We start from the raw sequence: 115,343 nt of genomic DNA, 5'->3' as shown, positions 1-115,343 counted from the left end.
TCGCGAGCAAGCTTGCACCTACAGTGGATTGGGTTTGGTCGTGGGAGATTGGTTGGCTGTGAGGGCGCCATCGCCAGCAGGCTGGCTCCCACAGTGGTTCGAGTGCATTCAAGTCATTGGTTGAAAGGGCTCCAGGCGCCGTTACCGAAGAAACAGGGCCTGAAGCACCAACATCGTCCGCAGTTACGAAGCAATCAACTGGCGCAGCACGTAATGCAAAATCCCTCCCGATTTAAAGTACTCAACCTCATTTAGCGTATCAATCCGGCACAGCACATCGACCTTCTCGCGGCTGCCGTTTTCCCGGGTGATGACCAGGGTCAGGTTCATGCGCGGTGTGAGTTCGACGCCGGTCAGGCCGAGGATGTCGAGGGTTTCCTTGCCGGTGAGGTTGAGGCTTTTGCGGTTCTGGTCGAGTTTGAATTGCAGGGGCAGTACGCCCATGCCGACCAGGTTGGAACGGTGTATGCGTTCGAAGCTTTCGGCGATGACGGCTTTGACGCCCAGCAGGTTGGTGCCTTTGGCGGCCCAGTCGCGGCTGGAGCCGGTGCCGTATTCCTGGCCGGCGATGACGACTAGCGGGGTGCCGGCGGCCTGGTAGCGCATGGCGGCGTCGTAGATCGCGACTTTTTCGCCGGTGGGGATATAGATCGTGTTGCCGCCTTCTTCGCCGCCGAGCATTTCGTTGCGGATGCGAATGTTGGCGAAGGTGCCGCGCATCATCACTTCGTGGTTGCCGCGGCGCGAGCCGTAGGAGTTGAAGTCCCGGGGATCCACGCCTTTGCTGCGCAGGTATTGGCCGGCGGGGCTGTCGACCTTGATGTTGCCGGCGGGGGAGATGTGGTCGGTGGTGACGGAGTCGCCGAGCATGGCGAGGACCCGGGCGCCGGCGACATCCTTGACCACCGGAGGCGGGCCGCCGATGTCGTCGAAGAACGGTGGGTGCTGGATGTAGGTGGAGTCGGCCTGCCAGACGTAGGTGGCGGCTTGCGGCACTTCGATGGCTTGCCATTGTTCGTCGCCGGCGAACACTTCGGCGTATTCCTTGTGGAACATGGCGGTGTTGACCTGGCTCACGGCGTCGGCGATTTCCTGGGTGCTGGGCCAGATGTCACGCAGGTAGACCGGGTTGCCGTCGTGGTCGTTGCCCAGGGGTTCGCTGCTGATGTCGGTGCGCACGGTGCCGGCCAGCGCGTAGGCGACCACCAGTGGCGGTGAGGCGAGCCAGTTGGTTTTCACCAGTGGGTGCACGCGGCCTTCGAAGTTGCGGTTGCCGGACAGCACGGAGGCGACGGTGAGGTCGGCTTTCTGGATGGCTTTTTCGATCGGTTCCGGCAGTGGGCCGGAGTTGCCGATGCAGGTGGTGCAGCCGTAGCCGACCAGGGCGAAGCCGAGTTGGTCGAGGTATTGGGTCAGGCCTGCGGCCTTGTAGTAGTCGGTGACGACTTTCGAGCCGGGGGCCAGGGAGGTTTTGACCCAGGGTTTGCGGGTCAGGCCTTTTTCCACGGCTTTTTTCGCCACCAGGCCGGCGGCCATCATCACGCTGGGGTTGGAGGTGTTGGTGCAGGAGGTGATGGCGGCGATGACCACGGCGCCGTTTTTCAGGCGATAGGTGTGGCCGTCGTATTCGTAATCGGTTTCGCCGACCAGGTCGGCGTTGCCCACGGCCACGCCACCGCCGCCTTCACTTTCCAGGCGACCTTCTTCTTTGCTGGTGGGTTTGAATTGCAGGTCGATGAAGTCGCTGAAGGCCTGGGCGACGTTGGGCAGCGAGACGCGGTCTTGCGGGCGTTTGGGCCCGGCGAGGCTGGCTTCGACGCTGGACATGTCCAGGGCCAGGCTGTCGGTGAACGCCGGTTCCTTGCCCGGCAGGCGCCACAGGCCCTGGGTTTTGCAGTAGGCCTCGACCAGCTTGACGGTTTCTGGCGGGCGGCCCGAGAGGCGCAGGTAGTCGAGGGTGACGTCGTCCACCGGGAAGAAGCCGCAGGTGGCGCCGTATTCCGGGGCCATGTTGGCGATGGTCGCGCGGTCGGCCAGGGGCAGGTCGGCGAGGCCGTCGCCGTAGAATTCGACGAATTTGCCGACCACGCCTTTCTTGCGCAGCATCTGGGTGACGGTGAGCACCAGGTCGGTGGCGGTGATGCCTTCCTTGAGCTTGCCGGTGAGTTTGAAGCCGATGACTTCCGGAATCAGCATGGATACCGGTTGGCCGAGCATCGCCGCTTCCGCTTCGATGCCGCCGACGCCCCAGCCGAGTACGCCGAGGCCGTTGATCATGGTGGTGTGAGAGTCGGTGCCGACCAGGGTGTCGGGGAAGGCGTAGGTGCGGCCGTCTTCATCTTTGGTCCAGACGGTGCGCCCCAGGTACTCGAGGTTGACCTGGTGGCAGATGCCGGTGCCCGGTGGCACGACGCTGAAGTTGTCGAAGGCGCTCTGGCCCCAACGGAGGAAGGCGTAGCGTTCGCCGTTGCGCTGCATTTCGATGTCGACGTTCTGCTCGAAGGCGCTGGCGGTGCCGAATTTGTCGACCATCACCGAGTGGTCGATGACCAGGTCCACGGGGGACAGCGGGTTGATGCGTTGCGGGTCGCCGCCGGCCTTGGCCATGGCGGCGCGCATGGCGGCCAGGTCGACCACGGCGGGGACGCCGGTAAAGTCCTGCATCAGTACGCGGGCGGGGCGGTACTGGATTTCCCGATCGGAGCGGCGCTCTTTGAGCCAGGCAGCAATGGCCTTGAGGTCGGCGCCGGTGACGGTCTTTTCATCTTCCCAGCGCAGCAGGTTTTCCAGCAGTACTTTCAACGACATGGGCAGTTTGTCGAGGTCACCGAGGCTCTTGGCGGCGTCGGGCAGACTGAAATAATGGTAGGTCTTGTCGTCGACTTGCAGGGTCTTGAGGGTTTTCAGGCTATCGAGGGACGGCATTACGATCACTCCTTTTGATCCGCACGGCTACGGACTGAGGGGACGAACTGAGGTCTTAACCTAGTCCTGTTTGCGGCTTAACGCTAATAACTGGACTCTATGGACAGGTCCAAGGTTCCGAACTCGGCTATCATGCGCCGGTTTTCGTGACAGGCTTTGCTTCAACGCAAGCCTGGGCATCGCGCAGTGGCTGAATTCCTCGCCATCTGCCCAGGAGTAATAATGAACACCCTCTTTATGCATTGCCGGCCGGGCTTCGAAGGCGAAGTCTGCTCCGAGATTTCCGAGCATGCGGCCCGTTTGAACGTGGCCGGTTATGCCAAGGCCAAGACTGCCAGCGCCTTTGCCGAATTTATCTGCACCGAGGAAGACGGCGCCGAGCGCCTGATGCGCGGGCAACGGTTTGCCGATTTGATTTTCCCGCGCCAGTGGGCTCGCGGGATGTTTATCGAGCTGCCGGAAACGGATCGTATCAGTGTGATCCTGGCGCACATGGCTGACTTTCCGCTGTGTGGCAGTCTGTGGCTGGAGATGGTTGATACCAACGATGGCAAGGAGCTGTCGAATTTCTGCAAGAAGTTCGAAGTGCATTTGCGCAAGGCGCTGATGGCGGCGGGCAAGCTGGTGGAAGACCCGCTCAAACCGCGGTTGCTGCTGACGTTCAAGAGTGGGCGCGAAGTGTTCATGGGGCTGGCGGAGTCGAACAATTCGGCGATGTGGCCGATGGGCATTCCACGGTTGAAGTTTCCCCGCGAGGCGCCGAGTCGTTCGACGTTGAAGCTGGAGGAGGCGTGGCACCACTTTATCCCGCGGGATCAGTGGGATGAGCGGTTGCACAGTGACATGACCGGTGTTGACCTGGGTGCAGCGCCGGGCGGCTGGACCTGGCAGCTGGTGAACCGCGGCATGCTGGTGACGGCGATCGATAACGGGCCGATGTCGGAAAGCCTGATGGAAACCGGGTTGGTGCAGCATTTGATGGCGGATGGTTTTACCTTCAAGCCCAAGCAGCCGGTGGACTGGATGGTGTGTGACATCGTCGAGAAGCCGGCGCGCAATGCGGCGATGCTGGAGGAGTGGATTGGCGAGGGGCATTGCCGTGAGGCGGTGGTGAACCTGAAGTTGCCGATGAAGCAGCGCTATGCCGAGGTAAAGCGCTTGCTGGAGCGGATTGCCGAGGGCTTCAAGGCGCGGGGCATTCGGGTGGAGATTGGCTGCAAGCAGCTGTATCACGACCGGGAAGAGGTGACCTGTCATTTGCGCAGGATTGATGTAAAGAAGCCCAAATCCCGCTAACCCCACACCCCGTAGGAGCTGCCGAAGGCTGCGATCTTTTGATCTTGATCTTCAGCAACCTTGAAAGATCAAGATCAAGATCACGATCAAAAGATCGCAGCCTTCGGCAGCTCCTACGGGGGAGCGTGTTACGCCACAGATGACCGAACACCCGACATTGCGCGACAATGTCGGCCAGTTTCAGGAGTGAATCATGAGTGAAATGCTTGATACGCCGGTCGACGGCACCCTCGACGCCACCGGCCTCAACTGCCCGGAACCGGTGATGATGTTGCACCAGCACATCCGTGACCTGGTGCCTGGCGGTCTGCTGAAGGTGATTGCCACCGACCCGTCGACCCGGCGTGACATTCCCAAGTTTTGTGTGTTCCTCGACCATGAACTGGTTGGGCAGCATGAAGAGGCAGGGACCTACCTCTACTGGATTCGCAAGAAACTCGCTTAAGCAGCTCGCTTGAGCATGGATGAGCACCTTGTGGGAGCTGGCTTGCCAGCGATAGCGATGGTGAATGTGACACCGCCATCGCTGGCAAGCCAGGCTCCCACAGGGCGCGCGGGTGTTTGTTGGATTGTGCAACGCCACAAATCTGTGGGAGCTGGCTTGCCAGCGATGGCGATGGTGAATGTGGCACCGTCATCGCTGGCAAGCCAGGTTTCTACAGGGTGATGCGGATGCGGCGGCGGGCGCTGCGGGTCAGGCGGATGGAGAGCATCAGTGCGGCGCAGCTCAGGCCGACGATCAGGCCTTGCCATAGCCCGCTCGGGCCGCTTGGTTCGCCGAACCAGTGAGTGAGGCCTAGCGCGTAGCCCACGGGCAAACCAATGCCCCAGTAGGCGAACAGGGTCAGGATCATCGTTACCCGGGTGTCCTGATAGCCGCGCAGGGCGCCGGCTGCGGTGACCTGGATTGCGTCGGAGAACTGGAACAGCGCCGAATACACGATCAGCATCGCCGCAACATGAATCACCGTCGGGTCCGAGGTGTAGATGGTCGCGATCTGCTCGCGCAGCAACAACATCATGCTCGCCGAAATGCACGCATACGCCAGCGCGGTGCCCATGCCGACGCCGGCGGCGAACCTTGCTTCGCGCGGTTGCTCGCGCCCGAGGGCCTGGCCGACGCGTACGGTGACGGCCATGCCGAGGGAGTAGGGGATCATGAACACCAGGGAGCTGAAGTTGAGGGCGATCTGGTGCCCGGCTACTACGGTCGCGCCGAGGCTGCCGATCAGCAGGGCGATCACGGCGAAGATGCTCGACTCGGCAAACACCGCGATGCCGATTGGCAGGCCGATGGAGAGCAGGCGCTTGATCACCGGCCACTGCGGCCAGTCGAAGCGGCTGAACAACTGGCTCGACTGATAGGCCGGCGCCCAGCGTTCCCAGCCGGCCATGCCCAGGGCCATCACCCACATCACGATCGCCGTGGCCCAGCCGCAGCCAACGCCGCCCATGGCCGGTACGCCAAAGTGGCCATAGATGAAGATGTAGTTGAGCGGGATGTTCAGTGCCAGGCCGCACAAGCCCAGGACCATGGCCGGGCGGGTGCGTCCCAGGCCGTCGCTGAAGCAGCGCAGCACGTGATAAAACGCAACCGCAGGCAGGCCGCTGGCAATGCCGTGCAGGTATTGCATGCAGGGGCCGATGAGTTCGGGGTCGACGTTCATCAGGTGCAGGATCGGCTCGGCGCTGAGCAGCATGCCGGTGGCCATCAAACCTACGACCAGTGCGAGCCACAGCGCCTGGCGCACGATCGGGCCGATTTCACTGTGGGTGCCGGCGCCAAAGCGCTGGGCGACTTTCGGGGTGGTGGCGAGCAGGGTGCCGGTCATCAGCAGGAACACCGGGACCCAGATCGAGTTACCCAGGGCCACCGCCGCCAGATCCCGCGGCCCGACCCGGCCGGCCATCACGGCGTCGACGAAACCCATGGCAGTGGTGGCCAGCTGCGCGATCATGATAGGCAGGGCCAGGCCCAGCAGGTTTTTCAGCTCCAGGCGCACCCGGGCCGGGCGGGAGAGGGGGGTGGTAGAGGCGTGGTCAGTGGCGGAATTCAAGGCGTAACGTCCAAAGGTATTGATGCGCGAGGCGGGGCATTCTACGCGTTGACGCAGTGGTCAGGAAAATAGCTATGTTGGGGATTTGTAATTGCACAAAAACCATTCCCTCATCCCGCCACAGTCCCCGTAGGAGCTGCCGAAGGCTGCGATCTTTTGATCTTTGCTTCGACGGGTTCGAATGCCCCGAAGATCAAGGTCAAAAGATCGCAGCCTTCGGCAGCTCCTACGGGGGTGGGTGGTTAGTTGGAATGTCCTGGGATCAACATCAAAAGATCGCAGCCTTCGGCAGCTCCTACGGGTGGTGAGGGATCGGTGCTAGGCGGTGGGTGGTATCTGCGCCTACACTGCCGATCCCCCAAAGGAGCCCATCATGCTGATCGTTGCCGACGAAAATATCCCGCTACTCGATGCCTTTTTCGAATCCTTCGGTGAGATCCGCCGGGTACCGGGGCGGTCGATCGATCGCGCCACGGTTGAACAGGCTGACGTGTTGCTGGTGCGTTCCGTGACCAACGTCAACCGCGCTTTGCTCGAAGGCAGCAAGGTGCGGTTTGTCGGGACCTGCACCATAGGCACCGATCACCTTGACCTGGACTACTTCCAGCAAGCCGGCATCAGCTGGTCGAGCGCTCCGGGCTGCAACGCCCGGGGCGTGGTCGACTATGTGCTGGGCAGCCTGTTGACCCTGGCCGAGATCGAAGGCGCGGACCTCAAGCAGCGCACTTATGGCGTGGTGGGTGCCGGTGAAGTGGGCGGTCGCCTGGTTGAAGTGCTGAAGGGCCTGGGCTGGAACGTGCTGGTCTGCGACCCGCCGCGCCAGAGCGCTGAGGGCGGTGATTTTGTCAGCCTGGAGCAGATCATCGAGCGCTGCGATGTCATCAGCCTGCACACCCCCCTGAAAAAACATGGCGCGCAGTCCACCTGGCACCTGTTCGACCGCGATCGCCTGAGCCAGCTCAAACCCGGCACCTGGCTGATCAACGCCAGCCGCGGCCCGGTGGTCGACAACGCGGCCCTGCGCAACGTGCTGCTGCAGCGCGAAGACCTGCAGGCGGTGCTGGATGTCTGGGAAGGTGAGCCTGAGGTGGATGTGGCGCTGGCGGATTTGTGCGTGTTGGCCACGCCGCACATTGCCGGTTACAGCCTCGATGGCAAGCAACGCGGCACGGCGCAGATCTATCAGGCGTTTTGCGATTTCCTTGGGCAGCCGGCGACGGTCAGCCTGGGTGAGCTGTTGCCGGCGCCCTGGTTGGCGCAGGTCACCCTCAACGCCCAGACCGACCCGGCCTGGGCGCTGGCGATGTTGTGCCGCGGGGTGTACGACCCACGCCGTGATGATGCGGATTTCCGTCGCAGCCTTGTAGGCAGTGTGAGCGAGCAGCGTGCGGCGTTTGATGCCCTGCGCAAGCATTACCCGTTGCGCCGGGAGATTGATGGGCTGCAGGTGCGGGTTGAGGGGGAGTCTGTGGAGTTGCAAAAGATCGTGGCGGCATTAGGGGCCACCTCAATCCCGGCGTAGCGCCTACCTTCCCGTAGGAGCTGCCGAAGGCTGCGATCTTTGGATCTGGTTCTTGATTGTAAAAAACCAGAAGCAAGATCAAAAGATCGCAGCCTACGGCAGCTCCTACGGGGGTATGCCATAAACCGCCCATAAAAAACCCGGCCATCAGGGCCGGGTCAAGAAGACGGGCTATATCAATCTTGTTTGGCAGGCTCGACCAATCGCTTCTCCAAGTCGCGGCAAGCGTCCTGGATCATGTCTTCAGTGATTGGCACTTCGCGCCCCTGCTCGTCGATAATCGAGCAAGCCAGAGACTGGCCGGGCTGTGTACGAATCACTTCAATCTTGTCTTCGCTGCTGTGTTGCAAGGACATGGCCTGTCTCCTCATCAGGTTGTGTGCTTACTATAAAACCGCCTGGTGACCGGGCTGTGACAGTCCCTGCGGTCTTTCCTGAACGGCATCGACAGTCCACCAGAAATAACGCAGGGTTGCCACCCGGACTTTAGACCAATAGCGTCTAGCGCCTAGGCCTTGCGGTCATAATTAACCTGACTCATTGTGATTTACACAAGTTCCCTTCAAACCACCGCGCCGTGGCGCACCTGGATGATTTTGATGCTTTCTGCCCGTCACCGCCGTGCCATTCGCCTGACCAGTCGTTTTCTCGCACCGTACCGCTGGCCAGCCCTCGGCGCGTTGTTGGCGCTGATTGCCACGGCTGGCATCACCCTGTCCATGGGGCAGGGCATTCGACTGCTGGTGGATCAGGGGTTCATGACCCAGTCACCGCATCTGCTCAATCAATCCATCGGCCTGTTCATGTTGCTGGTGGGGGGCTTGGCGGTCGGCACCTTTGCGCGTTTTTACCTGGTGTCGTGGATCGGCGAGCGGGTGGTCGCGGACATTCGCCGGCAGGTGTTCAACCACCTCGTCTACCTGCATCCCGGTTTTTATGAGGACAACCGCAGCTCCGAGATCCAGTCGCGCCTGACGGCCGACACCACTTTGCTGCAATCGGTGATCGGCTCTTCGCTGTCGTTGTTCCTGCGTAATTTGTTGATGGTGATCGGCGGGGTGATCCTGCTGTTCATCACCAACCCCAAACTCACCAGCATCGTGGTGGTCGCCTTGCCGCTGGTGATTGCGCCGATCCTGATCTTCGGTCGCCGGGTGCGCAGCCTGTCGCGCATGAGCCAGGACCGCATCGCCGACATCGGCAGCTACGTGTCCGAAACCCTGGGCCAGATCAAGACCGTGCAGGCCTATAACCATCAGGTGCAGGACGAGCAACGGTTTGCCGTGACCGTGGAGCAGGCGTTCGAGACCGCGCGCAAGCGGATCTTCCAGCGCGCCTGGCTGATTACCCTGGTGATCGTGCTGGTGCTGGGGGCGGTGGGCGTGATGTTGTGGGTGGGCGGCATGGACGTGATTGCCGGGCGGATTTCCGCGGGCGAGCTGGCGGCTTTCGTTTTTTACAGCCTGATCGTCGGCAGCGCGTTCGGCACCTTGAGCGAAGTGATTGGTGAACTGCAACGCGCCGCTGGCGCCGCCGAGCGCATTGCCGAGTTACTGCGCTCGGAAAACATCATCCAGCCGCCGACCTCGGGGCTGGTGACCTTGCCCGAGCGGGTCGCCGGCGATCTGGTGCTGGAGGATGTACGTTTTTCCTACCCCTCGCGGCCGGAAAGCTACGCGGTCGATGGCCTGAGCCTGACCATCCATGCCGGCGAAACCCTGGCCCTGGTCGGGCCTTCGGGGGCGGGCAAGTCGACGGTGTATGACCTGCTGCTGCGCTTCTACGACCCCATCGCCGGGCGCATCCTGCTCGATGGCGTGCCACTGACCCAGCTCGACCCCCTGGACCTGCGCCGCTGCTTCGCGCTGGTGTCGCAGAACCCGGCGCTGTTTTACGGCAGCGTTGAAGAGAACATCCGCTATGGCCGGCCGGACGCCACCCTGGCCCAGGTGCAGGAAGCGGCGAAAATCGCCTATGCCCACGACTTCATCGAACAGATGCCCGACGGCTACCAGACCCACCTCGGCGACGGCGGCCTGGGCTTGTCTGGCGGCCAGCGCCAACGCCTGGCCATCGCCCGCGCGCTGCTGGTGGACGCCCCCATCCTGCTGCTCGACGAAGCCACCAGCGCCCTCGATGCCCAGAGCGAACACCTGATTCAGCAAGCGCTGCCCAGCCTGATGAAAAACCGCACCACCCTGGTCATCGCCCACCGCCTGGCCACGGTGAAAAACGCCGACCGTATCGCGGTGATGGATCAGGGCAAATTGGTCGCCGTGGGGACGCATCAGGAGCTGATCGCAGGGAATGCGCTGTATGCGCGGTTGGCGGCGTTGCAGTTCAGTGATGGGCATGACGGGGCGTGAATGAGAGCTGCTGAATGGAGTCGGGTTCGGGCATTATGTGGGCCTCTGTTGCTAGCCTGGATGAGGATATGAGCCGTTACCAACCACCGTTGACCCCGACGACCAACATGCTGGGCCTGATCGCGCAGATCAGCGAACAGATCGGTCAGCTCGCGGCCTTGGATGAACGCCTGCAAACTCCTCAATTGCGGCGCAGCAATCGCATTCGTACGATTCAGGCTTCGCTGGCCATCGAGAACAACACCCTCAGTGTCGAGCAGGTCACGGCCGTTCTGGCCGGGCAGCGAGTACTTGGCCTGCCTCGTGAAATCCAGGAAGTACGTAACGCCTTTGCAGCGTATGAAGCCATGCCTGATTGGACGTCGAGCAGCCGCGCCGACCTGTTGCACGCGCATGAGTTGCTGATGGGTGGCTTGATTGATGACTGCGGGCGGTTCCGCCAGGCCGGTGTAGGGATTCACCGAGGCGAGAAGTTGGTCCACATGGCGCCGCCGCCAAGCCGTGTTTCGCACCTGATAGACGATCTGCTGGCATGGCTCGGCGCGTCAGATTGGCATCCGCTGATCGTCAGTTGCGTGTTTCATTACGAGTTCGAGTTTATCCACCCTTTTGCCGACGGCAACGGTCGGATGGGGCGACTCTGGCAAACCTTGATACTCAGCCAGTGGCGACCGGTATTGGCGTACTTGCCTGTCGAGGCCGTGATTCGAGAGCAGCAGGATGATTATTACGCTGCACTGTCGGCGGCGGATCAGATGGCTGAATCCACGCCTTTTGTCGAGTTCATGCTTCAGGCGTTGAGTGTTGCACTTGCCGAAGCGGCTCGGAGCGAGGCAGCGACCGACCAAGTAACCGACTATGTAAGCGACCAAGTAACCGACCAAGTAGCCAGGCTGCTAACGGTTCTGCGTGGATCCCCAGCGCTCAAAGTAAATGATCTGATGGCGGCGCTCGTTCTGGTTCATAAAGCGACCTTTCGTGCCAACTATCTTAAACCAGCGTTGGCTTTGAGCCTGATTGAAATGACAGATCCCGATTCCCCCCGCAGTCCTGCCCAGAGGTACCGCCTCACCGAAACCGGGGAGCGGGCGGCGCGACGGAAACCCAAATAGATTTCGCAGATGAAAAAAATGCCCGCATTTCGCAATGCGGGCATTTTTTTCAGCGGATCAATCCACCCTCACTGATCATCAAAATACCGCTCATGCCAATCCACCAGCGGCTGCGGCGAATTCAGCTTCTGCCCGTAGATCACCGAATACGACAACACGTTCTGCACGTACTGCCGGGTTTCATCGAACGGAATGCTCTCCACCCACACGTCGAAACTCAGGTGATCGGCACCGCGCAGCCACTGGCGTACGCGGCCCGGGCCGGCGTTGTAGGCGGCGGAGGCGAGGACGCGGTTGCCGTTGAACTGGGCGTGGACCTGGCTCAGGTAGGCGGCGCCGAGCTGGATATTCGTGTCCGGGTTGAGCACTTGCTGAGGCGAAGCCAGGGGAATGCTGAACTTGCGTGCAGTTTCCTTGGCGGTGGCTGGCATCAGCTGCATCAGGCCGCTGGCGCCGACGCCGGAGCGGGCGTCGTCCATGAAGGCGCTTTCCTGGCGGGTAATGGCGAAGACCCAGCTCGAATGCAGGCCGCGGACCTTGGCTTCACGCACCAGCGTTTCGCGGTGGGCCATCGGGAAGCGGATATCGAGGTCGTCCCAATACTGCGCCTGGCTGATGGTGCGGATCGCCGGGAAATACCATTTCAGGTCATAGGCCAGTTTGGCCTGGGCGACCATTTCATCGCGGTTGAAGTGGCGGCTGACGTGATACCACTCGCGGCGACCGTCGACGATCTGCCCGCGAGCATGAAACTCCAGCGCACGGCGAATGCCCGGTGTATTGCGCACCTTGTTGATCAGTGCCTGGCTCAACACCAGCGGCTTGTTGTTCAGCGAGTAGGGCGATTGCGAACGATCGGCGGCCAGGAAGCCATAGAAGTCACGCTCGCGGGCCAGGCCCTTGTACAGCGTCTGCGCTTCCGGGTTCTGCGGTTGGGCCAGTTCCAGGCTGCGGGCCTGCCAGTAGCGCCAGCGGTTGGTGGTCGCCAGGTCCTGGGGCAGGCGGCGAGTCAGCTGATAGGCATCATCCCAACGCGCCAGGCGCAGCAACAGGCGCAGGCGCCATTCGGAAACGGTGTTGTCGCGCAGCTCAGGGTCGTACTTGGTCATCACCTCCAGAGCCCGGGCGTCAAACCGGCGGGCGAGGGTCAGGCCGATTTCCCGGGCAATGGCAACTTTTTCATCGCGGGAAAAATGCATGCTGCTGGCATAGCCGTCTAGCAGGGCCATGGCCTTGTCCGGGTCCTGGCGCGCCAGGCGGCGCAGGCCAAGGCTGACGACGTCGGACATCGGCTCATCGGCCGGGGCGAAGCGTGACGGCTGGTTGAGCAGCTCGGGCTTTTGCGCTACATCCACCAGCAAGCGGCCGCGGGGGGCGAGGGTGGTGAGGCCGTTTACCAGGCTGTTGGCCAGCGGATAGTTGCGCGCCTGGGCCGCGAGCTTGGTGCGCTCCCAGCGTTTCTGTTCAGTCAGTTGACCATCGGCGGCCCACACCCCGAACAAGCCGTCGCAGGCGGCCGGCAGGGATTTACCGGTGAGCCACAGCTTGTTGGCGTTGGCGTAGCCTTCGGATTTCTGGTTGTGACCGATCTGGTATTGCGCGTTCAGGCAATCCAGCTCGGTGAAGTTGAGCTTGGGGTCGTAATACTTGACGAAGGGTGCCCAGTCGCCGCGTTCGGCCAGCCAGCGCAACCAGCGCAGTTTCATCCAGTTGGCCTGGGGCAGGTCACCGTGCTCGGCGAGGAATTTCTCGATTTCGGCATTGCTGGCGGTTTTCAGGCGCGCGGTCAGTTCGTCATACGCCAGGTAAGGTTCCAGCGGATAATCGGCCAGGGCCTGGCTGTAGCGCATATAAGGGCCAGTATCGCCCTTGGCCAGCGCGCGCTTGGCTTCGTCGTAGTATTGGCGCTGGGTGGACAGGTCCACCGCCTGGGCTGATTGGATGGCAGAGGCAGAAAGAAGCAAACATGAAAAAAGACTGAAAAGGCGACTGCGCATGAGACATCCGGGCAGAGAAATCATGACAAGTGCGGGCAGGACCCACACTGAATAATCTGTAGCTTAGCCTTTTGCCGGCGACCGGCGAAAGCTTTGCCGGCCTCTTGGCATCAGTTCGCAACATTTGTCATGCAGAGTGCCCCGACATTGAAATTGCCGGCCTTTTGCAGCCTCAAGTCAGGTAGAATGCGCGCCCGGTTTTTGGAGAAGCTCATGACCCTGCTCAAATTCAGCGATGTGTCCCTTGCTTTCGGCTCTACGCCGTTGTTGGACAAGGTGTCCTGGCAGATCGCCCGTGGAGAGCGGGTGTGCATCATCGGCCGCAACGGCACTGGCAAGTCCAGCATGATGAAGCTCGTCAAGGGCGACCAGAAGCCGGATGACGGCTCCGTTTGGCGTGCCCCCGGCCTCAAGATTGGCGAATTGCCGCAAGAATTGCCGGTAGCCGACGAGCGGACCGTATTCGACGTGGTGGCTGAAGGCCTGGACGGTGTTGGCGAGCTGCTCGCGCAGTATCACCACCTGAGCCAGAACATCGTCACCGACGCCGACCTGGACAAGCTGATGCACGTCCAGCACGACCTCGAAGCCCGTGACGGCTGGCGCTTGCAGCAACTGGTCGACAGCACCCTGAGCCGCCTGCAACTGCCGGCCGACAAGACCCTGTCCCAGTTGTCCGGTGGCTGGCGTCGTCGCGTGCTGCTGGCCCAGGCCCTGGTTTCCGAACCGGACCTGTTGCTGCTCGACGAGCCAACCAACCACCTGGACATCGGTGCGATTGCCTGGCTTGAAGAAGCGTTGAAGGATTTCCAGGGCGCCGTGCTGTTCATCACGCACGACCGTTCTTTCCTGCAGAACCTCGCCACGCGCATCCTCGAACTGGATCGCGGCGGCCTGATCGACTGGAACGGCGACTACGCCAGCTTCCTCGTGCACAAAGAGGCCTCGCTGGCCGCTGAGGAAACCGCCAACGCGCTGTTCGACAAGAAGCTGGCCCAGGAAGAAGTCTGGATCCGCCAGGGCATCAAGGCCCGCCGCACCCGTAACGAAGGCCGCGTGCGCGCCTTGAAAGCCTTGCGCGTCGAGCGCAGTGAGCGTCGTGAGCGCACCGGCAAGGCCAACATCCAGCTGGACACCGCTGACAAGTCCGGCAAGCAGGTGATGGTCCTCGAGAACGTGAGTTTCGCTCATCCGGGCGGTCCGTTCCTGATCAAGGATTTCTCGATGGTCCTGACGCGCGGCGACCGTATCGGTCTGCTCGGCGCCAACGGTACCGGCAAGACCACGTTGCTGAAGCTGATGCTCAGCGGCCTGCAGCCAACCAGCGGCACAGTCGAAGAAGGGACGCGCATCGACGTGGCCTACTTTGACCAGTTGCGCCACCAGTTGGACCTGGAAAAAACTGTGATCGACAACGTCGCCGAAGGTCGAGATTTCATCGATATCGATGGCCAGAGCCGTCACGTGTTGAGCTACCTCGGCGACTTCCTGTTCAGCCCGCAGCGTGCCCGCACGCCGGTCAAGGCGCTGTCGGGTGGTGAGCGTGCGCGTCTGTTGCTGGCGAAGCTGTTCAGCAAGCCGGCGAACCTGCTGGTCCTTGACGAACCGACCAACGACCTCGACGTGGAAACACTCGAGTTGCTGGAAGAGGTCTTGCTGACCTTCAACGGCACCGTGCTGATGGTCAGTCACGACCGGGCATTCCTCGACAACGTGGTCACCAGCACCCTGGTCTTCGAAGGTGAAGGCAAGGTTCGTGAATACGTCGGTGGTTATCAGGACTGGCTGCGTCAGGGCGGCTCGCCGCGCCTGTTGGGCGTGACCGAGAGCAAGTCCGGCAAGGCCGACCTGACGTCGGCAGTGGTGACGGCCGAAGCGGCACCCGTTGCTGCTGCAGCCGAAGCACCTGTAGCGAAGAAAAAGCTCAGCTACAAGTTGCAGCGCGAGCTGGAAATGTTGCCGGCGCAGATCGAAGCCATGGAAAAGCAGATTGCGGCGGTTGAAGCGCAGATGGCGGACCCTGCTTTCTATCAGCGTCCTGCGACGGAAACAGCTGCCGTGATCGCTCAGCTGGAGCAGTTACAGGCTGAACTCGACGTGATGGTCGAGCGTTGGGCTGAGCTGGATGCCTGATTGATCCTGTAATAAAAAGCCCGGCGTTCAGAGATGAGCGCCGGGCTTTTCGTATGCAACACAATCCATCCCTGTAGGAGCGAGCTTGCTCGCGATGAACCGGAGAGCGCCGCGGGGTGTCAGGCACCCCGCGTTATCGTTGACGACCATCGCGAGCAAGCTCGCTCCTACAGAGGTCCGTGTTTCAGCTTTTGTTTTGCAGGCGCACCGCAAGTACGTCACAAGGCGCACCGTGCAGCACGTCATTGGCAGTGGAACCCAGCAGCAATGCCAGGCCGTGCCGGCCGTGACTGCCCACTACGATCAGGTCGCAGGTTTGTTCCTTGGCCAGGTGGTGAATCTCCTGGCGCGGCTGGCCGTAGGTCAGGTGGCTGTATTCCTTGGAAAGCTCAGGGTACTTCACGATCAACCGATCCAGGCGCTCGCGGGCCTGATCAAACTGCTGTTGCTGCAGTTGTGACAGGTCCATCGGCACGTCGCCACCAAAGGCCATGGCCATAGGTTCGACGATATGCACCAGGGACAATTTGGCACCATTGCTGACCGACAGTTCGCGAGCGCGATGGATTACAGGATCGCACTCTTCGGTTAGATCTACAGCGACCAGAATATGGTTGTAGGGCATGAGGTGCTCCTCCTGAGGATTGCAATATTGGTAAGTATGGCTGGTTTCAAGCGCAGTGGTTCCAAAGTGGCCCGGTGCGCTCATTTAAAAGCGGTGCGTGTAAAAAGGGGAGTACTGATATGACGGTCTGGATAGTGGTGTCAATCCTGTTAGTGGTTTTGAGTCCATTGGCATGGTTGCGACCCTCCCGTGGTCAGAGCGGTCGCATGGCCCTTCGCATGGAAGCCCGACGCATCGGATTGGCCATGCAACTGGCGCCGCAGGAGTGGCCACACTGGCTGAGCCAGGAGCCGCCCAGTCCGTGCGCGCAATATCATCGTCCACGGCGCGGCAAGCAGCCAGCGTGCTGGATTTACTGGCAAAAGGCGCCGGGTGTCTGGGTGAATCAGTGGCAGGAGGTCTGCGAGGATCAGGTGCTGCTGAATTATTTCGAAAAATTGCCAGCCAACGTTTACAAGGTCGAAGCCGACAAGCAGATGATCGCTTTGTATTGGGGCGAGAAGGGCGAAGCGACGGTTCTGCAGCAGATCGACGTGACCCTCAAAGCACTCGCCTGAACACCGTCGAAATACCTGAACCACTGAAACCTGTAGCAGCTGCCGAGCCTGCGAGGCTGCGTCCGGCTGCGCAGCAGCCGTAAGATCTGTAGATTCGGTTGCCCTGACACACCGCAGTGCCTCGTTTTACGACTGCTGCGCAGCCGGACGCAGCCTCGCAGGCTCGGCAGCTGCTACAGGGGGGCCGGGTGTGGTTCTGTTGGGAGTTTTCTACGGGCAATAAAAAGCCCGACATCAACATCGGGCCGGGTTGGCCAGGCAGGCCGGAAAACGGTGTGGGCTGATCTTACGCCGGGCATTCGCCAATGCGTTGATATTTTTTCTTCCACGTCCCGCCAGCGTAGCCTTTTAAACAAAGGCTGCTGCGAATTAGGGCGACTTTTCTAACTATTGATCCTATGAATGGCTTCGCATGCACCCGCGTGTTGAAGATCTTCGCGTCACGGAAATGACCACAAAGTCGCGTTTCAACCCGTATTTTGGGCGATTGACAATTGTCTGAAATTCCGTGAAGGTGACGTACCCAAATCAAACGGGCGTATGAATTGAGCGTTTGCATTGCAGATCGCTCCTACAGAATCCCGACTATCGCGTTGGCGGGTGTGTCGGGTGGATTGGCGTAGCATTGACGATGATCGTCCTGCCCAGCCATCCGCCTGCGTCCGACGTGTACTGTTCAGCTTCCATATCGTGGAGATCAGTTGATGATTTACGAAGGTAAAGCCATCACGGTTAAGGCTCTTGAAAGTGGCATCGTCGAACTGAAGTTCGACCTCAAGGGTGAGTCCGTCAACAAGTTCAACCGTCTAACCCTGAACGAACTGCGTCAGGCCGTAGACACCATCAAGGCAGATGCTTCGATCAAGGGTGTGATCGTCAGCAGCGGCAAGGACGTTTTCATCGTCGGCGCCGACATCACCGAATTTGTCGAGAACTTCAAGCTGCCTGATGCAGAGCTTGTTGCTGGCAACCTCGAAGCCAACAAGATTTTCAGCGATTTCGAAGACCTCAACGTCCCGACTGTGGCCGCGATCAACGGCATCGCACTGGGTGGCGGTCTGGAAATGTGCCTGGCGGCGGACTACCGCGTCATGTCCACCAAGGCCAAGATCGGTCTGCCGGAAGTCAAACTGGGCATCTACCCGGGCTTTGGCGGTACTGTGCGTCTGCCGCGTCTGATCGGTGCCGATAACGCCATCGAGTGGATTGCTGCCGGCAAGGAAAACCGTCCTGAAGACGCGCTGAAAGTCGGCGCCGTGGACGCAGTGGTTGCCCCTGAGAAGCTGCAGGAAGCTGCCCTGGAACTGATCAAGCGTGCTATCTCCGGTGAGTTTGACTACAAGGCCAAACGTCAACCGAAGCTTGAGAAACTCAAGCTGAACGCGATCGAACAAATGATGGCTTTCGAAACCGCCAAAGGTTTCGTGGCCGGTCAGGCTGGCCCGAACTACCCGGCGCCAGTCGAAGCGATCAAGACGGTCCAGAAAGCCGCGAACTTCGGTCGCGACAAGGCACTGGAAGTCGAAGCCGCGGGCTTCGTCAAACTGGCCAAGACCTCTGCTGCGCAGAGCTTGATCGGTCTGTTCCTGAACGATCAGGAACTGAAGAAAAAGGCCAAGGCCTACGACGAAATCGCCAAGGACGTGAAGCAGGCTGCTGTATTGGGCGCCGGCATCATGGGTGGCGGTATCGCTTATCAGTCGGCTTCCAAAGGTACGCCGATCCTGATGAAGGACATCAACGAGCACGGCATCGAGCAAGGTCTGGCTGAAGCCGCCAAGCTGCTGGTGAGCCGCGTTGACAAGGGTCGTATGACCGCTGCGAAAATGGCTGAAGTCCTTAACGGCATTCGTCCTACCCTGTCCTACGGTGATTTCGGTCACGTGGATCTGGTGGTTGAAGCGGTCGTCGAGAACCCTAAGGTCAAGCAGGCTGTTCTGGCTGAAGTCGAAGACAAGGTCAAAGAGGACACCATCCTCGCGTCCAACACCTCGACCATTTCCATCACCTTGCTGGCCAAAGCCCTCAAGCGTCCGGAAAACTTCGTTGGCATGCACTTCTTCAACCCTGTGCACATGATGCCGCTGGTTGAAGTGATTCGCGGCGAGAAGTCCAGCGAGCTGGCCGTTGCCACCACCGTTGCCTACGCCAAGAAAATGGGCAAGAACCCGATCGTCGTCAACGACTGCCCGGGCTTCCTGGTCAACCGCGTTCTGTTCCCGTACTTCGGCGGTTTCGCCAAGCTGGTCAGCGCTGGTGTGGACTTCGTGCGTATCGACAAGGTCATGGAAAAATTCGGCTGGCCGATGGGCCCGGCCTACCTGATGGACGTGGTCGGCATCGACACCGGACACCACGGTCGTGATGTGATGGCTGAAGGTTTCCCGGACCGCATGAAAGACGACCGTCGTTCGGCGATCGACGTTCTCTACGAAGCCAAGCGCCTGGGCCAGAAGAATGGCAAGGGCTTCTACGCCTACGAGACCGACAAGAAGGGCAAGCAGAAGAAAGTCGCCGATCCGTCGGTACTCGAAGTGCTCAAGCCGATCGTTTACGAGCAGCGCGATGTCACTGACGAAGACATCATCAACTGGATGATGATCCCGCTGTGCCTGGAAACCGTACGTTGCCTGGAAGACGGCATCGTCGAAACCGCTGCCGAAGCCGACATGGGTCTGGTCTACGGTATTGGTTTCCCTCCATTCCGTGGCGGTGCGCTGCGCTACATCGACTCGGTCGGTGTTGCAGAGTTCGTTGCCCTGGCTGACCAGTACGCTGATTTGGGCGCGCTGTACCACCCGACCGCAAAACTGCGTGAAATGGCCAAAACCGGCCAACGGTTCTTCGGTTAAGCGTCCCAACTTTTGAGCGAGAGTGAAATTTTATGAGCTTGAATCCAAGAGACGTCGTGATTGTCGACTTCGGTCGTACTCCGATGGGCCGCTCCAAAGGCGGCATGCACCGCAACACCCGCGCCGAAGACATGTCGGCGCACCTGATCAGCAAATTGCTGGAACGCAACGTTAAGGTTGACCCGAGCGAAGTCGAAGACGTGATCTGGGGCTGCGTAAACCAGACCCTGGAGCAGGGCTGGAACATTGCCCGCATGGCGTCCCTGATGACGCAGATCCCGCACACTGCCGCCGGCCAGACCGTCAGCCGTCTGTGTGGCTCGTCGATGAGCGCGCTGCACACTGCCGCACAAGCGATCATGACCGGCAACGGTGACGTGTTCGTGGTCGGCGGCGTCGAGCACATGGGCCACGTGAGCATGATGCACGGTGTCGATCCGAACCCGCACATGTCCCTGTACGCGGCGAAAGCCTCGGGCATGATGGGCCTGACCGCTGAAATGCTGGGCAAGATGCACGGCATCACTCGCGAACAGCAGGACGCTTTCGGCGTGCGTTCCCATCAGCTCGCTCACAAGGCGACCGTGGAAGGCAAGTTCAAAGACGAAATCATCCCGATGCAGGGCTATGACGAGAACGGTTTCCTGAAACTGTTCGACTACGACGAAACCATTCGTCCGGAAACCACCCTGGAAAGCCTGGCGGCTCTCAAGCCTGCTTTCAACCCTAAGGGCGGCACCGTGACAGCCGGTACTTCGTCGCAGATCACCGACGGTGCTTCGTGCATGATCGTGATGTCGGCGCAGCGTGCACAAGACCTGGGCATCCAGCCTTTGGCGGTGATTCGCTCGATGGCAGTGGCAGGTGTGGACCCGGCAATCATGGGCTATGGTCCAGTACCGGCTACACAGAAAGCGCTGAAGCGCGCGGGTCTGGGCATTAACGATATCGACTTCTTCGAGCTCAACGAAGCTTTCGCTGCACAGGCCCTGCCAGTGCTGAAAGATCTGAAAGTGCTCGACAAGATGAACGAGAAGGTTAACCTGCACGGCGGCGCGATCGCCCTGGGTCACCCGTTCGGTTGCTCCGGTGCGCGTATCTCCGGCACTCTGCTGAACGTGATGAAGCAAAATGGCGGCAACCTGGGTGTTGCTACCATGTGCATTGGTCTCGGCCAAGGCATCTCCACCGTCTTCGAACGCGTTTAAGCATTTCGTTGATGGAAGCCGGGGCCAAGTGCCCCGGTTTTTGTTTTTCTGAATTTTTTTTATTTTATTTTTGAAAAGATTTGTGCGAGGGCCAAACCATGTCGATATCACCTGGGCTCTACCAGCATTACAAAGGTCCGCAGTACCGCGTATTCAGCATTGCGCGGCATTCGGAAACCGAAGAAGAAGTGGTCTTCTACCAAGCCCTGTATGGCGATTACGGCTTTTGGGTGCGTCCCTTGAGCATGTTCCTGGAGTCGGTCGAGGTTGACGGCGAACAGGTGCCACGCTTTGCTTTGGTGCAAGCCGAACCGAGCGTTTTTTCCAAGCCATAAGCCGAGTGCGCGCAGAACCCTGCGCTTGACCTCATCTTGTAGCCACTATATATAGCGGTGCCGCGTCAGGCGCCAACCGCCTTTCACTTCTAGAATTCAGGAATTTTCTGATCCATGGGCAAATCGCTGGTCATTGTGGAATCCCCGGCTAAGGCCAAGACCATCAACAAGTATCTGGGTAACCAATACGTGGTGAAGTCGAGTATCGGCCATATCCGAGACCTGCCCACCAGCGGTTCGGCTAGCGCCAGCAAAGAGCCAGCCGCCAAGCGCGGCAAGGCCGCCGCGGGTGAAGGTCCGGTGCTCACGCCGAAAGAGAAGTCGCGCAAGCAACTGGTCTCGCGCATGGGTGTCGATCCCGAACATGGCTGGAAAGCCAAGTACGAGATCCTCCCGGGCAAGGAAAAGGTCATCGAAGAGCTGCGCCGGCTCGCCAAAGATGCTGACACCATCTATCTCGCAACCGACTTGGATCGCGAGGGGGAAGCCATTGCCTGGCACCTGCGCGAAGCCATCGGTGGTGATGACAGCCGCTACAAGCGCGTGGTGTTCAACGAAATTACCAAGAAGGCGATTCAGGAAGCCTTCTCCAAACCGGGCGAGCTGGACATCGACCGTGTAAACGCCCAGCAGGCGCGTCGTTTCCTCGATCGCGTCGTGGGTTACATGGTTTCGCCGCTGCTGTGGGCGAAAATCGCCCGTGGCCTGTCTGCCGGTCGTGTGCAATCGGTGGCTGTGAAGCTGGTGGTCGAGCGTGAGCGCGAGATTCGTGCGTTCAACCCGGAAGAATACTGGGAAATCCACGCTGACCTCGGCACCGCCAAAGGCGCAACCGTGCGCTTTGACGTGGCCCGCGAGAAAGGCGAAGCCTTCAAGCCGCTCAACGAAACCCAGGCCATGGCCGCGCTGGAGAAGCTCAAGGCGTCCAGCTACAGCATCGCCAAGCGTGAAGACAAGCCGACCAGCAGCAAGCCGTCCGCACCGTTTATCACCTCGACCCTGCAGCAGGCTGCGAGCAACCGCCTGGGCTTCGGCGTGAAGAAAACCATGATGATGGCCCAGCGTTTGTACGAAGCCGGCTACATCACTTACATGCGTACCGACTCCACCAATCTCTCGGCCGATGCCGTGACGATGGCGCGTACCTATATTGAGACAGAGTTCGGCAAGAAGTACCTGCCGGAAAATCCGAACGTCTACAGCAGCAAGGAAGGCGCACAAGAGGCTCACGAAGCGATTCGTCCGTCCGACGCCAACACCGAGCCAAGCAAGCTGACGGGCATGGAACGTGATGCAGAGCGACTCTACGAGCTGATCTGGCGCCAGTTCCTCGCTTGCCAGATGCTGCCGGCCCAATACCTGTCGACCACGGTCACCGTAGGTGCAGGCGACTTCGAGCTGCGTGCCAAGGGCCGTATCCTGAAGTTCGACGGTTACACCCGCGTCATGCCGCAGATCGCCAAGCCAGGCGACGACGATGTGTTGCCGGACATGGCTCAGGGCGATGCGATGAAGCTGATCAAGCTTGATCCGACCCAGCACTTCACCAAGCCGCCGGCGCGTTACTCGGAAGCGAGCCTGGTTAAAGAAATGGAAAAGCGCGGTATCGGTCGTCCTTCGACTTATGCGGCAATCATTTCGACCATTCAGGACCGTGGCTACGTAGCGCTGCACAACCGTCGTTTCTACTCGGAAAAGATGGGTGACATCGTCACCGAGCGTCTGTCCGAGAGCTTCTCCAACTTGATGGACTACGGCTTCACCGCCGGCATGGAAGAGAACCTCGACGACGTGGCCCAGGGCGAACGCGACTGGAAAAACGTGCTGGACGAGTTCTACGGTGACTTCAAGAAGAAACTCGAAGTCGCTGAAAGCGCCGAAGGCGGGATGCGCGCCAACCAGCCGGTGATGACTGACATTCCGTGCGTGGTGTGCGGTCGTCCGATGCAGATTCGTACGGCATCGACCGGTGTGTTCCTCGGTTGCTCGGGTTACAGCCTGCCGCCGAAAGAGCGCTGCAAGGCCACTGTCAATCTGGTGCCGGGCGATGAAATCGCCGCGGACGACGAGGGTGAGTCGGAGTCGCTGGTACTGCGTGGCAAGCATCGCTGCCCGATCTGCAGTACGGCGATGGACGCTTACCTGCTCGACGAGAAGCGCAAGTTGCACATCTGCGGTAACAACCCGGATTGCGATGGCTACGAGATCGAGGAGGGCACTTACCGCATCAAGGGCTACGAAGGTCCGAGCCTGGAATGCGACAAGTGCGGCAGCGAGATGCAACTCAAGACCGGCCGTTTCGGCAAGTTCTTCGGTTGCACCAACGCAACGTGCAAGAACACCCGTAAGCTGCTGAAAAGCGGTGATGCGGCGCCGCCGAAGATGGATCCGGTGAAGATGCCTGAGCTGAAATGCGAAAAGGTCAACGACACCTATATCTTGCGCGACGGTGCGTCCGGCCTGTTCCTGGCGGCCAGTCAGTTCCCGAAAAACCGCGAGACCCGTGCTCCGCTGGTGATGGAAATTGTCCCGCACAAGGACGAGATCGATCCTAAGTATCACTTCCTGTGTGAAGCGCCGCAGAAGGATCCGGACGGCTTGCCGGCAGTGATTCGTTACAGCCGCAAAACCAAGGAGCAATACGTTCAGACAGAAGTCGACGGCAAGCCGACTGGCTGGAAAGCGTATTACGACGGCGGCAAGTGGACTGTGGAAGACAAGCGTCCGGCTAAGGTCAAGGCTTGAGCCGGCGGTAATAGAAGGGTTTAGAGGGGCCGACTTCGTCGGCCAGCGGGAGCAAGCTCCCTCGCCACAATAGCTCTGTTGATACAGCAAGGCCGCATGACAAACCTCGGGTTTTCATGCGGCCTTTTTGTTTTGTGCTTGCGGGAAGCGAAGCGGATCCACGACACTGTCTGACCTGCGTGAAGCAATTATTTCGTTGTGGAGGCTGCCGTCATGGCCCACGAGCTCTATACCCGTACCAATCAGAAAATCTATTTCGCCGGCCTGTCGCTGGAAGCGTTGGCCAAAGCCGAAGAGGGGCGGGCAATGAACTCCCTGGCGCTGATTCAGGCCGGGCGCGAATCGGCGTTGTTTCACCTGTACGGGGCGTTGTTGGGGCTATGCCACGAAATCGCCGGCTTCTATCGTTTGCCACAGGCTAATGCGCCACGCGCGGAAATGTTGCTGACTCGCGAAGTGCTTGAAGCAATCGCGATTCCTGAAATGGCCGAGATGGTCGAGCTGGCTCAAAATCCGGAAACCTGGTTGGCCAGACTACTAGCCGCCCATGCCGCTTTGTTTCAACCGCCTCGCGCTCCGCACAAGCCCAAGGGTGATGTCACTCAGCCACTGATTCTGGCGGTTAACCTGGATGAAGAAGAGGCGCCGCAAGAGCTGAGCCGAGCTGAGCTCGAGAGCTGGCGTCAGAACCTGAAAGGTCTGGCGATCCGTTTTCGTGAGGGTTTGAACGAGTGCTGATTGCCGTGGGTCCGGCGCGCAATTAACAGTGCTGCTGGTCAAGATCCCGAGCGAAGCATGACCGATGCCTATATAATCCCCGCCTTTCGTGGAGAACAGACTTTTATGCCAACGTCCTTTCTAGAAATTGTCGAGTTACCAGACGGCCGTATCGAGCTGCGCAGGGCCGAGGACGAGGGTTCTCTGGTTACTTTGGATTTCTCCGAGGATGCCAAAGCCTTTCTGCAAGGTCAGCACGTGGAAGTCGCCAAGGCGATGTTGAGCGTCGGTGTTCAGATGGCCGGGCGCATGGTTGAAGGCGAATTCGAGAAAGATGACGGGTCGCGGGTTCTGCACTGATCCCGCCCGTCGGTTTCCTGTCCTTCAATTCGGCTTCTCTATTCTTGGAGAAGCCCCGCGCAGTTTCGGGCGCGTAGCTTTTCTCGCTTAACCCAATCGAATGTTCAGGCTTTGTGCGTCCCCGATGCGGGCGGCGCTGATCAACTGTTGCCGTTGGGGTGTATTCAACGGGTTGATCCAGCTGACAACGGTGTGGCTGCGACCCAGTCGAAGCGCTTCACAGGTCAGTTGTTGAGCGCTTTGGGTGCCACGGGGTTGCAGCAGCAGGATGCGTTCGCGATTGAGTCCGGCGTCCCGCAACCAGGCCTGGGTCAGGCTGGCGGGCGGGGCGATCAGGGTCAGCCAGCGTGCATCCTGATCCTGGCTCAATTCCCTGAGGATCGGCGCGAGAAGGTTGAGGCAGTTCCCGGCCGCACCACGCAACGACAACTCACTGAAGACTTCCGGCTCGGCGCTCCAGGGCGACTCGACCACGTCCTTCAGAATCGGTGCCAACGGTTGCACCATGAACGCCTCGAACAACGGCAGTTGGGCTTGCTGTGATGTGTGTGGGAACTGCATAAAGCCTCCTTTAGCGGCGAATAACGCCAACACTCAAGCCTTCGATCACCAGTTCCTGATCTTTCAGGTTGACTTCGATAGGGGCGAATTCAGGGTTTTCGGCAATCAGCCAGACTTTGCTGCCATCGCGCTTGAAGCGCTTGACGGTCACTTCGTCGCCGATCCGGGCGACCACGATCTGGCCGTTGCGGGCTTCGCGGGTGGTGTGGACCGCCAGCAAGTCACCGTCGAAAATACCGACGTCCTTCATGCTCATGCCATGCACGCGCAACAGGTAATCGGCGCGCGGATGGAAGAAGGCAGGGTTGATGTTGCAGGACTCTTCGATGTGTTGCTGGGCCAGGATCGGCGCACCGGCAGCAACCCGGCCAATGATCGGCAGGGTGGAGTCGTCCGCCTTGGCTTCGAAGCCGGGGATACGAATACCCCGTGAAGCGCCGGGCGTCATTTCGATTGCACCCTTGCGGGCCAGCGCCTTGAGGTGCTCTTCCGCCGCATTGGGGGATTTGAAACCCAGTTCCTGAGCGATTTCCGCACGGGTCGGCGGGTAGCCGTTGTCTTCGAGGCAGCGTTTGATGAAGGCCAGAATCTCTGCTTGGCGTGGCGTCAGCTTTAGCATATTGATCGCTCTGTCTTTTTATACAGTGACTGGGATTATATACAGTGAAACGGTCTTGGCAATGCCCGTTTTTTTAGCTGCCGCTGGACGGTCGGTTTACCCTCTGATTGAAGCTTTGCCGTTGTATGGTTAAATAGCTGACTGACCATTCCCAAAACGAACCGACAGGCTTGACAATACATAGTCTGAAACGTATGTTTCAAACAAGTGTTTGTCAGGCGGAGTAGCCATGGCCCAGTCGGAAACCGTTGAACGCATTCTTGATGCAGCCGAGCAGTTGTTCGCGGAAAAAGGTTTCGCTGAAACCTCATTGCGTCTGATCACCAGCAAGGCCGGTGTCAATCTGGCAGCGGTGAACTATCACTTCGGGTCAAAGAAGGCGCTGATTCAAGCCGTCTTCTCGCGGTTCCTCGGGCCGTTCTGCCTGAGCCTCGATAAAGAGCTGGAGCGACGCCAGGCCAAGCCTGAGAACAAGCCCACGCTTGAAGAGCTGCTGGAAATCCTCGTCGAGCAAGCCCTTGTGGTGCAGCCACGCAGCGGCAACGATCTCTCCATCTTCATGCGCTTACTCGGCTTGGCCTTCAGTCAAAGCCAGGGCCACTTGCGTCGTTATCTGGAAGACATGTACGGCAAGGTGTTCCGCCGCTACATGACGCTGGTAAACGAAGCCGCGCCGCGCATCCCGCCGATCGAACTGTTCTGGCGCGTGCACTTCATGCTCGGTGCCGCCGCGTTCAGCATGTCGGGCATTAAAGCGTTGCGCGCGATTGCCGAGACCGACTTCGGCGTTAATACGTCCATCGAGCAGGTCATGCGTCTGATGGTGCCGTTCCTGGCCGCTGGCATGCGCGCCGAAACCGGGGTCACCGACACCGCCATGGCCACTGCGCAACTGCGTCCGCGCAGTAAATCGACGCCGGTTGCCGCCAAGGTTTAACCGCGCACGGGTGGGCGCGGCAGCTGACATCCGCTAAGCTAGCCGCCCATGCCCACTCCCGTTCTGAACCCGCTCCCCATTGATACCGCCGACCTGCCGGGCCTTGCCCATGGCGGCGCATTCGCGCGAGCCGGATTTACTGTTATCAAGGAATCTCTATGACTGCTGGCCTGCAAGGCTCGTTGATGGTGGACGTCGCCGGTACCTGGTTGACGGCTGAAGATCGCCAGTTGCTGCGCCAACCTGAAGTGGGTGGCCTGATCATTTTCGCCCGCAACATCGAGCACCCTCGTCAGGTCCGCGAGCTGAGTGCGGCAATCCGCGCCATCTGCCCCGACCTGTTGCTGGCGGTGGACCAGGAGGGCGGGCGCGTGCAACGGTTGCGTCAGGGCTTCGTACGATTGCCGGCGATGCGTGCCATCGCCGACAACCCGAATGCCGAGTACCTGGCCGAGCAGTGCGGCTGGATCATGGCCACCGAAGTGCTCGCCGTTGGCCTTGACCTGAGTTTCGCCCCGGTGCTGGACCTGGATTACCAGCGCAGCGCCGTCGTGGGCACCCGTTCGTTTGAAGGTGATCCGGAGCGCGCGGCGCTGCTCGCCGGTGCCTTTATTCGCGGGATGAACAGCGCCGGTATGGCCGCCACCGGGAAACACTTCCCCGGGCATGGCTGGGCCGAAGCGGATTCCCACGTCGCCATCCCTAACGATGAGCGCAGCCTTGACGAAATCCGCGCCAACGATCTGGTGCCATTCGCCAAATTGAGCAAGCAACTGGCAGCAGTCATGCCAGCTCACGTGATCTACCCGCAAGTCGATTCCCAGCCCGCCGGTTTCTCTCGGCGCTGGTTGCAGGATATTTTGCGCGGCGAGCTGCAATTTGATGGCGTGATCTTCAGCGATGACCTGTCCATGGCCGGTGCCCACGTGGTCGGCGACGCGGCGAGCAGAATTGAAGCCGCACTGACCGCCGGATGCGACATGGGCCTGGTGTGCAACGATCGCGCCGCCGCCGAACTTGCCCTGACTGCCGCGCAACGCTTGAAGGTCAAACCTTCGCCGCGGATTGCGCGGATGCGTGGCCAATCCCATGCCAACTCTGAATACCGTCAAAACCCGCGCTGGCTGGCAGCGGTCGGCGCGCTCAAAGAGGCTCAACTGATCGAGTGAGGACGTTTCGCTATGACGGTTTACGCAATTATCGGTGGTACCGGACTGAGTCAACTTGAAGGCCTGAGCATTCGTCAGTCACTGGCCGTGGACACGCCCTACGGCGCACCCTCGGCCGAGGTGCAGATGGGCGAGTACGCAGGCAAGGACGTGTTGTTTCTGGCCCGTCATGGCCATCCTCATCGCTTGCCCCCGCATAAGGTGAATTACCGTGCAAACCTCTGGGCGCTGAAACAGGCGGGAGCCGAAGCCATTCTTGCGGTCAATGCAGTGGGCGGGATTCATGGCTCGATGGGCGCGGGCCATTTCTGCGTACCGCATCAGTTGATCGACTACACGAGCGGTCGCGAACACACCTATTTCGCCGATGATCTGGAACAGGTCACGCACATCGACTTCAGCTCTCCCTACAGTGAAACGTTGCGTCAGCAATTGATTGCGGCGTTGGCGGCTGAAGGTGTCGACCACAGCAGTCAAGGTGTGTACGCCTGCACTCAGGGGCCGCGCCTGGAAACAATCGCCGAAATTGCAAAGCTTGCGCGTGATGGCTGCGATATCGTCGGAATGACCGGCATGCCGGAAGCGGCATTGGCTCGGGAGCTGGATCTGGATTACGCCTGTCTCGCACTGGTGGTGAACCCGGCAGCGGGGAAGTCGGCGGCGGTAATCAGCATGGCCGATATGGAGCAGGCATTGCGGGACGGGATGGGGAAGGTTCAGTCGACGTTGGCGCGGGTGCTTAAAGGTCAGGCGGTTTGATGTCCGTTACCGTTCAGTCATATTCAGAAGCGTTGATTTAATGTCGGCCATTATCGAGCAAATTCAGCACATTCCGTGGGAAGAAGAATTCAGTCATCGCGCGCTGGATAAAGCGCGCCGGTATGCCCACGAACATCGGGTTCACATTGGCGACCTTGACGATGTGTCGGTCAGCGCCGATTGCAGAGGTTCCCAAGGTCATGTTTACCAGCAGTCCATCGAGCTGCTGGAAATGCCGAACGGTGCATTTGCGCTGTATTGCTCCTGTACTTGTCCTGTAGGGGTCGATTGCAAGCATTGCGCGACAGTGATTTACCACTTGCAGACGCTCGCCGTTGATGCGCCCGACAGCACTGCGCCTGTTCGCCTGAACCGTGAGCTGGAGCGTTGGCTCGACGGTATTCCCGATGACGATCGCGACGGGGTCACTAAAGGCACCGGCACTTGTTGGGTGTACAAGCTCAAGGCGACGTCGACCTCGGGCAAATGGCTGCTGGAAATCTGCAAGGCTCGTCAGCTGAGCGATGGACGATTGCAGGACATTCAGTCGGTGATCTCGCTGTCAGACGCTCTCATGCGAGAGTTTGCCTATCTCACCGAGCTGGACCTGCGAATCGCCAGGTTGCTGGTCGCCATCCATTCATACCATGCTCATTACAGCGGTTACCCGCTGCAAGGCAGCAGTGGGGCCGAAGTGCTCCAGTTGGCGCTGAAAACCAATAGGTTGTTCCTCGATTTCGAACAATTACAGCCTTTGAGCTTAGGCATGAGCAGGCCGGCGCAGTTCGCCTGGGCCGAACAAGCCAACGGCAGTTTCCGGCCTCAATGGGGCAGTGAAGACGTCCCGGAAGAGACGATCCTGGCCCTGGAACCGTTGTATTACCTGGACCGCGAGCGAATGCAGGTCGGGCCGCTTGAAACCGGGTTTGATGCAAAACTGGCGTGCCATCTGTCCCTGGCTCCCGCGATCCCTGGTCGACAAGCCGCGCAGTTCAGTCATCGAATGGGCGCAGCAACGAAGATCGCACCGCCGCCGCGGGTATTGACCGACAGTTTCATTGATGACGTTGAGCCCCAGCCTGTACTGACGCTTGCCTCGACCAGGCGTTATATAAAGTGGAAGTACGAACCCGAGCATCGCGCTGCCCTGGCGTTCACTTACAACGGTCACTTGGCGACGGGCAAAAAGTCTTCCGAAGTGCTGATCCTGTCCGGCACCGAAACCCAGCATATTCAACGTAAGCCCGCCGCGGAAAAAGCCTTGCGCCAGGCCTTGCAGAGACATGGCTTGAAAAAAGCCTCCCGCAAGAGTGATGCCTTGCCCGACAGTGCGGGAGAGATGTTCGATCTCCCAGACGAATCGGCGTGGCTTGCCTTTGTGCAAAACGGCGTTCCAGCGCTCAAAGATGCCAATTGGCAGATCAGCATCACCGACAGCTTTCATTTCAATTTACAGCCAGTAGATGAATGGTATGCCGATGTTGAAGAATCTCCCGGGCGCGAGTGGTTCGATCTTCAGTTGGGCATCGTCGTCAACGGTGAGCGGCACAGTTTGCTGCCTATCCTGCTGCAGCTGTTGCGCAGGCAACCGCAGTTGATGGAGCCGGCCAATCTGGCCTTGCGTGACGATGATGATCAGGTGCTGATCGATCTCAACAGTGGGCAATTCGGTGCCAAACCTGGCATCAAGGTCGCACTGTCCCTCGGGCGGATCAAGCCGTTGATGGCGACGCTCAGCGAGTTGTATTTAGGTGTGAACAGCGGTCATTCCCTACGCTTGAATGGCCCTGATGCGGCACGCTTGAGCGCGCTTGATGGCCTGCCGTTGGTGTGGCAAGGCGGTGAGCGGTTACGCAGTTTCGCGAAACGTTTGCGCGACTCCACTCAAAGCAACGTTGCTGCTCCAGCGGGCCTGAATGCAGTACTGCGGCCCTATCAGCTCGAAGGCTTGAACTGGTTGCAGACGCTTCGAGAGCTCGAAGTGGGCGGCATCCTCGGCGACGACATGGGGCTGGGAAAGACCCTGCAAACCCTGGCTCACTTGCTCTTGGAGAAACAGGCAGGCCGCCTCGACCTGCCTGCGCTGGCGGTGATGCCGACCAGCCTAATTCCCAACTGGCTCGATGAAGTGGCACGCTTTACCCCGCAACTGAAAGTCCTGGCGCTGCATGGCTCTTCCCGCCAAAAGGATTTTGCCCGTCTTGCCGAGTACGATCTGGTCTTGACCACGTATGCGTTGTTACCACGTGATCTGGAGATTTTGCAGCCGCAACTCTGGAGCGTGCTGATTCTCGATGAGGCGCAGAACATCAAGAACCCGATCAGCAAAGCGGCTCAGGCGGCCCGGGATCTGAGCGCCCGGCAGCGCGTGTGTCTATCGGGCACCCCGTTGGAAAACCACCTTGGCGAACTCTGGTCGCTGTTTCACTTTCTGTTGCCCGGCTGGCTTGGCGACAGTAAGACGTTCAATCGCGACTACCGCACACCGATTGAGAAACATGGCAACAGCGAACGGATGCAGCACCTGAGCGCCCGGATAAAACCCTTCCTGCTACGGCGCAAGAAGGAACAGGTCGCCACGGAGTTACCGCCCAAGAGCGAGATTGTGCATTGGGTTGAACTCAGCGATGGACAACGTGACGTGTATGAAACCGTGCGCGTGGCGATGGACAAAAAGGTCCGCGACGAAATCACCCGCAATGGCGTTGCGCGCAGTCAGATCATCATCCTCGACGCGTTACTCAAGTTGCGTCAGGTGTGTTGCGATTTGCGGTTAGTCAAAATGTCACTGACTGCGAAAGCGCTAAAGGCAGGTAGCGGCAAGCTGAATGGCTTGATGGAAATGCTCGAAGAGTTGCTCACGGAAGGCCGCAAGATTCTGTTGTTCTCGCAGTTCACTTCGATGCTCGCATTGATAGAAGAAGAACTGCAGCAGCGTGGTATTGGTTTCTCGTTGTTGACCGGGGATACGACGGATCGGCGTACTCCTGTCAAAGACTTCCAGAGCGGAAAGGTGCCGTTGTTTCTGATCAGTTTGAAAGCGGGTGGCACAGGTCTGAACCTGACAGCGGCCGACACCGTGATCCACTTTGATCCGTGGTGGAACCCTGCTGTTGAAAACCAGGCCACCGACCGTGCTTACAGAATCGGGCAAGATAAGCCGGTGTTCGTCTACAAGATGATTGCCCGGGGTACGGTGGAGGAGAAGATACAGGCGTTGCAGCAGGAGAAAGCGGCTTTAGCCGGTGCGATACTTGAGGGTGGAACAAGCGGCGGGTGGAAGCTCGAGCAAAGTGACATTGAAGCGCTGTTTGCTCCGCTGCCCACTCTCGATTCATGAGAGCAGTTCGCTTGAGTAATGGCCCCATCGCGGCATAAGTGTCTACACATCTCGTCGTAGCACACACCGGAATTGTGGCGAGGGAGTTTACTCCCGCTGGGCTGCGTAGCAGCCCTGAAACAGGTCGCGAAGTTTTTTCTGAAGGACCGGAGCCGCCCTATTGGGGCCGCTGCGCAACCCAGCGGGAGTAAACTCCCTCGCCACGGTGTTTGCTAGCTCCTGAAAGAGGTGTATATGCCTATGCCCATCGCAGGCAAGTCACGCTCCCACAGAGAGACCACTGAATCTGTGGGAGCATGGCTTGCCCGCGATGGCGGCCTGACAGGCGCCAACTCTCTCAGCGCTTCTCCAGCTTCTCCGGCAACGGCGCAAACAACGCCTCGATATCATCACTCTGCAGCTTCCAGTCGCCGGCGCTGCGTCCATCCAGCACGCCAGCCGCCAGGTCGGATTTTTCTTTCTGCAGGTGCTGAATCTTCTCTTCCACGGTGCCCCGGGCAATCATCTTGTAGACGAATACCGGTTTCTCCTGGCCTATTCGATACGCACGGTCGGTTGCCTGATTTTCGGTTGCCGGGTTCCACCACGGGTCGTAGTGAATCACCGTGTCCGCTTCGGTGAGGTTCAGGCCGACACCCCCAGCCTTCAAGCTGATCAGAAAGATCTGCCGCTTGCCGCTTTGAAAGTCTTTCACCGGCGCGCGGCGGTCGCGGGTTTGTCCGGTCAAAATCGCGTATTCGACGCCGCGTTTCTTCAGTTCGTCTTCGATCAGCGCCAGCATTGAGGTGAACTGCGAGAACAGCAGAATCCGCCGACCTTCTTCAAACAGCTCCTCGAGCATTTCCATCAAACTGTCGAGCTTCCCCGACGTGCTCCCGCGAGTAGGCAACACGGCGTCATTGACCAGGCGCAAGTCGCAACACACCTGACGCAGCTTGAGCAACGCTTCAAGAATGATGATCTGGCTACGTGCCACGCCTTTGCGGGTGATCTCGTCGCGGACCTTCTTGTCCATGGCCAGGCGCATGGCTTCGTAGACATCGCGCTGTGCTTCGTTGAGTTCGACCCAATGGATGATCTCGGTTTTCGGCGGCAATTCTGTCGCGACCTGTTCCTTGGTTCTGCGCAACAGGAACGGCTTGATCCGACCGTTGAGGTGCTGAAGCCGGACTTCGCTGGCACGCTTTTCGATCGGTACGCGGTAATCGCGGTTGAAACTCTTGATGTCGCCCAGCCAGCCGGGCAGCAGGAAGTGAAACAGCGACCAGAGTTCGCCGAGGTGGTTTTCCAGAGGCGTACCACTCAGGCATAGACGCTGGCGCGCGTTCAGCTCGCGGGCGGCCTGGGCGGCTTTGCTGTTGGGATTCTTGGTGTATTGCGCCTCATCCAGCACCAATACATGCAAGGGCTGCGCGGACAGGCGTTCGACATCTTTGGGCAGCAGCGCATAAGTCGTCAGGATCAGGTCGTAATCGGCCAGGGTGTCGAAATGTTTTTTGCGACTGGCACCGTACAGCGCCAACACCTTGAGCTGGGGGGTGAAATGCGCCGCCTCGTCCAGCCAGTTCGGAATCAAACTGGTGGGCATCACCACCATGCAGGGACGATCGAGGCGACCGGCATTTTTCTCACTGAGAACGTGCGCCAGAGTTTGTAGGGTTTTTCCCAGCCCCATGTCGTCCGCGAGAATCCCCCCGACTTCCAGTTGACGCAGCGACTGCATCCAGCTCAGGCCTTCCAGCTGATAAGGGCGCAAGGTCGCGTTCAAACCTTGCGGCGCGGTCGCGGTGAAATCCTTGATGTCACGCAGGCGTTGGGCGAAGGAGCGAATGTGCTCGCCACCTTCCCAGATCAGCGGCATGCCTTCCAGGGGGTTCAATCGTGTGGCGTCGGCCTTGCTCAGGCGCAGCGTAGTTTCGCCCGGCTCTTGCAGGTAGAACTCGCCGAGGGTGGCCAGCACCGGTTTCAGCCGGCCGAAGGGCAGGGCGACCTGCAAAGGCCCGTACTCGGAATTCGGTCGATTGGGAATGTTCACCAGAATCAGTTCGTCGTCGCGACGGCGGGCGAGGCGTTCCGGATTGAGAATTTCGGTGTGTGAGCGCATCAGGTTCAACAGGATCGGCAGCAGGCTCAGGCGCTCGCCGTTGACGATGATGCCGAGCTCCAGATCGAACCAGTCCCGCTCAGGCGCCTGATCGACGGTGGCGTACCAATCATCCACGGCGGTGAGGTCAAAACCGAAATCCTCATCGATCTGCAACTCCCAACCTTGGCTGCGCAGCTTCGGCAACTCGTTGAGCGTGAAGGTCAGCCAGGCGCTGTCGTTGACCATCTCGAAGAGTTCGCCGGCGCTTTCCGGCAGGGCTTTGCTTTGCCGAGTGGCAATCTTGAAGCCGAGAATTCGCAGTTGTTCCCTGTAGGACTGTTCCACTTCCGGGTGGCGTTTTATCCGCAGCGTTTGGGTTTCCTGGCGAATCAATACGTCGGCGTTCTTCTGTCCGGAAACGTATTCGTCCAAATAGTTGAAAGACAGCGCTGCACGGTGCTGGATATAGCGTTGCATCTTGCCGTTACGCGGTTCGAAGGCGCTGAACTCGATGCTCGCCAGCCACAGGCGCGGCACCGGCTGCACTTCATCCACCAGCACCTGTGGCGATGCTTTCGGGCTGCGGTTTTCCAGCACGGCGGAGAGTTTTTCCAGCAGCTCGGCATCCTTGGCGGCGGCAGGGTACGCGAGGGTTTCCTGCACTTGCAGCAGCACGGCGGCGCAGTGCTTGCAGTTGCTGCGCACAGGGCAACTGCACGTGGCGTCGACCATCAGCAGCGTGGATTTTGCCGACTCGCGCAGACGAATCGTCTGACGGTAGACGTTGCCGCCTGAGCCTTCGCACGCGGCGACAATCGTAGCGTCGCCGACCTCGACGAACCTGACGCGATTTTCCAGCGCATAGCGACGGCCGCGCTCCAGGCTCTGTTCCTTGAATCGACTGACCCAGGAAGGTGCCAGGGGTTTGCTCAGGGTCGGGGGCATAAAGACTTCAATCAGTCCGGAATTTCATCGGGGACTGGCCGAGGTGCAGGGGCGGTCAACGAAGTGATTTTGATCAGCAGGCCGAGGTGGCCGTTGTCGAGAAAGTTTAACTGGCCGTTCTTGGTGTGGCTTTCCTGCTTCAGGCGTTCACTGGCAGTCACCAGGCCATTGGCGTCGATCTGGTTGACCCAGAAGTCGGCGTCGACGTCGGTGAATCGCCCCAGTTTGAGATTCAACGTGCCCTCGATCGGGAACTGACCGAACTGTTCCGCGCCGTCGCTGATCGCGATTTTGCTGGCTTCTTCGCCAAGGGTCTGCTGCCAGGCCTTATGCAAAAGCACCGTGTAATCGTTGCTGGCGGTGAGTTTCTCTACTTCACCGTTCAACGTCGGTGTGCGCAGGCTGTCGGGGCTGACGCGTTGTGCACCGGCGGCCCAGTCTTCCGGTGCCGCACGGCTGACGATGGCCGGCACGGCATTTTGCCGGACCAGAATCATTTCGACCTGATACAGATCGTCGGCAAACGCCGTAGGTGTGACCAGGGTCATCAACAAGGTCAGTGAGCGAAACAGGCGCATGCGGCGTCCTTCAAGCAGTTTTCGGAATGAGGCACTCAAGCAGCGCCTCTACAGTATTAAAGCGCTCTTCCGGGCGCTCCATCGGGACCATGAATTTGAACATCGTGGCGCCTTCGAACTTGTAGCGTTTGGGCTGGCCCTGGATCAGTTTGATCAGTGTCAGCGGGTCGACCGGCGTCTGCGCGGCGAACTCGATGCGGCCGCCTTGCGGGCCTCCATCGACTTTCTTGATGCCGAGCAATTCCGCCTGCAACTTCAGCGCGGTGATGCGCATCAGGTTCTTGGTCGGTTCCGGCAACAGGCCGAAGCGGTCGATCATCTCCACTTGCAGGTCCTTGAGGCCTTCCTCATCGGTGGCCGAGGCTATGCGCTTGTAGAGAATCAGCCGGGCATGAACGTCCGGCAGGTAGTCTTCGGGAATCAACGCGGGTACCCGCAAATTGACTTCCGGACCGCCGCCAAGGGGTTGGTCCAGGTTCGGTTGTTCGCCCTTGCGGATCGACTTCACCGCGCGCTCGAGCATTTCCATGTACAGCGTGAAACCGACGGCCTGAATCTGTCCGCTCTGACCGTCGCCCAGCAGTTCACCGGCGCCGCGGATTTCCAGGTCATTGGTGGCGAGCACGAAGCCCGCGCCCAGATCCTGGGTGTTGGCGATGGCTTCCAGGCGCTTTTCCGCATCCGGCGTGATTTGCTGGCGCGGCGGTGTCAGCAGGTAGGCGTACGCCTGGTGGTGACTGCGACCGACGCGACCGCGCAACTGGTGCAACTGCGCCAGGCCGAATTTGTCGGCACGCTCGATGATGATGGTGTTGGCGCTCGGCACGTCGATGCCGGTTTCGATGATGGTCGAGGCAATCAGCACGTTGAAACGCTTGTGATAGAAGTCGCTCATCACCTGTTCGAGTTCGCGCTCACGCATCTGTCCGTGGCCGATGCCGATTCGTGCTTCCGGCACCAGTTCGGCGAGGTCGGCGGCACACTTCTCGATGGTCTTCACGTCGTTGTGCAGGTAGTAGACCTGACCACCACGCAGCAACTCACGCAGCAGGGCTTCTTTGACCGTGCTCTTGTTTTGCTCCATGACGAAGGTGCGCACCGACAGGCGTCGCGCTGGCGGCGTGGCGATGATCGACAGGTCGCGCATGCCCGAGACGGCCATGTTCAGCGTCCGGGGAATCGGCGTCGCGGTGAGCGTGAGGATGTCGACTTCACTGCGCAGGGCCTTGAGCTGTTCCTTCTGGCGGACACCGAAACGGTGCTCTTCGTCGATGATCACCAGCCCCAGGTTTTTGATTTTGACGTCGTCCTGCAACAGCTTGTGCGTACCGATCACGATGTCGATCTTGCCTTCGGCGAGGTCGGCAACGGCGGCGTTCACTTCCTTGGTCGACTTGAAGCGGCTCATCACTTCCACTGTCACCGGCCAGTCGGCAAATCGGTCGCGGAAGCTGTTGTAGTGCTGTTGAGCGAGGAGGGTGGTCGGCACCAGAATCGCCACCTGGCGACCGCCATGCACCGCGATGAAGGCGGCGCGCATCGCTACTTCGGTCTTGCCGAAACCCACGTCGCCGCAGACCAGGCGATCCATCGGCTTGGGCGCGAGCATGTCGGCGCGTACGGCGTCGATGGTGGTTTGCTGATCCGGGGTTTCTTCGAACGGGAAGCCGGCGCTGAAGGTCGCGTAATCGGCTTTCGGATCTTCGAAGGCATGCCCTTCGCGAGCGGCGCGGCGCGCATAAATGTCGAGCAATTCGGCGGCCACGTCGCGCACCTGTTCGGCGGCTTTGCGTTTGGCTTTCTGCCAGGTCTCGGAGCCGAGACGGTGCAGCGGGGCCAGCGCATCGTCGCTGCCGGTGTACCGCGCGATCAGGTGCAGGTTGGCGACCGGCACATACAGCTTCGCGCCTTCGGCGTACTGCAGCGTGAGGAATTCTGCCGCCTGGTCATCGATCTCCAGTGTCGCCAACCCGAGGTAGCGGCCCACGCCGTGATCGATGTGCACCACCGGCGCGCCTTCGCGCAGCTCGGTGAGGTTCTTGATAACGGCATCGTTGTTGGCATCGGCGCGCTTTTCGCGACGACGGCGCTGCATCACGCGCTGGCCAAACAGCGGGCTTTCCGCCACCAGCGCCAAGGCTGGATTGTCGAGCACCAGGCCTTCGTCGAGCGGCGCAATGGTAATCGACAGGCGTTCTTTGCTTGCGACGAAATCGGGCCAGCTGTCGACGGTCTTCGGTCGCAGCTTCAGGCGTTCGAGCAATTCCAGCAGCACTTCGCGACGACCCGCAGACTCGGCGGTAAACAACACGCGGCCGGGGAACTCGTCGAGGAAACCGGCCAGCGCCGCCAATGGCTGAGTGGCCTTGGCTTCGATGGCCAGGTTGGGCAATTCGCGCGCCGGGAAGCGTTCGCGGCCGACGCCGGTCTCAATGTCTTGCTGGCTGGCAACTACGCGCGGCCAGCTCTTGAGGCGTGCGAAGCAATCTTCCACCGGCAGAAACAGCTCGGCGGGCGGTAATAAAGGACGCGCCGGATCGACGCGTCGCTCTTCATAGCGATTGCGCACATCGTTCCAGAAGTTTTCCGCGGCTTGCTCGATGCCTGGCAGGGAGAACACTTGGGTGTCCTGTGGCAGGTAATCGAACAAGGTTGAGGTTTCGTCGAAGAACAGCGGCAGGTAGTACTCGATACCGGCCGGCGTAATCCCGCTGCTCAGATCCTGAAAGATGGGGCAGCGACGGAAGTCGACATCGAAGCGCTCACGAAAACGCGCCTTGAAGCGCGTGACGGCATCTTTCTGCAGCGGGAATTCGCGGGCCGGCAACAGGCGGACGGTGTCCACCTTGTCAATGGAACGCTGGTTCTCCGGATCGAAAGTGCGCAGGGTTTCGATTTCGTCATCGAACAGGTCGATGCGGAAGGGCAGCTTGCTGCCCATCGGAAACAGATCGATCAGCGAGCCGCGTACGGTGAATTCGCCGTGCTCGTACACCGTATCGACATAGCGATAACCGCTGGCCTCGAGCCGGGTGCGCATTTGTTCGACATCCAGCTTTTGGCCGACGTCCAGAACAAGGCTGCTGCCCAGCAGGAATTTGGTGGGTGCCAGGCGATGCAGGGCCGTGGTGATCGGCACGACGAGCACGCCATGACTCAGCTCCGGCAGCCTGTACAAGGCAGCGATGCGCTGGGAAATGATGTCCTGGTGCGGCGAAAACAGATCGTAAGGCAGGGTTTCCCAGTCCGGGAAATGCAGTACTGGCAAGTCCGGGGCGAAGAAACTCAGCTCCTGTTCCAGCCGTTCGGCACTTTGGCTGTCGGCGGTCAGCAGCAGGGTAAAGCGCTTGGCAGCGCTGGCAGCCTCGGCGATGGCCAGGCTCAGGGCGGCACCGGGCAGGTTGCCCCAATGCTGTTTACCTGCCGCAGCAGGGAGAATCGGTAGACGCAGAACGGGCACGGAAGGTTGAGCTCCAAGCGTTGCGACAAAGTCGGTAATTGTAGCGGTCCCGGGTGCCGCCTGTCAGTTGAAGACTGCGTCTATTACGCAGGTTTGGCGAAATGTAGTGGTAAAGACAAAAACCGGCTGTTTTTTGCAGTTTTTTAGGGATTATGTAGTGCCGAAATGGGTGAGTGTTACGGATGGTTACGGACAAGGCAGCGCTGTCTCCAAAAAATACGCAACGCTGGAAGCCACGGTTTTACTGGGCTTGAGCGAGACGTAATTTTTTTCGATGGGAATTTGTTACGGCCCGTTCGACAGGATCGCATTGCTACGTGACGGTTGGGGCGGCATAATGTAGCCCCTTTTTTCTGCCCCTACATGTGGAAGGTTCCCGTGACTCAGAAGCCCGACCAGTGTCTTGGTGAATGGATCGACCGTGAAGCACTCGCAGAAGCGATGATTCCGCTTATCGGTCAGCTCTACCGCAATAACAACGTGGTGAGCTCGATCTATGGCCGCAGCCTGATCAATCGTTCAGTCATTGCGATTCTCAAAGCTCACCGCTTTGCTCGTCATCGTCAGTCCGATGACAGCGAATTGTCCGTCCACGAAACATTCCCGCTGCTCAAAGCGATGAGCGAGCTCAAGCTCGGCGCCGCTTCGGTAGACCTGGGCAAGCTTGCGGTCAAGTTCAAGGCCGAAGGCAATGGCCGTACTGCCGAGCAGTTCGTCCGTGAAGAACTGGCCGACGTCGTTGGTCAGCAAAACGCTTCCGCTCGCAAAGGCACCGACGTTGTTCTTTACGGCTTCGGTCGTATCGGCCGTCTGCTGGCGCGTATCCTGATCGAGAAAACCGGTGGTGGCGACGGCCTGCGTCTGCGCGCCATCGTTGTCCGCAAGGGCGCCGAGAACGATCTGGTCAAGCGTGCAAGCCTGCTGCGTCGTGACTCGGTTCATGGTCCGTTCGACGGCACCATCACCATCGATGAAGCCAACAGCACCATCACCGCCAACGGCAACCTGATCCAGGTTATCTACGCGAAGAACCCGACTGAAGTGGACTACACCCAGTACGGCATCAAAGACGCGCTGCTGGTGGACAACACCGGTGTATGGCGTGACGCCGACGGCCTGGGCCAGCATCTGGCCTGCCCGGGTATCGATCGCGTTGTTCTGACCGCGCCTGGCAAAGGCAAGCTGAAGAACATCGTTCACGGCATCAACCACGGCGAAATCACCGCTGACGACAAGATCGTTTCCGCCGCTTCCTGCACCACCAACGCCATCGTGCCGGTGCTGAAAGCTGTGAACGACAAGTTCGGCATCATCAACGGTCACGTTGAAACGGTTCACTCGTACACCAACGACCAGAACCTGATCGACAACTTCCACAAAGGCGATCGCCGTGGTCGTAGCGCCGCGTTGAACATGGTGATCACCGAGACCGGTGCTGCTACCGCTGCTGCCAAGGCATTGCCTGAGCTGGCCGGCAAGCTGACCGGTAACGCGATCCGCGTTCCGACGCCTAACGTGTCGATGGCCATTCTCAACCTGAACCTTGAGAAAGCCGCTACCCGCGAAGAGATGAACGAGTACCTGCGCTACATGGCGCTGCACTCCGATCTGCATAAGCAGATCGACTACGTCAATTCGCAGGAAGTGGTTTCCACTGACTTCGTTGGCTCGCGCCACGCAGGCGTTGTGGATGCTGAAGCGACCATCAGCCAGGACAACCGCGTTGTACTGTACGTTTGGTACGACAACGAGTTTGGCTACAGCTGCCAGGTTGTTCGCGTGATGGAAGACATGGCCGGTGTAAACCCGCCAGCGTTCCCACGCTAAGCGTCACAGGTAAATGAAAACGCCCCGGCACTTGTCGGGGCGTTTTTTTTATAACGTTTTAATCTGTTTGTTTTGAAATTGATGATTGTCTCGAACTCGATACAAAGTTTATTTCAGTACTAAAAATAAAAACCCCTAGTAAAAATAAACAGTTGTCGCGCAAACGCGTGTGGATGATTGAAGCGGATCCAATCCGAAATGCGCTACATATTTGGCGCCATTTAATTGCTCTGCACAAATGCTTGACACTCTATAACACTGAATCTAGTGTCTTCCCTGTCGGCGCCCGCTCTGCCTCGGGCAACACACGCTTTTACCGTCACTGCGCTGTCGTGTATCTCTCCAACAAGACAGGAATCCCATTCCTGCTCACATCAAATAAATCCTGATAAGAAAGTGTCGGCTTAGTTGCCGTCCATAAAGTCTCTTTGTTTTTCGCTCACCCTGCCAAAAGTGTTTCGCAGTCACGGCCTGCTATTGCCTGACTTATACGCGGTTGGTCTATCGGGAGAGTTGAACATGGCTGAAGAGCGCTCAAAGCTATTGTCATTGTTACCGCGCCTGGTGGGTCTGGGCGTTCTTGGATTCATCATCTGGCTGTTGTTGTCGACGTTGTTGATGCCTTTGGTTTCAGCTTCCGCAACGCGGGCGATTTTGAATGCACCGGTGATTCTGCTCACGACACCGATTGACGGTGTGGTGAGCACGCTGGAAGTCAAACCGGGTGCGACCTTTGTGCAGGGACAGAAAATCGCGGTCGTGGAAAACCCTCGGGCGAACCAGGAAACATTGCTGACTCTGCAAACGCGACGATTGACCCTGGAGCAGCAGCTGTCCTCTTCGGCGAGTCAGGCCGAGCACGATCAGCGGTATTACGAGGCGCTGGAAAAGACCAGCCAGCAGTACCAGACGGCGTTTCATACCCGCCAGCTGTTCACCCAAAGAGCCCTGAAAGCCGAGAACAGCGCTGCCAGCGCCCGGTTGATGGATGCCCAGGAAACCGTCGAACGCAATCTGGAGTTGTTTGTGCAGGGGGCGGTGAGTGGTGCGGTGGTCGCGTCATCCAAGGCCCAGTTGGCCTCGTTGCAAGGCGCGGCAGAATCGGTTCGCTCGCAATTACGCATCAACGACGGTGACGTCAGTGCCGCCAACAAGCAGGTCTACCTCGATCCGGATCAATTGAGGATGTTCGACCTCAGTGCGCAAATGACCACGCTCAAGCTCAGTCTCGAGAATCAGGCGCGCAATCGGGCGACCTATCAACAGGAGCTCGACAACCTCAACCAACTGATCGAAACCGAGCAAAATCGGGTCAGGCTGATGGCCGGTTATGACGTCGTGGCGTACTCGCCGGGTACCGTCCAGGAGTTGTTGGCACCCCAAGGCACGCTGGTGCAGGCCGGGTCGACCTTGTTGCGCGCCACCGATTGCGGACAGAGCTACGTGATCGCGGTGTTTCCCGAACGCATGGCCAGCAAGATCGACCGTGACAGTGTGCTGACGGTGAAGATCCGCGGCCTGGATGAACCTCTCAAGGCCAGTGTGGTGCAGCTGTTGTCGAGCACGTCGGACATCCGCGCCAACACCTACAGCGTGCCGTTCCCCTATGCCGAGCAAAACTCGGTGTACGTGGTCGGGACGTTTGCTTCGGACCTGACGGACACCCAGCGAGCCATGACCTGCAACCCGGGTTTGTGGGCCAGTGCTGAGGTGTCGCGGCGATGAACAGTGTCCTGAAGGCAGTGGTCGGCGTGATGCTGATCAGCAGCGGGGCGTCCGCACTGGCGGCGCAGGCTCGGCCGCAACTGGTGGCGATGACCTGCGCGGCGCTGGATCGGGCGGTGGCTTCACAACCTGAAGGCCCGGTGTTGTTGGCCAGCTATCCGCCACTGGAGGGGCAACCTTCACCGATCCTGGCCCTGCGCGGTGTCGCCTTCACCTACGACAACGCCTTGGCGAGCATCGCGTTGTTCGCCTGTGGCAAAGCGGTGTCAGCGCGACGGATAGCCGATGCCCTGGCGTTCGCGACGAATCACGATCCCGAATATCAGGACGGCCGCCTGCGCAACGCCTACGCCGCCGGCCCGGTAGGGGAACCGTCGATGAAGTTGCCGGGCTACTGGAGTACTGAACGTAACGCCTGGAATCAGGATGCCTATCAGGTCAGCAGTGCCACGGGCAATCAGGCGTGGGCTGCGTTGGCGTTGTTGGAGGCTTTTCGTCAGAGCGGGGAGGCGTCTTACCTCGAGGCTGCACGAAAGGTCCTGCAGTGGTCGCAGAAACATACCTACGACGGGCAATCGCCAGCCGGCTTCAGCGGCGGCTATTACGGTTACTTTGCCAAACAGGTGCAGCAGAACTGGAAGTCCACCGAACACAATGTCGACCTGGCCGCCGCCTGGTCGGCACTCAATGCGGTAGCGCCGGATCAAGCGTCGGCGCAACAGGCGCAGATCGCCCGGCAATTTGTCTCAAGCCAGTGGGACGCTAAAGAGGGGCGGTTTCTGATCGGCACCGGGGAGGATGGTCAGACATCCGACCGCATTCGCTCGGGGCTGGACGCGCAGATCTGGCCGTTGATTGCCTTGCACGATCCGCCCAAGGATTGGCGTCGGGTGTTCGCATTTATCGATCTCGCACACCGTGCTGGCGAAGGTTATGGCTTCAACCGCGACCCCGATGGTTTGTGGACTGAAGGCACCGCGCAGGCTGCTGCTGTCGCACAGTTGAGTGGCTTGAGCGACATGGCCCAACCGTTATGGAGCGTGTTGTTAGCCCAGGAAGCCAGTAATGGCTGGCTGTTCGCAACGCCGGCAGCGCGCATCAGTACCGGGCTGGCCATAGGCCCGGACTCCGTCACCAACGACTTTTTCTATTACCACCTGCCTCACTTGGGCGCTACGGCGTGGGCGGCGATTGCGGCCACCGGCGTCAATCCCTTTACTGGTTCGCTAGAGGCTGACTGACATGCAGGCACTGGACTCGCTGCAACTGCTGCAAATCAATTTCTGGACACTGGCGGCGGTGATTCTGTTCACCTGCCTGACGCATCGGGACCAATGGGCGGCGCGGGCAGGTTTCGGTGCCGTCACCGCGTTGTTGTTGCTCAACTACGCTGCCTGGCGGATTCGCGACACCTTGCCCGATAGCCACTCAGGCTTCGCCACGGTGTGGGCGTATGCCTTTCTGTTTTTTGAAATGCTGGCGATCGGTTACACGCTGTTCTCCATTGTCGTGATGCTCTGTCGATCGGATCACAGCAAGGACGCGGACGCCGGCGAGCGAGGGTTGCGCGCCAGGGGGGCGAATGTGCCCGCGGTGGACGTGTTTATCGCCACCTACAACGAAGGCCTGGAGATCCTCGAAAAAACCATAATTGCCGCCCAGGCCATCGACTATCCCAACTTCACCATTTGGGTGCTCGATGACACGCGTCGCGACTGGTTGCGCGATTACTGTGCCGAGGTGGGCGTGCAGTACGCGCGACGCCCGGACAATTCCTTCGCCAAGGCGGGCAATCTTAACAACGGTCTGCGTCAATCGGCGCTAGGCAGCAACGCGCCATACATTCTGGTACTGGACGCCGACTTTGCCCCGCAGCAACCGATTCTGTTGCGCACGCTCGGGCTGTTCGACGATCCGAAAGTCGGCCTCGTGCAGACGCCGCAGTTCTATTACAACCCCGATCCAATCCAGCACAACCTTGGCACTTCGGCCTGCTGGGTCGATGAGCAGCGGGTGTTCTTCGACGTCTACCAGCCGGCGAAAGATGGGTGGGACGCGGCGTTTTGCGTCGGCACGTCCTTCGTCGTGCGACGGGATTTGATCAACGAGATCGGCGGTTTTCCCACAGGCTCGGTCTGTGAAGACATCTACACGACGTATCGATTGCTGCAAAAAGGTTACGTCACGCGCTGGTTGAATGAGCGTCTGTCGATCGGTTTGTCTGCCGAGGGTTTGACCGAGTACATCAATCAGCGTGGGCGTTGGTGCCTCGGCACCATCCAGGTGGCGCTGCTCAAGGACGGCCCGTTGCGGGGCAGCGGCTACACGCTCAATGACCGGTTGCACTATATCCACGGGCTGATGCATTGGTTTTCCAAGCCGTTCATTTTGATGATGCTGGTGTCCCCGGTGTTGTATTGGTACTTCGGCATTGCCGGGTTCTACGCCAACCCGGTGGATTTCCTTGCGTTCGGCATGCCGGCATTGATCGCGTTCTGGGGATATGGCACCTGGGTCACGGATCGGCGCACCTTGCCGATTTTTACCGAGGTCACCCAGATCGTCGCCTCGCTGGCCGTTACGGCCACCATTGCCAGCGCCATGATCCGACCCTTTGGACGCCCCTTCAAAGTCACCGCGAAAGGGCTCGACCGGACGAAAACAATGGTCCACTGGAAGCTCTTCGGCTTCTTTTTTGCCCTGACGCTGTTTTCACAGATCGGCGCGTACATCGCCATCAGCACAGCGGCCTCGTTCGACGGCAACATGCTGTTCAACCTTTGCTGGACGGTGGTCGCGCTGGTGTACAACCTGGCGACGCTGGTGGCGTGCGTCGACCGCCCACGGTTGCACGGCGAAGAGCGCTTTCCGTTCGACAAACCCACCGGGTTTCGCTTCGGCGGCAAAGTCCTGCCCGGGCGTCTGGTGGATATTTCCCTCAGCGGCACGTCATTGAAATGCGCTTTTGCGTCCTCGATCAAGCCCGGGCTGTGCGGCCAATTGTGGATCGACAAACTGGGCTGGCTCGACGTCGAGGTGATGCGCCATCACGACGAAGATCAGTTGGGCTTGAGGTTTGTCGACCTCGATGAACCGCTGCGCCGGCAACTGATTGCGCGCCTGTTCAGCGACGCGACGATCAATGTGGTGAGCAAGGCCGAGCCGGCGCTGGCGTTCGGTACGTTGCTGCGTCGGTCATTACTTGGAGATAAGCGTACGAAGTCGCGTTTGCCTGCGCAGGCCAAGGTTCCGGTTTACTCGCCATTGCCAAGGTGGCGTCCGGTGCGTGTGCGTTCGCGGGAACGGGCACTGCCGCACATCAGTGTCGGACGTTCAGGTTTGTGGTCTTTGCTTCTTTCTCCCTTGCGAGCTTTGCTCGGCCAACGCTTGTAGGTGCGCCCCATGACGAACAGTTACTTACCCACTTCATGCTTCGTGTTGTTATTGCTCGGCGGCTGTTCCCTGGAGCCGACTTACGAGAAGCCCGATGCGCCCATCGACCAGCAGTGGCCAGCGAACACAGCGGGTGAGTGTTGCGCGGGCAAGCAGGCGTTCGACAAGGATTGGCACGGTTTTGTGGTCGATGATCGTCTGCGTCAACTGATCGAAATGGCGCTGACCAACAACCGCAGCTTGCGACAATTCGCAGCCAGCGTCGAAGAAGCGCGGGCCGGGTACGACAGTGCGCAGTCGGGACTTTTTCCTACGATTGGCATCGACACCTATGCGGGACGCAGCAAATTACCGCCGTTGGTGCGTACGCCGGGAGGCGGTGACAGCGCCGGCAGTATCGCCAACACGTTTCAGGCGACGGGTGGGTTCACGTCCTACGAGCTTGATCTGTTTGGTCGTATCCGCAGTCAGCGCAACGCCGCCGGGGCGCGTTTCGAGGCGTCCGAAGCGGATTACCAGACGGCGCGCCTGGCATTGATTGGCGAAGTCGCCAGCACCTGGTTGAGTCTCAAGGCCAATCAGCATCTGCTTGATCTTGCACAGAACACTTACCAATCCCAGGACAAGTACGGACAGCTGTTGCGTAAAAGTTTCAATCTCGGGTCCAGTGCGCGCATTGACGTTCACCAGGCGGATGCGCAAACGAATACCGCCGCGGTGCAGGTCAACACCTACCGCATGCAAGTGGCGCAGAACAGCAACGCCTTGCGGGTGCTGGTGGGGCAGCCGGTGCCGGTGGGTTTGTTGCCCACGGGTGTGCTGGGCGAGCAGTTGGCAACGCTCGACGTTCCGGCGGGTTTGCCGTCGTCACTGGTCGAGCGCCGGCCAGACATCATGTCTGCCGAAGCCCAGTTGCGAGCCGCCAACGCTGATATCGGCGCCGCTCGCAGTGCGTACTTTCCAACGTTTTCGCTGACCTCGGCGTTGGGTAGCCTGACCGGCGATTTTTCGCGGTTGCTCAGTGGCCCAGCGGAATTCTGGTCGGTGGCGTTGGCGGGGTCGTTGCCGTTGATTGACGGCGGTGCGCGGCGGGCGCAAGTGGATGCCAGTCATGCACGGTTCGACGGTCGAACGGCGGCGTATGAAGCCACGGTGCAGAATGCGTTTCGTGAAGCGGCCGATGCCTTGAATGCGCGGCAGGAAATGCTCACCCAGGTGGCGTTCCAGAAAAAACTGGTGGGGGATTATCAAGAGGCGTATCGCCAGTCGCGCCTGCGTTTCGAGGCGGGGCTCGACAGCTATTTCTCGACCATGGATGCGCAGCGTTCGTTGTTTGATGCGCAGCAGAAATGGGCGCAGCTTGAGTTGGCGCGGGAGATTAACCAAGTGACGTTGTACAAGGCGTTGGGCGGGGGGTGGAGTCGTTCGTTGAAGGTGGCGGAGCGGTGAGTTTGCGGTGAGTTTTCTGGCCTCATCGTCGGAATGCCGCCCAGACCAGGCTCACTCCTACAGGTTATGCGCTAATTTTGAAATCGCGCACGAACCTGTGGGAGCAAGCCTGGTCTGGGCGGCATTCCGACGATGGCGATTGGTCAGGCGCCGCCAACCACCGCCGCCTGCGCCGTCCGCAGTTCGTGCCGGTTACCCCGGAACAGCACCAGCGTCGCGATCAGTCCCATCACCGCCGCGCCCGTGAGCCAGATCCCCGGCGCCGCCTTGTTATCCAGTACATGAATCAGGTACGTGCAGGCCGCCGGAGTGAAACCACCGAAGGTCGCGGTGGCCAGGCTGTAGGCCAAAGAGAAACCGGTCGTACGAACTTCCACCGGCATGATCTCGGTCAGCGCCACGACCATCGCGCCGTTGTACGAGCCGTACAGGAAAGACAGCCACAACTCGACGATCAGCAAATGACTGAAGCTCGGGTTTGCCACCAGCCACGACAGGGCAGGGTACGCAGTGAAAATCGCGAGAATCGTCGCCGCCAGGAGTAAGGGTTTTCGCCCGACCCTGTCCGACACAGCCCCCATCACCGGCAACCAGAAGAAATTCGACAGGCCAATGCACACCGTCACCAGCAATGCGTCCAGGTCCGACAAATGCAGTTCGGCTTTGCCGAAGGTCGGCGTGTAGGCCGTGATCAGGTAGAACGACACGGTGGTCATCACCACCAGCGCCATGCCGGCGATGACAATGCCGAAGTTCTGACCGATCGAGCGGATGATTTCCTGCAGGGTAGGGCGGTGTTTGCGCGTCTGGAACTCGGGTGTTTCTTCCAGCGAACGGCGGATCACGAAGATCACCGGCACGATCATGCAACCGATCAGGAACGGCACGCGCCAGCCCCAGTCACCCATTTCTTCCGGGCTGAGCCAGTGGTTCAAGCCCACCCCCAGCAATCCGGCAAAGACCACGGCCGCTTGCTGGCTGGCGGACTGCCAGCTGACAAAGAAACCTTTACGCCCCGGCGTGGAAATCTCGGCGAGGTAAACCGACACGCCGCCGAGCTCAACACCGGCGGAGAAACCTTGCAGCAGGCGTCCGAACAGCACGAGCAGCGGCGCCGCCACCCCTAATGTGGCGTATCCCGGCACGCAGGCGATCAGCACCGTGCCGGCCGCCATCATGGCCAGTGTGATGATCAAACCTTTACGACGGCCATGACGGTCGATGTAGGCACCCAGGAAAATGGCGCCCAGCGGACGCATCAGGAAACCGGCGCCGAAGGTGGCGAGGGACAACATCAGCGAAGCGAAAGCGCTGTCGGCGGGGAAGAAGGTTTTGGCGATGGCCGTGGCGTAAAAGCCATAGACCATGAAGTCGAACATCTCGAGGAAGTTGCCGCTGACAACGCGAAAAATCGCCTTGCCTTTGCCCGTATTCGAGGACATTTGTACGTACTCACTATTGGCTGGCTGGTTGGAAATCCTTGTTCTAGAGGCGTCCTCGGCGCTTTCAGGAAGCCAGGCTCCTTGGGCGAACAGTTTTGTAACGATATGTGTATAGAAATCGTTAGGCAACAACTAGTTAGCTTGCTGCTTAAACGTTATTGCCATTACGCGGCATGAATTGCGGACTTCAGTGAATAAATAATCAGCAACGACTTAGATCCAGTGTGGGAGTGAGCCTGCTCGCGATAGCGGTCGTTCAGTTGATATCGATGTCGGCTGACACGCCGCTTCGCGAGCAGGCTCACTCCAACAGTTTCTATCGCATAATGGCTGGCTTCAGTGGTGTGTCAGAGGGAGCTTCAATTGTCGAAATGGCAGCAGTGCGGACTTTTGAGCCTGATCATAGTGTTGTCCGGCTGCGGCAACGGCGATTCCATGGAAAGCTTCAGCGGCCCGACCATGGGCAGTACGTATTCGATCAAATACCTGCGCCAGGCCGGTCTTCCTTCTTCGGCAGACGTGCAGGTCCAGGTCGAGAAAATCCTCGCTGAAGTCGATCAGCAGATGTCCACCTACCGCAGTGATTCCGACATCGAACGCTTCAACGATCTGCCCGCCAACCGCTGTCAGCACATGCCTGCGCCGGTCCTCAAGTTGATCCGCGTCGGTGAACAACTGTCTGAACAAAGCGAAGGTTCCTACGACTTGACGGTGGAGCCGCTGCTCAATCTCTGGGGTTTCGGCCCCCAGGCGCGTGAGGAAAAGGTCCCCGACGCCCAAGCGCTGGCGCAAGTACGCCAGCGAATCGGCTACCAACACCTGCGCATCGAGCGTGATCAACTGTGCAAGGACGCTGCGGTCGAAGTCGACTTCAACAGCATCGCCGCCGGTTACGCCGTTGACCGGATCGCCGCAAAGCTTGAGGCGATGGGCATCCACAATTACCTCGCCGAAGCCACCGGGGAGCTGAAGGCAGCGGGCAGGAAACTCGATGGCTCACCCTGGCGTATCGCGCTGGAGGAGCCCCGCGACGATCAGCGAGTCGCCCAGCGAATAATCAATATCGACGGGTATGGCGTGTCCACCTCAGGCGACTACCGTCATTATTTCGAGAAGGACGGCAAGCGGTATTCCCACACCTTCGATGCTCGTACTGGCGCGCCGGTATCCCACACCCTGGCGTCCGTCACGGTGATTGATCCTTCGGCCATGATGGCCGATGGCTTATCGACGCTGCTGCTGATTCTCGGACCCGTGCGCGGGTGGGACTACGCCGAAAAACACGACATCGGCGCATTTTTTGTGATTCGCACCGACAGCGGTTTCGTCACACGAACCAATCAGGCTTTCGAGCGGTTGAGCACTGGAAAACCGAGTGATCACTGAGTCGCGAGCATTGAAAACTGGCGTTGTAGTGCAGGCAAAAGTAGCCTACGACGCGACCAAGGGTTAATGTGCGCGGCGTTGACGCTTCTATAGACTGTGTCCGGGTTTTGCATTGACCCCAAATTGTTCCTTCACGCCGCAGATCGGCGTGATTTAGCCGCAGGTGCCGATGGCGCCGCGGCCTGTTCTGAGGAGTACGCATGGCTGTCTACAACTACGACGTGGTGGTGCTGGGTTCTGGCCCGGCAGGAGAAGGCGCGGCAATGAACGCCGCCAAAGCAGGGCGCAAGGTGGCAATGGTCGATAGCCGTCGCCAGGTCGGCGGCAACTGCACCCACCTGGGCACCATCCCGTCCAAGGCACTGCGTCACTCGGTCCGGCAGATCATGCAGTTCAACACCAACCCGATGTTCCGGGCCATTGGTGAGCCGCGCTGGTTCTCGTTCCCGGACGTGCTGAAAAGCGCTGAAAAAGTCATCTCCAAGCAAGTCGCTTCGCGCACCGGCTACTACGCCCGTAACCGCGTCGACGTGTTCTTCGGCACCGGCAGTTTTGCCGACGAGCAAACCATTGAAGTGGTCTGCGGCAATGGCGTCGTCGAAAAGCTGGTGGCCAAGCACATCATCATCGCCACCGGTTCGCGCCCGTATCGCCCGGCGGACATCGATTTCCACCACCCGCGTATCTACGATAGCGACACCATCCTCAGCCTCGGTCACACCCCGCGCAAACTCATCGTTTACGGCGCAGGCGTGATCGGTTGCGAGTACGCCTCGATCTTCAGTGGTCTGGGTGTGCTGGTCGAGCTGGTGGACAACCGCGGTCAGTTGCTGAGCTTCCTGGACTCGGAAATTTCCCAGGCCCTGAGCTACCACTTCAGCAATAACAACATCACGGTTCGCCACAACGAAGACTACGACCGTGTCGAAGGCGTGGACAACGGCGTGATCCTGCACCTCAAGTCCGGCAAGAAGATCAAGGCCGATGCCTTGCTCTGGTGCAACGGCCGTACCGGTAATACCGACCAGTTGGGTCTGGAAAACATCGGCGTGAAGGTCAACAGCCGTGGCCAGATCGAAGTGGATGAGGCCTACCGTACCTGCAAGCCGAATATCTACGGCGCCGGTGACGTGATCGGCTGGCCAAGCCTGGCCAGTGCCGCGCATGACCAGGGGCGTTCGGCCGCTGGCAGCATCGTCGACAACCACAGCTGGCGTTTCGTCAATGACGTGCCGACCGGCATCTACACCATTCCTGAGATCAGCTCGATCGGCAAGAACGAGCAGGAGCTGACCCAGGCCAAGGTGCCGTACGAAGTGGGCAAGGCGTTCTTCAAGGGCATGGCGCGTGCGCAGATCGCCGGCGAGCCTCAGGGCATGCTGAAGATCCTGTTCCATCGCGAGACGCTGGAAGTGCTGGGCGTTCACTGCTTCGGTTATCAGGCGTCGGAGATCGTGCACATCGGTCAGGCGATCATGAGCCAGCCGGGTGACTTGAATACGCTGAAGTATTTTGTGAACACCACGTTCAACTACCCGACCATGGCCGAAGCCTATCGGGTAGCGGCGTACGATGGCCTCAACCGGCTTTTTTGAGCGGCTCCGGCCGGTGGCCTGAGCCGGCCGGGGAGACCGATTTCAGCAATTCTCGAGCGTGGCGCTGGCCAAACCGGGAAAGTCTGTAATCAGGCTGTCAACGCCGAAGTCGGCGAGTCTGCGCATCAGCGCGGGCTCGTTGACTGTCCACACCGACACATGCAGCCCTTGACGCTGCGCCTTCTGCAGGCGTTCCGGCGTACACAGGGTCCAGTTCAGCGCCAGAATTTCACAGCCATAGCTTTGCGCGACCTTCAATGGGTCGAGCCAGGCGTATTCGGCCACCAGTCCGCGAGAAACATCCGGTACCAGGTCCAGCGCGGCTTTCAGTACTTCACGGGAGCTCGAAGTGATAGTCACTTTGTCGAGCAGGCCGTGACGTTGCGCCATTTCGCGAATCGCCAGCACGGTAGTTGCTGCGCGGGTGCGTGAAGCGCTTTTCACTTCCAGTTGCCAGTGCTCGAAATCACACTTCTCGAACAGTTCTTCCAGCGTTGGAATCGGGCATGGCTTGATCCAGCCAGGGCCGCCCTTGCGCGCGTCGTAGGTCGAAAGCTCGGCCGCCGAATGCTCGACGACCTTGCCGCGCCGGTCGGTGGTGCGCTTGAGGGTCGGGTCGTGGATGACCATCAGTTCGCCGTCCTTGGACAGGTGCAAGTCCAGCTCGCAACGGCGCACGCCGTGCTTGAGGCATTGCTGAAAGCTGGTCAGGGTGTTTTCCGGTGCTTCGCCTTTGGCGCCGCGATGGCCGTAGATGAGGGTCACGGTTCTTCCTTAAATTAGAGGCCTGATTCGTTTTGTTCGCGGGCCAGACGTCGTTCCTGGGCCTGCTTTTGCAAGATGTAGCGGGCCAGCAGTTGGCGCTGGGCGTCGGTCGGGATCTGGAATTCGGTGCCGATGTCGTAGCCGTCGCCCTTGGGATCACAATGGGTGACGCGAGCGCGCAGCAACAGGCCGAGTGCTTGAGGCATCAGCACCAGCTTGATCGACAGGTGTGCGCCGGCGGCAATCGGGGTAGGGTGCTGAAAGTCGATGCCACCTTCGGAGATGATCACGGGTTGTGGCTCGCCGATCTGGCCAAGCACGGTGACCGCGATCACCTGGCTGAGCAAATCAATGCGTTTGTTCTGGGATTTCAGGAACGCCGCGAGGTTGCGGTCCCGCTCGCTGATCTGGCGCAACAGGTGCTGCGACTCGAATTCGCTCAGGTGCAATTCGCTGAGCAAGTTGAAGAGTGGAGAAGCATCCTGCAACACTTCCTGGCCTGCGGCCTCGGCAGCGGACAGGGGCCGAATTTCCAGTGCGATCATGTCCTCGATACGGTAGTATTCGCGGCGATCTTCTTCATCTAATGTCGACATGGCGAACCCATGGTAGCGGCGGTGGTCTGAGTGTAAAGCTGGTTATCGACCCCCGCCACAAGGACGTTCCTTTTCCCTCCGAACAAGCCCCGACATGTTCAGACCTCTCTTCGTATTTATTGGCACGCGTTATACCCGTGCAAAGCGTCGCAATCATTTTGTGTCATTCATTTCCCTGACCTCGATGATCGGGCTCGCCCTGGGCGTAGTCGTGATGATCGTCGTTTTGTCGGTTATGAATGGCTTCGATCATGAGATGCGCACCCGCGTGCTGGGCATGGTGCCCCACGCGACCATCGAGTCCGGTGAGCCGATCAACGACTGGCAAAGCCTGGCCGCCAAGGTCAAACAGAACCCGCAGGTGACGGCCGTAGCGCCGTTTACTCAAATGCAGGGTTTGCTGACCAATAACGGCAAAGTCTCCAAGGTCCTGCTTAATGCCATCGATCCGGCACTGGAGCGCCAGGTCTCGATCATCGACAAGTTCATGCTGCAGGGCAAACTCGACGACCTGACGCCGGGCAGTTTCGGCATTGTCATCGGTGACAAGGCTGCGGCCAAGCTCGGTGCGGCCATCGGCGACAAGCTGACATTCGTCGCCCCGGAAGTCACCGTCACCCCTGCCGGGATGTTTCCGCGCATGAAACGCTTCACCGTGGTGGGCATTTTCCACGTTGGCGCCGGTGAGATTGACGGTTACCTCGGCGTCACCAACCTGCAGGATCTGGCCAGGCTGCACCGCTGGAAACCGGATCAGGTACAGGGCATCCGCCTCAAGTTCGATGACCTGTTCCAGGCTCCGCGCACCGCGTGGAACATCGCCCAGCAGTTGGGCCAGGACCATTTCTACGCTCGCGACTGGACCCGTACCCACGGCAATCTGTATCAGGCTATCCGCATGGAGAAAGCCATGATCGGCCTGCTGCTGCTGCTGATTGTTGCCGTTGCGGCGTTCAACATCATTTCCACGCTGGTGATGGTGGTGAATGACAAGAAAGGCGACATTGCGATTCTGCGTACCTTGGGTGCTACGCCGGGCACGATCATGCGCACGTTCATGGTGCAGGGCACGGTCATCGGCGTGGTCGGCACAGCGATTGGCGCCGTGGTCGGGATCTTTGCCGCCCTGAACGTCAGCGCCGCGATTTCGGCCCTCGAAGGGCTGATCGGCCACAAGTTCCTGAACGCCGACGTGTACTTTATTGATTACCTGCCGTCGCAAGTGCAGAGCCAGGACGTGTTGATGGTCTGCGCCGCCGCGTTGGTCCTGAGTTTCCTCGCCACCCTGTATCCAGCCTGGCGTGCCGCGCGCACCCAGCCTGCGGAGGCGCTACGTTATGAGTGAGTTGGGCATGAGTGAAAAAGCAATCCTGAGCTGCCGCAACCTGGGCAAGTCCTACGAGGAAGGCCCGGAATCGGTGGAGGTTCTGGCCGGCCTGCAACTGGAGTTGCACCCGGGCGAGCGTGTGGCGATTGTCGGCACTTCGGGTTCGGGCAAAAGTACCTTGCTGAACCTGTTGGGCGGCCTCGACACGCCGACCAGGGGCAGTGTGTGGCTGGACGGCGAAGAGCTGTCGGCACTGAGCGAGAAGAATCGCGGTCTGCTGCGTAACCGGTCCCTGGGATTCGTGTACCAGTTTCACCATTTGCTGCCGGAATTCACCGCGCTGGAAAACGTCTGCATGCCGTTGCTGATCGGCAAGACGGCGATTCCGGAAGCGCGTCAGCGTGCGACGGCGTTGCTGGAGCGGGTAGGGCTGGGCCATCGCCTGGAGCACAAACCGTCCGAGCTGTCCGGTGGCGAACGCCAGCGCGTGGCGATTGCCCGCGCCCTGGTGAACAATCCGGGCCTGGTGATGCTCGACGAGCCGACCGGCAACCTCGACTCCCACACTGCCCAGGGCATTCAGGACTTGATGCTGGAGCTCAGCACCTCGATGCGCACGGCGTTCCTGGTGGTGACTCACGACATGAACCTGGCCCGCCAGATGGATCGCGTCCTGCATTTGCAGGAAGGTTGCCTGACCGCCATCTGACTGGCCCAAGCCCGACGTCACTGAACAGTGCGTCGGGTCTTTTATTTTTATACGGTGCCCAAGCGAATGTTCAGACCGTTATCGATCTTTATCGGCGCACGCTACACCCGCGCCAAGCGTCGCAATCGCTTTGTTTCCTTCATCTCGATGACCTCGATGATCGGCCTCGCCCTCGGCGTGTTGGCGATGATTGTGGTGCTGTCGGTGATGAACGGATTTCAGCGCGAGATGAGCTCGCGGATCCTCGGCATGGTGCCTCATGCGACCATCGTCGGCGTCAATCCTATTGATGATTGGCAACCGGTTGCCGCGGCGGCGATGAAAAATCCCGAAGTCACCGCTGCCGTGCCGTTCACCGAGATGGAAGGCATGCTGTCCTATAAGGGCACGATGCAGCCGATCCAGGTCAGCGGCGTCGACCCGGCGCTGGAAGGCAAGGTGTCTATCGTTGCCCAGCACATCGTCCAGGGCCGTCTCGATGCCTTGAAACCGGGTGAGTTCGGCGTGGTGATCGGCGAGATCACGGCACGACGTTTCCGCTTGAACGTCGGCGACAAGATCACCCTGATCGTGCCGGAAGTCAGCACCGCGCCGGGGGGGATTACCCCACGGATGCAGCGCCTGAACGTGGTCGGTGTGTTCAAGGTCGGCGCCGAGCTGGACGGTTCGATGGCACTGATTCATGTGGCCGATGCGGCGCAAATGCAGCACTGGCAGCCGAATCAGGTACAAAGCGTGCGTCTGGCGGTGAAGGACCTGTATGCCGCGCCGAAAGTGTCCGGCGACATCGCCGCCGGTTTGGGGGCTGATTACCGGGCTGACGACTGGACCCACACCCAGGGCAGTCTGTTCAGCGCGATGAAGATGGAAAAAACCATGATCGGTCTGCTGTTGCTGATGATCGTCGCGGTGGCGGCGTTCAACATCATTGCCACCCTGATCATGGTGGTGAACGACAAAGGCGCGGACATTGCCATCCTGCGTACCATCGGCGCCACACCACGGCAGATCATGGCCATCTTCATGGTGCAGGGCACGGTGATCGGGATCGTCGGCACCTTGATCGGCGGCGTGTTGGGCGTGATTGCGGCGCTGAACGTCAGTGAGCTGGTGGGCTGGGTCGAACGGGTGAGCGGTCAGCACATCTTCAGTTCGGATGTGTACTTTGTCAGTAACTTGCCTTCGGAACTGCAGGGCGGGGATGTGCTGCTGATCTGCTCGGCGGGATTTGTCCTGAGCTTTCTGGCCACGGTTTACCCGGCCTGGCGAGCGGCGAAGATCGAGCCGGCTCACGCGTTGCGGTATTCGTAAGGCTTCAGTCCGCTATCGCGAGCAAGTCGAATCGCCGCACCGTCGACTTGCTCGCGATGAGGCCGGCCCTGCTGGCCTCAATCTCCCCTTGGCAACTCAATCACAAACCGCGTCAAGCCCTTCTCCGATTCACACCAGATCTGCCCGCCATGGGCACGTATGATCGAACGGGTGATCGCCAGCCCCAAGCCCGCATGCTCACTGCTGCCTTCCTGGCGTGCCGGATCAGCCCGGTAGAAACGATCAAACAACCTCGGCAACAACGCCTCGGAAACCTCGTCCCCCGTGTTCTCAATGGTCAGGCTCAACCCTTGCGGTTGATCAGTGATCCGCACCCGCACTTCGCCATCGACCGGCGTGAACCGCAACGCGTTATCCAGCAGGTTGGAAAGCGCGCGCCGCAACATGCTGCGATCGCCCACCATGCGTGCAGTGCCCTCACGGCTCACCGTCACGCGGGAGTCATCGGCCAAAGGCGCAAAAAATTCCAGCAACACATCCACCTCGTCCGCCAGGTTCAGCGGTTCGCGACTGGGCATCAACAACCCGTGGTCCGCCTTGGCCAGGTACAGCATGTCGTTGACCAGTTGCGCCATCCATTGCAGCTCTTCGAGGTTGCTGTGCAGTGCCTCGCGATAGTCCTCGATCGGACGTGGGCGGGTGAGGGTGACTTGCGTGTGGGTCAGCAGGTTCGACAGCGGCGTGCGCAGTTCATGGGCAATGTCGGCGGAGAACGCAGAAAGTCGCTGAAAGGAGTCGTCCAGACGCCCGAGCATGGCGTTGAAGTGGTGGGCCATTTCCGCGAGTTCTGGCGGCATGTTTTCTTCGGGTAAACGCGCGTTGAGCGATTGCGCCGACACCCCGCGAGCCACCGCGCTCATGCGCCGCAATGGCCGCAACCCGCTACGCGCCGCCCAGGCGCCGAGCAACGCAGTGGCCAATGCGGAAAGTCCGACAGTCAACCAGATCAAGTGCTGCATGCGCTGTAGAAAGTGCTGGTGGTGAGTGATGTCCAGCAACAGCGTCAGTTGCGGCGAATCGGGTTTGTCGGGGTAGAGTGGCGCGTTCAGGACGCGATAGTCCGTGCCATCACCTTTGAGGGTCGACAGGCCTGGTGTTAGCGCAAGTGTCTCCGGCAGGCGCGCCGAGCTGTCGTACCAGCGCTGACCGTCGCTGCCCGTGATCCGCAGATACAGATCCGCCTGCCGACTCAACTCATCTGCCAGTTTGACTTCGCTAGTATTGGATTGAATGTTCTGCAGCGACCGGCGCAGGCCAATCAACTTGCCCTCCAGCAACTGTTGATCAAGTTCGATGAAGTGCGCCTCGCTGGCACGGTTGAACAACACGCCAGCGAACAACGACACCACGGCCGTGCAGGCGGCAAACAACAGCGCCAGGCGACTGCTCAAGGACAATCGACGCATCAGGCGGGGCGCTCTTCAAGGACGTAACCCATGCCGCGTACGGTATGAATCAATTTGTTGGGGAATTCATCGTCGACTTTCAGGCGCAAGCGGCGGATGGCCACTTCGATAACGTTGGTGTCGCTGTCGAAATTCATGTCCCAGACCTGGGACGCGATCAATGACTTGGGCAGCACTTCGCCCTGTCGGCGCAACAGCATCTCCAGCAAGGCGAATTCCTTGGCTGTCAGGTCGATGCGCTGACCGCTGCGTTCGACCCGGCGGCGGATGAGGTCGAGGCGCAAGTCGGCCAGTTGCAGGCTGGTGTCCTGAGGCGGCGCACTGCCGCGCCGCAACAGGCTGCGGACCCTGGCCAGGAGCTCGGAAAAGGCGAACGGTTTGACGAGGTAGTCGTCGGCTCCCAGCTCCAGGCCATGAACCCGGTCTTCCACTGCGTCACGGGCGGTCAGAAACAGTACCGGCGTATCCAGTCCGGCACCGCGGACCGCTTGCAGGATCTGCCAGCCATCGCGACCGGGCAGCATCACGTCGAGGATCAACAGGGCGTAATCGCCACTCAATGCCAGCTGCTGACCAGTGCTGCCATCGGCCACCAGTTCGGTGTTGAACCCGGCCTCGGTCAAGCCCTGGCGCAAGTAGTGGCCGGTTTTCAGTTGGTCTTCGACGATCAGCAGTTTCATGGATAACTCGAGGCTAATGGAGCGAATGCTTTATACCGTGGGCAGCGTGAATGCTGGCCAACCTGACAAAGTTGTAATCTGGCTGTCAGGTTCAAGCCAGTGACAGCAGTTTAATGTCTTCTGCAGGCTGAACCTTATCTTGTTGGAGTATGACTATGTTTTTGCACAAGCCTCTTCTGCTGTGCGCCTGCCTGTTGGCGCTGAGCACGCCAGCATGGGCGGCGCCCGCGCACTCTTACGATTTCGGTCAGCCGGCACCAGCGTCCAGGGCGACGCGCAGCATTGAAGTGGTGATGGGCGATATGTCGTTCGACCCCAAGGCCATCGAGGTTAAGGCAGGGGAAACGGTGCGCTTTGTGCTGGTGAATAAAGGCCAGCTGCTGCACGAATTCAACCTTGGGGACGCGGCGATGCATGCCCGTCATCAGCAGGAAATGCTGCAAATGCAGCAAAGCGGCATGCTGACGCCGACAGGCATGAAGAAAATGGACCACGGCGCCATGGGCAAAATGGATCATGGTATGAAGCACGATGACCCCAATAGCGTACTGGTGGAGCCCGGCAAAACCGCCGAGTTGACCTGGACGTTCAGCAAGGCCACCAACCTGGAGTTTGCCTGCAATATTCCGGGGCATTACCAGGCGGGTATGGTCGGCAAGTTGACCGTAGACGCAGCTAAGTAAAACGATGCCGAAAAGGGCAGTAAAGGAATACCCTCTGCAACAGCACTCAAAGGCGGGCGCAAAGGCTGTTAGAATCGGCTGATTCTTCAGTCAGGTTTCCGCCATGCATCCCGCAGCCGAACACTCGCCGCTGGGCAAATCCAGCGAATACATCGCCACGTACACACCTTCTCTGCTGTTCCCGATTCCGCGCACCGCGAAATGGGCCGAGTTGGGCCTGACCGCAGAAACCTTGCCTTACAAAGGTGTGGATTTCTGGAACTGCTTCGAGCTGTCCTGGTTGCTGCCATCGGGTAAGCCCGTCGTCGCGATCGGCGAGTTCAGCATCCCGGCGGATTCGCCGAATATCATCGAATCCAAGTCGTTCAAGCTGTATCTCAATTCGCTGAATCAGACACCGTTTGCCGATACTTCGAGCCTCGAAGCTGCGCTGGTCAAGGATTTGTCCGCCGCTGCCGGCAAACCGGTCGGCGTGCGCATCCGCAGCCTGAAAGACGTTGAAGCCGAAGGCGTGGTGGCATTGCCGGGCGTGTGCATCGACGATCTGGATATCACTGTCAGCAACTACGAGCACCCACGTCCGGAGCTGTTGCGTTGTGACGATTCACGCATTGTGGAAGAGAGCGTGCACAGCCATTTGCTCAAATCCAACTGCCCGGTGACCAGCCAGCCGGACTGGGGCAGCGTGACCGTGGAATACCGCGGCGCGGCTCTGGATCACGCGAGCTTGCTGGAATATATCGTGAGTTTCCGCCAGCACTCGGATTTCCATGAGCAGTGCGTCGAGCGGATCTTCCTTGATCTGCAGCGGCTGCTGAAACCGGAGAAATTGACGGTGTATGCGCGCTACGTACGACGCGGCGGGCTGGACATCAACCCGTATCGCAGCACTGAAGAGGTGCAACTGCCGAACCATCGTCTGGTCCGTCAGTAACGATCTTGTTTATGTAGCAGCTGGCGTAGCCTGTGTTTGGCTTCAACGCAGGCTTCGCCAACTGCTACAAAGGGTGTGCAGTTCAAAACATTTTGTCGGCCGTTGAAAACAAAAAGCCCCGCCATCACTGGCGGGGCTTTTTTGCATTTAACGGGTTCAGATCCCGATATTGCCCAGGGTCAGCACGATGTTGCGCAACGTGCCGGCAATGGCAGGGTGTTCGAGTTCGAAGCGTTCTACCGCCAGGTTTACACCGTCGGCAAGGCTGGAATCCTGGGTCTTGGTCTCAAGCTCGATCTCCAGCTCGATCTGTTGCATCAGATCGTGGAGGTTCTCGCGCTCGGCTTCGGACAGTGGCGGATTCTGTTCCAATTGCTCGCGCAGAGTATTGAGCTGTTCTTGCAGTTCGCGGGCAGGCATGGCGTTCTTCCTTTTATCGATAGGCACTGGCATAGACCGCAGCAGCATGCCAAAGGTCTATGGCTTGCCTCTAGATTAATCCACTCGCGTATAAGCTGCATGTGTTCATGTCAAAGAGGTGGCGTTCAGGGCTTTTCGCCCTTGAGTCGGCGCTGATTGATGTCCGCGAGGCAGGTATCGAGGTCTCCCAGGTGATCGATCACTGAATGCACGCCCAGGCCGAACAGCTGAACCGTCGCTTTGCCACGTTTGATTTCCCGCTGTTGTGCCGTCAATGCCTGCCACTCAGGGGGTGCCAGTCCGCAGAGCGAACCGCACGACGCCAGGCCAATCGTCCACAACCCGGCGTTCAGGCCCGATTGCAGCAGGCGTGGTTCACCGCTGACCAGGACACACCCCTCCAGTCGATCAACGTTGAGCGACATCAACGCTTCCCAGCAGGCGTGAGGCGCCGGCCATGGATTGTTTGTTTCGATTTGTTTCGACGGTTTGACCCATTCCGGCAGTGCGAGGGCCAGGGAATGGCTGAGGGAAGGGGGCAATTCATCCACCCATGCGCATGGAATCTGTTGGCGCTGCAGGCTGTGCAGGCTATCCAATGCGCCGGGAGTCAGTTCGGCGTGAGTGGTGCAGAGGTCGCGGCGTTCACGGGTTCGGGCGCCGAAATCCACCAGGCAACCACTGAGACCAAACAACACGGCGGTCAGGCGCGGAGCAACGAGGGGCAAGACTTCGGCGTGCGGCATATCAACGTCCCTGAAATAGTACGAGGCTATGCGTCGCCGATGACAGTTGAGTGACAATCAAGTGAATCGCCTGACATCGCCGCTGTCCCTAAAGCAGCGGACGCCGATGCTGCCTAAAGCGGCGTTTCCGTCTTATACTGTCGAGCTTAACGTCTGGGCCGTGAGCCCACGTCAGTACAATCCAAGGAGTTTTTCTATGCGCTGGAGCAATCTTCTAGCTCAGCTTTGTGTGTGTTCCAGCGTATTGCTGATTCCGTTTGTTGCTCAGGCAGCATCGGAAGATGACCCTTTGGAAAGCATCAACCGTCCAATCTACAAGTTCAACGATGTGCTCGACACCTATGCGCTGAAGCCTTTGGCCCAGGGCTACCAGTACGTGACGCCGCAGTTCGTTGAAGACGGTATTCACAACTTCTTCAGGAACATCGGTGATGTTCGCAACCTGGCCAACGACGTGCTGCAAGCCAAGCCGGCCGCGGCGGGTGTTGATACCGCGCGGTTGATCTTCAACACTACGTTTGGCTTGCTGGGCTTTATCGATGTCGGCACCCGAATGGGCCTGCAGCGCAACGATGAAGATTTCGGCCAGACACTCGGCTACTGGGGCATGCCTAGCGGTCCGTACCTGATGCTGCCGCTCTTGGGCCCGAGCACCCTACGCGATGCGCCAGCGAAGTATGCTGACTCCTACGTTGGCGCTTATCGCTACGTCGACGATGTCGCAGCGCGCAACTCGTTCATGGCGCTGGATATTGTCGATACCCGTGCCAGCCTGTTGTCGGCCGAGAAGCTGATCAATGGCGACAAGTACATCTTCATCCGCAATGCGTACCTGCAAAATCGCGAATTCAGGGTCAAGGACGGTCAAGTCGAAGACGATTTTTGATTTCGACCGGTAAAACAAGGAAGGCGGCCATCAGGCCGCCTTCTTTCGTTTGAAATCGACGTTATTTCATCTTCAAGATTGTAAGCCCGAGTTTCTGGCTCCCGCCGTCCTGATCCTTGACCCATACCACCTCGGTGTCGGCTTCAAGGCCCTTGAGCGCAGCATGTTCTGAATCTATCCGCACGTTCAACAGGTCGCCGACCTTAAACAAGCGGGGCGCTTCAACCTGCATGCCGCTGCTGGAAAGGTCGATACAGACGGCTGGAACCTCATCGCCCTCATGAATCAGCGCCACCTCGGCATCCACTCGCATGCGGATGAAATCGCGTTTTTCGCTATAGTCCCGATCGGTTTGACTCATGGGGTTCAACCTTCCATTGGGTTACGGTTTTGACAGTTCTTATAACTCCCGGTCATTTGACAAGTAAAGAGCTCAAGCGACCATCGCCGTATGCTTGAAACGCCCCGCGGATGGGAGTACCGTCTGCGCCTTAGAAGGGCACCTCTGGTGTAACTCTGTGTAGGGCAAATGCCTGAAAGCGGTGCGACAGAGAGGCTAGAAAGCGAATCCAGTAGTACGGTGAGGTTGAAAACCTGCCGGCTACGCCAACCTAATTCTGGCGCCGTTTGCCCACATGCCAAAAACCAGTGCCACGCTGCTGATAATCGATGATGACGAAGTAGTGCGCGCGAGCCTCGCCGCCTATTTGGAAGACAGTGGTTTCAGCGTCCTGCAGGCCAGCAATGGTCAGCAAGGTCTTCAGGTATTCGAGCAAGACAAGCCCGACTTGGTCATCTGCGATCTGCGCATGCCGCAGATGGGCGGACTCGAACTTATCCGTCAGGTCACCGAGCTTTCGCCGCAAACACCGGTGATCGTGGTTTCGGGCGCTGGCGTGATGAACGACGCGGTCGAGGCCCTGCGCCTGGGCGCGGCGGATTACCTGATCAAGCCTCTCGAAGACCTGGCCGTGCTCGAGCACTCTGTGCGCCGGGCTCTGGATCGTGCGCGCCTGCTGCTGGAAAACCAGCGCTATCGTGAAAAGCTGGAGAAGGCCAATCGCGAGCTCGAAGCCAGCCTGAACCTGCTCCAGGAAGACCAGAACGCCGGTCGCCAGGTGCAGATGAACATGCTGCCGGTGAGCCCGTGGACAATCGACGATTTCCAGTTCGCCCACCAGATCATCCCGTCGCTGTACCTCTCGGGTGATTTCGTCGACTACTTTCGGGTCGACGAGCGCCGTGTAGCGTTCTATCTGGCGGACGTTTCCGGTCACGGCGCTTCATCAGCCTTCGTAACCGTACTGTTGAAGTTCATGACCACGCGCTTGCTGTTCGAATCCAAGCGCAGCGGTACATTGCCCGAATTCAAGCCTTCAGAGGTGCTTGGTCATATCAACCGAGGCCTGATCAGCTGTAAGCTGGGTAAACACGTCACAATGGTCGGTGGAGTCATCGACGAGGAGACAGGTTTGTTGACCTATAGCATCGGTGGTCATTTACCGTTGCCAGTGTTGTACACACCGGACAGTGTTCGTTATCTGGAAGGGCGTGGTCTGCCCGTGGGCCTCTTCAATGAAGCCACTTACGAAGACCACGTACTGGAGCTGCCGCCGACGTTCAGCCTGACGCTGATGTCCGATGGCATTCTGGACCTTCTACCAGAGCCTACACTCAAAGAAAAAGAAGCGGCGTTGCCCCAACGGGTCAAGGCTGCGGGCGGCACCCTGGATGGGTTGCGGCAGGTTTTTGGATTGGCCACGCTAGGGGAGATGCCGGATGATATCGCCCTGTTGGTGTTGAGCAGGAATCTTCAATGAGTACCGGTAGAATCCAGTTCGCCGAACAGGACGGCACCTTCGTCCTGAAGTTCGTCGGTGAAGTTCGCCTGACCCTATGTTCGGCGTTGGATGCGACTATTGAGAGGATCTTCACCGCGTTGAATTTCAACGCGATCGTGATCGACCTGACCGAAACCCGCAGCATCGACAGCACCACCCTTGGCCTGCTGGCCAAACTGTCTATCCTGTCGCGGCAAAAGGTCGGCCTGCTGCCGACCGTCGTGACCACCCACGAAGACATCACGCGTCTGCTGCAGTCCATGGGCTTCGAGCAAGTGTTCAACATCGTTGACCGCCCGATCCCATGCCCTGAATGCCTGACCGACTTGCCAGACCAGGATCAGTCCGAAGAGATCGTACGGATCAAGGTGCTCGAAGCGCACAAGATCCTGATGGGCCTCAACGATTCCAACCGTGAAGCCTTCCACGACCTCGTGAACGCGCTAGAGCGGCACTGATGCGGTAGGCACGGCATTGCCATGTGGCGAGGGAGCTTGCTCCCATTGCCCCCAACCCTTCACCGCGTTGCGTCAGACAGCCCCTGGCCAGCCAAATTAGCCTGAACCTCGCATCAATCCCAGCGCACAAAAAAGGGCGAACCCAGCAGGGTTCGCCCTTTTTGCATTGCCTAGTCCTAGATCACAGCTTGGCTTGCAACAACGCCTCAAGCTTCTCCTGATCCCGGGCAAACTGGCGAATGCCTTCCGCCAGTTTCTCTGTCGCCATCGCATCTTCGTTGGACAACCAGCGGAACTGCGCTTCGTTCAGGCTCAAACGCGCTTCCCCGGCATGCCCCGGCGCCAGTTTACGCTCAAGCTTGCCGTTGTCCGCCGCCAGTTTCTCCAGCAATTCCGGGCTTATGGTCAGGCGATCGCACCCGGCCAGTTGCTCAATCTGATTCAGATTACGGAAGCTAGCGCCCATCACCACAGTCTTGTAGTCATTGGCTTTGTAGTAGTTGTAGATACGCGTCACCGACTGCACGCCCGGATCATCCGCGCCGGTGTAGTCATTGCCGTTAGCCTTTTTGTACCAATCGTAGATACGGCCTACAAACGGCGAAATCAGGAACACACCCGCATCGGCACAGGCCGCTGCCTGGGCAAACGAAAACAGCAGCGTCAGGTTGGTCTGAATGCCTTCCTGCTCCAGCTTCTCGGCAGCACGGATGCCTTCCCAGGTGGACGCGATCTTGATCAGCACACGGTCACGGCCAATGCCGGCTTTGTCGTACAGCTCGATCAGACGGTGCGCACGCTTCAATACGGCGTCAGTGTCGAACGACAGTCGCGCATCCACTTCAGTGGAAATGCGCCCTGGTACAACCTTCAGAATCTCTTGACCTACGGCCACGCCAAAACGGTCGCTGGCCAGGCCGACATCGCCCTTGCAGTCATGAACGCAAGCGTTCAGCAATTCGGCATAACCGGAAATGGCCGCCGCTTTCAGCAACAGGGAAGGGTTGGTGGTAGCGTCCACCGGTTTAACGCGAGCGATGGCTTCGAAGTCGCCGGTATCGGCAACCACGGTAGTCATTTGTTTGAGTTGTTCCAGCTTGGAAGTCATGAGTGTGCTCTGTCCTTTGGATTTGATGACATTACCCGAGCGCTGACAGCCACTCAAGGGCGCGTATACCTATCGAAGGCCCCAGCGGCAACAACCTGAAAACAGCTGTTTGAAAGGTGGGGCGCGGTGTTGATAAATACGATGCCGAAACAGTGAACAGGTTCAACCCGGGCGACCGTTAACGCCCCTCCAGCAACTCCGCCGCCTGATCCAGCAACGCCAAAGGCTCCTTGGCCTTGTGAATATCCACCGACAACAACTGCCGAAACTTGCGCGCACCCGGAAAACCGGTGCCCAGTCCCAGCACATGCCGGGTGATATGGTGCATCGAACCACCCGCATCGATATGCGCGGCTATATAAGGACGCAACTGCGCCAGCGCCTCGGCCCGAGTGATCACCGGTGCCGTGCTGCCGAACAACTGCTGATCCACCTCGGCCATCACATAAGGATTGTGATACGCCTCACGACCCAGCATCACACCGTCGAACGTCTGCAAATGCTCATGACAGGCTTCCAGCGTCTTGATCCCGCCGTTGAGAATAATCTCCAGCTCCGGAAAATCCGTCTTCAACCGCGCCGCCACGTCGTAGCGCAGCGGGGGAATGTCGCGATTCTCCTTCGGCGAAAGCCCCTCAAGAATCGCAATCCGCGCATGCACCGTAAAGCTCGTGCACCCGGCATCCCGCACCGTGCCAACGAAATCACACAACTGCTCGTAACTGTCCCGCCCATTGATCCCGATGCGATGCTTCACCGTCACCGGAATCGACACCGCATCGCGCATCGCCTTCACACAATCGGCGACCAACTGCGGATGCCCCATCAGCATCGCGCCAATCATATTGTTCTGCACCCGATCACTCGGGCAGCCAACGTTCAGATTGACCTCGTCATAACCATGCTCCTGAGCCATACGCGCACACGCGGCCAGGTCCAGCGGAACACTGCCACCGAGTTGCAGCGCAAGAGGGTGCTCGGCGTCATTGTGGCGCAGAAAACGCTCGTGATCGCCGTTGAGCAACGCGCCGGTGGTGACCATCTCGGTGTAGAGGAGGGCGTGCTTGGAGAGCAGGCGCAGGAAGAAGCGGCAATGGCGGTCAGTCCAATCCATCATGGGTGCGACGGAGAAGCGGCGGGAGAGCGGTGCGGGTGTGGCAATGGCTGGAGGCATTGGAAGAATCTGGAATCGGTCGGGCTAGGGAGTGGGCAGTTTATCAGGGTTAGGCAGTTGGGACGCGTGGCAGTGATGTAGGGGGGGCAAGGCGTGACGCAGGGTGCGAGTAAACAGATGGAAAATAGTTGTCCCCATTTGGTCAAGACCGGTTATGGCGGCAGATCGTGAACATCCTCGATGCGGAGCAGGGCGGTTGCGACCTTTTCGACATCGATGAACTACGCCGCGAGTACAGCCCTGAAGCATTTGCCAACCTGCTGATGTGTGATTTTGTTGATGACGGGGCGAGCATCTTCCCGCTGGCGCTGTTGCAGTCGTGAATGGTCGATAGCTGGGTCGAGTGGGCTGAGGACAACAAGCCGTTTGCCATGCGACCTTTTGGGGATCGCCAAGTTTGGATTGGCTACGACCCCGCTGAGACTGGTGATTGTTCGGGGCTGGTGGTGGTCGCGCCGCCGCTGGTACCGGGCGGCAAGTTTCGCGTGCTTGAGCGGCATCAGTTTCGGGGAATGGACTTTGCTGCGCAGGCTGCGTTTATCAAGGGCGTGTGCGACCGCTACTGGGTGACGTATATCGGGATTGATGTCACCGGTCTGGGCAGTGGCGTGGCGCAGCTGGTGCGCCAGTTCTTCCCGGCGGTGACCTGCTTCAGCTATTCGCCAGAGGTAAAGACGCGTCTTGTGCTCAAGGCCTATGACGTGATCCACAACGGCCGGCTGGAGTTCGATGCCGGCTGGACGGACATGGCGCAGTCGCTGATGGCGATTCGCAAGACCATCACCGCCGGTGGGCGGCAGTACACCTATACGGCTGGACGTAACGACAACACCGGTCACGCCGATCTGGCGTGGGCGCTCTTTCATGCATTGCACAACGAACCGCTTGAGGGGCAAACGGCTTCCAATACTGGGCGGATGGAGATTTTTTGATGAACGAAACAATTGCTGATCAGGCTTCGGCGCCCGCGGTTGTGGCTAGTCCTCCTGTCAGCCAAGGCACGCAAGTGTTCAGTTTTGGTGATCCGTCGCCTGTGCTGGGTGGTCGGGAGGTTTTTGATTATCTGGAGTGCTGGTTTAACGGTCGGTGGTATGAGCCGCCGCTGTCGCTGGATGGGCTTGCGCGTTCGGTGGGGGCGAGTGTGCATTTGCATTCGGGGTTGATGTTCAAGCGCAACTTGCTGAGCAAGACGTTTATCCCGCACCCGATGTTCTCCAGGGCTGCGTTTGAGCAGTTTGCTTTGGATTATTTGTGCTTGGGTAATGGTTATCTGGAGCGACGACGTTCGGTGTTGGGTGGTACTCGGATACTGGTACCGCCGCTTGCGAAGTACATGCGGGCGGGGCCGGATGGCAGGTTTTACCAGGTGCAGGGGTTCAGGAATGAGCATGCGTTTGAAGCGGGGAGCGTGTTTCATCTGCGTGAGGCGGATTTGCATCAGGAGATATATGGGTTGCCGAAGCGGATCAGTGCTTTGCGGTCGGCGTTGCTCAATGAGTCCGCGACCCTGTTCAGGCGCAAATACTACGAGAACGGCAGTCATGCCGGCTTCATTTTGTATATGACCGATGCCGCGCAGACCGAGACCGACATCGATGCACTGCGTAAAGCGCTCAAGGATTCGAAGGGGCCGGGGAATTTTCGCAACCTGTTTGTTTACTCGCCGACCGGAAAAAAGGACGGAATTCAGCTGATTCCTGTCAGTGAGGTGGCGGCAAAGGACGAGTTCAACTCGATCAAGAATCAGACGCGAGATGACGTGCTGGCGAGTTTGCGGATTCCTCCGCAGTTGATGGGGATCGTGCCACAGAACGCAGGTGGGTTTGGGTCGGTTAGGGAAGCTGCGCAGATCTGGTCTATGAACGAACTGGAGCCTATTCAGACTCGACTTCAACAAGTAAATGACTGGGCGGGGGAGGAAGTCGTCAGATTCAAAGATCTACTACTGAGGCCTGAAAAAGCAAGATCTATAAAGTGATAGGTGGGCCAAGTACTTTTGGTTATGTGGTTGTACCTGGCTCGGCGAGTTATTGTTTTTTGTTGTATGAGCTAGTTATTGCAACTCCTCTTGTTGCTGCGTTATTAAGTTGAATGAAAGTTGGTTCGGTTTCTTCGGTTTCTTCGGTTTCGTTGTTTTCGCACTCATCAAGTAACATTTGCGTGAGCGGAAGGCCATATGCTTGTGCAATGGGAATAAATGAGGTAAGGGTTTGCAGTATTGCTTTTGAATGGTCATCGCCGTCAGCGTGGTCTTTTATATATTTGAATGTATTGGGGTGGTGGCCAATTGGTGAGGTGGTCGAGCGAGTTAAGCACATTGGAATTCCGTGCCTTCTAATGTAGTTTATTATATATTCAATATCTAAGAAGGGAATTGTTCTCCAAACGTTAAGTAGCTTGATTTTCAAATGAAACTCAAGAGGCCACCCAGCAAGCTTTTGAAGTGCCCTTTGCGCCTCCACTATTCCCATAAGCACGTTATAAACATAATTTAGATCGACGATATGAGGCTCTTGAATATTTGCTTTTTTTAAGGCATCTATAAAAATACCTGAATACTCGTAACCAAAAAGCCGGGCTTCGATTTGATCGAGAGAACCTTTACTCCAGCTTAGAGGTATTATTATATCGCCTGTAAGATCAGGATTAACGTTCCAAGTCATGCCGTGATTAGATGGGTCGTTGTTTTCGCATTGCCTTGCTGTGAGCCCACCAGCTCGCGAGTAAATTGTGTCGAAAGGTAGGCAGATTGTGCGCCCTGTTTTAGCACCAAGAATTTCTCTTGCGTTTTCAATGTCGATACGGAAATCTGATCTTGGTAGATGCCATAGATTTGGTTTTATCATTATCCTTAAAAAGGGTGTGTTAATTTCCGTGTCGGAAAATTCTGGGTCTTCATCATGCCATTTTTTATACGAATTAATAGTGTCTTTTGAGCGTTGATATAGTCTGTCAACCATATGCCGGTCAGTCTCAGGTATGGGCTCTGAGCCATCTGCAATTCTGCGATATATATATCCGCTGCTGTGTATGTGCGGCGCTTCCGCGCTTTGCGGAATAGCGATACATATAATGGCGCGACCTGCTTCAATATTAAGTTGGGCGCATGGCCCATAAAAGACTTTTGATTCAAAATGGCACGAAGGATTTATAAGATTAGCAACAGCTTGCCTAATTCTTTGGAGCACAGTGTCTACTTCAGTAGAATCAATCCCTAAAAATTCTCCGGCTACTGAGTTTTCTTTTGATTCCTCCTTTATCCCATAAAAAAGCCAACCTCCGTAGCTATTCGCGAACGCTGAAACGGATTTAGCAATGGATTGAGATTTGGGAATGGCTTGTTTGTATTCTACATACCAGCCTTCGTTGACCTCCTTTAACGCTACTAGGTCATCAGTCTGCAGATGGGAAAAACTTTTATCGAAAGGGGTGTAGTGATTCACGCTAAATTACTCCGTGATTTGTTGATTGGCTTCCAGCGCATCCAGTACTGAGTTTAAAGCGGTTTTCATTTTTTCGAGCTGAGATACCAACTGTTCTCGAAATAAATCGATGTCGACAGTCAAACCAAGGTCGCGCCTGATTTCAATAATTACGGGTATTTGCATCTCGGCTATTACACGGATTTCAGGAATTAACTCTCTGCAAAAATCAAAGTGAAGGTAGTTCTGCGTACTCCATGCTTTGTTGCGAGCATCTGCATAGATTTTTGCTTGAGAGGACTGAAAATCAAATGACCTAATCAGTGCTGCCATATTTTCCTGAGTGGCATTGCAGTTTTCATTGAGGCGTGTCATTTCGGCGAGTATTCTATTTACTTCGTTTTGCGCTTGGTTATAGTGTTCATCATTGATTTTTATTTCGATTAGGCAATCTTGGATTGGTATAGTTTTACCGATGAGTTTTATTGTTAGCTCGCCGTATGCGCCTGTTAATTCGTTTACAAGTAGGGCGGTTTTTGGTTCTGCTATGAGTTGCAGTTTTGCGGAAGAAGCGAAGAAGTCTTGAAGTTTTTCAGTATTGTTAGTGTCGCTGAAATCAGCTTTAGGTAACGAGCCTAAATAACTGAAAGCTTTCGTCATTTCCTCTGCAGATCGTAGGTAAACTTCCCGTCTTAAGGTAGAGATTCTTTCTTTCTGTTTTTCCAATGAGTCGTGTTCAAGCTGGATTTTTAGTCTGTTGGTGTTGCTTCTGTTTGATGCAAACACTCCCCCCAGGGTTAAAGTTGCTGCGATAACACCGGACCAGATCACGTTTGGGACTGAATGAACTAAATCAATTAACCACATATTGATTTCAACTCGAGTGTGCATATTGATAAATTTGTTTTGTGTAAATGGTCATGTCTAGCGGTCACGATTGTATCCGGCTATTTATTGTGTTGTATGAACAATTTTGGTTGGTTTATTCCTGAGTTATATGGGTTGTCATTCATTGAATTGTCCATTTTTAAATATCGATTCCGGTATGTTTCTCTAATTGCTTCTTGGCAAATCCCTTAGCGAGATTCCCCAGCAGTTCTAATGTGAATCCTCCAGCCTTCAATGCACCCTCTTTAGTCATGGCCCATATTTTTTCGTCCCTTACCGAATCGGCGAAGTCGTGTCCTTTTGGCGAAAGTCCGGAAATTATATAAAGGCCACCAGCGTTCCGGGGGATTTCGAATATGTGACTGCTTATTGCTAGTTGTAGGTGGTACTCCACCTGGGCTGGTGTATACCCATCGATTACTAATTCAGTATTGAAGTCTTCAAAAGAAAGTAAATCGTTCGGTCCTTGGTGGTCACTCTCAATTTGTAAAACTATCAATCTGATGAGATCCATATCTCTTCGCACGTGCTTGCTCCTGATGCCTGTTACGACTGGTAGGTGGGCACAATGCCACTGCCACGCAGACACTATACCTCTGGTACCTATCGAATGTGCTCGCTCAAGTTAGCGAGATTTCCCGTCAGGTCTTCGTTGGCGCGCGCCGTCGTCCCCCCACCTCGCCTGCGGGCTAAATAGGGCGCTTTTTCTGCACACCCCGCAGTTGCTGTCGCGCGGGCCTGGCCGGGCCTGCTCTGGCATTGATAGGGGTGAAAAAGCCTGCGAATCCCTGCGAGGGTAGGCCATTTTGGAGATGGTTGCTGGGGCGCAGTTTGGGGCGATTCTGAGAGGTGGCTCGGGAAAAGGGTTAGTTTTTAGAAAGCGCGAGGGAGGCGTTCTGAAGGCCCCGTATTTGCTGGGGTTTATCGTTAGGTTTGAGGTTGGTAAATCGTAACATGTTGACTTGTAAGAGATTTATATAAGTAGTTTTTAACGATTATAAAGGTTAGGAAATTACCTCTCATAACCCTAAAGCTAACCCATGTCATCGACCGCAAAGCCGTGAACGATAAGGCTTTCAGGGCGATTAGCAAAAAAATTAACCTTCCTAACCTGTTTCCCGTGGGTCAACATGAAAAGCCGAAAGCAACTAGGGGGTGGGTGCTGGCAAAGGTCCATCAGATGTTGTGCATGCACGCTGCCGCACAAACACTCCAAGAATCCAGTAACTGTCACCAGTCCTACGCAACGTCATCTTGATAGCGATGGAAGCCTTGAAAATAGTGGGGCTGGTGAAGGGAATCAAACCCACGTTATCAGCTTGGGAAGTTGCTAACGAGGTGGCAGTACAATTGAATCTAATTATTTTGAAAGCGTACATCTGTCTTGGAGGTTCGGCATAATACGCGTTGTTAGTTGTTCTGGCTGCTTTCTAAAAATTCTTGAACCAGAACTCCAAATTCTAACTGGTAGTCCAAGAGATTCATTGTAGTGATGGTGTTGGATTCGTAGTTGATTAAAAAGTAAATGGGATTAAAAAAGTCTTTCATTGGCAGATTTTGTGCGAGTAGTATTTTGTGTGATCCGGTTCCGTATAGTCGGGCATTGAAGTATATGTCGAACCGACTGTTGTCGGTAGGTACACCGATTAGCATTACACAGTGACAATGTTTAGGTGGGTTACCGAATAAATCAGTTAAGGACTTTTTGTCCTCTTCTCCAAATGAAGAGAATGGTAATTTTGGGTTGCCTGTCAATATCGAGCTTTTTATATCTTCGAATTTAGGGTTGGATATAAATTGCGCGCCAAACTGGTGGGCTAGGAAATTAATTCCTATTTTAGCAAGTGCTCGTTCCGTTTCGTTGATGTCAATTGCCATTTCTATCTGAATTACTGGTTGGTCAATTGAGCTTGGAGTTGCATCGTCTTGCTTATTCTGTAAAGAAGGAAGCGTTCTTCTCATGCTTCTTAACAAGCGAGCATTATTGATACTCGAGTTGTTTCTCAGAACCAGTTGTCCGGCAAGTCTTTGGAAGAAGCGTGGTGATATATTTGTTTTGCTGTCGGATGCTTCAAGCCATACTCCTAAAGCCGGTGGCTTCTGAAAGGTCGTACTGGAGAGTTGTTTGTATTCATCATCTCTCCATTCGTATGTTTCTACTACATAACTTACCCGGTCGGATCTTATTTTTGTGATTAGATCAATGGTAGGCGCTTCCAACACCTCAGATAAGGCTATGTACATTTTTTTAAGGTGTGGTAGGTCTTGGGCGGTATAAAGTATTTGTTCTCCGTCGATTATGCACTGAGCTAACAGTGTCTCGCTACCATCGTTATCATAATCTGCTTCAAGTAAGCGTCCGTCAGTATCGATTATGAAGTGGCTTTTTGTCTCGATAGTAGGTTTGGTCGTTCGCGCGCCTCGATCTCTCGTATTTGTTTGTAGGAACTGTCTCCCGAGCCCTGTGGGTGACCGCCTCATGAGTGATAGTTCTAATTTTGAAAATATTCCGGTGTTGCAGTTTTTGCAGACAAGGTCGACGAGAAGGTAGTTTTTATCGTCACCACCCATTCCCGCAGGAAACACGTGCTCGTCAGAGAAAGGGCCAGTGCTTGGGCAATAGATGCATTTCATTTTATTGGTCTTATCCATGTGTCAAACAACTCCTGCGTATTGAGTGCTAAGTCTAAATTGTTAGTTTTTATTCAGGGATTCGTAATTTTCTATGTGGTTTGTAAGTTTGGTGTTGATGGAGTCAAGCAGTTGTTCTATTTCTTCGGTCAATAGCTTCATGCTTTCGGCGTCGCCGCCCATGTCCAAAGTTCGTGCTTCCCAGTCGCGATGCCATTCATATCGAGATTGCAGGTGATTGGTGAAATCTTGCGTAAAGTCGACTTTTTCTTTTCTTGCTTGATCCGTAAGTGTTTGAAAAACGTTCATGGCACGTGCGTGGACCGCAGCAGTTTTGGTGTTGTTATTATTTATCATTGTTACGAGGCCTTTCACTCGCATGTAAATTCGTACAATTTCTTCTGATATTTCGATGGGGGCATTTGCGAGGTGTGCGGGTGCTGAGTCATATATAGGGAAAAGGTTGCTGCCTAAAGGAAAAATAATTAGGTAGGGTTGCCCTGGTTGAAGTTTTTTTAGATCTACTGCGTATTCCGACTCATAGATATCCCATCCTACCTTAAGTTCTGTTTTGATAAGTTTCAATGTGTTGATGAGGAGGTTTTGTTCTTCTTGTTCTTTTCTGCTTGTTTCTAGTTCGTAAGTATCTTTGGTTTGGTTTATTTGCAGTGCTGTCTGGTGGGTTGAGTGGAAGCTTGCCACAATGACTGTTAGTGGTAGGGAGGTTGATAGAAGGGCGAGTGGTAAAGTGCTTGTAGATAAAAAGGTTGCAAGACCATCCGCAGTTAATGAGATGGAGTACCCCTGCCATGCTATATATCCGAAGGCAATGAAATACAGTATCGGAATAATAATGCAGAGCCAAAACAACTTTTGATGTAGTAGGCCTTTTCTAGGGTTGAGTGTAAGGGTGTTCGTTGCTTTAGTTATAAAGGTGTCGCTTTTGTCTAATAGTAAAAATGCGCAGATTGGCAACGCTGTCGGCAAAATCAAAATTAAAGCAAGTTGTAGTATCGCCATGTCGGTTCCGATCGATAGATAGGGAGGGGTTGTTCGTATCAAATGTTTGGTCCTGCCCATGGCGGCTACTCAGAGGTAGCTGCTCGGCGTATGACAACCTTCGGCTAACCGATATCTAGTTTCTTGAGGCGAGCCAGCCCCTGGTTGATGAACCCCGCATTTTCACCTATCGCACTCCAGTGCTCCGCGAACATTTCCTCCCGCTTCGGATGCGCCACGGGTTTCTACCCACAATGTCAGCTCCCTTATGGCTGCTTCTAGGGCCAGCTGATTGTGATAGATCCTTTCCAGCACTACTGCAAGTGAATACTCGCTAGCCACGGTTACCGGCTCCTTTTGATAAAAATTTAAGCATAGCAGTGACAGTGCTCGGGATTGGAACCGAAACCGGTTGCTAAATTTTCGCTACAGGGAATGGGACGGACGGTAAGGCATATGGGTAGAGAAGAGAACTGGTACGGAAGTGGTACGGAAATTTTTATGATGCCTTAAGGGCCTTTGTTTTCAGGATAGAGAGGATAAGTACGACCAATCCATCATCCGAGCAACAGAAAAACGGCGGGACAATGGCGCAGGTGCAGCGGTGATTGGGAGCATGGGGAGATCTGGAATCGGTAAGGCTGGGAGGTGGTGGAGTTTATCAGGATTGCGGCTGTGAGGTTCGGGCGAGTCCTGCTTCCATGCCCTGTAGCAGCGAGGTGGATTACGCAAGACAGTCATAAAACAGGCTGCTAGCATCCGCCTACCGAGTTTTTCAAGGAACGGATTCCATGTTTAAAAAATCGCCCAATTCACGCCCAGATCTCATCAACTTCAACTCCATCGTCGCCGCCGCGCAACGAATAGCTGGTTCAGTGATCCGCACCCCAACTGTTTCGAGCCCTCGTCTGACTGAAAAGACCCAACGGCCCGTCTTCCTCAAGCTTGAAAACTTGCAAGTTGGCGGATCGTTCAAAGCCCGCGGCGTAATCAATAAATTCTCGGCCTCCACTGAAGATGTAAGCAGCGCAAAATTCGTTGCGGTCAGTGGCGGTAATTTTGGCATTGCCATCGGCGAGGCCGCGAAGCGCTTCGGTGCTGACGTGACGGTCATTGTCCCGAAGAGTGCGCCGTCGTCGTCGATTGACCGGATTCGTGCCTCTGGCAGTTCGGTCATTGTGGAAAGCGATGTTTACGCTGCGTTTGCCAGGGCGAAAGCGCTGGAGGAAGAGGGGTATGGGGTCATTGATGATTGCAGCGATACGCTGATCGCTGAAGGCCACGGAACGCTTGCCCTTGAGTTTATTGCGGACTGCCCTGCACTCACTGACGTCTTCGTTGCTGTCGGTGGCGGGGCGATGCTGGCGGGGGTGGCGACGGCGTTGAAGGCGATCAAACCCGACATCCGGATCTGGGGCGTCGAGACCGTCGGGGCGAGTTCCATGTACCAGGCGTTGCAGGCCGGAAAGCCGGTTGACGTCGAGATCAGTTCAATCATCTCAACGCTGGGCGTGCCCGTTATCGACGAGCTGATGCTGGCCCACGCTCAACACTATGTAGAAGACATGGTGATCGTGTCTGATCAGGAGGCGATCGAGGGCATGCTTGCCTTCGGAGAGGAGGCGGGACTCTGGGTAGAGCTCGCGACGGGGGCGCTTATTCCTGCGGTACTTGCTACCGCACCTGAGCTTCCTGATAACGCTGTCATCGGCCTTGTGGTGTGCGGCGGGAATATATCGCATCAAGAGATGGGGAAATGGGCGGACGCTCCGCGAATGTCCTGATAGTGCGAAAGCGGCCCTCCTGCTTTGGGAGGGCGCTGATTTAGCGATTGCTTCGCAATCGGACGCAGGCTTCGCCAGCGGCTACAGGTGACGCGTTGTTAGTTAGGGGCGGGCGCTGCCAGCCACTGTCCCAATACTTTCTGATAATTCCCGGTGACCTTGGCCAGGTGCAGCCATTGATCGACGTATAGCTTCCAGGTCATGTCATCGCGAGGCAGCAAGTAGGCCTTTTCGCCGTACTGCATGAATTGAGTCGGATTTACCGCGCACAACCCAGGCTTGAGTTTTTGCTGGAACAACGCTTCCGACGCATCGGTAATCATCACGTCTGCTTTCTTGTCGAGCAGCTCCTGAAAGATGGTCACGTTGTCGTGCAACCGCAGCTGCGCCTTGGGCAGGAACGCATGAACAAACGCTTCATTGGTACCGCCCGCCGGTTCAACTAAACGCACCGTTGGCTGGTTGATCTGCTCGACTGTCTGGTACAGCGACTGATCTTCGCAGCGCACCAAGGGGATTTTGCCGTCGACATCAAGCGTGGTGCTGAAGAAGGCTTTCTTCTGACGTTCCAGAGTGACGGAAATGCCGCCCATGCCGATGTCGCATTTGCCCGCGATCAGGTCGGGCATCAGGGTTTTCCAGGTGGTTGGCACCCATTCGACCTTTACGCCCAGGCTATCGGCCAGTGAGCGGGCCATGGCAATGTCGATGCCGGAGTATTCGCCGTCTTCAGCTTTGTAGGTATAGGGTTTGTAGTCGCCGGTCGTGCAGACGCGCAGCTGGCCCTGCTGCAGAACGCTGTCCAAATGAGAGGGGTCTTCCTGGGCCTGCGCGCCCATCGACAGGGCGAGCAGGCTACCGAGTAGCATCGTGCTTTTAAGGTTTTTCATTATTTTTGGGCTTATTTGATGGTTCGGGTGAACCGATCAAACCATCAAAGCAGAGCAGAATCCAGCATTGAACCATGCCCTTTGGGGAAGGGCGAAAAGTTCACGCGTAACCTATTTGCGATGGGTGGTTTTCCCTGCCGAGGCCACAGTGGCGCCGCTGCAATTAATATAAGAAGAAGATTTCAGCCAGCGTTGATCCGGGTAATACGAAAACAGCAGCTGCCCATCTTTCATCGAATCAATCAGTCGGCGGGCAACCGCAGGTCGCACGGCCGGACAACCCAGGCTTCTGCCGATCCGGCCGTTGGCACGGGCCAGCACCGGGCTGACGTAGGGCGCGCCGTGGATGACGATGGCGCGGTCAAAGGCGTTGTCATTGAAGCCGGGCTCCAGGCCTTCCATGCGCAGTGAATAGCCATTTTGGCCGACATAACTCGCCTGGGTGCGATACAACCCCAGACTGGTGGCGAAGCTTTCATTTTGATTGGAGAAGTTCACGGCCATGTTCTCGCCGCTGTTTCGGCCGTGGGCAACCAGTTCATGAAAAAGCAATTTGCGCTTTTTCAGATCGAACACCCACAGGCGTTGTTCGGTCGAAGGCAGTGAGTAATCGATCACGGCCAGACGCTGGGCAGGAATTGCGCCCTGGACTTGTGAGCATTGTGAAGCACGTACGGCGAGGTTTATAACAGTGGCGTTGGCATCGGGAGCGGCTTTGACGAGAGCGGCTGCAAGTGAATCGGCGTACGCTGCCGGTACTGAAAGGGATGTCAGCAGCAGGGCCGTGAATAACGAACGAATGCGGTCTCGCGCCATATAGATGTCTCATCGTGATAGTTTCGAGTCTAGCTGTTTGCGGGAAGCTAGCCGTTTAATTCGGGAGATTAAGGATTATCCATGGTGCAATTAACAAGGTTATTCGTCATAAGCCGCGTGTTTTTTATGGTCTTTCTGATCAGCGGTTCTGCGCTTGCAGAAAATTCGTCGATTGAGCCGACAATTGCTCCGAACATCCTTAGGGGTGCAGCCGTCGACGACAACGTCGGCCAAGCGATTCAAGCGAAGCTTTCTCCACTTACCACCGCCTTTCCGCCATTGCTGACTTCGTCGCGTTACAAGCGAGTCGATATCAGTCGCATGGTGCTGGATTTCTATTCCCATCGCGGTTACCGCGCGGCCTGGACAAACGAAAAGGACGTCGCGCAGTTGTTCACCAGCCTGCACGCCACTCAGGTTGAAGGGTTGAACCCGGCGGATTTTCACATTGATGAGCTGGCCAGGTCCCAGCCGTTGATGCAGGCCGAAACATCGACACCCGAGCAACGTGCCGCGTTTGATATTGCCGCGACCCACACGTTCCTGACTGCGCTGCTGCAGTTGCGTCGGGGCAAGGTCGACCCGTCTCGACTGGATATTCACTGGAATTTCGACCCCGCGGATGTTGACCCGCGTGAAGACGTGAACAAGTTTTTCATCGCACTCGATGAGCATGATGTGGCCAGGGCCTTTGCCCAGGCGCCGCCTCAAGAGGCCGTTTACGTAGGCTTGCGTGAAGGCTTGGCGCAGTTGCGCAAGGTGCGCGAGATCGGAGGCTGGCCGAAAGTCGCCGAAGGTCAATCGCTCAAGCCAGGTATGGATCTACCTGCCGTCGCGCAGTTGCGTGCGCGGCTGGTGGCCGGCGGTTTTCTTGATCCGCGCCTGGCGCGGGGAACCCAGTACGATGCCGCCGTCACTGCGGCGGTGAAGAAGTATCAGACCGATCAATACCTTGGCGCCGATGGCGTGGCAGGGGCAACGACCCTGGCGGCGCTGAACGTGCCCGTCGACGCGCGTATCGATCAGGTGCGAGTGAACATGGAGCGTGCGCGTTGGCTGCTGTACAAGCTGCAAGGTACGTTCGTGATTGTCGATATCGCCGGGTACAAAGTGGCGATGTACCGTGACGGCAAACCGATCTGGCGATCCCGGGTGCAGGTCGGTAAACCGTTTCGCAATACCCCGGTGTTTCAGGCCGAGATCACTTATGTGACGTTCAACCCGACCTGGACGGTGCCGCCGACGATTCTCAAGGAAGATGTGATACCGAAGATCCAGAAGAATCCAGGTTACCTCGCCGCGAACCGTATTCGAGTGATCGACCGGCAGGGCGCGGAGCTTGATCCGTCGAGCGTTGACTGGAGCAACCCGCGTGGCATCAGCCTGCGCCAGGACGCCGGTCCGGACAGCTCGTTGGGTCAGGTGGTCATCCGGTTCCCCAATGACTACGCGATTTATCTTCACGACACGCCCCATCGCGAGTTGTTCTCCAAAACCGTGCGCGCCACCAGTTCGGGCTGCATCCGCGTAGAGAACCCGTTGCAACTGGTCGAGCTGCTGTTTAACGACCCGGTACATTGGGACAGTGCCGGTATTCGGAAACAGTTGGCCAATGGCAAGACGCAAAACATCAAGCTGCCGGTCAAAGTGCCGGTGTTGTTGGCGTACTGGACGGTGGACCTGAGTAAGGACGGACGGGTGACCTTCAAACCGGATGTCTACGACTACGATTCGGCGGTCCTGCGGGGTTTGAATCTGCCGTCGAAGTTACCCATTCTGGATTTGCTGCGGGCAGGAGCTCCCGCCGTGGTGATCAACCCGAAACAATAGGGGGCTGAATATGGATGTTGTGCAAGAAGCCAGGGAACTGCTCAAAAGTCCGCGACAGGTGCGTGACCTGGAGGAGTGCCGCAATATTGAAAGTGGTGCGGTTTTTATCATCGCCTCGGGTGCATCGGCCAAAGACTTTCCCCTGGCGAAGTATGCCGACGTGCCGATGATCACAATGAACGGCGCGATTTCTTTGTTCATTGGCTCTGGCGTCAAACCGTACTTTTACATCTGCTCGGATGACGCTTTCTACAGGGAGCAGCCCCGTCTGAGTGGGGAAGCGATGCGGCTTAGTCAGCGTGTGGCCGTTCCACAAAACCACATGCATTACGAGGCACTTGATCCTGCGGGCCAGTTGTATCTATTGACCCGTGCGCCGAAACTTTCCTGGTTCGATCTGATGTGTCGGCGCGACGAGGAGCTGATCAGAAGTCGAAAGTTAGGGGCAGGCCGCAATAGAAGCCTGGGGTTCAGCAAGAACCTCAAACGCGGTTTTTTTGATGCCCGCACCGTGGCCTATCTGGCGTTGCAAATTGCCTATCACGTGGGATTTACCAAAGTGTTTTTGGTGGGAGTCGATCTCGATCAGTCGGCGAATCGTTTTTATGAAACGCCGGGCTCGTTCGTGTCACCTTGTACGCTGGACGAGCATTTTCATACCCGTATCCTGCCGTCGTTCAAGATTTTGTCGAAGTACGTCATGAATAAAGACTTTCAGGTCTACAACCTGTCCAGGTCCTCAAGGATTCCCGCCGAACTGGTTTCCCGAGTGACGTTTGAGGACGTCGACAGGATGATTGCTGGTTAACCCCCCTGATGAAACCAAATCTGTAGCAGCTGGCGAAGCCTGCGTCCGGCTGCTACATAAAGCGGTTCAAGGTCGTCGGCTGCTATGCGTAGTGCGAGGCGATGCCTCTAAAGGACAATTGTCTCGTCACTAAGGCGTAGACTACGCTCACAAAAAACAAGGGCTTTGGGTCGGTGCCCACGCCTTGCCCTCTCAGGATGAGCTTTTGCCAATTCCCCTTCACGATCCGCTTCACACCCCCGGTGGTACGTTGAAACGATTACCGCTGCGTAAGGCCGCGGTATTGTTTATTGCGGCGGTCTGCCTGTGTCTTTGTGGCCTGTTGTACCTGCAACTGGAGCAGTCACGCCGCCATGACCTGATTGAAGCGCAGGTGGCATCGTCCAACCTGACCCGTGCCATGGCGCAGCAGGCCGAAGACACCTTTATGAAGGCCGACCTGGTACTGAGCAGCCTTGCCGACTGGATTCAGGCCGACGGTTACGGTGCTGCGCAGTTACCACGCCTACGCAAAACCTTCGCGCGGCGAGTGCTGGCGCTGGATCAACTGCACGGCATCTTTCTGTTCGACAAGCAGGGGCAGTGGGTGGTGACCTCGTTTGACGACCTGCCTCGCGGTGCGGGTGTGGCAGACCGTGAGTATTTCAAATTTCACCAGCAGAACGTTTCATCCGTGGCTCACATCGGTCCGGCTATCCGCAGCAAGAAAAACGGAGAGTGGATCATTCCGGTGTCCAAGCGGGTGAACGACCGAAACGGCAAGTTTCAGGGCGTCTTGATGGCCGGGATCAAGATGTCTTACTTCGACCAATTCTTCAAAAGCTTCAGCATTGATGACAACGGTTCGATGTTCTTGGCGCTGACCGATGGAACCTTGCTGGCTCGACGACCGTTTGTGGAGGCGCAGATCGGTACGTCATTGGCCCAGGGGGAAATTTTTCAGACATTGCTGCCCAAAGCATCCACCGGCAACGCCATGATCGGCTCTGTAGTAGACGGCATTGTGCGGTTGTATGGCTACCGTCAGCTGGACGCGTACCCGCTGGTCGTGTCCGCCGCGTCCTCCGAGGATGCGATTCTCAAGCACTGGTACGACACAGCGTTTCAATCCATCGTAATTGTCGCGTTGGTGTTGCTCGGTGTGGGGCTGTTCGGTTGGGTGTTCATTCAGCAGGTGCGCAATGGCGAAAGAATCGAGGCTGATTTGCGTGAGGCTCAGGAAGCGCTGGAGTTGATCGCGACCCATGACAGTCTCACCGGATTGGCCAATCGACGGCTGTTCGAGCGGGCGATGGACATCGAGTTCGGACGTGGGGCCCGCCAGGCGAGTTCATTGAGTCTGATCATGCTCGATATCGATTTCTTCAAGCGTTACAACGATACCTACGGGCACGTGGCCGGTGATCACTGCCTGGCTGAAGTGGCCCGGGCGATAAAGGGTTGCTGCCATCGCAAGGCCGATCTGGCAGTGCGTTACGGCGGGGAGGAGTTCGCGGTGTTGCTGCCGGACACGGACATTCGGGGCGCGATGGTGATTGCCGAACAAATACGCCGCAGTGTCATCGACAAGAACATCAGCCACACGGGTTCGCCCACAGGCAATCTGACGGTTAGCCTGGGGTGCTATTCATTCGTGCCAACAGGGCGCGACAGTCTCGAAGTGTTCGTCGAGCGCGCAGACGCGGCGTTGTATCAGGCCAAACATTCAGGTCGCAATCGCGCTGCGGCGCTGTCGATGGAAGGCGGCGCCGACGCGCTGATGCGGTCTGATCGTTGAGATGAGCGAGCGGGCGAACAAAGCAGCCGACAGTTGATTATCGACTGCCTTTACGCGTTCAGCTGCCAGTCCCACCCCCCGCGCCACCTGTGCCTCCGCCGGCCGCGCCGGTACCTCCGCCTGCGCCAGAACCGCTTGTGCCGCCGTTGGAGTTAACGCCTGAGCCGCTTGATGAACTCGATCCACTGCTGCTGCCCGAAGTGCTGCCCGGTGCAGGTGCGCCCTTGGTGTTGTTGGGCGACATCGTCGAGCCACCGGTCGAACCTGATTGGGTACCGGTTGCATCAGCGCCATCGCCGGAGGCTGCATAAGTGGCGAAAGAAGCCGCGGACAACAAGCCTGCCAGTATCAGGGAAGAGATTTTGAGATTGATCATGGTACGTCTCCAAAAGTGAGTCGTTACCTGAAATTGGTGTCACGGACCGCGTAATTGGTGCCTTTTGGATGACGAGTGGTCGACAACGCCAAGCGCGCTTCATCCAGCCAGTTCAATACCGGGACGCAACCACCCAAACGCGCAGGTGTCACACGCTAGACACCTCGCTATCAGGAGCGTTGGCCCGTGAAAAAACTACGAATCGCCACCTTCAACGTCAACGGCATGCGTGCCCGACTGCCCAATCTGCTCGCCTGGCTGGAGCGCGAGAAGCCGGATATTGCTTGCTTGCAGGAGCTTAAATCGGTCGACAGTGCCTTTCCCGCCGCCGAGCTTGAGGCTGCCGGCTATGGCGCGATCTGGCAGGGCCAGTCGTCGTGGAACGGGGTGGCGATTCTGGCGCGGGATGCGCAACCGCTGGAGAGTCGGCGCGGTTTGCCGGGCGATGACAGTGATACGCACAGCCGGTACCTGGAAGCCGCCGTACACGGCGTTCTGGTGGGTTGCCTGTACCTGCCCAATGGCAACCCTCAACCGGGACCGAAGTTCGATTACAAACTGGCCTGGTTCGAGCGGCTGATCGCCTACGCCAAGGACTTGCAGGCCAGTGACCATCCGGTGGTGCTGGCAGGCGATTACAACGTGGTGCCAACCGATCTGGACATCTACAACCCGCGCTCCTGGCTCAAGGATGCGCTGCTGCAACCGGAAAGTCGTGAGTGTTATCAGCGCCTGCTCGATCAAGGCTGGACCGACTCCCTGCGTCGTCTGTACCCGGAAGATCGGCTCTATACGTTCTGGGACTACTTTCGCCAGCACTGGCAGAAAAATTCCGGCCTGCGCATCGACCATCTGCTGCTTAACCCCGCCTTGAGCCCTTATCTGGAGGAGGCGGGCGTGGATGCCTGGGTGCGCAACGAACCCCATGCGAGCGACCATGCCCCTACGTGGATCAGGTTGGGCTCGCGCAAGCGCCGTTGAAGTTTTCTCGCAGGGCTATTGGCTAAATCAATTGTCGGTCCGATGAGCTTTTGGCCTATACCTGTGGCCCATCGGTGGAGCGATCCGCGGCCACTTCAAAAGGACTGAACAATGAGCGAGCCACGCCTGACACATCTCGCGCAGTACCTGCAACGACTCGGTTTCGATACCCCTCCGGCACCCACGCTGGAAACACTGCGCCTACTTCAACTGCGCCATACCGGCGCGTTTGCGTTCGAAAACCTTTCGACCCTGGCCGGCGAGCCGGTATTGATCGATTTGCCGTCGATCGAGCGCAAAGTGCTGCACGAAAGGCGGGGCGGTTACTGCTACGAACTCAACTGTCTGTTCCTGGCCTTGCTGCAAACGTTGGGCTTCGATGCGCGGGGCATCAGCGGTCGAGTGGTGATGGGGCAACCCGAAGGCGCGTGGACCGCCCGCACGCATCGTCTGAGTCTGGTAAGCCTGGAAGGCGTGCGCTACATCACTGATGTCGGCTTCGGTGGCATGGTCCCCACCGCGCCACTGCTGCTCGATTCACTTGCCGAACAGCTCACGCCGCATGAGCCGTATCGCATCGAGCCGCATGCCGATGGCTACACGCTTCGCGCTAACGTCGCGGGTGATTGGCGCGCGATGTACATCTTCGATCTGCAACGACAGGACGACATCGATTACGTCGTCGGCAACTGGTATGTCTCGACCCATCCTGAATCGTCTTTCACCAGGCAATTGATGGTGGCGCGCACGGGGGATGGGTGGCGACGCACGCTCAACAACGGCAGTTTCGCCATTCACCGGATGGGCGCTGAAAGTGAGCGGCATCAGGTGGCGAATGTGGATGAGTTGATTGATCTGCTGAAGACGGAATTCGGCATTCAAGTGCCGGCGCATGCGCGGTTGCGGCAAGTGTTGGAGCGGTTGATTCAGGGCGTATGAATACCTGCAGGACAGATTGAAAAGGGCAGCGCTGCCAAGTCTGCCCTTGGTTGCCCATTACCGGCATCGGACTCAAGGCTTCATCACCCGATGGATTTCGTTGAGTGCCTCTGTCAGTTTTTTCTCTAGATTTTGCAGTTCAACGGTCGTTATTCCTTCGTTGATATGCGGCGCATTGCCAACAGCGGTGTGTTGATCGGCACCGACCGTTTTGCCTTTCTCGTTGAGCAAGGCCTGGCGCAAGGTATTTAAGCGAGGGGCGTCCGTGCCAACGGTCGCTAAGAGTGATGAAGATTAGCGGGGGAGGGAGGCGGGGCAGGCTGGATGTGTTTCAAGGATTTTTCCGGGGGAAAAGTCAACGCAGGCAGAGGCAAATGGACATATGTCCATTATCTGACTGATGAGTTGTATACAACTCTATAGACATTTGTCCTGAGTCTTGCATACAGTGTGCGCAGAATAAAAACCAGGGAACCCCCCAACCATGAAAACGCCCCATGTTTCACACCAACGGCCCGAGGATGAAAATCTTGGAGTCGGCGCAAATATGGCTTATGGCCTGCAACACGTTCTGACCATGTACGGCGGTATCGTCGCAGTGCCATTGATTATCGGCCAGGCGGCCGGGCTTTCGCCGGCGGACATCGGTTTGTTGATTGCTGCTTCATTGTTTGCAGGGGGGCTGGCGACGTTACTCCAGACCCTTGGTTTACCGTTTTTCGGTTGTCAGTTGCCGCTGGTACAGGGCGTGTCCTTCTCTGGCGTTGCGACCATGGTGGCGATTGTCAGCAGTGGCGGGGAGGGTGGTTTCCAGTCGATTCTCGGGGCGGTCATTGCCGCGTCGTTGATCGGGTTGCTGATCACGCCGGTGTTCTCGCGCATCACGAAGTTTTTCCCGCCGCTGGTGACGGGCATCGTGATCACCACCATCGGCCTGACGCTGATGCCGGTGGCCGCACGCTGGGCGATGGGCGGCAATAGCCATTCCGCTGATTTCGGCAGCATGGCGAACATTGGCCTGGCGGCGGTGACCCTGGTGCTGGTGCTGCTGTTGAGCAAGATCGGCAGCGCAACCATCTCCCGGCTGTCGATTCTGCTGGCGATGGTGATCGGTACCATTCTCGCGGTGTTCCTCGGCATGGCGGACTTCTCGAACGTGGCCCAGGGGCCGATGTTCGGCTTCCCGACACCGTTCCACTTCGGCATGCCAACCTTCCACTTCGCCGCGATTCTGTCGATGTGCATCGTGGTGATGGTGACGCTGGTGGAAACCTCCGCCGACATTCTGGCCGTCGGTGAAATCATCGACACCAAAGTGGATTCCAAGCGCCTGGGTAATGGTCTGCGTGCCGACATGCTGTCGAGCATGATCGCGCCGATCTTCGGCTCCTTCACCCAAAGTGCCTTCGCCCAGAACGTCGGGCTGGTGGCGGTGACCGGGATCAAGAGCCGCTTTGTGGTGGCCACCGGTGGTTTGTTCCTGGTGGTCCTGGGTCTGCTGCCGTTCATGGGACGGGTGATCGCCGCGGTGCCGACTTCGGTGCTTGGTGGTGCCGGTATCGTGCTGTTCGGTACGGTGGCGGCCAGCGGTATCCGTACCCTGTCGAAGGTCGACTATCGCAACAACGTCAACCTGATCATCGTTGCCACTTCCATCGGCTTTGGCATGATCCCTATCGCCGCACCCAACTTCTACGATCATTTCCCAAGCTGGTTCGCGACCATTTTCCATTCGGGCATCAGTTCGTCGGCGATCATGGCGATCGTGCTTAACCTGGCGTTCAACCACCTCACCGCCGGCAACTCCGATCAGCAATCGGTGTTTGCAGCAGGGACTGAGCGTGTTCTGCGTTATCAGGATCTGGCAGCGTTGCGCGAAGGGGATTACTTCAGCGAAGGCAAGTTGCATGACTGCGACGGCAAGGAAATCCCGGTGATCGAGGTGGATCACGGGCACGGAGAACCGCGGCCGGCGCATGCGAAAAGCAGTGAACATGTCTGACGTTCGCAGCGAATGAAAAAGGCCGATCTGTTGCATGACAGATCGGCCTTTTTTCTTACCCGGTCGTTATTGCTCGCTTTGCGTCCAGCGCCCCATCAACGTGTTGGACGGCCGCTGTTCATCCAGCAACTTCCTCGCCGTTTCCACCCCGGCCACCGGCAGCCCCTCAGGGTTCAACAAGCCAATCTGCACCAGCACACTGGCTTGGTCCCAGTAGATGTGCTCGTGATACAGCTTGTCCCCGCGAAACTTGATCACCCCCAGCATCGGAATCTCGACGTACTTGCCGGTCGGTGCCACGTTGGGCAGCATCCAGTCGATTTCGGTGCTGTGGGTAAAGCACATGATGAATTCATCAACGATCTGCAGTGCTCCGATGGTGCGGGAGATCGGGATGAGCTTCATGTCCGGCGGGTTGCCGTGGACAAAATGGTGCTGGTAGAAGCGGCTGAGTTCCTTGGCTCCGACACCACCGGTCATGGTCGGAATATGGTTGACGTAGGGTTCGGCGACCATGGTTGCCATGGTGGCGGGCACGTCGCGGGTGTCGAACTCATGGCGGATGTGTTCTTCCCACAGGGCGGACAGGTTGAAGTGCGGGCCGATCTCGCGCTTGAGTGCGGCGATGCTGCGTTCATGGGCCATCAGCGAGGCGGACTTGTCGAAGTGCGCGCTGCCGGCCCGGGCGAAGGCGTGGTCGACGCCTGGGTATACGTAGATTTCGGTTTTGTCGTTGCCACCGAGGTGCTCGCTGATCCGGGCGCGTGCGCTGGCGTCGCAGTAGCCATCGTTTTCGGCAAAATGCAGTACCAGGCGGCCCTTGAGGTTTTCCGACTCGTGCAGCAGGTGTTCGATGCCCATGCCGTAGTAGCCGACGGCGCAGGCCACATCGGTTCGCGTGGCGGTGAGCCAGGCCAGTTTGCCGCCCATGCAGAACCCGACATAACCCAGGCCCGTGCCTTCGACTTCAGGCAATGCACGCAGGGCGGTGAAGCAGGCGTCGATGTCACCGACGGCCTTGTCCATGTCCAGGCGCTGAAACAGATCAATGGCGACGGCAAAGTCCGCTTCGGTGTAGCCCAGGTCAACGCCCGGCTGAAGGCGCCAGAACAGGTCCGGCACCAGCGCCACATAACCTTCCTCGGCATAGAAATCGGCTACTGCGCGCATGTTGGCGTTGACCCCGAAAATCTCCTGGCCGATCACCACGCCGGGGCCCTTGCCGCTGGCGGGCAGGGCCAGGTAAGCGCCGAACGTGGCGCTGCTGTCCGTTGCTTGGATCTCAATCATCTTGCCCATGTCATCTACCCCATTCGGTTATCAGGTTTTATTGGCTGTCACGGTGTTGCTGGAACCACACCCGCGGCGACACGCCACGGTCTGGCCCGAGAATCGAAAAGCCGCCGTCTACTGGCACATCGACACCGGTCATCCAGCTTGCACCGGCGCTGCACAGAAAAGCCACCACGCTGCCGATCTCATGGCCACGGCCGATGCGCCCGAGCGGGTGAAAAGGTGCCCCGACCCGATCCGCCAGGTCCGGGTCGTTGTCGCTGAAGTCGGCGACGCTGGGCGACCAGGTCCAGGCCGGGGATACGCTCAGCACCCGGATGTGCTCCGGGGCCAGGGTCATGGCCAGGTTCTTCGTCAGTTGCAGAATGCCGGCCTTGGAGGCGGGGTACAGCGCGCGCCCGGCCGCGCCGAATTTGCCGCCGGTGCTGCCCATGTTGATGACCACGCCACCGGCGGGCAGATGCACGGCGGCTTTCTGGGTAAAGATGGCCGCCGACACCAGATTGACGTTCAGGGTTTTCAGCCATTGTGCGCGGTCCGAGGCCAGTCCCTGATCGGCGTACAGGCACGCGTTGTTGACCAGTATGTCGAGCCTGCCGAAGCGCTCCAGCGTGGCTGCGATGCAGGCGTCGATGTCTTCGTCACGCTCCACGTCGCAGGCTGAAAACGCGCAGTCCATTGTTTGCGCCAATGCCTGGCCAGCGTCGGCGTTGCGCCCCACCAGCATCACTCGGGCGCCCTCGGCTAACAGTTGCCGTGCGATATCCAGTCCCAGCCCCTGAGTACTGCCGGTGACAATCGCAACTTTGCCTTCGAGCATCATGACCATTCCTCCAGTGCTTGCGTGACGGGGCTGATACGGGCTATCACCGCCATGCTCGCCAGCGAGGCCGCATGCATGCCGCTGTCTGCGCTGGCGCAGGCATCTGCCGCCACCGTCACCTCGAATCCGCAATCCACCGCATGGCGCACCGTGCTTTCCACCACGGAATGGGTCGCCACGCCAGCAATCAGCAGGTGCGAAGGATTGAACTGGCGCACCACGGTTTCCAGCGCCGAGCCAAAAAAAGCGTTGATCCGGTGATGGGTGATGACCAACTCATTGCGGCTGTCCAGCGGCGCCAGGGCGCTGAAAAACTCCGCGCCCCAACTGCCTTCCCGGACCGCGCCGAGGCTGGCGACCGTGCGCAGGATCGGCGCGTTCTGGATCAGGTCGCCGTAGTCCGCACGGAACGCCACGCGCACGTGGACGATGGGCCAGCCCTTGGCGCGTGCGCCGGCGAGCAGTCGGCCGGCCGCTTCGAGCAGCGCAGCACGCGCGCGGTCATCGGCGCCCAGCCCGACCCGAATCTTGCCCTCGGGGTGCAATACGTCGTTCTGATAGTGCAGGGCGATCACCACCGGCGCGTTCATCACACGAACACCTCAAGATTGGCGAACACATCGTTGCAGTTGATCAGGTCCACACGTTTGAGCTGGATCTGCCAGCCACCACCGTCCTGGGCGGCCAATTTGTAGGTGTAGCGACCGGCGAGCTGGCGCTGTTCCAGACGCCATTCGCTGTACTGGAAGCTCGCGCTGATCACCAGCAGACCCTCGGCGTCGAGCCCCTCGACCATCACATTGCCGACCAGGTGCGCGGTTTGGGTCTGCGGTTGCTGGGACCAGTTGCGAGCGTTCTCCACCCGCCGAATCCGCACCTCGCGCAGCATGCGGTTTTCCCAGAACAGCGAGATATGATCGAACGGGTTGGCCTGCTCGTGCTTGTGCGGCACCCAGTACATACCGGTGTCGGTGAACAGCTTGTCCCACTCCCAGAAACGCCGCTCATCCAGCAGCCGCGCCTCCCGGTAAAGAAATTGTTCGAGCTGGCGCAGGGTCTCGACGGGCACATGGGCGGGGGTCAAGTGGCGGGTGTCGACGTCGATTCGGCGGTCAAGCAGCATGGGTGCTCTCCTTGGCGATCAGGGTGGCGGTCATGAACTGTTTCCAGGCGGCGAACTGGTTGCGCATCGGCAGTTCGCTGGTGCCGTTGGTGGACACCGCGCCGTCGTCCAGCGGCTGATCGGTACCGACGTAGCGGTGCATGCTGATCCACTCGCCACCGCGGGTCATGTTGCCTTCCTGGCAGCGCGCATAAACCTCAACATCGTCGGGCATCACGTTGGAGGAGGGCGAGTTGATGACGTTGGCGTAGGTCAGCGCGCGATCGAACACGGCCTCCGGCGCACCTTTGCAGCGGAAGGTCTGGATCTCGACCATGGTCTGGTCGACGGCGATCGGGCGGATCACCCGGAACTGCATGAACACCGTGTGCGGCGAGCCGCTGCCGTAGATCACCGTGTTGTGGCGGTTCATGCCCAGGATTTCCTTGGCACGCTGTTCGCCGTAGGCCTGGCTCAGGCATTCGAAATGAGCGCGGGAGACCTCGTCGCGCTCGGCGGCGGCCGGGTCGAAGATGGCTTCCATGTAGCCGTGGCCGTTGTGGTAAGCGCGCAGCTCGAGCTTTTCCCAGAAGTCATAGGGCTCGCCGTTGCCGTCCATGATCAGCAGCTCGAAGGGCATTTCACCGATGGCTTCGGCTTCGCCACGCGCAGCGTCAACCGACGATTCGTGGGTCACGCGAGCGTGCATGGTGTCGTGCAGGTTCTCGTAGAACACCTTCCAGTTCGAGCGTTGCTTGACGCGGAAAATGCCGCCCGCCACTTCGACTTCACCGACCGGTGAGCGGTCGCACAGGTTGTCGATGGAGGTGATGACGCCGCCCAGAAATGCTTTCAGGTCCGGTCCGAATGCTGCCTGGCTGGCAAACACAAACCCGCGATAGGTGTCGACGCGGGCCACACTGGCCATGGAGAAATCCGGATGTTTGGGGTCGTAGCAGGTGCCTTCGAAACCGCTCTTGAGCGGCGCCGACAGATGCTGGCCGTCGAGCTTGAAGGTCCAGGCGTGGTACGGGCAGCGGAAGAATTTGCCGACACTGCCGTCACCGTCGGCCACCAGTTTCGCGCCCTTGTGCGGGCAGCGGTTGTACAGCACGCTGACTTGCTGATTGGCGCCGCGCACCATGATGACATCCTGATCACCGATGCGCGTGGTGTGGTAGTCGCCGGGGTTCTTGACCTGGCTTTCGTGGCCGACGTAGATCCAGGCGTTGCCGTAGATGCGCTCCATTTCCAGCTTGAACAGGGTCGGGTCGGTGTAGACGCTTTTGTGAACGCTGTCCTCGCGGATCAAGGCAGCGATTTGCTCATTGGTCGGTATCACGGGATGTCCTCGGCTTGTCACAGATCGAGCACCAGCAGCGCGCTGCTGGCACGGGAGACACAGGTACAGAAACTGCCGCTGGCGCGGTCGCGCGCCGACAGGCAGATGTCGCGGTGATCGGGCTGACCGTCGATGACCTGGGCGACACACACGCCACAGTCACCTCGCCGGCAATCGAACATCGGGTCCAAGCCAGCCGCGAGCATGGCGTCCAGCACGCTTTGCCCGGCGGCGACTTGCAGGCTCACGCCGCTCTCGCGCAGGTGCACCTCAAAACCGTGATCACCGGCCATTTCCAGGGCGCCGCTGAACAGTTCGTAATGCAGGTGATCTTCGGCCCAACCCTGTTCGCGAGCGCAGGCCAGCACGCTGTTGAGCAGGGCGGTCGGGCCGCAGATGTAGAGGTGCAGGCCCGGTCTTGGCGAGGCCAGGATTTCGGCGGCCGGGAAGCGCTTTTGCGGGTCGCCGCCGCTGATCCAGCAGTGGTGGTCCAGGCAGGCGCGGGCCTCTGGCAGATACGCCATCTGCGCTTCATCACGACCGGCGTAGTGCAGGGTGAACGGCTTGCCCGCTGTTTGTAGCGATCTGGCCATGCTCAACATGGGCGTGATGCCGATGCCACCGGCGATCAGCAGGGCGTGTTCGGTGTTTTCACACAGCGGGAAGTGGTTGCGTGGTGCGTCGGCCAGCAGCTCATCGCCGACCTTGAGCGAGTGCACCCAGCGCGATCCCCCTGTGCTCGTCTCTTCGAGCTGGACGGCGATTTCGTAGTGCTCGCCGTCAGGCAGGTTGACCAGGGAATAGGCACGGCGTTGAGCGCGATGGCCAGGGACATGCAACTCAAGGTGCGCCCCGGCGGTGAAGCCCGGCAGTCTCTGCGCGTTGCTGGATACCAGTAACATGCGGCGGATTCTGGGGGTCAAGGACTCGATCTGTTGGACCCTGAGCGAGAGGCTGGACATACGCAATTCCTGTCTGAATTCGTAGCCACTGTATGAAGCTTGAGGGGGTCAAAAAAGCCGCAAACGGCAAACCGGTAGCCACTTCTGGCGAGAGTGATTACGAAGCCGATCGCTCAAGCCGCACCGCAACCTGTAGCAGCTGGCGAAGCCTGCGTTCGGCTGCGAAGCAGTCGCTGGGTCAGGCAGTGCGGTGCATCAAGTAAACCGGGTTTTCAGTATTCACGACTGCTTCGCAGCCGAACGCAGGCTTCGCCAGCTGCTACACGGATCGCGTGTTGGCTTCAGGGATCGGCATCAACGCAATCGGATTAACGCTTCAAATAGGCGAGCAGGGCGCGCAACTGTTCGCCATCCGCCCGGGCCAGGTCGTCCAGCACTGCAAAGTGATGACGCCCCGCAAGCTCGACAAGGCTCACGGCCTGCCCGGCCTCGTGACAGGCACTGGCGTAGTCGCGTGAGTGCCGGATCAGTTCCGGTAATTCATCGGCGCCCACGGTCAGCAATAACGGCGCGCCATCGCCGATCAGCCGCTGGGGGCTGTAGCGCTGGATGTCTTCTGCGCTCAGGTGCAGCTTGTCGTTCAGCCAGCAGTGACTGATGGGGTCCAGTTCCATCAGGCCGCTGATGGGCATGGCCAGGGTCACCAGCGGGTGCTGGCGATACAGCGCGGTCAGATGCCCGCCCGCCGAGTGTCCGCACAGCACCACCTGCTGACCGATGTTCAAGGCTTCGCGATGCTTCAGCAGATAGTCCAGTGCCTTGCCGATTTGCCCGACGATGGTGCCCATGCTCGCCTCGGGCGCCAGGGTGTACTCCAGCAATCCGACATTGAACCCGGCTTCGATCAGGCCTTCGGCGACGAAGGCATAGTCGTCCTTGTCCGAGGCCTGCCAGTAACCGCCATGAATGAACAGCAGCGTCGGCGCCCCGGCATCCGCCTGGGCATACCAGTCGAAACGCTCGCGCAGCGCCTCGCCATATGGCACGTCTCGTTGCCAGGCATGGCGTGCGTAGGTCTCGGCGCTGCACTGGCGAAAACGCTGCATGATCTGTGGAAAATCACCCACGGCGGCGACGTTGTTGTAGGCCTGATCGAGGTTCATGGCGACTCACACTCCCAGGTAGCGTTGCGACAGTTCCGGTTGTGCCGCCAGTTCCAGCGGTGTGCCATCCCAGACCTGGCGTCCCTTTTCGATAATGTGATGACGGTCGACCACCCGCGCCATTTCCTTGAGGTTCTTGTCGATCACCAGAATCGTCTCGCCCTCGGCCTTGAGCGTGGCCAGGCAATGCCAGATCTGCTCGCGAATGATCGGTGCCAGGCCTTCAGTGGCTTCGTCGAGAATCAGCAGGCTGGGGTTGGTCAGCAGTGCGCGACCGACCACCAGCATCTGCTGCTCGCCGCCCGACAGGGTGCGTGACAGCTGGTCCTGGCGCTCCAGCAAACGCGGGAACAGTTCATACACCCGCGCCAGGTCCCACTTGCCCCGCGTGGCGGTGGCCAGCAGGTTTTCCCGCACGCTCAAGGTGCCGAAGGCGCGGCGGCCCTCCGGCACCAGCCCGAGGCCCGCCTTGGCGATGCGAAAGGGCGCTGCACCGCGCATTTCCGTGCCGTTGATGCGGATGCTGCCGGCACTGGGCTTGAGCAATCCCATGATCGATTTGACCGTGGTGGTCTTGCCCATGCCGTTGCGGCCGATCAGCGATACCACCTGGCCTTGCTCGATGCTCAGGTGCATGTCGAACAGCACCTGGCTCAAGCCATAGCCCGCTTTCAAACCTTGAACTTCAAGCATGTTCTTCTCCCAGGTAAGCGGCCCGCACTTGCGGATCGTTGCGCACTTGCTCGACGCTGCCGGTCAGCACCGTCTGGCCGTACACCAACACCGTAATGCGGTCGGCGAGGGCGAATACCGCGTCCATGTCGTGTTCAACCAGCAGGATTGCGTAGCGGCCCTTGAGGCTTTGCAGCAGCTCGGTCATGCGCGCGGATTCGTCGGCACCCATCCCGGCCATCGGCTCATCGAGCAACAGCACCGACGCTTCCTGTGCCAGCGCCAAGGCGATCTCCAATTGCCGCCGTTCGCCATGGGACAGCTCGTGGACCGGGTCTTGCGCGCGAGGGCCCAGGCCCACCTGCTGCAAATAGCCCAGCGCCGGTTCCAGCAGGCGGGTGTCGCGGCTCAACGGACGCCACATGCCGAACGCCTTGCCTTCGCGGGCGGCGATGGCCAGGGCGATGTTCTCCAGCAGCGTAAACTCGGTGTACAGCTGACTCACCTGGAAAGCCCGTGCCAGACCCAGGCGGGGCCGTTGCCAGGCCGGCACGCGAGTGATGTCCTTGCCGTTGAGGTGGACCTGGCCTTGGTCGGGGAAAATCTCCCCGGCGATCTGCGCGATCAGCGTGGATTTACCGGCGCCGTTAGGACCGATGATGGCGTGCAATTCGCCCTTGGCCAGTTCAAGGCTGGCGCCGTTGGTGGCTTTCACCGCACCGAAGGATTTGTACAGATCACGAATCGACAGTTGCGAGCTCATGGGCGTGCCTCCACGGCGACGTTCGGTTTGACGGCCACCACCTTCGGTTTGCGCTGCAACACGCTCAGCAGCAATCCGTAAACGCCTTTCTTGCCGAACAGCACCACCAGCAGCAACAGGGGACCGAAGATCAACATCCAGTGTTCGGTCCATTGGCTCAGTACCTGTTCCAGGCCCAGGTAGGTGGCCGCGCCCAGCAGTGGGCCGATCAGGGTCCCGACGCCGCCGAGGATCACCATCGCCATCAGCTCGCCGGACTTGTGCCAGGCGCCCATGTCGGGGCTGACGAACAGTGCGTAGTTGGCCCACAGAATCCCTGCCAGACCACCGCCGGTGCCGGCAATCACAAACGCCGTCAGGCGATAGCGCAAGGGTTTGAAGCCCAGGCTGACGCTGCGCCGCTCGCTCTGCTTGAGCCCGCGCAGCACGTAACCGAAACGCGAATTGACCAGCCGCCGGCATAGCAGCAACCAGCCGGCCAGCAGCGCTACGCACAGGTAATAGAAGTGGTTGGGGTCACCCAGGTCCAGTGTGCCGAGGGTATTGCGCTGGTTGAGCAGAATGCCGTCGTCGCCGCCGTACAGCGACAGCGAGCCGAGCACGAAATAGAGCATCTGGCCGAACGCCAGGGTGATCATGATGAACTGCACACCGCTGGTGCGCAGCGACAGGTAACCCACCAGCAGCGAGAGCAGCGCACAGACCAGCAGGGCCAGCGGCCACACCACCAGCGCGCTGTTGCTGCCTTGCCAGCCCCACAGCGGCATGCCTTGCGAGGTGTGAAAGGCCACGATGCCGACGATGTATCCGCCCAGGCTGAAGAACGCGGCATGGCCGAAGCTGACCATGGCGCCGTAACCGATCAGCAGGTCCAGGCTGACAGCCGCCATGCCGTAGATCGCCAGGCGGGTGAAAAAGCTGACCAGATAAGGTTCGTGTAACCAGTGGGCCAGCAGCGGCATGCAGGCGAAGGTCGCCAGGCACGCAAGATCGATGATGAGACGGGGTGACATAGCGTTCTCCTCAGGCGCGGGCCGGCAGCAGGCCGCGCGGACGCACCAGCAGCACCAGGGCCATGACGATGTAGGCGCTGGCGGAAATCAGCCCGGCGCTCAGGGTGCTGCTGGTGTCGCTGGGCAGCAGTTGGTCCAGCAACGGCGGAATGTAGGCACGGCCCAGGCTGTCGACCATGCCGATCAGCAAGGCGCCCACCAGCGCACCGCGCACCGAGCCGACGCCACCGACGACGATGACCACAAAGGTGGTGATCAGGATCTTCTCGCCCATGCCGATCTCCACCGACAGCAACGGTGCCGCCATGAATCCGGCCAGCCCGCACAGCACGCAGCCAAAGACAAACACCAGGGTGTACAGCCGGGCGATGTTGACGCCCAGTGCACCGACCATTTCATGGTCGTCGGCACCGGCGCGAATCAGCATGCCCAGGCGCGTGTGGTTGATCAGCAGCCACATGCCGATCGCCACGAGCAGCCCGGCGGCGATGAACAGCAGCCGGCTGACCGGGTACATCAACCCCGGCAGCACTTCGACAAAGCTTGAATACCATTCAGGCGTGGGCATTGCCGGCGGGCTGCGGCCGAAGATCAGGGTCAGCAGTTCGTTGCTGAAGAACACCACGGCCAGGGTCGCCAGCACCTGATCCAGGTGATCGCGTTGGTAGAGGCGGCGCATGATCGAGGTTTCGATCAGCACGCCGTAGCAGGCCGAGCCGATCAGCGCCGCCAGGCCACCCAGCCAGAACGAACCGGTGGCCATGGCGGTGTAGGCGGCGCAGAAGGCGCCCACCATGTAAAAGGCACCATGGGCGAGATTGATCACGCCCATGATGCCGAAAATCAGGGTCAGGCCGGAGGCCAGCAGAAACAGCAAAGCGCTGTATTGCAGGCCGTTGAGAATCTGTTCGAGCAATAACATGACTGCGTTCCTCATGAAAACGCCCCGCGGGTGTTCTGCGGGGCGAGGACGGGGCTCAGAGACCGGTCAGATCGAGCATTGAGCGGCGTAGCTGTCGACGTGGCGGGTCGCCAGGGTCTTGATCGGCACTTCGATCAGCTTGCCGTCAGCGCCGGTCTGCACTTGCAACAGGTACCAGTCGATGACCGGGTGCCGGTTCTGGGCGAAGCTGAAGTCACCGCGAATGGAGTCGAACTTGACGTTCTTCATCGCCGCGCGAAAGGCCGGTTGGTCTTTCAAATTGCCCTGGGAGGCTTTCAGGGCGGCGCCGATCAGCCGTGCCGTGTCGTAGGTTTGAGCGGCATACACCGTAGGGACGCGCTTGTACTTCTCGGTGAACGCCTTGATGAAGGCCTGGTTGGCCGGGTTGTCCGATTGCGGGTTCCACAAGGTCACAACGTTGGTGCCCTTGGCCACGTCGCCGACAGCGGCGAGCATGCGTTCATCCATGGAGAACACTGGTACGACCATCGGAACCTGTGCCGACAGGCCCGAGCCGCCGTATTGCTTGGCGAAGTTGATACCGCCGCCGCCCGGGTGAAACTGGAAGATTGCGTCCGGCGCCAGTGAACGCACGCGTGCCAGTTCTACCGAAAAGTCGAGCTGATTGAGCTTGGTGTAGATCTCGGTCACTTCGCCCTTGTAGGTGCGCTTGAAGCCGGCGAGCGCGTCACGGCCACCCTGATAGTTAGGCGCCAGAATCACCATTTTCTTGTAGCCCAGCTCGTTGGCGGCGACACCGGCCATTTCGTGCGGGGTATCGTTCTGGTAGGAGCCGACGAAGTAGTTGGCCATGCACTTTTCGCCGGCAAGGGTCGAAGGCGCGGTGTTGTTGCTGACGTAGAACGCGTCCTTGGTGGTGGTGTTGATCACGGCCGCCAGTACGTTGGAAAAAATCACTCCGGTGTACAACGAGATGCCGTCCAGGCTCATACGGTCGGCGATCTGCTTGGCCTTGGCCGGTTGCAGGCCATCGTCTTCCACAATGAGTTGCACCGGCACGCCGCCGAGCTTGCCGTCTTCCTGATCGATCGCCAGCTGGAAGCCGTCGCGCGAGTCTTCGCCGAGGTAACCGGCGGGGGTGGAGAGGGTGGTGATGAAGCCGATTCGGACAGGCTCCACGGCCTGCGCAGCCGTCGCGGCGCAGAGGGAAGTTGCCAGACATGCACGCAATACCAGGTTTTTCATGAGGCGGCCTATGAAGTAGGTCGTGCCAACGCACGGTAGATGTCGATGAGGGCAGTGATGCAGTGTTCGGTCGGGCCGATTAATTGTTGTTATGGGGTGCGGTGTCAGCTGTTGCTCTCGGTGAACTTCTCCAGGTAAAGGCGGCTTTGATCCAGGCCGTGTTGCTGGCGCCAGTCCTTGATCGACTCGACCATTGGCGGCGGGCCGCACAGGTACAGGTCGAACGGCTGGTCGCGCAGTTCAGCCAGTTCGAGGTGTTCGGCGATGTAACCGGTCTTGCCCGGCCAGTCGGGGTTGGGATTGCTGACCACTGGCGTAAAACGAAACCCTGGAATCCGTGCGGCATAGGCCTCGATGCGCGAGACCTCGCACAGGTCCGCGGCTTCGCGCACGCCGTAGTACAGGTGCACCGGGTGGCCGCAGCCTTGCCGGTCGGCAATCTGTTCGAGCATGCCGAGGAAGGCCGACAGCCCGGTGCCGCCGGCGACCATCACCAGTGGGCGGTCGATATGGCGCAAGTAGAAGGCACCCAGGGGCGCCTCCATGTGGATCACGTCACCGACCTGGCAGCGATCGCGCACGTAGTCCGTCATCACGCCGCTGGGCAGCAGCCGAATAAGAAACTGCAGGTGGCTGCTGCCCGGCGCGCAGGCAAAGGAATACGAACGCCGATGCTCGGTGCCCGGTACTTGCAGGCGGGCGTACTGGCCCGGCAAGTAGTCCAGCGCTGCGCCCGCTGCACCGACCTCCACGTGCACGATGGCGGTGGTCGGAGAGACCTGCCGCACCTCGCTGACAGTGCCTTGCAAGCTGCTCGGGCCGTTGCTGCCGCAGAGGCTGGAATCGAAATCGAAATAGAAGGCAGCGTCCGACTGCACACGCGTCTGGCAGGTCAGCACCTTGCGTTCGGCCAGGTCGCTGGCCGACAAGGCTTCATCGTCCACGTAGTCCTGGGTGTACTGCCCGGATTCACAGCGGCCCTGGCAGGTCGCGCAAACCCCTTCACGGCAGTCCAACGGAATCTTGATCCCGCTGCGCAGGGCCGCGTCGAGCAGGATTTCATTGTTCTGCACGTTGCAGAAGAGCGTTTTGCCGTCGGCGAAATTGAAGGCGACCTTGTGCGTCATAAGCGTTAATCCGCAGGGTTCAAAGATGGTAGAAATCGAGCACGGAGTTGATCGTGTCGTTGAGCAGCACCACGTGTTTGCGGGCGATTTTCCAGCTCTCGCCGTCGGGGCGCAGGCGGTACGTGGCGCGGCCGAAGAATTGCTCGGCGGTTTGCATGCGGTAGTACAGGGTGCTCCAGTTGACGCGCACCTCCAGCTCATCGTCCTGCAGCGGCGCAATGCGCACGTTGCTGATCAGGTGCAGGGTGCGCGGCATCGGGATGGTCGACGCGGCCTTGCCGGTGCGAATGCGGAACACCCGGTCTTCCAGGCCGCCCCGGTTGGGGTAATAAATCAGCGACATGCCTTTTTTCGGGTCGGTGGTGTAGACGTGCTCCGAATCCCATTGCGGCAGGTGGAATTCGCTGTCGTCGCTGAACATGTCCAGGTAGGTGTCCCAGTCCTGGGCATCACAGGCTTCGGCGTTGCGGTAAAGAAATTGCTCGACGCGGTATTGCAGTTGCGAATTCATGTTCACACCTCACGCAGTTTCAACGGTTGTTGTTCGGCCGCCTTGCGCGCCAGGCCTTCGAGCAAAAAGCGCTGCCAGTTGGCGTGCTGATTGACGTACAGGCCTTCATGGGTGAATTCGGTGCCGGTCAGTGCCGGAGCGATGCCAATGGTCTCGCTGTTGCGGGTGGCGCCTTCGACCCACTTGCCGTGGCCACGGGAAATGTCGCTCCAGCGTTCCAGGCGGGCCTGGAAGCCGCGCTGGGCTTCACGGAATTCCACCAGGTCATCGGGTGTGCCCATGCCGGACACGTTGAAGAAGTCTTCGAACTGACGGATGCGGTTTTCCCGATCCGCATCTGACTCGCCGACCACGCCCAGGCAGAAGCTGTTGATCTCGGTCTTGTTCCAGGCCAGCGGGCGGATGATCCGCAACTGCGAGCTGATCTGGTCGAGGAAGAACATGCTCGGGTAGACGTTCAGGTTGCGCAGGCGATGCATCATCCACTCGGCCTTGCCCTGGCCGTGTTCCTTGACCAGGCGCGGCATGATGCTGGCGTAGCCCGGGCGCACGGCCGGGTTGGGCATGTCGCTGAACAGCAAGCTGTGGCCGTTGTGAAACGCGAACCAGCCGTCGTCGGTTTCCTTGTCGCCGGCACCCAGCTTGCTGTAGTCAAGGGTGTCGCTGGCGGTGAGGCCTTTTTCGGCGTTGACCTGCTGGCGGTGCTGCACGGTGGCCACGTAGTTGTAGTGCACGGTGCTGACGTGATAACCGTCCAGGCCGTTCTCGTTCTGCAGTTTCCAGTTGCCTTCGTAGGTGTAGGCCGACTTGCCCGGCAGGACTTCGAGCTGACCGGTCGGCGACTGCGCGACCATCATGTCGAAGAAGACTTTGGCGTCACCGAGGAAGTCTTCGAGGGTGTCGGTGCCTTCCACGTTGAGACTGACGAACACAAAGCCGTTGTAGCTTTCGATACGAGCCTTTTTCAGACCACGGGTGGCCTTGTCGAAATCTTCGGGGTATTCGCCAGGCGCCTTGACCTTTACCAGTCGGCCGTCGCTTTTGTAGCACCAGGCGTGGAAGGGGCAGGTGAAGGTTGACTGGTTACCCTTGCCAACGCGGGTGAGGGTGGTGCCGCGGTGCTGGCAGGCATTGATCAGGGCGTTGAGACGACCTTCACCGTCGCGGGTGATGATCAGCGGCTGGCGCCCGGCACGCAGGGTCATGAAGTCGTGATTATTGGCGATCTCGCTTTCGTGGCAGGCGTAGATCCAGTTCTTCTCGAATATCAGTTCCATTTCCAGATCGAACAATTCCGGGTCGGTAAACATATCGCGGGCAATACGATAAACACCGTCTTGCGGACGGAAGTCCAGGCAACTTTCTATGTAACTTTTCCACTGTTCGACACTTCGTGCAGTTGTCATATCCCGGTCCTCGGCCAATGGGCTAATTCATGGGTTCATTTAATGACGTGGTGGCGAGCACGGTCTATCCGGTTATTAGTGGAAACCCATCCGCAAAATAAGCTTTATTTTTGGTTGATAGCGCATTAGCCCAGTAAATACGGGCTTTTGTCGCGGCTGGCGGCTGAGCAATCGGCTAATTGTCTTTCAGTAACGGGATAGCCGTTGACGAACTTATTGCGGCTTAATTTCAATCGAAGCACCACCAGAGTGTCTCGCTGCAGGTCACTGGAAACTGCCATTGCTCATGGCCTTGGGTTCTGTGCCAGAAGGGCCTTCTATTAATGTTTGTTCTATACGCGGCAGGGGGAATAAATAATATGTTGGATAAGACGTGGCTCATACGGGGCGTTCAAACAGTTGGCTTGTTGACGCCATTATTGACACAGGCGGATGTGGTCAGTGACAGCAAGCTGACGCTGGGGACCCGTAACTTTTACATCGATCGGGATTACAAAGAGGACAACCCGCCGCATTCACGGGTGGGCAGCTGGACCCAGGGTTTCGACCTGCGTTTCGCTTCCGGCTATACCGAAGGCCCGGTGCAGTTCGGCCTCGATGCAGAGGCGCAGTATGCCTATCGTCTGGACGGCGGTGGCGGGCGCGGTGATGACTCCATCATCCCCTACAGCCAAAGCCGTCAGGAGCAGGCCGATGACTATGGTCGTGGTGGTGTGACGCTTAAAATGCGCTACTCGAAAACCGAGCTGAAAGTCGGTGAGTTGCGGCCGTTTCTGCCCGTGGTAATCATTGACGACTCGCGCCAACTGGTCACGACCTATCGCGGTGCCTTGCTCGAGTCCAAGGAGGTCGACCGTCTGACATTGACCGCCGGACGGCTGACGGAGATCGGGGCGCGTAACTCTTCCAACTACGAAAAGCTGTACCTGCAGACCGGCTCCGGCGTGCGCCACGGCAGCGATGGCCTTAACCTCGCCGGCGCCAGCTATGCCTTCACCCCGTCGTTGACCGGCACCTACTTCTACGCACAACTGGAAGACATCTACCAACAGCACTACCTGGGTATCACTCATCTGGCAGACCTGGGTGACGGTTATGGGCTGAAGACCGACCTGCGTTACTTCAACAACAACGAAGATGGCGACGCCCTCTACGGCGACATCGACAACCGCTCCTACGGCGCCATGACCTCGCTGAAAAAGGGCGGGCATCGATTTGGCGTGGGTTACCAGCGCATGCTTGGCGACAGCAACTTCCCGACCTTGGGCGGCTATGTCCCGCAGCCGTTTCTGGTGAACTGGTCGCGGGTCGCGTTCATCAAGCCCAACGAAAAATCCTGGCAATTGCGTTATGACTACGACTTTGCCGCCCTCGGCGTCCCGGGCCTGACCTTCATGACCCGTTACTTCAAGGGTACGTCGGTGGACCGCGGCGGCGACCTCAGCCAGGCAGCAGAGCAGGAACGCAACCTGGTGCTGTCGTATGTGGTGCAAAGCGGTCCGCTCAAAGGCGTCGGTGTGGAGGCCGGCAACGTCGTCGCCAAATTCAGCCACGGTAATGACTGGGTGGAGAACCGCCTGATCACCACTTACACCTGGAAATTTTGGTAACGTCCTGCCCTCAAATCGAGCGCGGTTGGGCGCTGAAGTGACGCCTTGGGTAGCGCATTACCCGGGGCGTCGACCCTGATCGGCACCGTTGCTGTGCGCGTCAACGCCGCACGATGCGCTCGATATCCAGATAGTGTCCGATTACTAGCCTGAAAATGCGGATATCGCCTGTTCGCACCGGCTGGGCATAGCCCTTGCTAATCCATTGAGAATACGCGCCGAAGAGCGTGTCGATGTTCATTGCCGTGGGTGTACTGAAATGACCGAACCAAACGTTGCCCAGTTTCGAGATATCCGTATAGACCGCTATGACCTGGCCGGCGCCCGAGCATGGATGGCCGGCATTTGCGGGCCGCACGAATTGCAGACCTCTCAACCGAACCGGATTCAGTTTCACCACAAGGCCAATGTGTTCAAGTCCATGTCGACGACCTTGGGCCGGATGGAGTACGGCACCGACGTGACCATTGGCGTCGAGGATGTCGAACACCTCAATTGCTACAGCCTCAGCCTGCCCATTCGCGGCGAGCAGGAGCTGATCAAGGACGGCCGCCGGTTGTACTCCAGTCAGGACCAGGGCCTGATCGTGACGCCTCACGAAACCCAGTCACTGAGCATGGCCGGCGATTGCCACAAAATCTCCGTGGTGATCACCCGCATGGCTATGCGTCAGACCCTCGAAGGCATGCTGCAGCGTCCGCTGGAAACGCCGCTGAAATTCGAACCTGTGATGGATGCGGTCAACGGCGCCTCAGCCTCCTGGTGGCGGCTGGCCCGTCACTACATTGATGAGCTGGAGCGCGGCCACGACCTGTTCAACCAGGTGTATTTCACCCGCGATATCGAAAGCGCGCTGATCAAGGGCCTCATCCTTTCTCAGCCCAACAACTACAGTGCCGAGTTGCGTGAGCAGCTGGGCGCCAAGTTGCCGTACTACCTGGTCCGCGCCAAGGATTTCATTGAAAGCAACGCCCGCGAAGACATGCACCTGGAAGACATCGAGGCGGCGGCAGGTGTGTCACGTTTCAAACTGTTCGAAGGCTTTCGCAAACACTTCGGCGTCTCGCCCATGGCTTACCTGAAAAAGTTTCGCCTCGGCGCCGTGCGCCAGGAAATCCTTGAAGACGCCTCGGTGCGCAATATTTCCGTGATCGCGATGTGCTGGGGATTTTCGCACCTGGGGCGGTTCGCCAGCGAATACCGCAAGCTGTTCAACGAAACGCCCAGCAAAACCCTGCAACGCAGCGAAGCCCGTCGCAACCGGTCGCTTTGAAATGACGACTTTTCACGCGGCCACCGCCAACAGCGTCGGCCTGAACTTGTCGCTGATGTGCCGCGAGCCGGTCTTCACCAGCCGCTCGGCGCAGGAAACCCAGCGGTTGATGGGGCAAGCGCTGGTGGAACATGAGCTGGATTGGCCGCGAGGCGGTGTCGATACGGCGTTCTATCGCGGCAAGGTCGCCAGCTGCGAACTGTATGCGCTGCGCTACGGCGGCCAGGTTGAAATCCGCCCGCAGCCTTTCGAAGATTTCGTGTTGGTGCAGATGCCACTGCGCGGCAGCGCCACCCTGGAGTCTGACGGCATGGGTTTTAGCGTCAGTCCTGGAGAAGTGGCGATTCTGTCGCCGCGTGAGCAGGCCCGAGTAGTGTGGGAGGAGGGCTGCGAGCAACTGATCCTCAAACTGCCACGGGCATTACTCGACGAGAGCCAGCAGGCGCTGGCCGATGACTTGCCTTCGGGATTCACCCTGGCGCCGGTCAGCCGCCTGCAACGGCCGCTGGCAATGCGCTGGTTTCGTCTGGTCAGCGAATTGCTGGAACACCTGCCCGAGGGCCCGGCGAGCACAACGCCTTCGCGCTGGTTACAGCATTTGGAGCAAAGCCTGCCGCTGTTTCTGCTCAGCCATTGCGGGGTTGCCCAGCAAACGTCGCCTTCGCTGCGGCAGCCTACCCGGCATTTGCATAAAATCGACGCCTGTATGCGCGAGCACCTTGCCCAGGGCATCAGCCTGGCTGAACTGGCGACAGCCGTGGGCATGAGCATTCGCAGTTTGAATACCTTGTGCCAGCGCGAGTACGGCCAAAGTCCGATGGACCGCTTGCGTGGGTTGCGCCTTCAAGCCGCTCGGGAGTATTTGCTGGCCAGGCCACACGCCAGCGTGACTGAGGTAGCGCTTGAATTTGGCTTTGGGCACGTGGGGCGGTTTGCCAATTATTATCGGCAGCGTTTTGGAGAGTTGCCCAAGCAAACGGCGAAGTCACAAGCGTGAGCCGGTTCTAGATCTAGATCATCAGAAACAAAAAAAACCGGCAGGACAGGTTGTGTGAAAACGCAATCTGTCCCGGTCAAACGCTGAAAATACGCATAAGAAAAATGCCCGCATCTTGCGACACGACGAATGTGAAACGCTGCTCACCCATATGCCTGTTCAAGCGTTACCGCGTGGCCTTCATCGTAGGCACGTGGCAGCGCCTGAAACGTGTTTGTTCCGGAAACGTTGCGCAGAAAAGGACACGGTGTTCTGCAGCCTGGCCAGCTATTTGTTGTCCTTCAGCGCATTGGCCAGGCGCAGCATGGCCGCTTCGATTTCATGGGCGTTCAAGGACGAATACCCCAATAGCCAACCTTGTTTCTTCTCCGCGCCCGCGTACAGCCGGCTGAGGCCGGGCAGTTGCACGCCCGCGCTGGCAGCTTGGCGGATGGTCTTTTCCTCCGACCAGCCATCGGCCAGCAGGCAGGGAATCTGCAGCCCGCCTTGAGGGCATAAGGCCGTGGCAATACCGTCCAGGTGCTTGTCAATGGCATTGAGCATGATTGCACGGCGTCCGGCGTAGAGTTTGCGCATGGCCCGGACATGGGAGTTGTAGTGGCCGTCCTCCATGAAGCGCGCCAGGGTTAGTTGAAGGATCTGTGGCGTGTGGCCATCCATGATGCTGCGCGCGTAGGTGAAGGCTTTGACCAGCTCGAAAGGCAGCACCATGTAGCCCATCCGCAACCCCGGATAGAGCGTCTTGCTGAAGGTGCCGAGGTAGATCGTGCGCTGGTATTTGTCCAGGCCCTGCACGCACGCGGTCGGCAGCCCTTCATAGTGGAACTCGCTGTCGTAGTCGTCTTCGATGATCCACTTGCCATGTTCGGCCGCCCAATTGATCAGTTCGAGTCGGCGTTCCAGCGGTAAGGTCGCTCCGGTGGGGTATTGATGCGAAGGCGTGACATAGACGCAATTGGCGCCGCTGCGGTCTGCCTGCAGCAGATCCGTACGTATGCCCAGGGCATCGACGTCAATGGGCACGACCTTGGTCTCGGCCGTTTCAAAGGCCTTCTTGGCGCCGTAGTAGCCCGGGTTTTCCAGCAGGATCGGTTTGCCGGCGTCCACTAGCAACTGGGCACACAGGAACAGGGCTTGGCGAGTACTGCTCAACACCAGAATCTGGTCGGGGGAGCATTTGGCCCCGCGTTCGAGGTTCAAGTAGGTGGCGATGGCCTTGCGCAGAGGCTCGGCGCCTTGCGGGTCTCCGTGCAGCAGAACATTGCCCCGGTAGTCCTTCATGACCTGGCGTTGCAGGCGTTCCCAGACATCGGTGGGGAAGGTGCGGGTTTCCGGCAGCCCTGTGGCAAAGGCCTTGATCACCTGTTGATCGGTAACTCCACCACTGTCGAAAATCATCCGGCCGCGCCGGCTCAAGCCCGGTCCTGGCGCCGCCTCGCTGCGTTTGGTGTCTTGCAATTTCAGGCGCCGGCGCGCAGCCCCGCGCAATTCAGTGCCCACCGTCTCGGATACATAACTGCCCGAGCCCTCGCGCCGCACGATGAAGCCATCACGGTGCAATTGCACGTAGGCGTTCTCGACCGTGTCGCGGGCAACGCCGAGCGTCTTGGCCAGGACCCGGGTTGCCGGCAGCTTCAGGCCAGAGTCAAGGGCACCGTCGAGGATCAGTGCACGCAGGGCACGCTGAATCCGCTGGTGTAGATCCAGCAGCTGAAACTCGGCGTCGTTGAGTCGCATTTTCAGCGTTTCGAGCTCGAAGGTTTTCGCCATGCGGTCTGCCTTATGTGAACAAATTGGCCTGCAAAGGCAGGCCAGTCTACCCGTAGACTCTATCCATCGCTATTGCCTTTGTGCTCGGCGATCCAACGCTTGGTGGTGTTCATGGAACTTGCCTATCAGGCCTAACAAGACCTGCGGGCACGCGCGCATGGCCAGGCAGGGACCGCCGCAGGTCCGACAAGCGGTCTGGTTTCATGCGCAAAAGTGTATGGGTCAAACGGGCCACTTCAGCGCTATAAATCACTTTCCAGTCGAGGCCAAGTACCTCGCTTTGCAAGGAGCAAGTAAAGCCATGCCTTCGTCAACATCCAAGTCATCTGTTCGCCTCAGCGATCTCATTCATCCGATTGTCGCCGGTCTGATCTCGGTCATTGTCAACTATGGCGGCACCTTCATTCTGGTCTTCCAGGCAGCCAAGGTAGCTGGGCTGAGCCCTGAGTTGACAGCTTCGTGGGTGTGGTCCGTGTCGATTGGCGTGGGCGTTACCGGGCTGTTCCTCAGTTGGGTTTCTCGCGAGCCGATCATCACCGCCTGGTCGACACCCGCAGCGGCATTCCTGGTCGTCGCCCTGGCCACCACGCCCTATGCCGAGGCGGTGGGCGCGTACATGATCTCGGCCGCTGCCTTCGTGCTGCTGGGCTTGTCCGGCTACTTCGAAAAAGTCATCCGACTGATCCCGCCGGGTGTGGCCGCAGGGCTGCTGGCCGGTATCCTGCTGCAGTTTGGCATCGGTGCTTTTGGCGGCATGAGCATTGACCCGATGCTGGTCGGGTTGCTGATTGTTGCCTACATCCTGCTCAAACGATTTACCGCACGCTACGCGGTGGTGGGCATTCTGGCATTGGGGCTGGCCTTCCTGCTGATTCAGGGGCGTGTCGATTTGTCGGGGCTGGGGCTGCAACTCGCGGCACCAGTATTCACCGTGCCTGAGTTCTCGCTCAATGCTTTGCTCAGTGTCGCGCTGCCGCTGTTTCTGATCACCCTGACCGGTCAGTACATGCCTGGCATGCTGGTACTGCGTAACGATGGGTTCAGCACCAGTACCAATCCGATCGTGACCCTCACCGGGTTGGGCTCCTTGCTCATGGCGCCCTTTGGTTCTCACGCGTTCAACATCGCGGCGATTACAGCAGCCATCTGCACCGGCAAGGAGGCCCATGAAGAACCCTCCAAGCGCTGGATCGCCGGCATTGCTGCGGGCGTCTTCTATATCCTCGTAGGGGTCTTCGGCGTGACCCTCGCTGCGGTGTTCATGGCTTTCCCGGCATCCTTCATCACGACTCTGGCCGGGCTCGCCCTGCTGGGCACCATCGGCGGCAGCCTGGCCAGTGCAATGGTCGATGCAAAATCCCGCGAAGCCTCGCTGATTACCTTCCTGGCTGCTGCCGCCAACATCACTTTGTTCGGGATCGGTGGGGCGTTCTGGGGGCTGCTGATTGGTCTGGTGGCTTACGCCGTACTCAACGGCCGTTTGCCGCGTCGCGAGCCGGTCTTCAATCCTGCTGCCGAGCCTGTCACCCGTAAAGGAGCTCCCAACTGACGCAAGCCCTTATTGAAGAGGTCTCCGAAGTCGAAACCCTGACCCTGCACGAGTGCCACGGCCGCTACCCGCAGGCCAACAGCGTTGAGGACTTTCGGCGCAATCTGGCTGCAGTGGCATCCACCGGAATCCGACGGAACGCCAAAACGAAAAAACCCGCCAGAAGGCGGGTTTTTCGGGGGGTTCAGAGATTTTAGTAGCCTTCTCTGGAACCTTGTCTGGCTCCACGACCTGGACTCGAACCAGGGACCCAGTGATTAACAGTCACTTGCTCTACCAACTGAGCTATCGCGGAATGGCGTGTATGTTACTGATTCAAAAAGAGAAGTCAAGCATCTGTTGCTAACTTGATGGATTCATCGGGACGGGCGGTGGTTTATCGGTCATTGGCGGTTACCAGAATTGGCTCAGAGGTCTACCATGGCCGCCCGGAAGTGGTTACACGCGCTGCCGGCCATTCGCCGAAAAGGTACGCGCCATGAATCACTCAGTCCTAACGCCTCAAACTACCGAGGTGAACGCATGACTATCGCTCAGATCAGCCTGCCAAAAGGTGTCGGCCCGCACGCCGAGAAACTGTTCGATGCAATCACTCAGGCCAGCACGGCTGACGAATTGAATCGGGCGGGCGGTAAGGCTGAAGGCTTCGTCCTCGGTCTGGAAAGCACCAAGGCGATCAAAAGCCAGGTCGCTGAATCGCTCTATGTTGCCTATGACGATGCCGCCAGCCAGCGTGCAGCCGAACTGGCTTAACCGCCAAAGGTAAAGGTGCCCAGCATCAGTTTGGCGTAGAGCATCGTGGCGGCCAGTTGCACCAGCCATAAGGCGAGGCCGCCGAGAAATACGCCAGCGGCCACTTGCATCACAAGGTTATTGCCACGTTTGGCCGGGGTGCGAGGGACGAAATGGTCCAGTTCGTCACGGTCTGCGCGTAGGTCGTCGTTTTTCATATCGGCTCTCATAAGAAATCTCGGGTGTACTCAAAACCTGTGGAAGCGAGCCCGCGTGGCGAGCGCTTTTGTGGCAGGGGAGCTTGTGTGGCGAGGGAGCTCTTCGCCACAGACGCTCGTTCCCAGCTGATTCGTGTGGAGTTTAGAGGGCGGCGCCACTGCTTTGAGAATTATCTCTGACAAATAAAAAACGGGAAGCCAGATGGCTTCCCGTTTTTCGTACTACAAAATGACTCAGATCACCGCAACGATGGCCTTGGTCACCACATCGATGTTGCTCTGGTTCAGTGCAGCCACGCAGATACGGCCGGTGTCCAGGGCGTAGATCCCGAACTCGTTGCGCAGACGGGTGACTTGCTCAACCGTCAGGCCGGAGTAGGAGAACATGCCGCGCTGACGACCCACGAAGCTGAAGTCACGCTGCGGGGCGTTTTTTGCCAGCAGGTCGACCATCTGGGTGCGCATGCCGCGAATGCGAAGGCGCATTTCAGCCAGTTCTTCTTCCCATTTCGCACGCAATTCCGGGCTGTTCAGCACGGCAGCAACAATGCTTGCGCCGTGGGTCGGCGGGTTGGAGTAGTTGGTGCGGATCACACGTTTGACTTGCGACAGCACGCGCGCGCTTTCTTCTTTCGATTCGCTGACGATCGACAGGGCGCCAACGCGCTCGCCGTACAGCGAGAAGGATTTGGAGAACGAGCTCGAGACAAAGAAGGTCAGGCCCGAATCCGCGAACAGGCGTACGGCGGCGGCGTCTTCGTCGATGCCATCGCCAAAACCTTGATACGCCATGTCGAGGAACGGCACGTGACCTTTGGCTTTCACCACTTCCAGGACGTTTTTCCAGTCTGCCGGGCTCAGGTCAACGCCGGTCGGGTTGTGGCAGCAAGCGTGCAGCACAACGATCGAACCGGACGGCAGGGCGTTCAGGTCTTCCAGCAGGCCCGTACGGTTGACGTCGTGTGTTGCCGCGTCGTAGTAGCGATAGTTCTGCACCGGGAAACCGGCGGTTTCAAACAGAGCGCGGTGGTTTTCCCAGCTCGGGTCGCTGATTGCCACGACAGCGTTCGGCAGCAACTGCTTGAGGAAGTCGGCACCGATTTTCAGTGCGCCGGTACCACCAACAGCCTGGGTGGTGAGGACGCGGCCGGAAGCGATCAGCGGCGAGTCATTGCCAAACAGCAGTTTTTGCACGGCCTGGTCGTAGGCGGCGATACCGTCGATCGGCAAGTAGCCACGGGAAGCGTGTTGAGCGACGCGAATCGTCTCGGCTTCGACAACGGCGCGCAGGAGTGGAATTCGCCCCTCCTCGTTGCAGTAAACACCCACCCCCAGGTTGACCTTATTGGTACGGGTATCGGCGTTGAATGCTTCGTTGAGGCCCAGGATTGGATCGCGTGGTGCCATTTCGACAGCGGAGAACAGGCTCATTTTTGCGGCGGCTCTGAATGGAGAGTGGAGGGACGTGTCGCGCTCCAGCCGAATGCACTAGAGCGGTGCACAAACGGGGAGCTAGTATAGAGGCCATCGGCGATTGAAGGCGACAGACGAATCGGCTTTTCGGGTAAGTTTTTTGGAATATTTTTCGACCGTTAGTCGAATGGCCGCGTCAAAGACTTCAAGGGATGTAGGACTTTTGCCTTGAAAGCGCGGGCAATCGACTCCACATTGACCACAATCAAGTTTTTTCCTCGGGCGGCGTCAGTCGTTTGCGGCCTTTCTCGTTGCTGCCGGTTTGACCGGACTGGCGCGACTCTTTGCTCCGAGAACCATGAGGTATGCATGTCTGAATTTCAGCTAGTCACCCGCTTCGAGCCCGCCGGCGATCAGCCGGAAGCCATCCGCCTGATGGTCGAGGGCATCGAAGCCGGGCTGGCGCACCAGACGTTGCTCGGTGTGACCGGCTCGGGCAAGACCTTCAGCATCGCCAACGTCATCGCTCAGGTTCAGCGTCCAACCCTGGTGCTGGCGCCGAACAAGACACTGGCCGCGCAGCTGTATGGCGAGTTCAAGGCGTTCTTCCCCAATAACGCCGTCGAGTATTTCGTTTCCTACTACGACTACTATCAGCCTGAAGCCTATGTGCCGTCCTCGGATACCTTCATCGAGAAAGACGCCTCGATCAACGACCACATCGAACAGATGCGACTGTCCGCGACCAAAGCGTTGCTGGAGCGCAAGGACGCGATCATCGTCACCACGGTGTCGTGCATCTACGGCCTGGGGAGCCCGGAAACCTATCTGAAGATGGTCTTGCACGTGGATCGTGGCGACAAGCTCGATCAGCGTGCCTTGCTGCGTCGCCTGGCGGACCTGCAATACACCCGCAACGACATGGAATTTGCCCGAGCGACCTTCCGGGTGCGCGGTGATGTGATCGATATTCACCCGGCGGAATCCGATTTCGAAGCCATTCGCATCGAGCTGTTCGATGACGAGGTCGAGAGCCTGTCAGCTTTCGATCCGTTGACGGGTGAAGTGATCCGCAAACTGCCGCGCTTCACGTTTTATCCGAAAAGCCACTACGTGACACCGCGAGAAACCCTGCTCGGCGCCATCGAAGGGATCAAGGTCGAGTTGCAGGAGCGGCTGGACTATCTGCGTTCCAACAATAAGCTGGTGGAAGCGCAGCGGCTGGAGCAGCGCACCCGTTTCGACCTGGAGATGATCCTCGAACTGGGCTACTGCAACGGCATCGAAAACTACTCGCGCTACCTCTCCGGCCGTGAGTCCGGCCAGGCGCCGCCTACCTTGTTTGATTACCTGCCGGCCGACGCCTTGCTGGTGATCGACGAATCCCACGTCAGCGTGCCGCAGGTGGGCGCGATGTATAAGGGCGACCGCTCCCGCAAAGAAACCCTGGTGGAGTACGGCTTCCGCCTGCCGTCGGCGCTGGATAACCGGCCGATGCGTTTCGATGAGTTCGAAAACATCAGCCCGCAAACCATCTTCGTTTCCGCCACGCCGGGTAACTATGAGGCGGAGCACGCCGGGCGCGTTGTCGAGCAATTGGTGCGTCCGACCGGCCTGGTGGATCCGCAAATCGAGATCCGTCCGGCGTTGACTCAGGTCGACGACCTGCTGTCGGAAATCACCAAGCGTGTGGCCCTCGAAGAGCGAGTGCTGGTGACGACGTTGACCAAGCGCATGTCCGAAGACCTGACCGATTACCTGGCGGATCATGGTGTGCGGGTGCGCTACCTGCACTCGGACATCGACACCGTGGAGCGGGTCGAAATCATTCGCGATCTGCGCCTGGGCACCTTCGATGTGTTGGTGGGGATCAACCTGCTGCGTGAAGGCCTGGACATGCCAGAGGTCTCGCTGGTGGCGATCCTCGATGCGGACAAGGAAGGCTTCCTGCGCTCCGAGCGTTCGTTGATCCAGACCATTGGGCGCGCGGCGCGTAACCTCAATGGCCGGGCGATTCTGTATGCGGACCGGATCACCGGTTCGATGGAGCGCGCGATTGGCGAAACCGAACGCCGGCGCGACAAGCAGATCGCGTTCAACCTGGCCAACGGCATCACGCCCAAGGGTGTGTTCAAGGACGTTGCCGACATCATGGAAGGCGCCACCGTGCCGGGTTCGCGCAGCAAGAAGCGCAAAGGCATGGCCAAGGCTGCCGAGGAAAGTGCCAAGTACGAAGCCGAACTGCGCTCGCCGGGCGAAGTGGCCAAGCGCATCAAGGCCCTGGAAGAGAAGATGTATCAGCTTGCGCGTGATCTGGAGTTTGAGGCTGCGGCGCAGATGCGCGATGAAATCACCAAGTTGCGGGATCGGTTGATTGCTGTTTGATATTCGCGGTGCCTGGGCTGGCCTCATCGCGAGCAGGCTCACTCCTACAATGGGCTTCGCAACGTTCACGATCGCGTGAATACCCGAAAAACCTGTAGGAGTGAACCTGCTCGCGATGGGGGCAACCCGGTTTCAATGAGCCTCGCCAGCCTTCAACCCCACCGGCAATTTCTTGGTCAGCAATACCGCGATCATGCTGATCCCCAGCGCAATCCCCACAAAATGAAACGCATCGTTGTACGCCATGATCGACGCCTGTTGATGGGCGATCTCGCTCAGCTTGCCCAGCGCCGCCGTTTCACTGCCGAACCTGTCCGCCATCGACGCCATTCGCTCGGCCACCTGCGGGTTAGTGGGCACCAGCGCCTCGCGTAAATAATCAAAATACGTCTTCGTTCGCGCGTCCAGCAGCGTGGCGAGGAGGGCGATGCCAATCGCGCCGCCCAGGTTACGCAGGATATTGAACAGGCTCGATGCCGACCCCGCATCCTGGGGCAGGATGTAGGCGGTGGCGATCAACGAAATGGTGACCATGATCAACGGCTGGCCCAGCGCGCGAATAATCTGGATTTGATTGAACTGCGGCCCGGCAAAATCCGGGTTCAGCACCCCAGACGAAAAACTCGCCAGCCCGAACAGCCCGAAGCCCAGGGTGCACAGCCACTTGGGCGAGATGTACTTCATCAGCTTGGGCACCAGCGGAATCAGGAACAGCTGCGGAACGCCCATCCACATGATCACTTCGCCAATCTGCAAGGCGTTGTAGTTCTGGATCTGCGCCAGGTACAACGGCAGCAGGTAAATCGAACCGTACAGCCCGACGCCCATCCCCAGGCTGGAAATGCTCGACAGGCCGAAGTTGCGATTGCGCAAGATGCCGAGGTTGATCAGCGGATTGGGTTTTGACACTTGCACGATCACAAAGGTGATCAGGCTGATCAGCGCAATGCTGCCCAGGGAAACGATCAGGCTCGATTCCAGCCAGTCCTTGCGATGGCCTTCCTCCAGAAAAACCTGCAAGCAGCCGAGGCCGACACCCAGGGTGAGAATGCCCATGTAGTCCGTGCTTTTGAGCAGTTCCCAGTGTGCTTCCTTCTTCTCCAGGCCATACATCAGGCCGGCAATCATGATCAGGCCCGGTGGGATGTTGATGTAGAAGATGTATTCCCAGCCCCAGTTTTCAGTCAGCCAGCCGCCCAGCGTCGGGCCGATTGAAGGTGCAAACGTGGCGGTCATGGCAAACATCGCCATGCCTTTCGCGCGGTGGTGTTCGGGGAGCTTGATCAGCGTCAGGGTAAACGCCAGCGGGATCAGTGCGCCGCCCGTGAAGCCTTGCAGGGCGCGGAAGACGATCATGCTTTCCAGGCTCCAGGCCATCGAGCAGAGCAGCGAGGCCACGAGAAATCCCAGCGAAACCCACACCGCCAGCCGGCGTGCCGAGAGCAACTGCACCAGCCAGGCAGTCAGCGGGATCATGATGATTTCCGCGACCAGGTAGGAGGTGGAAATCCACGAGCCTTCTTCGAGCGTGGCCGACAGTGCGCCTTGAATATCCTTGAGCGACGAGTTGGTGATCTGGATATCGAGCACGGCCATGAAGGCGCCGAGCATCACACTCATGACGGCGATCCAGTCCCGGCGGGTCGGTTCGCCGACCGGGCGGATCAGTTGATCACCGGCCATCGTCAGGGGCGTCTTTGATGTTCACTTTGGCGGTGACCGACATGCCCGGGCGAATCTTGCCGTGCAGCGGATTGTCCGCGGCGAAGGTCAGTTTTACCGGAATCCGTTGTACGACTTTGGTGAAGTTGCCGGTCGCATTGTCCGGCGGCAGCAGGCTGAAC

97 protein-coding genes, 1 tRNA gene and 3 pseudogenes (1 of these 101 cut by a window edge) are annotated in these 115,343 nt (G+C 58.6%); 47 read left to right on the top strand and 54 right to left on the bottom strand.

Translation table 11 applies throughout. The features are described 5' to 3' along the window. Window positions 1–183: 183 nt before the first annotated feature. On the bottom strand, window positions 184–2,925 hold the full coding sequence (acnA, locus tag H7698_RS02340; RefSeq protein WP_194690448.1) for an aconitate hydratase AcnA: 2,742 nt from the start codon (window positions 2,923–2,925) through the stop codon (window positions 184–186). Window positions 2,926–3,147: 222 nt separating this feature from the next. On the opposite strand from acnA, the gene rlmM reads away from it, so the two are divergent. Both rlmM and tusA read left to right on the top strand, forming a co-directional pair. Then, window positions 3,148–4,221, top strand: a complete 1,074-nt coding sequence (rlmM, locus tag H7698_RS02335) for a 23S rRNA (cytidine(2498)-2'-O)-methyltransferase RlmM (protein WP_194690447.1) — start codon at window positions 3,148–3,150, stop codon at window positions 4,219–4,221. A gap of 193 nt (window positions 4,222–4,414) precedes the next feature. Next, window positions 4,415–4,666 carry a sulfurtransferase TusA gene (tusA, locus tag H7698_RS02330; protein WP_045062389.1) on the top strand — a complete coding sequence of 84 codons (252 nt, stop codon included), beginning with the start codon at window positions 4,415–4,417 and terminating at the stop codon, window positions 4,664–4,666. A 211-nt stretch (window positions 4,667–4,877) separates the two neighbouring features. Here the strand turns inward: tusA and H7698_RS02325 are convergent, their stop codons facing one another. Then, window positions 4,878–6,278 (bottom strand): MATE family efflux transporter, encoded by a 1,401-nt coding sequence (locus H7698_RS02325; protein ID WP_194690446.1) that lies wholly within the window; start codon window positions 6,276–6,278, stop codon window positions 4,878–4,880. A 373-nt stretch (window positions 6,279–6,651) separates the two neighbouring features. Here H7698_RS02325 and pdxB point away from each other — a divergent pair, with 373 nt between their 5' ends. After that, entirely contained in the window at window positions 6,652–7,800 is a 1,149-nt protein-coding gene (gene pdxB / locus H7698_RS02320) for a 4-phosphoerythronate dehydrogenase PdxB (protein WP_194690445.1), read from the top strand. A gap of 176 nt (window positions 7,801–7,976) precedes the next feature. Here pdxB and H7698_RS02315 read toward each other — a convergent pair whose 3' ends face one another. After that, window positions 7,977–8,156, bottom strand: coding sequence for a PA1571 family protein (locus H7698_RS02315; RefSeq protein WP_194690444.1), 180 nt, complete (start codon window positions 8,154–8,156; stop codon window positions 7,977–7,979). A gap of 234 nt (window positions 8,157–8,390) precedes the next feature. On the opposite strand from H7698_RS02315, the gene H7698_RS02310 reads away from it, so the two are divergent. Both H7698_RS02310 and H7698_RS02305 read left to right on the top strand, forming a co-directional pair. Beyond that, complete coding sequence (locus H7698_RS02310) at window positions 8,391–10,166, top strand: ABC transporter transmembrane domain-containing protein (protein ID WP_194690443.1); 1,776 nt, start codon at window positions 8,391–8,393, stop codon at window positions 10,164–10,166. Window positions 10,167–10,234: 68 nt separating this feature from the next. After that, window positions 10,235–11,278: a Fic family protein gene (locus H7698_RS02305; protein ID WP_194690768.1), complete on the top strand. Its 1,044-nt coding sequence runs from the start codon at window positions 10,235–10,237 to the stop codon at window positions 11,276–11,278. A gap of 68 nt (window positions 11,279–11,346) precedes the next feature. On the opposite strand, the gene H7698_RS02300 is transcribed toward H7698_RS02305, so the two are convergent. After that, window positions 11,347–13,275, bottom strand: a complete 1,929-nt coding sequence (locus H7698_RS02300) for a transglycosylase SLT domain-containing protein (RefSeq protein WP_194690442.1) — start codon at window positions 13,273–13,275, stop codon at window positions 11,347–11,349. 213 nt (window positions 13,276–13,488) lie between these two features. Here H7698_RS02300 and H7698_RS02295 point away from each other — a divergent pair, with 213 nt between their 5' ends. After that, the gene (locus H7698_RS02295) at window positions 13,489–15,408 is read left to right on the top strand and encodes an ATP-binding cassette domain-containing protein (RefSeq protein ID WP_194690441.1); all 1,920 of its coding nucleotides are present in this window, start codon (window positions 13,489–13,491) and stop codon (window positions 15,406–15,408) included. A gap of 39 nt (window positions 15,409–15,447) precedes the next feature. Here H7698_RS02295 and H7698_RS31805 read toward each other — a convergent pair. After that, a pseudogene (locus tag H7698_RS31805) lies at window positions 15,448–15,558 on the bottom strand (outer membrane lipoprotein carrier protein LolA); the annotation flags it as partial. A 34-nt stretch (window positions 15,559–15,592) separates the two neighbouring features. Beyond that, the gene (locus H7698_RS02290) at window positions 15,593–16,033 is read right to left on the bottom strand and encodes a universal stress protein (protein ID WP_162437426.1); all 441 of its coding nucleotides are present in this window, start codon (window positions 16,031–16,033) and stop codon (window positions 15,593–15,595) included. Between the two features lie 119 nt (window positions 16,034–16,152). Here H7698_RS02290 and H7698_RS02285 point away from each other — a divergent pair, with 119 nt between their 5' ends. From H7698_RS02285 to H7698_RS02255, 7 genes are all read left to right on the top strand, one after another. Beyond that, window positions 16,153–16,590, top strand: coding sequence for a hypothetical protein (locus H7698_RS02285; protein ID WP_194690440.1), 438 nt, complete (start codon window positions 16,153–16,155; stop codon window positions 16,588–16,590). A gap of 704 nt (window positions 16,591–17,294) precedes the next feature. Beyond that, complete coding sequence (gene fadB, locus H7698_RS02280) at window positions 17,295–19,442, top strand: fatty acid oxidation complex subunit alpha FadB (RefSeq protein WP_194690439.1); 2,148 nt, start codon at window positions 17,295–17,297, stop codon at window positions 19,440–19,442. Between the two features lie 32 nt (window positions 19,443–19,474). Further along, window positions 19,475–20,650, top strand: coding sequence for an acetyl-CoA C-acyltransferase FadA (fadA, locus tag H7698_RS02275; RefSeq protein WP_162437423.1), 1,176 nt, complete (start codon window positions 19,475–19,477; stop codon window positions 20,648–20,650). Window positions 20,651–20,748: 98 nt separating this feature from the next. Next, on the top strand, window positions 20,749–20,985 hold the full coding sequence (locus H7698_RS02270; RefSeq protein WP_162437422.1) for a DUF1653 domain-containing protein: 237 nt from the start codon (window positions 20,749–20,751) through the stop codon (window positions 20,983–20,985). A gap of 114 nt (window positions 20,986–21,099) precedes the next feature. Then, window positions 21,100–23,730: a type I DNA topoisomerase gene (topA, locus tag H7698_RS02265; RefSeq protein WP_194690438.1), complete on the top strand. Its 2,631-nt coding sequence runs from the start codon at window positions 21,100–21,102 to the stop codon at window positions 23,728–23,730. 213 nt (window positions 23,731–23,943) lie between these two features. Continuing rightward, entirely contained in the window at window positions 23,944–24,468 is a 525-nt protein-coding gene (locus tag H7698_RS02260; protein WP_162437420.1) for a DUF6586 family protein, read from the top strand. A gap of 105 nt (window positions 24,469–24,573) precedes the next feature. Next, window positions 24,574–24,807, top strand: coding sequence for a hypothetical protein (locus tag H7698_RS02255; RefSeq protein ID WP_162437460.1), 234 nt, complete (start codon window positions 24,574–24,576; stop codon window positions 24,805–24,807). A gap of 87 nt (window positions 24,808–24,894) precedes the next feature. On the opposite strand, the gene sulA is transcribed toward H7698_RS02255, so the two are convergent. Further along, entirely contained in the window at window positions 24,895–25,368 is a 474-nt protein-coding gene (gene sulA / locus H7698_RS02250) for an SOS-induced cell division inhibitor SulA (RefSeq protein WP_162437419.1), read from the bottom strand. A 10-nt stretch (window positions 25,369–25,378) separates the two neighbouring features. Beyond that, a complete protein-coding gene (gene lexA, locus H7698_RS02245; RefSeq protein ID WP_046026989.1) occupies window positions 25,379–25,987 on the bottom strand; it encodes a transcriptional repressor LexA in 609 nt (202 codons plus the stop codon). Between the two features lie 229 nt (window positions 25,988–26,216). Between lexA and H7698_RS02240 the strand changes: the two genes are divergently transcribed. The 4 genes from H7698_RS02240 to H7698_RS02225 all read left to right on the top strand — a co-directional run bounded on the left by H7698_RS02240 (window position 26,217) and on the right by H7698_RS02225 (window position 32,192). Beyond that, on the top strand, window positions 26,217–26,924 hold the full coding sequence (locus H7698_RS02240) for a TetR/AcrR family transcriptional regulator (protein WP_162437418.1): 708 nt from the start codon (window positions 26,217–26,219) through the stop codon (window positions 26,922–26,924). 158 nt (window positions 26,925–27,082) lie between these two features. Further along, window positions 27,083–28,093, top strand: coding sequence for a beta-N-acetylhexosaminidase (gene nagZ / locus H7698_RS02235; protein ID WP_194690437.1), 1,011 nt, complete (start codon window positions 27,083–27,085; stop codon window positions 28,091–28,093). A gap of 12 nt (window positions 28,094–28,105) precedes the next feature. Continuing rightward, complete coding sequence (locus tag H7698_RS02230) at window positions 28,106–28,852, top strand: S-methyl-5'-thioinosine phosphorylase (protein WP_194690436.1); 747 nt, start codon at window positions 28,106–28,108, stop codon at window positions 28,850–28,852. A gap of 40 nt (window positions 28,853–28,892) precedes the next feature. Then, the gene (locus H7698_RS02225; RefSeq protein WP_194690435.1) at window positions 28,893–32,192 is read left to right on the top strand and encodes a DEAD/DEAH box helicase; all 3,300 of its coding nucleotides are present in this window, start codon (window positions 28,893–28,895) and stop codon (window positions 32,190–32,192) included. Between the two features lie 337 nt (window positions 32,193–32,529). Here H7698_RS02225 and H7698_RS02220 read toward each other — a convergent pair whose 3' ends face one another. The 3 genes from H7698_RS02220 to mfd are packed head-to-tail and all read right to left on the bottom strand — an operon-like array spanning window position 32,530 to window position 39,261. Continuing rightward, window positions 32,530–35,223: a DEAD/DEAH box helicase gene (locus H7698_RS02220; RefSeq protein WP_194690434.1), complete on the bottom strand. Its 2,694-nt coding sequence runs from the start codon at window positions 35,221–35,223 to the stop codon at window positions 32,530–32,532. An 11-nt stretch (window positions 35,224–35,234) separates the two neighbouring features. Continuing rightward, entirely contained in the window at window positions 35,235–35,801 is a 567-nt protein-coding gene (locus H7698_RS02215; RefSeq protein ID WP_162437413.1) for a CsiV family protein, read from the bottom strand. 10 nt (window positions 35,802–35,811) lie between these two features. After that, a complete protein-coding gene (gene mfd, locus H7698_RS02210; protein ID WP_194690433.1) occupies window positions 35,812–39,261 on the bottom strand; it encodes a transcription-repair coupling factor in 3,450 nt (1,149 codons plus the stop codon). Between the two features lie 363 nt (window positions 39,262–39,624). Here mfd and H7698_RS02205 point away from each other — a divergent pair, with 363 nt between their 5' ends. From H7698_RS02205 to H7698_RS02185, 5 genes are all read left to right on the top strand, one after another. Continuing rightward, entirely contained in the window at window positions 39,625–41,088 is a 1,464-nt protein-coding gene (locus H7698_RS02205; RefSeq protein WP_162437411.1) for a glyceraldehyde-3-phosphate dehydrogenase, read from the top strand. Between the two features lie 519 nt (window positions 41,089–41,607). Then, window positions 41,608–42,813 carry an HlyD family efflux transporter periplasmic adaptor subunit gene (locus H7698_RS02200; protein WP_162437410.1) on the top strand — a complete coding sequence of 402 codons (1,206 nt, stop codon included), beginning with the start codon at window positions 41,608–41,610 and terminating at the stop codon, window positions 42,811–42,813. Next, window positions 42,810–44,054, top strand: a complete 1,245-nt coding sequence (locus tag H7698_RS02195) for a hypothetical protein (protein WP_194690432.1) — start codon at window positions 42,810–42,812, stop codon at window positions 44,052–44,054. Before H7698_RS02200 ends, H7698_RS02195 begins: the two co-directional genes overlap by 4 nt. 1 nt (window position 44,055) lies before the next feature. After that, window positions 44,056–46,206 (top strand): glycosyltransferase family 2 protein, encoded by a 2,151-nt coding sequence (locus H7698_RS02190; RefSeq protein WP_194690431.1) that lies wholly within the window; start codon window positions 44,056–44,058, stop codon window positions 46,204–46,206. A gap of 9 nt (window positions 46,207–46,215) precedes the next feature. Next, complete coding sequence (locus tag H7698_RS02185) at window positions 46,216–47,655, top strand: efflux transporter outer membrane subunit (RefSeq protein WP_194690430.1); 1,440 nt, start codon at window positions 46,216–46,218, stop codon at window positions 47,653–47,655. A 143-nt stretch (window positions 47,656–47,798) separates the two neighbouring features. On the opposite strand, the gene H7698_RS02180 is transcribed toward H7698_RS02185, so the two are convergent. After that, window positions 47,799–49,097, bottom strand: coding sequence for an MFS transporter (locus H7698_RS02180; RefSeq protein WP_194690429.1), 1,299 nt, complete (start codon window positions 49,095–49,097; stop codon window positions 47,799–47,801). A gap of 435 nt (window positions 49,098–49,532) precedes the next feature. On the opposite strand from H7698_RS02180, the gene H7698_RS02175 reads away from it, so the two are divergent. Next, window positions 49,533–50,483 carry an FAD:protein FMN transferase gene (locus tag H7698_RS02175; RefSeq protein ID WP_194690767.1) on the top strand — a complete coding sequence of 317 codons (951 nt, stop codon included), beginning with the start codon at window positions 49,533–49,535 and terminating at the stop codon, window positions 50,481–50,483. Window positions 50,484–50,683: 200 nt separating this feature from the next. Next, window positions 50,684–52,078 carry a Si-specific NAD(P)(+) transhydrogenase gene (gene sthA / locus H7698_RS02170; RefSeq protein ID WP_194690428.1) on the top strand — a complete coding sequence of 465 codons (1,395 nt, stop codon included), beginning with the start codon at window positions 50,684–50,686 and terminating at the stop codon, window positions 52,076–52,078. A gap of 42 nt (window positions 52,079–52,120) precedes the next feature. Here sthA and H7698_RS02165 read toward each other — a convergent pair whose 3' ends face one another. Beyond that, window positions 52,121–52,843, bottom strand: a complete 723-nt coding sequence (locus H7698_RS02165; RefSeq protein ID WP_162437405.1) for a glycerophosphodiester phosphodiesterase — start codon at window positions 52,841–52,843, stop codon at window positions 52,121–52,123. A gap of 14 nt (window positions 52,844–52,857) precedes the next feature. Beyond that, entirely contained in the window at window positions 52,858–53,439 is a 582-nt protein-coding gene (locus H7698_RS02160) for a PilZ domain-containing protein (RefSeq protein WP_194690427.1), read from the bottom strand. A 94-nt stretch (window positions 53,440–53,533) separates the two neighbouring features. Between H7698_RS02160 and H7698_RS02155 the strand changes: the two genes are divergently transcribed. The 3 genes from H7698_RS02155 to H7698_RS02145 all read left to right on the top strand — a co-directional run bounded on the left by H7698_RS02155 (window position 53,534) and on the right by H7698_RS02145 (window position 56,786). Next, window positions 53,534–54,784, top strand: coding sequence for a lipoprotein-releasing ABC transporter permease subunit (locus H7698_RS02155; RefSeq protein ID WP_194690426.1), 1,251 nt, complete (start codon window positions 53,534–53,536; stop codon window positions 54,782–54,784). A 7-nt stretch (window positions 54,785–54,791) separates the two neighbouring features. After that, on the top strand, window positions 54,792–55,475 hold the full coding sequence (gene lolD, locus H7698_RS02150) for a lipoprotein-releasing ABC transporter ATP-binding protein LolD (protein ID WP_194690425.1): 684 nt from the start codon (window positions 54,792–54,794) through the stop codon (window positions 55,473–55,475). Window positions 55,476–55,541: 66 nt separating this feature from the next. Then, window positions 55,542–56,786, top strand: coding sequence for a lipoprotein-releasing ABC transporter permease subunit (locus H7698_RS02145; protein ID WP_194690424.1), 1,245 nt, complete (start codon window positions 55,542–55,544; stop codon window positions 56,784–56,786). Between the two features lie 77 nt (window positions 56,787–56,863). Here the strand turns inward: H7698_RS02145 and H7698_RS02140 are convergent, their stop codons facing one another. Together H7698_RS02140 and H7698_RS02135 are read right to left on the bottom strand one after the other, a co-directional pair. Further along, complete coding sequence (locus H7698_RS02140) at window positions 56,864–58,213, bottom strand: heavy metal sensor histidine kinase (protein ID WP_194690423.1); 1,350 nt, start codon at window positions 58,211–58,213, stop codon at window positions 56,864–56,866. Further along, window positions 58,213–58,893 (bottom strand): heavy metal response regulator transcription factor, encoded by a 681-nt coding sequence (locus H7698_RS02135; RefSeq protein WP_162437399.1) that lies wholly within the window; start codon window positions 58,891–58,893, stop codon window positions 58,213–58,215. The genes H7698_RS02140 and H7698_RS02135 overlap by 1 nt, the downstream gene beginning before the upstream one ends. 155 nt (window positions 58,894–59,048) lie before the next feature. Here H7698_RS02135 and copI point away from each other — a divergent pair, with 155 nt between their 5' ends. Both copI and queF read left to right on the top strand, forming a co-directional pair. Further along, entirely contained in the window at window positions 59,049–59,576 is a 528-nt protein-coding gene (gene copI, locus H7698_RS02130; protein ID WP_194690422.1) for a copper-resistant cuproprotein CopI, read from the top strand. Window positions 59,577–59,679: 103 nt separating this feature from the next. Continuing rightward, window positions 59,680–60,510 (top strand): NADPH-dependent 7-cyano-7-deazaguanine reductase QueF, encoded by an 831-nt coding sequence (gene queF, locus H7698_RS02125; RefSeq protein ID WP_162437397.1) that lies wholly within the window; start codon window positions 59,680–59,682, stop codon window positions 60,508–60,510. Between the two features lie 156 nt (window positions 60,511–60,666). Here queF and H7698_RS02120 read toward each other — a convergent pair whose 3' ends face one another. Together H7698_RS02120 and H7698_RS02115 are read right to left on the bottom strand one after the other, a co-directional pair. After that, window positions 60,667–60,930: a DUF4404 family protein gene (locus tag H7698_RS02120; RefSeq protein ID WP_162437396.1), complete on the bottom strand. Its 264-nt coding sequence runs from the start codon at window positions 60,928–60,930 to the stop codon at window positions 60,667–60,669. A 125-nt stretch (window positions 60,931–61,055) separates the two neighbouring features. Continuing rightward, window positions 61,056–61,676 carry an HAD family phosphatase gene (locus tag H7698_RS02115; RefSeq protein ID WP_194690421.1) on the bottom strand — a complete coding sequence of 207 codons (621 nt, stop codon included), beginning with the start codon at window positions 61,674–61,676 and terminating at the stop codon, window positions 61,056–61,058. Window positions 61,677–61,872: 196 nt separating this feature from the next. Here H7698_RS02115 and H7698_RS02110 point away from each other — a divergent pair, with 196 nt between their 5' ends. Further along, the gene (locus H7698_RS02110) at window positions 61,873–62,562 is read left to right on the top strand and encodes an MlaA family lipoprotein (protein ID WP_194690420.1); all 690 of its coding nucleotides are present in this window, start codon (window positions 61,873–61,875) and stop codon (window positions 62,560–62,562) included. A 61-nt stretch (window positions 62,563–62,623) separates the two neighbouring features. Here the strand turns inward: H7698_RS02110 and H7698_RS02105 are convergent, their stop codons facing one another. Further along, entirely contained in the window at window positions 62,624–62,923 is a 300-nt protein-coding gene (locus H7698_RS02105) for a PilZ domain-containing protein (protein ID WP_162437393.1), read from the bottom strand. Between the two features lie 274 nt (window positions 62,924–63,197). On the opposite strand from H7698_RS02105, the gene rssB reads away from it, so the two are divergent. After that, on the top strand, window positions 63,198–64,382 hold the full coding sequence (gene rssB, locus H7698_RS02100) for a two-component system response regulator RssB (protein WP_162437392.1): 1,185 nt from the start codon (window positions 63,198–63,200) through the stop codon (window positions 64,380–64,382). After that, on the top strand, window positions 64,379–64,861 hold the full coding sequence (gene rssC / locus H7698_RS02095; protein ID WP_123403442.1) for an anti-sigma factor antagonist RssC: 483 nt from the start codon (window positions 64,379–64,381) through the stop codon (window positions 64,859–64,861). The genes rssB and rssC overlap by 4 nt, the downstream gene beginning before the upstream one ends. Window positions 64,862–65,042: 181 nt before the next feature. Here rssC and tal read toward each other — a convergent pair whose 3' ends face one another. Together tal and dusA are read right to left on the bottom strand one after the other, a co-directional pair. Then, entirely contained in the window at window positions 65,043–65,969 is a 927-nt protein-coding gene (gene tal, locus H7698_RS02090; protein WP_162437391.1) for a transaldolase, read from the bottom strand. A 178-nt stretch (window positions 65,970–66,147) separates the two neighbouring features. Next, entirely contained in the window at window positions 66,148–67,143 is a 996-nt protein-coding gene (gene dusA, locus H7698_RS02085) for a tRNA dihydrouridine(20/20a) synthase DusA (RefSeq protein WP_194690419.1), read from the bottom strand. A gap of 143 nt (window positions 67,144–67,286) precedes the next feature. On the opposite strand from dusA, the pseudogene H7698_RS02080 reads away from it, so the two are divergent. Beyond that, window positions 67,287–68,075: pseudogene (locus tag H7698_RS02080) on the top strand (phage terminase large subunit family protein); the annotation flags it as partial. Beyond that, entirely contained in the window at window positions 68,075–69,121 is a 1,047-nt protein-coding gene (locus tag H7698_RS02075) for a phage portal protein (protein WP_194690418.1), read from the top strand. The pseudogene H7698_RS02080 and the gene H7698_RS02075, both read left to right, overlap by 1 nt. Window positions 69,122–69,170: 49 nt before the next feature. Here H7698_RS02075 and H7698_RS02070 read toward each other — a convergent pair whose 3' ends face one another. The 6 genes and pseudogenes from H7698_RS02070 to H7698_RS31290 form a co-directional block, all read right to left on the bottom strand. Then, complete coding sequence (locus H7698_RS02070) at window positions 69,171–70,586, bottom strand: AlbA family DNA-binding domain-containing protein (RefSeq protein WP_194690417.1); 1,416 nt, start codon at window positions 70,584–70,586, stop codon at window positions 69,171–69,173. A gap of 6 nt (window positions 70,587–70,592) precedes the next feature. Continuing rightward, a complete protein-coding gene (locus H7698_RS02065) occupies window positions 70,593–71,432 on the bottom strand; it encodes a hypothetical protein (RefSeq protein WP_194690416.1) in 840 nt (279 codons plus the stop codon). A gap of 160 nt (window positions 71,433–71,592) precedes the next feature. Beyond that, entirely contained in the window at window positions 71,593–71,979 is a 387-nt protein-coding gene (locus H7698_RS02060; protein ID WP_194690415.1) for a DUF2513 domain-containing protein, read from the bottom strand. Between the two features lie 884 nt (window positions 71,980–72,863). Then, entirely contained in the window at window positions 72,864–74,105 is a 1,242-nt protein-coding gene (locus tag H7698_RS02055; RefSeq protein ID WP_194690414.1) for a hypothetical protein, read from the bottom strand. 42 nt (window positions 74,106–74,147) lie between these two features. Beyond that, entirely contained in the window at window positions 74,148–75,104 is a 957-nt protein-coding gene (locus H7698_RS02050) for a hypothetical protein (RefSeq protein ID WP_194690413.1), read from the bottom strand. A gap of 104 nt (window positions 75,105–75,208) precedes the next feature. After that, window positions 75,209–75,425 (bottom strand): annotated as a pseudogene (locus H7698_RS31290) (hypothetical protein). Between the two features lie 449 nt (window positions 75,426–75,874). Between H7698_RS31290 and H7698_RS02045 the strand changes: the two are divergent. Next, window positions 75,875–76,867 carry a threonine ammonia-lyase gene (locus H7698_RS02045; RefSeq protein ID WP_194690412.1) on the top strand — a complete coding sequence of 331 codons (993 nt, stop codon included), beginning with the start codon at window positions 75,875–75,877 and terminating at the stop codon, window positions 76,865–76,867. Window positions 76,868–76,965: 98 nt separating this feature from the next. Here the strand turns inward: H7698_RS02045 and H7698_RS02040 are convergent, their stop codons facing one another. Both H7698_RS02040 and H7698_RS02035 read right to left on the bottom strand, forming a co-directional pair. Further along, window positions 76,966–77,757 carry a transporter substrate-binding domain-containing protein gene (locus tag H7698_RS02040; protein WP_194690411.1) on the bottom strand — a complete coding sequence of 264 codons (792 nt, stop codon included), beginning with the start codon at window positions 77,755–77,757 and terminating at the stop codon, window positions 76,966–76,968. A 111-nt stretch (window positions 77,758–77,868) separates the two neighbouring features. Beyond that, window positions 77,869–78,573, bottom strand: coding sequence for a murein L,D-transpeptidase catalytic domain family protein (locus H7698_RS02035; protein ID WP_162437387.1), 705 nt, complete (start codon window positions 78,571–78,573; stop codon window positions 77,869–77,871). 81 nt (window positions 78,574–78,654) lie between these two features. On the opposite strand from H7698_RS02035, the gene H7698_RS02030 reads away from it, so the two are divergent. The 3 genes from H7698_RS02030 to H7698_RS02020 all read left to right on the top strand — a co-directional run bounded on the left by H7698_RS02030 (window position 78,655) and on the right by H7698_RS02020 (window position 82,988). Further along, on the top strand, window positions 78,655–80,403 hold the full coding sequence (locus H7698_RS02030; protein ID WP_162437386.1) for a L,D-transpeptidase family protein: 1,749 nt from the start codon (window positions 78,655–78,657) through the stop codon (window positions 80,401–80,403). Window positions 80,404–80,413: 10 nt separating this feature from the next. Next, the gene (locus H7698_RS02025; RefSeq protein ID WP_194690410.1) at window positions 80,414–81,211 is read left to right on the top strand and encodes a lipopolysaccharide biosynthesis protein; all 798 of its coding nucleotides are present in this window, start codon (window positions 80,414–80,416) and stop codon (window positions 81,209–81,211) included. Between the two features lie 205 nt (window positions 81,212–81,416). After that, window positions 81,417–82,988: a sensor domain-containing diguanylate cyclase gene (locus H7698_RS02020; protein ID WP_194690409.1), complete on the top strand. Its 1,572-nt coding sequence runs from the start codon at window positions 81,417–81,419 to the stop codon at window positions 82,986–82,988. 58 nt (window positions 82,989–83,046) lie between these two features. Here H7698_RS02020 and H7698_RS02015 read toward each other — a convergent pair whose 3' ends face one another. Continuing rightward, window positions 83,047–83,364 carry a hypothetical protein gene (locus H7698_RS02015; protein WP_194690408.1) on the bottom strand — a complete coding sequence of 106 codons (318 nt, stop codon included), beginning with the start codon at window positions 83,362–83,364 and terminating at the stop codon, window positions 83,047–83,049. A 23-nt stretch (window positions 83,365–83,387) separates the two neighbouring features. Further along, complete coding sequence (locus H7698_RS31585; RefSeq protein ID WP_268932847.1) at window positions 83,388–83,516, bottom strand: hypothetical protein; 129 nt, start codon at window positions 83,514–83,516, stop codon at window positions 83,388–83,390. Between the two features lie 34 nt (window positions 83,517–83,550). Between H7698_RS31585 and H7698_RS02010 the strand changes: the two genes are divergently transcribed. Further along, window positions 83,551–84,345 carry an exodeoxyribonuclease III gene (locus H7698_RS02010; RefSeq protein WP_194690407.1) on the top strand — a complete coding sequence of 265 codons (795 nt, stop codon included), beginning with the start codon at window positions 83,551–83,553 and terminating at the stop codon, window positions 84,343–84,345. A 111-nt stretch (window positions 84,346–84,456) separates the two neighbouring features. Continuing rightward, on the top strand, window positions 84,457–85,284 hold the full coding sequence (locus H7698_RS02005; RefSeq protein WP_194690406.1) for an arylamine N-acetyltransferase family protein: 828 nt from the start codon (window positions 84,457–84,459) through the stop codon (window positions 85,282–85,284). A 72-nt stretch (window positions 85,285–85,356) separates the two neighbouring features. Here the strand turns inward: H7698_RS02005 and H7698_RS02000 are convergent, their stop codons facing one another. Then, window positions 85,357–85,527, bottom strand: coding sequence for a hypothetical protein (locus H7698_RS02000; protein ID WP_194690405.1), 171 nt, complete (start codon window positions 85,525–85,527; stop codon window positions 85,357–85,359). Window positions 85,528–85,768: 241 nt separating this feature from the next. Here H7698_RS02000 and H7698_RS01995 point away from each other — a divergent pair, with 241 nt between their 5' ends. Continuing rightward, window positions 85,769–87,286 carry a nucleobase:cation symporter-2 family protein gene (locus H7698_RS01995; protein ID WP_194690404.1) on the top strand — a complete coding sequence of 506 codons (1,518 nt, stop codon included), beginning with the start codon at window positions 85,769–85,771 and terminating at the stop codon, window positions 87,284–87,286. 66 nt (window positions 87,287–87,352) lie between these two features. Here the strand turns inward: H7698_RS01995 and H7698_RS01990 are convergent, their stop codons facing one another. The 16 genes from H7698_RS01990 to H7698_RS01915 all read right to left on the bottom strand — a co-directional run bounded on the left by H7698_RS01990 (window position 87,353) and on the right by H7698_RS01915 (window position 101,833). After that, window positions 87,353–88,585 (bottom strand): dienelactone hydrolase family protein, encoded by a 1,233-nt coding sequence (locus H7698_RS01990; RefSeq protein WP_194690403.1) that lies wholly within the window; start codon window positions 88,583–88,585, stop codon window positions 87,353–87,355. A gap of 28 nt (window positions 88,586–88,613) precedes the next feature. Next, on the bottom strand, window positions 88,614–89,402 hold the full coding sequence (locus tag H7698_RS01985; protein WP_194690402.1) for an SDR family oxidoreductase: 789 nt from the start codon (window positions 89,400–89,402) through the stop codon (window positions 88,614–88,616). Further along, window positions 89,399–89,992 (bottom strand): cysteine hydrolase family protein, encoded by a 594-nt coding sequence (locus tag H7698_RS01980; RefSeq protein WP_194690766.1) that lies wholly within the window; start codon window positions 89,990–89,992, stop codon window positions 89,399–89,401. Before H7698_RS01980 ends, H7698_RS01985 begins: the two co-directional genes overlap by 4 nt. Continuing rightward, a complete protein-coding gene (locus H7698_RS01975; RefSeq protein ID WP_194690401.1) occupies window positions 89,992–90,525 on the bottom strand; it encodes an aromatic-ring-hydroxylating dioxygenase subunit beta in 534 nt (177 codons plus the stop codon). Before H7698_RS01975 ends, H7698_RS01980 begins: the two co-directional genes overlap by 1 nt. Further along, on the bottom strand, window positions 90,515–91,846 hold the full coding sequence (locus tag H7698_RS01970; RefSeq protein WP_194690400.1) for an aromatic ring-hydroxylating dioxygenase subunit alpha: 1,332 nt from the start codon (window positions 91,844–91,846) through the stop codon (window positions 90,515–90,517). The genes H7698_RS01975 and H7698_RS01970 overlap by 11 nt, the downstream gene beginning before the upstream one ends. 17 nt (window positions 91,847–91,863) lie before the next feature. Beyond that, window positions 91,864–92,808: a PDR/VanB family oxidoreductase gene (locus H7698_RS01965; protein ID WP_194690399.1), complete on the bottom strand. Its 945-nt coding sequence runs from the start codon at window positions 92,806–92,808 to the stop codon at window positions 91,864–91,866. 308 nt (window positions 92,809–93,116) lie between these two features. Beyond that, window positions 93,117–93,911: an alpha/beta hydrolase gene (locus H7698_RS01960; protein WP_194690398.1), complete on the bottom strand. Its 795-nt coding sequence runs from the start codon at window positions 93,909–93,911 to the stop codon at window positions 93,117–93,119. A gap of 6 nt (window positions 93,912–93,917) precedes the next feature. Continuing rightward, window positions 93,918–94,604, bottom strand: coding sequence for an ABC transporter ATP-binding protein (locus H7698_RS01955; protein ID WP_194690397.1), 687 nt, complete (start codon window positions 94,602–94,604; stop codon window positions 93,918–93,920). Next, entirely contained in the window at window positions 94,597–95,346 is a 750-nt protein-coding gene (locus H7698_RS01950) for an ABC transporter ATP-binding protein (protein WP_194690396.1), read from the bottom strand. The genes H7698_RS01955 and H7698_RS01950 overlap by 8 nt, the downstream gene beginning before the upstream one ends. Beyond that, window positions 95,343–96,359 carry a branched-chain amino acid ABC transporter permease gene (locus H7698_RS01945; protein ID WP_194690395.1) on the bottom strand — a complete coding sequence of 339 codons (1,017 nt, stop codon included), beginning with the start codon at window positions 96,357–96,359 and terminating at the stop codon, window positions 95,343–95,345. Before H7698_RS01945 ends, H7698_RS01950 begins: the two co-directional genes overlap by 4 nt. Before the next feature lie 10 nt (window positions 96,360–96,369). Beyond that, window positions 96,370–97,281 (bottom strand): branched-chain amino acid ABC transporter permease, encoded by a 912-nt coding sequence (locus H7698_RS01940; protein WP_162439752.1) that lies wholly within the window; start codon window positions 97,279–97,281, stop codon window positions 96,370–96,372. 66 nt (window positions 97,282–97,347) lie between these two features. Next, complete coding sequence (locus H7698_RS01935; protein WP_162439751.1) at window positions 97,348–98,508, bottom strand: ABC transporter substrate-binding protein; 1,161 nt, start codon at window positions 98,506–98,508, stop codon at window positions 97,348–97,350. 104 nt (window positions 98,509–98,612) lie between these two features. Continuing rightward, window positions 98,613–99,635: an anthranilate 1,2-dioxygenase electron transfer component AntC gene (gene antC, locus H7698_RS01930; RefSeq protein ID WP_162439750.1), complete on the bottom strand. Its 1,023-nt coding sequence runs from the start codon at window positions 99,633–99,635 to the stop codon at window positions 98,613–98,615. A gap of 19 nt (window positions 99,636–99,654) precedes the next feature. Further along, window positions 99,655–100,146 carry an anthranilate 1,2-dioxygenase small subunit gene (antB, locus tag H7698_RS01925; RefSeq protein ID WP_194690394.1) on the bottom strand — a complete coding sequence of 164 codons (492 nt, stop codon included), beginning with the start codon at window positions 100,144–100,146 and terminating at the stop codon, window positions 99,655–99,657. A gap of 2 nt (window positions 100,147–100,148) precedes the next feature. Then, entirely contained in the window at window positions 100,149–101,552 is a 1,404-nt protein-coding gene (gene antA / locus H7698_RS01920) for an anthranilate 1,2-dioxygenase large subunit (protein ID WP_194690393.1), read from the bottom strand. Between the two features lie 125 nt (window positions 101,553–101,677). Continuing rightward, window positions 101,678–101,833 carry a hypothetical protein gene (locus tag H7698_RS01915; RefSeq protein WP_194690392.1) on the bottom strand — a complete coding sequence of 52 codons (156 nt, stop codon included), beginning with the start codon at window positions 101,831–101,833 and terminating at the stop codon, window positions 101,678–101,680. Window positions 101,834–101,911: 78 nt separating this feature from the next. Between H7698_RS01915 and H7698_RS01910 the strand changes: the two genes are divergently transcribed. The 3 genes from H7698_RS01910 (at window position 101,912) to H7698_RS01900 (ending at window position 105,432) form a co-directional block, all read left to right on the top strand. Beyond that, window positions 101,912–103,162 carry an OprD family porin gene (locus H7698_RS01910; RefSeq protein ID WP_194690391.1) on the top strand — a complete coding sequence of 417 codons (1,251 nt, stop codon included), beginning with the start codon at window positions 101,912–101,914 and terminating at the stop codon, window positions 103,160–103,162. Window positions 103,163–103,421: 259 nt separating this feature from the next. Then, the gene (locus tag H7698_RS01905; protein ID WP_178114324.1) at window positions 103,422–104,435 is read left to right on the top strand and encodes an AraC family transcriptional regulator; all 1,014 of its coding nucleotides are present in this window, start codon (window positions 103,422–103,424) and stop codon (window positions 104,433–104,435) included. A gap of 1 nt (window position 104,436) precedes the next feature. After that, the gene (locus H7698_RS01900) at window positions 104,437–105,432 is read left to right on the top strand and encodes an AraC family transcriptional regulator (RefSeq protein ID WP_194690390.1); all 996 of its coding nucleotides are present in this window, start codon (window positions 104,437–104,439) and stop codon (window positions 105,430–105,432) included. A gap of 267 nt (window positions 105,433–105,699) precedes the next feature. Here the strand turns inward: H7698_RS01900 and pdxR are convergent, their stop codons facing one another. Further along, the gene (gene pdxR, locus H7698_RS01895; protein WP_162439745.1) at window positions 105,700–107,202 is read right to left on the bottom strand and encodes a MocR-like pyridoxine biosynthesis transcription factor PdxR; all 1,503 of its coding nucleotides are present in this window, start codon (window positions 107,200–107,202) and stop codon (window positions 105,700–105,702) included. Window positions 107,203–107,503: 301 nt separating this feature from the next. Here pdxR and H7698_RS01890 point away from each other — a divergent pair, with 301 nt between their 5' ends. Continuing rightward, on the top strand, window positions 107,504–108,751 hold the full coding sequence (locus H7698_RS01890; protein ID WP_194690389.1) for a benzoate/H(+) symporter BenE family transporter: 1,248 nt from the start codon (window positions 107,504–107,506) through the stop codon (window positions 108,749–108,751). Between the two features lie 219 nt (window positions 108,752–108,970). Here H7698_RS01890 and H7698_RS01885 read toward each other — a convergent pair. Continuing rightward, a tRNA-Asn gene (locus H7698_RS01885) sits at window positions 108,971–109,046 on the bottom strand. 227 nt (window positions 109,047–109,273) lie between these two features. On the opposite strand from H7698_RS01885, the gene H7698_RS01880 reads away from it, so the two are divergent. Then, window positions 109,274–109,504 (top strand): hypothetical protein, encoded by a 231-nt coding sequence (locus tag H7698_RS01880; protein ID WP_194690388.1) that lies wholly within the window; start codon window positions 109,274–109,276, stop codon window positions 109,502–109,504. On the opposite strand, the gene H7698_RS01875 is transcribed toward H7698_RS01880, so the two are convergent. Both H7698_RS01875 and H7698_RS01870 read right to left on the bottom strand, forming a co-directional pair. Next, window positions 109,501–109,701: a hypothetical protein gene (locus H7698_RS01875; RefSeq protein WP_194690387.1), complete on the bottom strand. Its 201-nt coding sequence runs from the start codon at window positions 109,699–109,701 to the stop codon at window positions 109,501–109,503. The two genes, H7698_RS01880 and H7698_RS01875, sit on opposite strands and share 4 nt — an antisense overlap. Window positions 109,702–109,935: 234 nt before the next feature. Then, window positions 109,936–111,132 carry an amino acid aminotransferase gene (locus tag H7698_RS01870; RefSeq protein ID WP_194690386.1) on the bottom strand — a complete coding sequence of 399 codons (1,197 nt, stop codon included), beginning with the start codon at window positions 111,130–111,132 and terminating at the stop codon, window positions 109,936–109,938. Between the two features lie 351 nt (window positions 111,133–111,483). Between H7698_RS01870 and uvrB the strand changes: the two genes are divergently transcribed. Next, a complete protein-coding gene (gene uvrB / locus H7698_RS01865) occupies window positions 111,484–113,499 on the top strand; it encodes an excinuclease ABC subunit UvrB (RefSeq protein WP_162439740.1) in 2,016 nt (671 codons plus the stop codon). A gap of 132 nt (window positions 113,500–113,631) precedes the next feature. Here uvrB and H7698_RS01860 read toward each other — a convergent pair whose 3' ends face one another. Beyond that, window positions 113,632–115,182: an MDR family MFS transporter gene (locus tag H7698_RS01860; protein ID WP_194690385.1), complete on the bottom strand. Its 1,551-nt coding sequence runs from the start codon at window positions 115,180–115,182 to the stop codon at window positions 113,632–113,634. Beyond that, window positions 115,172–115,343, bottom strand: partial view of an HlyD family secretion protein gene (locus H7698_RS01855; RefSeq protein WP_162439738.1) — the 3' end only. 878 nt of this gene lie beyond the right edge of the window; the window shows 172 of its 1,050 coding nt (coding positions 879–1,050); its start codon lies off the right edge, out of view; its stop codon occupies window positions 115,172–115,174. The genes H7698_RS01860 and H7698_RS01855 overlap by 11 nt, the downstream gene beginning before the upstream one ends.

Source organism: Pseudomonas sp. p50(2008) (assembly GCF_015351605.1).
Taxonomy (GTDB): domain Bacteria; phylum Pseudomonadota; class Gammaproteobacteria; order Pseudomonadales; family Pseudomonadaceae; genus Aquipseudomonas.
Note: the sequence above shows the minus strand (reverse complement) of the source record. Positions and strands in the feature narration are given on the sequence as shown.

Excerpts from the sequence above, each read along its gene's own strand:
- acnA (WP_194690448.1), bottom strand. The coding sequence starts at position 2,925 with ATGCCGTCCCTCGATAGCCTGAAAACCCTCAAGACCCTGCAAGTCGAC.
- rlmM (WP_194690447.1), top strand. The coding sequence starts at position 3,148 with ATGAACACCCTCTTTATGCATTGCCGGCCGGGCTTCGAAGGCGAAGTC.
- tusA (WP_045062389.1), top strand. The coding sequence starts at position 4,415 with ATGAGTGAAATGCTTGATACGCCGGTCGACGGCACCCTCGACGCCACC.
- pdxB (WP_194690445.1), top strand. The coding sequence starts at position 6,652 with ATGCTGATCGTTGCCGACGAAAATATCCCGCTACTCGATGCCTTTTTC.
- H7698_RS02315 (WP_194690444.1), bottom strand. The coding sequence starts at position 8,156 with ATGTCCTTGCAACACAGCAGCGAAGACAAGATTGAAGTGATTCGTACA.
- H7698_RS02310 (WP_194690443.1), top strand. The coding sequence starts at position 8,391 with ATGATTTTGATGCTTTCTGCCCGTCACCGCCGTGCCATTCGCCTGACC.
- H7698_RS02305 (WP_194690768.1), top strand. The coding sequence starts at position 10,235 with ATGAGCCGTTACCAACCACCGTTGACCCCGACGACCAACATGCTGGGC.
- H7698_RS02300 (WP_194690442.1), bottom strand. The coding sequence starts at position 13,275 with ATGCGCAGTCGCCTTTTCAGTCTTTTTTCATGTTTGCTTCTTTCTGCC.
- H7698_RS02295 (WP_194690441.1), top strand. The coding sequence starts at position 13,489 with ATGACCCTGCTCAAATTCAGCGATGTGTCCCTTGCTTTCGGCTCTACG.
- H7698_RS02290 (WP_162437426.1), bottom strand. The coding sequence starts at position 16,033 with ATGCCCTACAACCATATTCTGGTCGCTGTAGATCTAACCGAAGAGTGC.
- H7698_RS02285 (WP_194690440.1), top strand. The coding sequence starts at position 16,153 with ATGACGGTCTGGATAGTGGTGTCAATCCTGTTAGTGGTTTTGAGTCCA.
- fadB (WP_194690439.1), top strand. The coding sequence starts at position 17,295 with ATGATTTACGAAGGTAAAGCCATCACGGTTAAGGCTCTTGAAAGTGGC.
- fadA (WP_162437423.1), top strand. The coding sequence starts at position 19,475 with ATGAGCTTGAATCCAAGAGACGTCGTGATTGTCGACTTCGGTCGTACT.
- H7698_RS02270 (WP_162437422.1), top strand. The coding sequence starts at position 20,749 with ATGTCGATATCACCTGGGCTCTACCAGCATTACAAAGGTCCGCAGTAC.
- topA (WP_194690438.1), top strand. The coding sequence starts at position 21,100 with ATGGGCAAATCGCTGGTCATTGTGGAATCCCCGGCTAAGGCCAAGACC.
- H7698_RS02260 (WP_162437420.1), top strand. The coding sequence starts at position 23,944 with ATGGCCCACGAGCTCTATACCCGTACCAATCAGAAAATCTATTTCGCC.
- H7698_RS02255 (WP_162437460.1), top strand. The coding sequence starts at position 24,574 with ATGCCAACGTCCTTTCTAGAAATTGTCGAGTTACCAGACGGCCGTATC.
- sulA (WP_162437419.1), bottom strand. The coding sequence starts at position 25,368 with ATGCAGTTCCCACACACATCACAGCAAGCCCAACTGCCGTTGTTCGAG.
- lexA (WP_046026989.1), bottom strand. The coding sequence starts at position 25,987 with ATGCTAAAGCTGACGCCACGCCAAGCAGAGATTCTGGCCTTCATCAAA.
- H7698_RS02240 (WP_162437418.1), top strand. The coding sequence starts at position 26,217 with ATGGCCCAGTCGGAAACCGTTGAACGCATTCTTGATGCAGCCGAGCAG.
- nagZ (WP_194690437.1), top strand. The coding sequence starts at position 27,083 with ATGACTGCTGGCCTGCAAGGCTCGTTGATGGTGGACGTCGCCGGTACC.
- H7698_RS02230 (WP_194690436.1), top strand. The coding sequence starts at position 28,106 with ATGACGGTTTACGCAATTATCGGTGGTACCGGACTGAGTCAACTTGAA.
- H7698_RS02225 (WP_194690435.1), top strand. The coding sequence starts at position 28,893 with ATGTCGGCCATTATCGAGCAAATTCAGCACATTCCGTGGGAAGAAGAA.
- H7698_RS02220 (WP_194690434.1), bottom strand. The coding sequence starts at position 35,223 with ATGCCCCCGACCCTGAGCAAACCCCTGGCACCTTCCTGGGTCAGTCGA.
- H7698_RS02215 (WP_162437413.1), bottom strand. The coding sequence starts at position 35,801 with ATGCGCCTGTTTCGCTCACTGACCTTGTTGATGACCCTGGTCACACCT.
- H7698_RS02205 (WP_162437411.1), top strand. The coding sequence starts at position 39,625 with ATGTGGAAGGTTCCCGTGACTCAGAAGCCCGACCAGTGTCTTGGTGAA.
- H7698_RS02200 (WP_162437410.1), top strand. The coding sequence starts at position 41,608 with ATGGCTGAAGAGCGCTCAAAGCTATTGTCATTGTTACCGCGCCTGGTG.
- H7698_RS02195 (WP_194690432.1), top strand. The coding sequence starts at position 42,810 with ATGAACAGTGTCCTGAAGGCAGTGGTCGGCGTGATGCTGATCAGCAGC.
- H7698_RS02190 (WP_194690431.1), top strand. The coding sequence starts at position 44,056 with ATGCAGGCACTGGACTCGCTGCAACTGCTGCAAATCAATTTCTGGACA.
- H7698_RS02185 (WP_194690430.1), top strand. The coding sequence starts at position 46,216 with ATGACGAACAGTTACTTACCCACTTCATGCTTCGTGTTGTTATTGCTC.
- H7698_RS02180 (WP_194690429.1), bottom strand. The coding sequence starts at position 49,097 with ATGTCCTCGAATACGGGCAAAGGCAAGGCGATTTTTCGCGTTGTCAGC.
- H7698_RS02175 (WP_194690767.1), top strand. The coding sequence starts at position 49,533 with ATGGAAAGCTTCAGCGGCCCGACCATGGGCAGTACGTATTCGATCAAA.
- sthA (WP_194690428.1), top strand. The coding sequence starts at position 50,684 with ATGGCTGTCTACAACTACGACGTGGTGGTGCTGGGTTCTGGCCCGGCA.
- H7698_RS02160 (WP_194690427.1), bottom strand. The coding sequence starts at position 53,439 with ATGTCGACATTAGATGAAGAAGATCGCCGCGAATACTACCGTATCGAG.
- H7698_RS02155 (WP_194690426.1), top strand. The coding sequence starts at position 53,534 with ATGTTCAGACCTCTCTTCGTATTTATTGGCACGCGTTATACCCGTGCA.
- lolD (WP_194690425.1), top strand. The coding sequence starts at position 54,792 with ATGAGTGAAAAAGCAATCCTGAGCTGCCGCAACCTGGGCAAGTCCTAC.
- H7698_RS02145 (WP_194690424.1), top strand. The coding sequence starts at position 55,542 with ATGTTCAGACCGTTATCGATCTTTATCGGCGCACGCTACACCCGCGCC.
- H7698_RS02140 (WP_194690423.1), bottom strand. The coding sequence starts at position 58,213 with ATGCGTCGATTGTCCTTGAGCAGTCGCCTGGCGCTGTTGTTTGCCGCC.
- H7698_RS02135 (WP_162437399.1), bottom strand. The coding sequence starts at position 58,893 with ATGAAACTGCTGATCGTCGAAGACCAACTGAAAACCGGCCACTACTTG.
- copI (WP_194690422.1), top strand. The coding sequence starts at position 59,049 with ATGTTTTTGCACAAGCCTCTTCTGCTGTGCGCCTGCCTGTTGGCGCTG.
- queF (WP_162437397.1), top strand. The coding sequence starts at position 59,680 with ATGCATCCCGCAGCCGAACACTCGCCGCTGGGCAAATCCAGCGAATAC.
- H7698_RS02120 (WP_162437396.1), bottom strand. The coding sequence starts at position 60,930 with ATGCCTGCCCGCGAACTGCAAGAACAGCTCAATACTCTGCGCGAGCAA.
- H7698_RS02115 (WP_194690421.1), bottom strand. The coding sequence starts at position 61,676 with ATGCCGCACGCCGAAGTCTTGCCCCTCGTTGCTCCGCGCCTGACCGCC.
- H7698_RS02110 (WP_194690420.1), top strand. The coding sequence starts at position 61,873 with ATGCGCTGGAGCAATCTTCTAGCTCAGCTTTGTGTGTGTTCCAGCGTA.
- H7698_RS02105 (WP_162437393.1), bottom strand. The coding sequence starts at position 62,923 with ATGAGTCAAACCGATCGGGACTATAGCGAAAAACGCGATTTCATCCGC.
- rssB (WP_162437392.1), top strand. The coding sequence starts at position 63,198 with ATGCCAAAAACCAGTGCCACGCTGCTGATAATCGATGATGACGAAGTA.
- rssC (WP_123403442.1), top strand. The coding sequence starts at position 64,379 with ATGAGTACCGGTAGAATCCAGTTCGCCGAACAGGACGGCACCTTCGTC.
- tal (WP_162437391.1), bottom strand. The coding sequence starts at position 65,969 with ATGACTTCCAAGCTGGAACAACTCAAACAAATGACTACCGTGGTTGCC.
- dusA (WP_194690419.1), bottom strand. The coding sequence starts at position 67,143 with ATGCCTCCAGCCATTGCCACACCCGCACCGCTCTCCCGCCGCTTCTCC.
- H7698_RS02075 (WP_194690418.1), top strand. The coding sequence starts at position 68,075 with ATGAACGAAACAATTGCTGATCAGGCTTCGGCGCCCGCGGTTGTGGCT.
- H7698_RS02065 (WP_194690416.1), bottom strand. The coding sequence starts at position 71,432 with ATGTGGTTAATTGATTTAGTTCATTCAGTCCCAAACGTGATCTGGTCC.
- H7698_RS02055 (WP_194690414.1), bottom strand. The coding sequence starts at position 74,105 with ATGGATAAGACCAATAAAATGAAATGCATCTATTGCCCAAGCACTGGC.
- H7698_RS02050 (WP_194690413.1), bottom strand. The coding sequence starts at position 75,104 with ATGGCGATACTACAACTTGCTTTAATTTTGATTTTGCCGACAGCGTTG.
- H7698_RS02045 (WP_194690412.1), top strand. The coding sequence starts at position 75,875 with ATGTTTAAAAAATCGCCCAATTCACGCCCAGATCTCATCAACTTCAAC.
- H7698_RS02040 (WP_194690411.1), bottom strand. The coding sequence starts at position 77,757 with ATGAAAAACCTTAAAAGCACGATGCTACTCGGTAGCCTGCTCGCCCTG.
- H7698_RS02035 (WP_162437387.1), bottom strand. The coding sequence starts at position 78,573 with ATGGCGCGAGACCGCATTCGTTCGTTATTCACGGCCCTGCTGCTGACA.
- H7698_RS02030 (WP_162437386.1), top strand. The coding sequence starts at position 78,655 with ATGGTGCAATTAACAAGGTTATTCGTCATAAGCCGCGTGTTTTTTATG.
- H7698_RS02025 (WP_194690410.1), top strand. The coding sequence starts at position 80,414 with ATGGATGTTGTGCAAGAAGCCAGGGAACTGCTCAAAAGTCCGCGACAG.
- H7698_RS02015 (WP_194690408.1), bottom strand. The coding sequence starts at position 83,364 with ATGATCAATCTCAAAATCTCTTCCCTGATACTGGCAGGCTTGTTGTCC.
- H7698_RS02005 (WP_194690406.1), top strand. The coding sequence starts at position 84,457 with ATGAGCGAGCCACGCCTGACACATCTCGCGCAGTACCTGCAACGACTC.
- H7698_RS01995 (WP_194690404.1), top strand. The coding sequence starts at position 85,769 with ATGAAAACGCCCCATGTTTCACACCAACGGCCCGAGGATGAAAATCTT.
- H7698_RS01990 (WP_194690403.1), bottom strand. The coding sequence starts at position 88,585 with ATGGGCAAGATGATTGAGATCCAAGCAACGGACAGCAGCGCCACGTTC.
- H7698_RS01985 (WP_194690402.1), bottom strand. The coding sequence starts at position 89,402 with ATGATGCTCGAAGGCAAAGTTGCGATTGTCACCGGCAGTACTCAGGGG.
- H7698_RS01980 (WP_194690766.1), bottom strand. The coding sequence starts at position 89,992 with ATGAACGCGCCGGTGGTGATCGCCCTGCACTATCAGAACGACGTATTG.
- H7698_RS01975 (WP_194690401.1), bottom strand. The coding sequence starts at position 90,525 with ATGCTGCTTGACCGCCGAATCGACGTCGACACCCGCCACTTGACCCCC.
- H7698_RS01965 (WP_194690399.1), bottom strand. The coding sequence starts at position 92,808 with ATGTCCAGCCTCTCGCTCAGGGTCCAACAGATCGAGTCCTTGACCCCC.
- H7698_RS01960 (WP_194690398.1), bottom strand. The coding sequence starts at position 93,911 with ATGAACCTCGATCAGGCCTACAACAACGTCGCCGCCGTGGGTGATTTT.
- H7698_RS01955 (WP_194690397.1), bottom strand. The coding sequence starts at position 94,604 with ATGCTTGAAGTTCAAGGTTTGAAAGCGGGCTATGGCTTGAGCCAGGTG.
- H7698_RS01950 (WP_194690396.1), bottom strand. The coding sequence starts at position 95,346 with ATGAGCTCGCAACTGTCGATTCGTGATCTGTACAAATCCTTCGGTGCG.
- H7698_RS01945 (WP_194690395.1), bottom strand. The coding sequence starts at position 96,359 with ATGTCACCCCGTCTCATCATCGATCTTGCGTGCCTGGCGACCTTCGCC.
- H7698_RS01940 (WP_162439752.1), bottom strand. The coding sequence starts at position 97,281 with ATGTTATTGCTCGAACAGATTCTCAACGGCCTGCAATACAGCGCTTTG.
- H7698_RS01935 (WP_162439751.1), bottom strand. The coding sequence starts at position 98,508 with ATGAAAAACCTGGTATTGCGTGCATGTCTGGCAACTTCCCTCTGCGCC.
- antC (WP_162439750.1), bottom strand. The coding sequence starts at position 99,635 with ATGACGCACAAGGTCGCCTTCAATTTCGCCGACGGCAAAACGCTCTTC.
- antB (WP_194690394.1), bottom strand. The coding sequence starts at position 100,146 with ATGAATTCGCAACTGCAATACCGCGTCGAGCAATTTCTTTACCGCAAC.
- antA (WP_194690393.1), bottom strand. The coding sequence starts at position 101,552 with ATGACAACTGCACGAAGTGTCGAACAGTGGAAAAGTTACATAGAAAGT.
- H7698_RS01915 (WP_194690392.1), bottom strand. The coding sequence starts at position 101,833 with ATGGCAGTTTCCAGTGACCTGCAGCGAGACACTCTGGTGGTGCTTCGA.
- H7698_RS01910 (WP_194690391.1), top strand. The coding sequence starts at position 101,912 with ATGTTGGATAAGACGTGGCTCATACGGGGCGTTCAAACAGTTGGCTTG.
- H7698_RS01905 (WP_178114324.1), top strand. The coding sequence starts at position 103,422 with ATGACCGAACCAAACGTTGCCCAGTTTCGAGATATCCGTATAGACCGC.
- H7698_RS01900 (WP_194690390.1), top strand. The coding sequence starts at position 104,437 with ATGACGACTTTTCACGCGGCCACCGCCAACAGCGTCGGCCTGAACTTG.
- pdxR (WP_162439745.1), bottom strand. The coding sequence starts at position 107,202 with ATGGCGAAAACCTTCGAGCTCGAAACGCTGAAAATGCGACTCAACGAC.
- H7698_RS01890 (WP_194690389.1), top strand. The coding sequence starts at position 107,504 with ATGCCTTCGTCAACATCCAAGTCATCTGTTCGCCTCAGCGATCTCATT.
- H7698_RS01880 (WP_194690388.1), top strand. The coding sequence starts at position 109,274 with ATGACTATCGCTCAGATCAGCCTGCCAAAAGGTGTCGGCCCGCACGCC.
- H7698_RS01875 (WP_194690387.1), bottom strand. The coding sequence starts at position 109,701 with ATGAAAAACGACGACCTACGCGCAGACCGTGACGAACTGGACCATTTC.
- H7698_RS01870 (WP_194690386.1), bottom strand. The coding sequence starts at position 111,132 with ATGAGCCTGTTCTCCGCTGTCGAAATGGCACCACGCGATCCAATCCTG.
- uvrB (WP_162439740.1), top strand. The coding sequence starts at position 111,484 with ATGTCTGAATTTCAGCTAGTCACCCGCTTCGAGCCCGCCGGCGATCAG.
- H7698_RS01860 (WP_194690385.1), bottom strand. The coding sequence starts at position 115,182 with ATGGCCGGTGATCAACTGATCCGCCCGGTCGGCGAACCGACCCGCCGG.